Source organism: Litchfieldia alkalitelluris, from assembly GCF_002153425.1.
GTDB lineage: Bacteria > Bacillota > Bacilli > Bacillales > Salisediminibacteriaceae > Evansella > Evansella alkalicola.
Window position 1 is genome coordinate 297,276 of the sequence record NZ_KZ119600.1, and the last position, 81,549, is coordinate 378,824.

The window sequence follows — 81,549 nt, forward strand, 5'->3', positions numbered from 1 at the left end:
TAACATTGGCTCTTTCCCCGCACTTACTGGCTCAGATGTCCGCAAACAGTGGATCAAAACTCCGCACTCCTGGCTCATTCTGTCCGCAATAATCAGCCTTTTCATACGGTCTCGAACCGATAGGATAACCGAACTGTCGCTCCATCTCAATTATAGTATGAAAGAAAGTGTTGCCGATTTAGAAGCAATTCGAGAAGATTTTGGTGTTAAGGGTTACATTAAGAGGATTTTTATAATTATGGATTAGAAGCAGTAGAAAACATATGAAAACTGATAAATTCAAATTACAAAAACCTTGATTGGCTTTAATGCCTTTCAAGGTTTCTTTTTTGCGGAACAACTTAGATGCAATTGCTTGCTGGATAAGTCTTTTATTGAAGAGTTTGGTTCATTAGAAAACAAATACTAAACTGTACTTTTCTCAATTCATTAGATTTTGTGGTTTTCACAAATCCTACAATTTGTTTTAAAACAGCCTTTGGAATTTATGATAGAGATATTTAAAGAAACTATAACAAATGTCATTATTAAGTAGATTCTAAATAACAATGCTAATAATAATAGTTAGCTTTGTGTGACTCTGTTATTAGAACACATTTTTACTAATTGAAATAAATGTATTAAGCAGTGGTGTGAGTTTTTTGTCTTTATGCCATGAGATGAAATGATAGATCTCCTGTTTTTCCTCATGAGACCAATCAATAATTTTTAATTGACCTTTATCTACTTCTGCTTCTACTACTTCACTGGGTAATAAAGCAATACCTAAATCTGATTTCACACAGTTCTTTAACGTTTCGATGTTAGTAATTTCATAAGTAGAATTGAATTTAATTTGATAATCTAATAGCATATCTTCTAAAAGGTTTCTATATGAACAACCTTTTTCCGTAAGAATAAGAGTTTCTTCGATTAAATCTTGTAATGTTAATTTTTTGTTCAGTGTCGCTTTATTATTTGGAGAAGACACTAATACTAATTTTCCTTTTGACAACCTAGAAACCGTAAGATTAAGATCCTCACTTATATCTATTCTAAAACTAAAAGCAAAATCCATCTTACCACTCTGAAGTTCTGACTGGATTTCCCAATGTTTGTGAATAGGTTTGATAACCACTTTTACATTTGGAAATAAAATCTTCAACTCTTTTAAAACTTTTGGTAGCTTATATGCACATTGGCTTTCGGTTGCACCAACTACAATAGTACTTGTCATATTGTTATCGTAATTAATCTCGTCAATAGCTGATTGATATTGAGAGATAATGGTGTTGGAGTAGACTTGAAATTTCTCTCCAAATGGTGTTAATACTAATTTATTTCCAAGCCTTTCAAAAAGGTTGACCCCTAGTTCACCCTCTAAGCTTTTAATTTGAGAAGTCACACTAGACTGAGCATAGTTTAAAATCTCAGCAGTCTTGGTAAAATTTAATGTCTTACTCGCCATCTGAAATGTTAATAATTGCTTCATATCCACTAAACTCCACTCCTATCGATAATTCCGATTCACCCCATCAGTTTTTCCGACTGGGATATATAACCATATTATCATATAATTAACTTGTTCAGATAGGAAGTAACAATAATTTCAAATTCGAAAACATAGGAGGAATTTAATTGAATAACCTTAGTTGCTTAGTTTGTCAATCTGATATCAAATTTGGGAATGAGTCTTTTGTTGGTGAAATCATTGAATGCTCGGACTGCGGAGAAGAACATGAAGTTGTAGAAGAAAATGGATCTTTGACAATTGGTTTAGCACCGGAGATCGAAGAATCGTGGGGAGAATAAACCTAGCCTATGAGAGTTTTAATATGTGTTACTAAGTTACGAGATGAAGAAAAGATGATCATTAGCCAGCTAAATCAAAAGAATATAGAAGTAAAAGTCATCTTAGATTCCATGAGTCTTCCTCTAGAAGAAATATTCCAAGGGAGATTTAATTTAGCGATTATTCGTTGTTTGTCCCAATTAGAAGGGAAAAAAAGAGCTCGGATTCTAGAAAGTGCTGGGTTACGAACAATGAATAATTCAAAGGCCATTAACATATGTACTGATAAAATTCTTCAAGCCGTAATGTTTCAATAAAATGATATCCCTCAACCCGATTATATAATTGCATTTACACCTGCCGATTTAATGAAAAGACCATTTAAATTAGGAAACGAATTTTTAATTAAGCCGGCAACTTCTTCATGGGGACGAGGGATCAGTTTAATTGAAAACGAAAGATGCTTAGAGGCTTGGATAGCTGCAAGAGAGTCTTTGGATGTGAAGAATAAAGAATTCCCTGTTCTTGCCCAGGAGTTCATAAATAAAGGGGATTTTGATGTTCGTGTCGTTATTATTGGAGAATTGCCTGTCGTGGCTTTTAAACGAGTATCCGAAGAATCGTGGAAGACAAATACGCATTTAGGTGCTTCCGTATTTCCAATACCAATTGATAATGAAATAAATGAATTGGTTCACCAGATTGTGAAAACCATAGGAGAAGGTGTTTATGGTTTAGATTTATTATATGACTTTGCCCAAGAGAAATACGTAGTTTGTGAAATTAATCAAAATCCTGAATTTGCACAATCTTCGAAAATACACAAAGTTGACATTCCATTTTTTTTAGCAGATTACGTATATGATGTCATTCATCTAGAACGAGAGGAGAAAGTATATGGATAAAAAGAAGCAATTTCAAATATCTTTTGTTTTATCTAGGGTCTTAAATTCGGGGATTATTATGAGTATTGAAAAGAATGAGAAAGAAATAAATGGACTTGAGAAATTGGTAGCCCAAATCACAAAATTATCTTATGTTTCTGTTTTTAATAGCTATACAGGAGCTCTTCACGGAGCTCTTAATGGTAAGGATATAGTACATGGAGATTTTGTTACATTATCAAATACATCAGAAAATGAACAAAAGTTTCTAAATTGGTTAGGTGTTTTTAATCTAAATAATAATGAAACTGATGCATTTGATAGGATATCGGTAAGTTGGGATAACATTAGTGATTTTGAAAAAGTCCTTCTGAATCATTCAACAGTGGTTGTGGATCTGACTGATTTAGGATTTGGACCATGTGCTGTAGTTGCTACGGATGAAAAGTCAGTATGGGAGAAATCTGAAAGGCTTAAGATATTTGGAGCTTTTGATCTCCGTACAATGTGGACTCAAGAAGAAAGTCATCCAGACATCCAGCCTGGTATTCAGTTTAATTACAGAGTTAGCCCTTTGGTTGCTGCTTGTGCCAAGGTATCTTTGATAAAAAGAGGTGTAGCTGTTGAGAACTGATTTTTTTAAAAAACCACTAGATTTTCCTTCAGAGGAAATGATTTATGAAAACCTAGCTTATTTTGGTGGAAAAGCCATTCTTCCTGAAGACAACAGAAAGACAAATTTCCCATACATTACAAAAGAAGATATTATGCAGATGTTGATTTCTATTCAACATGAGCCGAACAAAGTTATAGATGAATTTGCTAACAAATATAGGGGGTATGTTGGTGCTAATTATGCGATTCCTACAGCAAGTGGCACATCGAGTTTACACCTAGCTTTAGTAGGAGCAGGTGTTCAACCCGGCGATGAAGTTATTATCCCTAATTTCACATTTATAGCTACAGCTCAGGCTGTAGTGGCTGCAAAAGCAATTCCTGTTTTTACGGATATTGATCCGAAGACATACTGTATGGATGTTACACAAGTAGAGGAATTGATTACTTCTAAGACAAAAGCAATTATGCCTGTCCATGTCCATGGGCTTCCTGCTGACCTTCCACAATTACAAGAGATTTGTTATAAACATGGCATAAAACTTGTCGAAGATGCGTCTCATGCACATTCAGCTTCAATTGATAACAAAGTATGTGGATCTATTGGGGACGCTGCTGGACAGAGTCTAATGGCAGATAAAAATTTTCCTGTAGGTGGAGAAGGTGGGATCGCGTTTTTTAAAAAAGAAGAGGACTATAACCGTGCTTTAGAATTCCTAGATGCTTCTGGGATTGACTACAGAATGTCATGGATAGCTGCAGCTTTTGGAATTAGTCAATTGGAGAGACTTCCTTATTACGATAAAGTGAGGGCACGTAATGCGCAATTTTTAAGTGACGCACTAGAAGAAACAGATTTGTTTATCCCTCCCTACGTCCCGGAAGGTTATCGACACAGCTATAATATGTACCGGATAAAATTAAATCCAGCAGCCAAGGGGTTAGAAGATTTAGAAGATTATAAGGTTAAGGAAGCTATCCAACGGATTATTATGGAAGAAGGAATTTTTGCAAGGGAATGGCAAAATCGTCCAATTCCTGGGCATCTACCATTCAAAAATCAAAAAGGATTTGGTAATCAGTATCCTTTTAGTCTAAGTGAAGTAAATAGGAAGTATAAGGTGTCTGATTATCCTCAAACTTTAGATATGTTTCGAAATACGTTAACAATCTGTAGAGAACTAAGATCTCCAATCGAATATGAGAGAATTCAATCTTACGCACTAGCATTCAAGAAAATAGATCAAAATCCAGATATGATTCGTAAGGTGGTAGAAGAAATTGGAGAATTAGAATTACCATACGAAAAGGATGCTAGATTAGGATGAGCTCAACAATTAAAACAGCAATTTTAGGTGGCGGAGGCTTTGTTGGGATGGAAATTTACAGAATATTAAAGAAACAAGTGAATGTTTCTATTGAATTTGTTTCCTCCGAATCATTAGTTGATCAGCCTGTCGAGAAGTACTACCGGATGTTCAAAAATAAAAATAAGCAGTTGAAGTTTAAACCGATTAGTCAACTTGAAGATGGGTATGACGTTATATTCTCATGTCTCCCTACAGGAGTTTTACCTATATATATTGATAGAATTAAGTCTAAATCTAAAGTTATTTTTAATGTAAGTGGAGATTTTAGACTTCAAGATCAGTATCAATTAGAAAAATACTATCCACAAACACTTAATACAAATACTTACTTAGAATCACAGTATTATATCCCTGAATTTCACGAATTAGATAAAGAGTCTAAAATCATTAATTTACCAGGATGTATGGCTGTAGCTAGTATTTATTCTCTTTATCCCTTGGTGAAGAACAATTTGATTGAAAACAAAATTGTAATTGATGCCAAGACAGGATCGAGTGGGGGCGGGAAGAAATCTACGGAACATCCAGCTGAGAGAGCTCACAATTTGCGGCCACATAAGGTTCATGGTCATCGTCATAAACCTGAAATATGTCATGTCTTTGAAAGTATGTTTGGAATTGCCTTGGACCTGCAGTTTTCTACATATAGTTTAGACTTACCTCGTGGAATTATGGTAACTTCTTACACTCAATTAAAAGAAGATATTTCAGAAATTGATGTCAAAAAGTCATACTTTCGTGATTATAAAGGGATGCCATTTATTGATTATATAAAAGATACTAGAGGGGGACGATTTAATCCGATGATTAAATCTGTAGCAGGGACTAACAGAGTGGAAGTCGCTGCTTATGTAGATGGTAGAAATTGTGTTTCAATTTGTACATTAGACAATCTGATTAAAGGGGCTGCTGGGCAAGCTATCCAAGCATTTAATCAATATTTCGGATACCCAGAGTTCCAGTCCTTAAATTTTCATAATGAAGGGATGTGGCCATAATTACTCAATTGTACGTTATTAAGGTGGGGAGTAGTACAGCTCTTTCTTCGAATCATACCGTTTTTGAACAGATTCGGAAAATTTCGGATAAAGGGAACCAAGTTCTTTTAATCATTGGTGGAGCTACAGGTATAGTGGAATATTATGAGCAAATCCAAAGGAAAGAGTCATATTTGGAACTGAGTAATGGTGTTCAGGCCAGGTATTGCAATCGAGAAGAAATGAATCATATCTATAATGCTTATGACCAAGTCATGATTCCTTCCATAAAAAACAATTTACAACACCTTGGATTAAAAACGTATGTACAATGTGCGGGAGACCAAGGTGTTGTAACTGGGAAACAAGGTCCTCCCCTTAGAGCTAGAGTAAACGGTAAGAAGAGAATTGTGCGAGATTCTTTGTATGGTTCTTACTTTGATTGTGAAACCCAATTGATCCACTCATTACTAAACGATTTTCACGTTGTCTGTTTCACACCTCCTATTAAGGATTCAGAGAATCCGAGTAATTATCTAAATATTGATGCTGATATGCTAGCAGCACATTTATCTGTTCATATGAAAGCTCATCATCTAAGGTTTGTTACGGGAACTAACGGCCTATTAAAAGATATTGATAAACCATCATCAACCATCAAAAATATTTACTCTAATGATTCTTTAGAATTTGTAAAAGGGAGAATGAAACAAAAAGTACGGGCAGCTCAACTAGCCATTAAAGATGGAATAAGTGATGTCTGCATAATGGGTCCTTCAATGGAACCTCAAAAGTCGACATGGTTTTGGAATATGGATGGATATAACAATAACTATGATATTATCAATAAAATTGTTCGTATACCTTCTGTATCTAGAAATGAAGAAGAACTTACAAATTATCTATTACACAACATCCAATTTCCTGGGGTTAAAAATTCAATAGATCCAGCAGGCAACATTGTATTTGAAAAGGGGGCTGGAGAACAAACTCTTTTGTTACTAGGTCATGTAGATACCGTTCCTTATTTATGGAAAGTAACAAATGATGAAAAGATGATTACTGGAAGAGGTGCCGTAGATGCGAAAGGATGTTTTGCAAATTTCATTCAGATGTTAAGAGATGTGGAAGTTCCGAAAAACGGTAAATTAAAAGTCATTGGAGCTGTAGAAGAAGAAGTATCTTCATCTGCAGGAGCTTATTACGTAAGAGATCATCATCCAGCTGATGCTGTGATTATTGGTGAACCAAGCGGAGAACATAATCTTACTTTAGGTTACCATGGATTACTTAAATTAGGCGTTACAATTCAAAAAAGCCAAAAACATAGTGCGTCTAGGGATAATGTAAGTGTGGCAGACCTTTATTACTCTATAAAAAAAGATTTAGAAGAAAGGGTAAAGGCAGTCGATTCAAATCATGTAGTAACCACAACCAGGATTAATCAACATAAAAGAGAAAATATAGATGTCTTAGAAGCGATCTTAAACTTTAGAATCTCTCCAGGAATAAATGTTGATTACCTAAAAAAACTCAATTTAAAGATTTCTGAAGAAGTAACTATTAATGTCTTGAGAGCTACACCAGGATATATGAATAAAAGGAATTGCCCATTAGTCAAATCATTTGCTAAGAGTATGGCTTCGGAAAAAGTGAAAATTAAGTATCTGAAAAAAACAGGAACGAGCGACATGAATACCTTGGCAACTAAATGGGTTAATACACCCATGGTAGCTTATGGACCTGGCGATTCCCATCTTGACCACACAAATGAAGAATTTCAAATATATGAGGACCTGGATCGTTCTAGGACTATATTAAAAGGTGCTATTGACCAATGGTTTTCTCATTTATCGGAGGTGGAGACCGTTGATCATCAATCAAAAGTTACTCACTATTGATCGTTTAGAAGTCAGAAGTCTTGAGGAATTATCCAAAAAAGCAAGGGAGACTATTGTAGAGATTGCAGCTACAGATACTGGCTGTCATATAGGAGGAAGCCTTTCTGTAATTGATATGTTGATTGCATTATTTGTTAAATTTCATTCAGATGATCAAAGCCAAATTATATTAAGCAAAGGACATGCTGCTGCAGCCTTGTATTCTGTTCTATATGTTAAAGGTATCTTAAAAGACAACCCTGCAGAAAGTTATGGAAAAAGTGACTCTTTATTAACGGGACATCCTAACCATAAAATCATAGGAATTCCCTATTCGACTGGAAGTTTAGGGCACGGCATTCCTTATGCAGCTGGATGGGCTCTTGCTCAGAAATTAAAAGGATCGAATGGAATTGGAGTAGCGGTGTGTGGAGACGGTGAACTTCAAGAAGGGCTTTGTTGGGAGACATTCCAAGTGGTGCAGGCGAAACAAATTCATAACTTTGTGTGTGTAGTAGATATAAATGGGGCTCAAAATGATGGATATGTCCATACTATCTCCTCTTTAGAAAATCTTAGAGAACGGTTCGAGTCGTTTGGATTCGAGACGTTAGAGATTAATGGACATGATTTTGAAGAAATAATTAGATCATTAAACATAATTGGTAGATCTTCAAAGCCCTTAGCAATCTTGGCTCATACAGTTAAAGGAAAAGGTGTACCGGATATTGAAGGAAATCCCAATTCCCACTATGCAAAGATCCCTCAACGTTTAAAAAACAAATGGAAAAGGAGTATTTTATGACTTTATCTGGAAGGGATGCTTATCGTGACCAATTGACGAAACTAGCAGAATATAATCATAATATTTTGTGTTTAGAAGCAGATTTGGGTGGGGCTAATCATACATTCCAATCAGAGTTTCCAGATCGTTTTTTTAATATGGGAATTGCTGAAATGACAAGTATTGATATGGCTGCTGGATTAGCCGAGGCTGGCTATGTTCCTTTCTTTTCTACATTTGCACCATTTGCATCACTACGTGCAGCTGAAAGTATTAAATTAGCAATGGGATATATGGGGAAAAATATTAAAGTAATAGCTCCCTACGGAGGAGTATCAGGAGGATGGTTCGGTACCACTCATCATTCTTTAGAAGACATTGCAATTATTAGATCCTTTCCTAACATTAAGATTGCTTGTCCTTATGGAGAGGAGGATACAAGAAGAGTTATTAGCGAGGCTGCGTCATCTCTCCATCCTTACTATGTTCGTTTATCAAGAAATGAGGCATTTGCAAGCCTTGAAAGAGAAGAAAAATCTGCTTTTTCTGCTTTAATCAATCAAAAGGGTAATGGGGATGTTTGTTTAATTTCAATAGGTGAACAAGGAACAGAATTGTGTAAGAAAATACAAGAGAACTATCCAGAAATCTCCCATGTTCATCTATGTTATGTGGATCAATCAAGTTTGTTGGATGCAGTTGTTCAAATAAAAGAACTTGGAAATGAATTTCTTGTCGTCGAAGAACATAGGTTAGCTGGTGGAACAGCATCTTTGTTATCTATACTTTTGCCTGACAAACGAGTCTATTCTTTTGATTGCGGTGAAGAGTGGCCTGTATATGGAGGAAACCATAAAGAAACTCTTGCACATTTGAAATTTGATTCGGAAAACTTAGATAGAAAAATAACAAACATATTAAGTGATGTCGTAAAGCCAAAAATATAGAAGATGAGGAGACACAAAATGGATATTCAAAAGATAGTTGCTTTTGTTGAGCCAAGCTTTTACGGGGTGGATTTTGTAGAGAGAACCTACAAGAAAGGATGTCAAGTGATAGCGATAGGATCTTCACTAGATAACCCTAAAAAATATGGATATGAGAATTACTATCACGATTTTTTAATCGCTGATATTAGGGATCCAAAATCCATATATAATGCGATTAAGAATTCAAAATATGATGGTAAATTAGATGCTTTAATTCCTGCAACCGATTATGCTTCTCACTACACAGCTGAGGTAGCTGAATGGCTGTCACTACCGACCATTCCTTCATTTGCCGCTAACAATGCACGGAACAAAGATTTAGCACGTCATGCTTATCAGAAGAACAAAGTACCGAGTGCGTTATATGTTAAAGTATCAGATGCTGTGCAAGCATGTGAAGCTGCCTCTAGCATCGGTTATCCGGTAGTCTTAAAACCCACCAACTGTGCAAGTAGCCAGGGTGTATTCTTTATTAATAATAAAGAAGAATTGCTTCAAGCGTTCCAGAAGTTAAGGGAGTTCAAAAAAACATATATGGGATTTGATGTAAGTACAGATTATTTAATTGAAGAGTACTTGGTGGGGCCAGAATTTAGCGTAGAGCTTTTCCTAAAGGATCAAAAAGTTATTTTTTCATCAGTTACAGAAAAGGAAACCTCCGATCTCCCATTCTTTGTAGAGATTTCCCATACAGTACCAACCTCTACTCAATTGGATAAAGTTGAAGAAATGGTTGAAGTTAGTGTGCAGGCTATGAGGGCGATAGGGATTGATAATGGTCCGAGCCATGTAGAAATTAAATTGACCCTTTCAGGCCCTAAAATTATTGAAGTAAATGGGCGTCCTGGCGGAGATCAAATTGCTTCGCAATTGCTCTTTAATACGTATGGATTCGATATTTTTGAAGAGACTGTTAATTTTTATTTGAAATTACCAATAAATGAACATTATCCAGCTAAAAAAGCAACATCTATTGCTTATTTAACCTCTCGAAACAATGGTGAAGTCTCAAAAATCCGTGGAATCGAGAACATAAAGCAGGACCCTTCAGTAATAAAATTTGAAATTAATGTTCAACCAGGAGATTTAGTGAAAATTCCAGAAAGTTCAGATGATCGATTAGGGTATGTGATAACCACAGGAGAGAATGCCGTCGAGGCCAAACGTAAGGCTATGAATCTGATTAATACTATCCAATTAGTTTACGTTTAATCCCCTAATAGCCGTTTAGAAACCCTCACAAGTCATTTGAATTTGTGAGGGTTGGTATTTAAACTATTTTTTAAATTTCCCAACGATTTATTCGATGGTCCTTATTCAAAATATCCGTTTTACGTCTAAGAATCCCTACGTTAGTATTTAATTAAAGTATATCTATAAAGAGGTGTTAATTTGTCAATCTTAAAAAGGAAAAACTTCATGTTCTTTTTTCTTGCAGACATCATTTCAGGATTTGGTGTTGGGATGAGTACGATCGGAGCTAATTGGTATTTGCTAGATAAGACAGGTGCGTCAAGTGCAGTGGGAATTATGTTAGCTCTTAATGTACTTGCTGGATTTCTTGTTTCTCCTATAACAGGAACCCTAATCGATAGGTTTAATCGAAAAGTAGTTATTCAATTAACTTTTATATTGCGGGCAGTAGCTATAGGGATTTTAACAGCTGCTTTTATATTTGATGGGTTTACTATAGGTTACATTTATTTATTTGCCATTATTAACGGGATTGGCTGGAGTATATATATGTCTGCCTCTCGAAGTCTTATTCAAGAATTACTTCCTGAAAGTGACTTATCTAAAGGTAACTCTTTGATTGAGATTAGTTTACAAGTCGGTATGTTTATGGCCGGTGCAGCTTCTGGATTTATTTATAAGTTTGCTGGATTTGAAACCATTTTATTAATTAATTGTTTAATGTTTGTTGTTAGTAGTCTATTTATAATTTTTGTTAAATATCAATCTATCTTGTTAGAGGATAAAGAGGATAGTTTTATAAAATCCTTTAAGAAAGGAATACATTACTTACGTTCACACCAATTTATCTTTTTATTGGGGTTTGTATCTATAATTCCTTTAGTGGTAACTATGACCTTTAACGTAGTTTTACCGGAGTATGTGAGTGGAACCTTAAATGCAGATTCTATCGTCTTTGGTCTCTCAGATATGGCGTACGGAATCGGAGGATTAATATCTGGTCTCATAGCAGCCCCTTTTGCAAGGAAAATCACGAAAAATAGAGCTTTATCAATTATCTTCACTTTATCTGTTTTAACTTTAGTTGGTTTATCCTTGAATTCTTTAGTAATCATGATTTATCTCGGTAGTTTTTTAATTGGTTTTTCAAATTCCTCGATAAGAATTATCATGAACACGATGCTTATGGAAATTGTCCCCAAGTCTTTAATGGGCAGAGCAATGTCTGTATGGATGGGAATTTCTTTATTTCTTCAAGCTATATTTGCAGGAGGTCTTGGATTAATTATTGATATTTTTTCTCCAGGTGTAGGTTTTATGTGTATGGGAGCAATAATGTTAGTTGGATTAGTTCTACATTTTTATATTTCCAAACGTATAAGCAATTCATATTATAAAAAAGAGGTGGTATAAATGAGAGTAGGTATAATTTATGGAAGTACAAGAGATCAAGGAAATACAGAGAGATTAACTGAAGAAGTTATAAAGTACTTACCGAACGTAACTAAAATCAACCTTAAACACTACCATATTAAAGATATTATAGATCAGAGGCATGAAGTTCACGGTTTTTCTCCAGTAGAAGATGATTATGATCAAATTATTGATCAATTACTAGAGTGTAAAGTTTTAATTTTTGCTACACCAATTTATTGGTATGGTATGACCAGTGTAATGAAACGTTTCATAGATCGATGGTCTCAAACTGTTAGAGATAAAAGTTATCCCAATTTTAAAGACCTAATGAGTGATAAACAAGCTTATATTATTGCAGTTGGAGGGGATAACCCCAGAGTAAAAGGTCTGCCACTAGTACAACAGTTTTCGTATATTTGCCAATTTATCGGATTAAATTATAAAGGGTTTGTGTTGGGAGAGGGCATTAAGCCTAATGATATTTTAAATGACAATCAGGCAATAGAGAATGCTCGTAAACTTGGAGAATTATTAAAGAAAAGAAATCAAATAGATATTCTAAATCAATAAGAAAAAAGGATTTAGAAATATATAAGGATATTGTATGAAGTAAGAAGCAGAACTAATTTGAATGCATTCCTGACTTTCGGAATTGACACACTAATCTATTTATAAAATATAAGGAGCTCATCGTTATAAATTGAACATTTGGCTCCTGATTCTCTTCCTAATAATGGGGGGATAGAGGTATTCTATTTTATAGAGTACTTTTTTCTAATATAACTAATTCGCACTGAATAAGTTAACGATATTACTAAAAAATGAGAAAATACCAAACCTTTGATGTAAGGGGTTTGGCGTTTTTTAATGGTTTTGAAAACCCCTGGCTATGGCGGGGGTTCTAAAGAGCTTATAGCGTGGTATTAAAAAAACCTCACTTCATGTAGGATAAAGTTGTTTTCCCGACCACTTCATCTCACCATAGAAAGAGGTATGCTCTGGGAAGGACATGAATAGTTTAGCCCACACAACATGGAATTGTAAGTATCACATAATATTTGCCCGAAAGTACAGAAGACAGGTCATTTACGGAAAATATAAAAAGAGAATTGGACAAATCATAAGAGATTTATGTGAACGGAAAGAAGTAATTATCCATGAAGCAAAGTCTTGTCCTGATCACATCCATAAGTTAGTCAGTATCCCACCCAAGTTGAGTGTCTCTCAATTCATGGGTTACTTACAAGGAAAAAGTAGTCTTATGATATTCGATCGTCACGCCAATTTGAAGTATCGATATGGAAACCGAAAATTCTGGTGTCGTGGATTCTATGTTGATACTGTGGGGAGAAATAAGAAACAAATACAAGAATATATTAAGAATCAGCTGTAAGAAGAATACATGGGTGATCAGTTAACATTATTCGAAGAATATAACCCATTTACCGGTGAGAAAAATAAGAAGAAATAATGAAATTCTTTAGAATTAGTGAGTGAATGTGGTACAGGTGGGAAACCCTTTTAGGCCGATGTCGGTAAGAGAGGCTTTTGCCGCAGAGCAAACCACAAGTTCACATTGGTGGTTTTGATTGAGTATTAAATAACATTTGGAAAGTGCGATTAACGGTAAATAACTAGTTGTTATTTTTAACAGGCTGTAACTATGTCTACTGTATTATATACTTCAAATAATGGACAAAATATCACTGTAGTGGAATATACTGGTTCAACTGCAGTTTCTGGTTTAAAAGGCTCACTTAGCCAAGATGGAAAACAACATACTATTCCTGTAGGGATTGGACACATTAATGGAACATATACTGTAACATCAGTCGTTGAAAAGGTAGAAAATTGGTTATTCCATTTTCTTTTATGATCATTTAAAACATACAAGATGAACCAAAAGCAAGTACAACGTTTGGTAAAAAGAATTGGAGTCAGATGGTGTTAAGATTGTTGGTAAGGGAGTTGGAACCAAATATATTTATTTTCCTTAATAAAATGTAGACAAAAGGGGACATTATTGGAATTAACACCTTAATGAACAAAGTACCAATTAGGAAATAAGGACAAAATAAGGACAAAAATTAATTGTTACATAAAGAATCTTATCATCTATTAAAGTCCTTTGACCAAAAAAAGCGTTGCTAACATTTTGCTAACGCACTCCAGTGAAAAACAGTAAAATCAAGTTAAAGATGTTACAGTAAGATTTTAACAGAACCCTGATATACCGCACTCTACACACACCAAGTTAACGATATTACACACTCTCACCTTAGGGGCGGCATGATGTGATAGCTGCTCAACCCCTTGATCTATAAGGGTTTTGAAGTGATTTGCTAACAAAATGCTAACATAATGTAAAAAAAGAAGCTTCTCAAAGGTTCGTAACTTGTGGGAGGTTTCTTTTTTATCTCTTGCGTAATTTGAAGTAATCTAGTACGACGTGACCTACTTCCCGCTCCATGATTTATTTGTGTCATCTTCCGCAATCTTTGGGTGTACCTTTAACTAGATGTTAATTCTCAATTCAGTTTAGCGAGTTTGTTTGTACTTGGTCCCTTACGTTTTTTCTTAAGTATCATAACTAAATGCTGTACACTTTTACAAAGATAAAAAAGTTATATTAATGAAATGTTTTATTGCTATGTGTGATTCTTGCAGTACTGGTAGTACTCTTTATACGGAATTTAGGTAGCTGTGTTGTATGGGGGTTTTTATTTAAGCTAACATCATCTATAATTAAATTAGAATGAATATATTAATTAAGGTGAGATTATGATGAGTAATAATATCATACTAAATAGATTATTTACTCCAAGTGTTTTTTTGAGTTTAATTAATCATCAAGATTTTGCTATTTTCAATACTTGTATTAAACGTTATTTAAGTGATATAGACTTAACATCAAATAATCACAAAATAATAACAAAGTTATATCATTATTTAAGAAAGCAATATAGGAATGAGTACTATTATAAAAATACACTTCTAAACAAAATTTTATTGGGAAGCCACAGTTTGAACACCACAGTAGCACTATCAGAAATACCTGTAAATAAATCTAAGGCAGATTTTGTCCTTATTAATGGTAAAGCTACTGTATATGAAATAAAAACTGAATTAGACACATTTGATCGACTAGACTCTCAAATTAATGATTATTATAAAATGTTTAATCGTGTCTGTGTCGTAACATCAGAATCAAACTATAACAAGCTTAATGACAAGCTGTATAATTCTAATGTTGGAATAAGTGTCTTAACAAATAGGAATACAATTAGTCCAAGAAAACAACCAATTGAAGATAATTCACATCTAGAACACTCCTCAATGTTCAGAACACTTAGAAAGAAAGAGTTCGAAAATATCCTGAACCTCCACTTTGGTGAATTACCAAAAACTACACAAGTTAATTACTATAAAGAATGTTTAAGATGGTTTAATCAAATTAATATTGAAATACTATACCCTTATTTATTGGCTGAGCTAAAGAAAAGGAATATTGGAGAGAAAGAAGAATTTCTTAATGTTCCCTACGAACTTAAATCATTGGTTTATTTTTCGAAATTTAAAAAAGATGATTATCATAAATTAGAGGATTTTCTAAGTGAAACATGGAGGGGATAATATGTATTTTCCATATTTACGTGGAAGACAATATGAACTAATTGCAATAAGGGAACTAGCGGAATTAGGATTAATCAGTAATCTAGTTAAGCCTGTTGTCGAGCCGATTAAACCAACTACTACTCTTTTAAAAACTATTAACAGTTTTATTGAGAATGAATTGGAACTTGCAGTTATTCATAATCCCCGTGTTGGAAACTTTTCCGATGAATATAGAATTTTAAGTAATGAGAAGCTAAAAGAAAATTTTCAAAATGCATTTAAGAATCCATTTATAATAGTTTCTCATATCATTAATGAAAACAGCTATCATGAATTAGATTCCTTATTTAAAGATGGGCATACAAGAGAAGAGTTATTGCTGATTAATAATGATGGTGATAATATTGATAACTACTTAAAAATATTTGACAATGCGAAGCCTCGTTTTAATTTGATTCCAGATGCCACATCTATTCGTAGAAGAGTTAGGGAAAATAAGGTGCTATTGGCAGATAAATTTGATAAGTTGGTTAGAAATTCAGATTATCTTGACAAGGAAGATAGTTATTTTTCAGAGGATCATCTATTTTATAAAGATGAAGGGTATATTGGTTTTTCTGACTATTCTATTGTTGGCTCTGAATATTCCGAGTCTGGTTTTGCTCCATATGCGGTGGCAATTCATATAGTATATAAGGACAATAACAATTGTTTTAGAGTTAAACACTTCGTATCTGATTCTAATGAGGACTATAGAGACCCGGCTGGTAAATTTTCTGAAGCTTTGGACAAACTTATGCAATGGCAATCAGATATGAAGATAAATACTTATGCAATGTCTGAGTTTAGGAAGCATTATGAAAAAGGTACTTATCCGGGATTAGGTCCAATAAAAAAATTAGCGATTATGCATCATATTGAGTTAGTGAGTAATTTCTTGGATGAGGAACGATAATCATGATATGTTGTGAGAATTGTTTTAGAGATATAGAAATAAAAGCAATTATTAAAGGTATCCAAAATACAGGTGATTGCGAGATTTGTTTTAGTACAGACGTCAATATTTACAATACTAATGTAAATACTGAATTAGTGGATAGTTTTAATGAATTGATAGAAGTATATACTCCGGTTGATAGTTTGCCAGATATATTTCCAAGAGAAAAATTAGTAATGCTTAAAGATGAGTTATTCGAAAAATGGAATATATTTAATATTAATAAGGAAAAAATTTATATTGTTATTAAGAATATCTGTCATGAGAAATACGAAGAAACGCCTGAATATTTTGATTCGTCTATTGGTATTCTGGATTTAGATAATACGGATTACCTAGAAGCTAACTCTCTTTTGAAGAACTATGAGTGGGAAGACTTTGTGGCTGAAATAAAAACAAATATAAGATTCCATACCAATATAATTAATACAGAGATTTTAAATGAGTTTTGCGAGAGTGCAAAATGTTTCTATAAAAAGGGTAAAATTTTTTATAGAGGAAGACTTTCAACAAGAAAAGGCTTTTCGAAAGATGAAATGGGGCCTCCACCTGATGAGAAAGCTTCTGACGGAAGGGCAAATCCAGTAGGGGTGAGTTGTTTGTACTTAGCAAACGATGAAAAAACTACACTACATGAAATAAAAGCTGGACTATATGATTATGTTTCTATTGGTACTTTTGAATTGTTAGAAGATATAGAGTTGATTGACTTTACAATAATTGACAAGGTGAGTCCTTTCCTTTCGAATAATTTAGATTTTAAACAGTATATTATTAATAAAAAACATTTAAGTAAAATAAGCCATAATATAGCAAAACCCCTTAGAAGGAATGATAGCCCACTTGACTATTTACCAACACAATATATAGTAGATTTTATAAAGAGTAAAGGGCATAGTGGTATAAAGTATTCAAGTACAATGCGAAAAAATGGTTATAACATAGCTATATTTAATAAAGGTTTGTTTGAATGTAAAGAAGTTAGAGTCCATGATGTTGAAATGGTCAATTACGAATCGAACCCTTTGGGAGGATAGACTAAGATACTTATAGATAACATAGAGCTAAAGCAAAATAACTAGTTATGGGATTAGTTAATTGCTAGATTGTACTAAACACGCTAATGTAAAATAATAATAGCTCCTCATTAGTTATTAAAAACTAATTAGAAGCTTTTTGACAAATTGTTAACAAAATAAAAAAAGAAGCCTCCCAAATAACTATTGGGAGGCTTCTTTTTTCGTTTCTTGTCTAACATTGTGATAAACATTTTCTCGTGATTTGAACATTCACATTTATTATGGAGGATTTTAACAAATTTTATCGAAGTGTGTTTATAGAAAAATCAAATAACAAAGTGTAATAAAAGAGTGTGGGTTAACCTGAAAAATAATCTCTGAATTCTTTATATTGCAAAGAGGAAATGGTAGTAACTTTATTGGAGGTGTAAAATGTCTACTAGTGGAACACTTTTACGAATAGACGCACAGATTCTTAATATAAACAAGGTTATTTGCCGACACATAGATAACCTTAGTACTTCGCCAAGAGGTGTAGTTTCGCAGGACATTCTGTCTCAATTGCGTAACTTTGTTGAGCATATAATGCTGAAGTTCTACGCCAATGGCCAAGACATAGATAACAACTATGATAATATCCGCACAGCAATTGACTTTGTAAGAACACAGGGTAATTTAAAAGTGCTGAGGCGATTTCATGACTATTTGCAAATCGTAGCATCACACTATACACTTGACGAGGAAAACTCCGAGCGGTTAATGCTAAAATATTACGAATACCTTTTGAAAATCAAAAACCTTATGAATGACAGATTTTCCTTTGATGTTCTTGGGAACCTTGACAATTTTCCGCTGAACATGGATTCAAACTTACAGGAGTACTATGAGAAGATTGCTGCTAAGATAAAAGGCTATAATATGCAGAACGCTGGAAAATCTGAGAAATACTATATTCAAAAGGTAAAGCCATTCTTTGTCGGTCAACGGGTTTACTATGAGGTAACATTTACACCTGCTAATGATTATGCAAGCAAGTTTAACCGGGTTATCGCCTTTACAAGTTTGGAAATATCCGACAACTATGCGGTCAAGTTTACCTTTGCCCAAGACAGCATTGAAATCCTCGGCAAGACTATGCCTATCACTGTTATCGTAGGTTGGGAAGTTGCAATTCGAGATTGTGAGTTTCAAAATTTCACAAGTCTGATTAGAGGAACAACCGTTAAGACAGGATATGCCGAACAACAGGGAATCTCCCTATTTTTAACATCAACGGGATTTAATCTAACAGAACTGGTTGATTTTCCCGATGCGGAATTTCAAAAAATTAAGCAGCAAGCGACACAACGATCCAAGGCGGTTGTGTTCTTCAATGATTTAGAGCATTGTCGTGCGATAATGAATACAAATGGCGCAGGCAAAAATCTGCTACGTTATTTACTTTACCATATGAATAACAAAATTATTAAGAACCAGCATCAAACCCTTGCAAACAATAATTTGTCCGGGCTTTATATGAAAAACGGTTGTATCCCGTTCGACAGTATGCCCTTTAATTCCTCGCCGTTAGGACATAACCCCAGACTGGTCGATTTGTTCGCTTGTATCAAAGCCGACGAACGGAAGCATGAAATACTTGCACGCTTGGTTAGGAACAACACCGAAATCAAAGGACAACTTTTTACGCCTGTTAAGGATATTGTTGGATTTGATGATATACCAGCACTCGTAAGAATCTACAACTCTACTTTATGGCACGGTCACCTTGAAAACAGTAAATTAGTGATTGAATCTGGTCAAATCTTCATTAATGGTTATAAAAACGATACACGGTTCATTATTAGCGAACTTGAGGATCTAGCAAAAAGCGGAGTCGAGAACTATTCAAATTCGGTAGAGGCATGGTTGAGCGAACCTAATCATGGTGTTGACTGCGAAGAGAAAAAAAAGGCTTTAACTCAAATGTTTGAAAACTCAAAAGTGGCTCTGATGTACGGATCGGCCGGAACGGGGAAATCTACGCTCATAAACCACATAGCACATTTCTTTGCCGATAAGAAAAAGCTGTTTTTAGCACAGACCAACCCTGCTGTAGATAATTTGAAAAGACGGGTGAAAGCTTCCAACTGCACATTTTCAACGGTTACAAAGTTTGTAAAAAGACAGAACATCATTACTGACTATGACTTGCTTATAATAGACGAGTGCAGTACGGTGAACAATCGTGATATGAAAGGTATTCTTACTAAAGCAACATATAAGTTGTTGGTTTTGGTAGGGGATTCATATCAAATAGCATCTATCCGATTTGGTAACTGGTTTAGTGTGGCCCGTGCGTTTGTTCCCGAAACCTCGGTGTATGAGTTAACACGTCCGTATCGGAGCAACAACGAGGGATTGCTTACTCTATGGGATAGAGTACGTAAGATGGACGATACCATTCTGGAACTCATTACACGGCAAGACTATTCCAACACGTTGGACGTTTCAATTTTTGCCTCTTCTGAAGCAGACGAAATAATTCTTTGTCTTAATTATGATGGGTTGTACGGAATCAATAACATTAATCGTTTTTTACAAGAGAGCAATCCGAGCGTTCCAGTGTTGTGGGGAGTTCAGCAATATAAGGTCAACGATCCAATTTTATTTAATGAATCCGACCGCTTTGCGCCCCTGATTTACAACAATATGAAGGGGCGGATAGTAGGGGTAGAAATTCTTGATAGTGAAAAGCTAACCGAACGCATACAGTTTGATATCGAATTGGATATGGTAATCAACGGCGTAGATGCCTTCGGTCAGGAGTTTGAGTTATTGGACAATTTAGAAAGCGGTAACTCCGTAATACGTTTTTGTGTCAACAAACTTAAAAGTACTGATGAAGATGATGACGGCTCTTCAAAATCAGTAGTTCCATTCCAAGTTGCATATGCCGTATCCATCCACAAGGCGCAAGGATTGGAGTATAACTCTGTAAAAATCGTCATAACAGATGAGGTTGACGAACTTATAACACATAATATCTTCTACACGGCAATTACCCGTGCGAAAAATAAGCTCAAAATCTACTGGACACCTGAGGTCGAGAAAAAGGTGTTGAGTAACATAAAACCAAAAAACAACAATAAGGATATACAGTTGTTGAAGCGGGGTAACCAATTATGACCCCGGAGAACTAATTTGCATCTGCATTGAGCTGCCAGAACCGTCATATCATTTAACATACCCAAAATGTGCGGGATACTCATTAAGAAGAAACTAAAATGAGGGTGAATAATATGAAACTGTTTATAATAGGAAATGGATTTGATAGAGGTCACGGATTAGCAACAAATTATTGGGATTTTCGAACATACTTAGATAATACCAATCCCGAATTCCTGTATTCTTTTGAGCAACATTATTCCATTTATCCAGGAACGGATGTAGAGGCAAAGAAGAATTTATTATGGAATGAATTGGAAACAAATCTCGCTAACATTGATGAGGATGACATTATTGATAACGCTATCGGTATGGATATGGGATTGGATGGTGGCGACATAGGTATATATGATACTTTGTATGCGCATTTCACTGACGAATATAAATACATTAAGCAGTTAGCGTCGTATCTGGATCAGTGGGTGCGAACTATTGAAATCGGAGATGTACAAACTAAGACAAGCTTTATCAATAAAGCTAATGATGCATTTTATATAACCTTCAACTATACGAATGTACTGGAAACAATTTATGGATTGAGTGAAGATAAAATATTACATATCCATGGCTCTATCCAGGAACACGATGATGACCCTATATTAGGACATGGCAATGAAAAGAAAATTAATGATATTCAAAAAAAGCGTTATGAAGCAGAGAATCTATTTGCTGAAAAGGAAATGAGCATTTACAGGGTAGTACAAGATTATTATTTGCGCACTTATAAAGATATAAATACTTATATGCCTAGCCTAAGTGACTTGAAACGAAAAGAGATCGATGAAATTATTGTCATTGGGCACTCTCTCGCTGGTGTAGACATCCCGTATTTCAAAAATATCGATAAGAGTACAATGCAAAAGGCCGAATGGAAAGTGTATTATTTCAGCGAAATCGAAAAGCAACGAATGTTGGATAGCTTGATTGACTGTGGAATAGTGTTCGAACGCATTGAAATGATACCTTCAAAAGAATTCTATAATTTGTAATGTATTTATTGCAATATGCAGCCTTAATTCTTGAGATAGTCTATGCTGGAGCTGGTAGCCGTGAAAGCAGCAGATTTGCAAAAGCATGTATGTTTTTTTAATAACTAAACCTATAATATTTTGCTGCTACTTCATGAGATTATAGCTAGGCAATATTTAAAGACACATGATGATTTTTGCTCAGGGATTAGTAATAAAATCGGCCAAGAACAAGAAAATTATTTTAATACGGTAAGTAAACTATTTTCTCCAATATTTAAACAATACTATCTAAATTGTTGGAATGTGACTTGATAAGTACTAAGAATGCTCACCCAGCATGTCTAGTGTTGCCACAAACATTCAACACATGTGGAGTGTTTGAAGCACAGTGAAAAAACTATTGCATTTGCTAACATTTTGCTAACGCAATCCAGTGAAAAACGGTTAAATCCCGTTTAAGATGTTACAGTAATATTTTTGTAAAACCTTGATATACCACACTTTACGCACACAGAGTTAAAGATATTACACACTCTCACCTTGGGGGCGGCATGATGTAATTCATGCTCCACATTCTTGAAATTATAGAAGCTTCTCATAAGTTAACTATACTTATGAGAAGCTTCTTTTTTAATTCTTATGTTATAGAAAGTGGGGGCACTTTAGTAATTTAGGTTAATAGGTTGATAAAGAAGTTGTCCATTAATGATTATTTTTGTTTAAGAGCAATTCGCAGGATGTTTTTTACTTTTTCTCTGGTGTCAAACAGTACCATCATCTTTTCCTCAATCATTACATATGTCAATACTCTGGACAATCACCTTTCAATAAGATAAAAAATAGTATATGTTCTTATATTGAGACGTTAATTGATGACTACGTCAATATAAAAATATATGAAAATTATAGTATTATATTAAGGTAGAATATAGCTTGATGATGGAGGTCTTATGAAAAAATTAATAAAGAGTGGTATGGTTGTAATCATATTATTGATTGCTGTAAGTTATTTATTAAATGAATTATCTCAATCAAGAACGTTTCAATTTTTTGGTGGTTTAGTAACTAGTATAGAAACAAACGAAAAAGTAGTAGCCTTAACCTTTGACGATGGACCTGGGGTAAATACACATGAAATATTAGATACTTTAAGAAGACATGACGTGAAAGGGACATTCTATTTAACAGGTTATGAAATTGAAAATGCCTTTGATGATGCGAGTAAAATTGTGCAAGAAGGTCACGAAATAGGAAATCACTCCTATTCCCATCAAAGAATGGTTTTTAAATCTCCCTCCTTTATTAAAGATGAAATAGATAAAACGGATGAGTTAATACGACAGATTGGTTATGAGGGGGAAATCACTTTTCGTCCACCTTACGGAAGAAGGTTAGTATTGTTACCTTATTATCTATCGAAGCAAGATAGGAAAACGATTTATATGAATATAGAGCCTGAATCATATCCTGAAATTGCTGGTGATGCAACTAAAATTGAAAACCATGTTGTAGAAAATATAGAGCCTGGTTCAATCATTTTATTGCATGTTATGTATGAAAGTAGAAGAGAATCACTCAATTCAGTAGAAGGTATTATTAACTCGTTAAAAGAAGAAGGATATAAGTTTGTTACAATCTCGGAACTTCTACAGTATGAAATTGAAGAATGATATAGGGAAATTATTTTTAGATGGGTGAGTTTTCAGTATAAGTAGTAATTCAAAAAGAGCAACGCATTCTTACCAGCGTTGCTCTTCATAGCTTATGGCGCCATATATGAAGTTAACTAATTCTTTGTCACACTCAAAGGGTGTCTATTTATCAGGTAATTCCAATTAGTCAATCAGATGAAAAGTGTTGTGGTATTATTTTCCTTGAAGGGGTTGGAATAAATGAAAACTGATAAATTATTGAAAACAGTTATTGATGTAGTTGGCTTTCCTTTTACATTAACAAATATGTACTTTAATAAAAAAAGAAAAATAAGAGAAATTGGTCTTAAATTAGAAGTCAATGACAAATATGTTCATACAATTATTTCTGGAGAAAAAGACGCGGAATATACTGTTATATTAGACGCTGGATTAAGTTGTTGTTCTTTAGATTGGCACTATATCCAACCACAAGTATCCCAATTTGCAAGAGTTATTTCCTTCGATAGAGCAGGATATGGATGGAGTTCTGCATACAATGAACCATATACAAGCCTAGATGTTGTAAATGATCTTATAAATATTATTAAAGGATTACAAATCAAACCACCATATATTTTAGTAGGACATTCTTTTGGTTCATTAAATATGAGGCTGTTTGCTAGTATGTATCCTGAATATGTTGCTTCATTGATTCTTATTGATCCAGTTCATGAAAAAAGATACCTTAGCAATGAGTGGGATTCTAGTCGTAAAAAGTCACATAAAAGAGCGCTTAATGTGTTTAGATTTGGTTTTCTTACTTCAGGTATAGGTCTTCCAAAATTGTTAAAGCAGTCTGTCGGAAGAAAATTTCTGCCTGAACCCTTTCAAAAATATGCTGATTATGTAGGTTATCAACCTAAATCTTATGAAGCAGTATACAATGAGTTTTTATTTAGTGAAAAATCTGCTTTGCAGCTCATGAACTCCCAACCACTAAATGCAACCCTTCCTGTAACCATTTTATCCTCTAATAATTCCGATCCTACTTGGGTTGAACATCAAACTTTACTTGATAACTTAACAGAAAACACAATACAAATAAAAACAAACAACCAGCATTCTATACACTTAGAGAATCCTGATGTAGTGATAGATGCGATAAAAGAGGCAGTCAATCAAGCAAATACAAAAACGCCTTCCTCAACAGAGGGATAGATAATGATTACGTAAATAGAAGAAGTTTCTCTTTAGTTGAAAAAACTTAATGAGAAGCTTCTTTTATTTTTCATGGCTGCTAGCATTTCATACCAAAAGATTAATTTTATATTTAATAAATAGTTAATAAGTAGTTAATTGTTAATTAAGAAGTCTTCATTATGATATTCCTGTGCCATTCAAGAGAATGATGTGGTGAGTATGAAATGAGGAGGAAAAAACATGTTTTTAGCATGGAAAGAATTTAGTAGAAATAAGTTACGTTATACCTTACTTAGTTTGATTATGATTGCAGTATTATTTTTAGTGTTTTTTATTACAGCTTTATCAAATGGGTTAGGTTATGCAGATAGTGCAGCGATTAGTAATTTAAATGCGGAATATGTCATTCTAAGCGAGGAAGCAGAAGGGGTAATGATCAAATCAGAATTAAATAACAAAAATCTTGATGAAGTTTTTGAATTACTTGGTAATGAGTATTCTCCTTTTGCAATAACAATATCTGCATTAGAAAGGAAGAATGAACGGAGTGTAGACATTGTTTACTTTACAGTGAATACGAGCAGGTACGGTGATGTAGAGATTACAGAGGGAAAGAATTTAAGTGAATTGGAAGAGAATGAAGTAGTTGTCGATGAGAGCATAAAGGGATTTGGTTTTGAATTAAATGATACAATTCTCGATTCTAGAACAGATATAGAAATGGTCATTGCTGGTTTTACAAAGGATCATGTATATTCACATATGCCAGTAATTTTCACGGATGAATCAATTGGTTTTCAAGCTGTATATCGAATGGAAGATACGTATAATGCTGTTCTTTATAACGGGGAGATGGTCGAACTTGACCAGTATGAAGTACAAACACTTGATGAAACGATAAAAACAATACCTGGATACTCTGAAACACAAGGATCCTTCACAATGATGAAAGTGTTTCTAGTTGTTATTTCTGTATTTGTTTCGAGTGTTTTCTTCTATGTTATTACACTACAAAAGACTCACCAATTTGGAATTTTAAAAGCAATAGGAGCGAATACATGGTTTATTACGAAATCTATATTAATACAAGTAAGTTTCATAACATTAATAGGTTTAATATTTAGTAATCTTGCTTTCTATGGAATTGTACAAGTTATGCCAGAGGAAATGCCAATTATTTTATCTTGGAATCTAATTCTAGGAACAGGAATTTTGTTTCTATGCTTAAATACAATAGGCGCTTTACTTTCTATAAGGAAAGTGACGAAAATTGATGCATTAGAAGCGATGGGGAGGGCGGAATAATGGAACAATCAATCTTAGAGCTGAAGAGTGTTTCAAAGGATTTCGGTGATGGAAATAGCACAATTAGAGTTTTGAAAAAAATTAACTTAACAGTAAATAAAGGTGAGTTCATTGCGATTGTAGGACCATCAGGGTCTGGGAAAAGTACCTTACTATCCATTATTGGTGCACTACTGACACCGACGGTAGGGGAAATAACCATTGATCAACAAATTGTTCATCAACAATATAACAAGAAGCTTAATCAAATTAGAGCTAAGAAAATCGGCTTCATTTTTCAATCACCAAATCTCATTCCTTATTTAGATGTGTATAGTCAATTACGGATCGTTGCTCACATTGCAAAGATAGATAATAGGCAAGGGGAACGAAGAGCTCAAGAACTATTAAAGCGGTTGGACTTAAGTCATAGAATGAGAAATTATCCTAATGAGCTCTCAGGGGGAGAAAAGCAAAGGGTGGCCATTGCAAGAGCGTTTATGAGTGATCCATCCGTTATTCTGGCAGATGAACCAACAGCGAGTTTGGATTCTGTTAGAGGTAGAAACGTCGTGGAGATGATCTCACAGGAAGTTAAATCAAGTAATAAGGCAGCTATCATGGTTACACACGATGAAAGAATGTTAGACTTATGTGACAGAGTGTATAACATGGAGGATGGCTTATTGTCACAGAAATAAAAAAATACTACTATTGAAATGCAGTTGGAAATCAACTGCATTTTAAGTATGATTAGTGAAATGAATCAATTGAAAGAAAAAATGTGTATTGTATAAAATTTATAAAGGTAGTGGTAAAACGATATGACTATCAAAAAACGATTAATTCTTTCAAATATAGGTATGATTATTATTCCTATCGTAGCATTTCTTGCTATAGAAATAATGCTAGGTTATATCTTTTACCTTTGGGTAGGTGGAGCAATAAGGGATAATCTAGAATTATTTCTATCACTTCGAATTATTGGAATGTTGTTGGTTATCATCGTAACAAATGGTATGTTAACTTATTTTGTTTCACAAAGTATTATAAGGCCTATTCAAGAGTTAATGAATGCTGCAAAAGAAATAAGTAATGGTAATCTGGATTATAAAATGGAAGTGAACAATAAAAAAGATGAGCTAGATCAGTTAACTGCGGATTTTGAAGCGATGCGTTTGAAGTTAAAGAAAGCACAGGAATTACAGAATATCTATGAGGAGAATCAGAAAGAGTTAATTGCGAGTATTTCCCATGACTTAAAGACCCCGATTACATCTATAAGGGGATATGTAAAGGGGATTCAGGATGGGGTAGCTAATACTCCCGACAAGTTAGATCGTTATATGAAAACAATAGATCAGAAAGCACAGGGGATGAATCAATTAATAGAAGAACTTTTTCTATATTCTAAGCTAGATTTACAAAGTGTTCCTTTCGACTTTGAAGAGCTTGATTTGAATGCTTATTTGAAAGATTATATCGAAGAAATAAACTTTGATCTGGAAAAAGAGGGAGTAGCAGTTACTTATAACAAAAATGAAGGAGATGTTTATACTGTCTATGCAGATCGAGATAAAATAAAACGTGTACTGGACAATATAATTCAAAATAGCCTGAGGTATATGAATAAAGAAATAAAGCAGTTAAAAATTTCTCTAGTAGAAGAGGACGTTCAGGTTCTAGTAGAGATAATGGACAATGGAATAGGGATCAAGGAAGATTTGCTTCCTTTTATCTTTGATAGATTTTATCGAATCGACTCCTCTAGAAGCTTAGAAACAGGTGGGAGCGGGTTAGGGTTAGCTATTGTGAAGAAAATTGTAGAGGAACATCGTGGAACAATATGGGCTCAGAGCCGTTTAGGAGAAGGAACTAGTGTTATCTTCACATTACCTAAGCCAACAAAGGAGGACAATTATGAGTAAAATACTCATCATTGAAGATGAACAGAGCATCGCAGAATTAGAGAGAGATTATTTAGAGGTAAATGGATTTGAAAGTGATATAGCAAAAAATGGAGAAGAAGGTTTGAAAAAAGCATTAGAAGGAAATTATCAGCTAATTATACTTGATTTAATGTTGCCAGGTATAGATGGTTTTGACCTTTGTAAGAAGATTAGAGCACAATTAAATATTCCTATTTTAATGGTGACGGCGCGGAAAGAAGATATTGATATTATTCGAGGATTTGATAGAGGGGCAGATGACTATATCGAAAAGCCATTCAATCCAAATGAATTAGTAGCCAGAGTAAAAGCTCATATATCAAGGTATAAACGACTAGTCAATAGTGAACCAAACGATCATTCTATTCAAGTTAGGGGGTTGGTCATCGATAAAAGCTCCCGTAAAGTTTTCTTAAATCAAGAAGAAAAAACTCTAAGGGGAAAAGAATTTGATTTGCTTTTCTTTTTAGCTTCAAATCCAAATCAAGTGTTTAGTAAGGACCATTTATTTGAACGAGTGTGGGGTTACGATTCTATGGGGGATATCTCTACAGTTACTGTACACATTAGAAGAATTAGAGAGAAAATTGAAGTTGATCCGTCTAACCCAGAGTATATTGAAACAATATGGGGCGTGGGTTATCGATTTTTATCATAAACAAAAGCTACTGACCTAAATTAGGGGCGGTAGCTTTTCTTATACTCTGATCCATCTATATTTAAGGATTATTTAATAATTTGTTAAGAGTCTATTTAGAACTACTCGGTATCCTTTAAATAGATCACTTCTTTAGTATACAAGTGATAATACAAGGAGGAAATAGAATGAAAACAAACAAACAGCAAGTAAATGTTATATATGTTTTAGGCATTGCAATTTCTACAATGTTGATCTTATTTGGAACCATAACATCTATTTCATTATGGATAGATGGTTATCAACTACGGAGCGTTATGGGCAGCTTGCTCTTTGTTATTATAGGTGGAATGCTCTTAGTTTTTCTATTGTTGATACTAGAGACCAAAAAGTCATACGGCATGAATCAGCTCATTGCAGCAGGTTATTCCATTGGCATTGGACTTATCCTTTTTAGTATTTTTGTTGGTGTAAACTCTGGAACTACGATGAATAGCTGGGAAATAGCCCTTTCATCCGGAATGCTCTTCTTTACTAGCGGAGTTGGGATTTTGGTTGCTTTACTAGTAGGGTTTGGGTGGAAAAAGAATAAGGAAATAAGTGGGGAAAGCGAATGAGAACAATAATCATCATATTTTTCGGATTGTTATTTGGATTTTTACTGGGGATAGTTATTGGTGGTTTTAGGCTATGGGAACCATATCATGTATTAGGGGTTATAACCTCCCCACATTATTTGGCATTATTCTTTGCTATTATATTGCCAGTATTAGATGTGAAGTTCTTTCCTAAGGATAAAGAAAAATAGTTGATACCATTTTGCATATGTAACCAAGTGAAAACGGTAAAACCTCAAACAAATAAAATAGAGTAAGCTTTGAAAAGTTGGTTTCCAATTATTTTTATCAAATAACCTAATTAATTACTATAGATAAATAGTATATTCGTGTTTTTTTTAATTCCACTGAATATCTAGTTATATAATCATCCGTAAAATTAATAAGAACATAGTATAGTAGGAAACCTCCTTTAGAGTAAAGGAGATGGAGGTGAAGAATACATTGACACCATTATATAAATTACGCCAACCTGCGAATCAAGCATATATTAAACCAGTAGTAGGCGTATTTGTAAGTCGTTCTGTTATTCGAAAACTATTAGATCAAAATTCCCTTTTTAGGATTAATGAGCTTCGTCAAGCAAATCATGTGGCAGGTGTAGAGCTGTACTTCTTTTCCATTAAAGATGCTGATATAAATAAAAAGACCATAAAGGGAACTTATTATTGTAATGACACTGATAAATGGACACAAAAGATATTTCCTTTACCCGACGTAATGTATAATCGGCGATCTGCGGGGAAGATAAGTGTTCAAGTGTTTCGAGATCAGCTAATAGAGTACGGCTGTTTATTGCTGAATCCAGTTGCTGATTTTGATAAGTGGGACCAGCATTTTCAATTATTACAGCACAGGGATATAGCAAAACACTTGCCTGTCACTATACCATATAAAAATATAGATAGTTTAAAAGAAATGTTGGTATTGCACGATAAAGTATATATTAAGCCTCGAATTGGGCGGTATAGTCGTTATGTTATCCGTGTTAGTAAGCTACTAAAAGGGGGGTATGAATATTGTTATTACGATAAAAAACTTGTGGTCAAGTATGTGGATAGTCTATATGAGCTTCACCATAGGCTGTCTACAATATTAAACGGAAGAGATTCGATTATACAACAGGCCATCGAAAGTGACTATCATAGCCAAGATCGTATAACAGATATGCGAGCAGAGGTTCAGCGTAATAGTAATGGAAAACTAGAGGTCGTTGCTATATCAGTGCGGGTAGGGGATTTAGGTTCACCTGTTACAAGTATGCGGACAAATGCTAGTGTTTACTCTTTGGAGAAGTATTTTAAAGTGATGCACGATTATACGGATGAACAATTTAACCGATTAAAGGGTAGAATCGTTCGGTTTCTTGTAAAAATATATACCGGTGTTGAGGGAGTCCATGGGACTTTTGGTGAATTGGGGATTGATTTAGTATTGGATAATGCTGACAATCCCTGGCTTATAGAATGTAACGCCAAATCAGCCAAGGTTGCCTTAATTGAATCTTATGATAAAAAGACTATACGTAGGGCCTTCATCAATCCTCTCGCTTATGCTAAATACCTTGCAATAAATAAGAAATGAATTAGTCTAAGCGTCGATTATCTATCTAGATTAATGGCCTTTACGCTATAACGAAAAATGGTCCTCTTAATTGAAGACCATCTTCACGTATTGTTTTTGGGTATAGTCTAACGTTCTTTTCCTAGTATATCGTATGCTTAATGACGTCTTGGACATATTGTTTTTATACTGAATTCAAATTATCGCTTAATGATCAACAAGTACTGAAGTAATTAGTTCGTCCTTGTCTAAATTAAAATTAGCTTTTTTACCAATTACGGAAAAGTAAAGTAGATAAGGATCTTGAAGTGTAGTAACCGATGTACGTTTAAATCCTAAATCATGTTCTCGAATTATTTGCCCCTTCGTAATGTGACGATTCGATACTAATGCTTTTTTCATAGGTCCAATTTGTCTTTGCGTCAGTTGGTCATCTGGAATGAACCTACTCTTATTAGTCACAGTTTCAACAAAGGATAGGTTTTCTAGTATCCCTTTTAACCTTTTTGGGTGAACAGACGATTCGTAATCTACACGCTTCACGCCAGGGCTTACAGTGATATGTTTTTCAAAAATTCGACATCCATAAATATAGGCATACTCCATGAGCTTTGTGTCTAAGCTACTATCCCATTCTGTATGATCGGCATACCCGACTGGACACTGGAAATACTCAGAGAGTGACTTGATTTTGGATAATTCAATTTTTGAAACATCTGTTGGGTAATTTTGATAGCCATACATGAGATAAATCTCACGGTTTTGTTTTGATTTTAAGTGATCTATTGTCCTTTCTAATTCAGTTGTGTTTACCCCACTTAAACTAATAAATACAGGGAAACTAGTTTCGTTTATTCGATCTAACAGAGGGATATCATTAATTGATGTACCGTGTATGCTAACGGCATCACAATTTTCATAATCTAATATATCGACACTATCCATATCATCTAGCAAACAAATGACATCCAAATCATGCCTTTTTGCTTCTTTTAGTATTTTCGACCATTCATTTTTATTAAAAACCCAATTTTTAACAACTGGGTACAAATTGTGATCACTTGTCATATATTGATCAAGATTCGTTAACAGATGGAATTTAATAGCATGAGCAAACCCTTTTGTTTCTTGAATAAGCTTTAAAAGATACTGTTGATCCCCTTCGTGTATATAAGCTGTTTCTGCAATGAGATAGGGAGATGATTTCAGTAAAAACGGATTGGTCATTATCATACACCTCTTCAAAATATTTATTTTATATCCTATACAGATTTTATTTAGATGTTACTTCAAATAAATGGGGGATAGTGCATATTTAATTAAGTATTATAAATTCATAAAATGAATGGGAGTGTTCAGGATGTACGGAGGAGAAGTTTTGAATGCGCATTTAATTTTAAGATATGGATTAACAAAAGAATTTTTTGAAACATTTCGTTCAGTTACTTTTTCTAGGATTGAACTTCCGCTGCTTATGGTACTTGAATATTATAAATATATCCAACCGATTGTGGATAAAAATATATCAAATCGAAAGTATAGGAGACAAAAGCGCTATCCCTTCAAGTCTATGAAAGACGTACAAAGAGTTTTATTTCGAAGTCCACCCCCGATCAAAAAATTAGACAGGAATAAAGAAAGAAAAGCTATTCTAATGCCTGCTGCTTTCCTACCTCTTGCCCTTAAACATCTTAAAAAAGATCATGTAATTTTAATCGTTTCAACCAAAAAGGATACACTCCTCTTGCAAAAATACAAACTTCCTTCCAACTTTGAAGTTTTTTATATTGGAAAAGAAATGAAATCCATAGAGATTTCAAACAAAAGAAGGGGGAGAATGGAAAAGATAATAAGAGAAATTTGTCTAGAGAATAAAACACACGAGGTTTTCGGTACACCATCATTTCAAGAATGGCTGATAAAAAAAAGCTTAAAAGTAATGAAAGAAATGAAGCTTCTAAAGGGGTTAATCCGTCAAAAGCCTATTGGTTTGATACTGCATCATGCAGAACTATCAAGTACAGGAGGGGCGCTATCTTTACTCGCATTAAGATATGAGCTTCCATTTATTAATGTTCAGTATAATTTAACAACTGATGTGTCAATAATCCCCTCGCGTGCATCTCAATATTGTGTATGGGGAAATCATAGTCAAAATTGGTTAATGAGTAAAGGGATTCCAAAAACTAAGATTCATAAAGTCGGTAGTCTGCGTTTTGAAATTGAAAACAATACAACCAAGGTAAAACGTCAAGACCTTATGAAAGAGTTAAAAATACCAACCAATCATCAGATTGTGCTCTGGACCACACAACCATTCCCAGAGGAGATCAATAGACTGATTTTACAGTGGATAAAAATGTCAATTAAGGATCGTCCATTTACTGTAATCATTAAACCACACCCAAATGACAAACTAGATTATCGCAATCTAATAAATGGAGCGGATCAAAACATTCTTTTACCAACTAATTACGAGTTATATGATTTACTAGTAAACGCTGACTATTGTATGACTGTATCCTCAAATACGGCAGTCGAGGCTGCGACAGAAAACAAAGGTATTTTCGTATTACAACCTCCAATGAAGTATGACTTCTTTCAAAACTATAACGGCTATCATGAACATTTAGTGAAAGCCAATGCAGGGGTAGTCATAAAAAATGAACGCAATATGAAGCATTTACTAAAGGAACTGGCTGTGAACCCCCAGTATCAAAAATCATTAATTAAAAAGAGTCAGCAGTTTGCTTTAGAAACCGTTGATCAAAGGGGAAATGCCACTGACCGAATATGTCAGTTGATTCGTACATTACAAGCTAATTGAGAAAAGGAGGATATTTATGAAAATAGGATTGTTAATTACAGCTAGGTTAAAGTCTACAAGACTTCCATTAAAAGCAATCTTGCCATTAAGAAATAAACCGGTCATTGACTTAGTTATTGATCGAGCAAAAAGAGTAGAATATATAGATCAAGTTGTTTTATGTACGTCCTATCATCCCCAGGATAAACCACTAGTGGATCGCGCGAAGGTAAATGAAATTGACTATTTTATGGGTGATCCAGATGATGTGTTGATGCGTTTATACCGGGCTGCTACATTTTACGGTTTTGATTATATCATTTCCATTACTGGAGATAATCCGCTATTTTCGACTCACTACACCCATAAAATGATTGATTTGATTATTAGGGAAAAACCTGATTATATAAAAGTTCTAAAGTTACCTTTGGGAATGTTTACGTACGGGGTAAGCTATTCCGCTCTAAAAACAGTGTGTGAACAGAAACAAATACGAGATACGGAAATTTGGGGAGAATGGTTTGAGAAAAATCAAGCATTTAACGTGCAAAATATCGTAGCTGATGAAAGGGACCAGGTAGATGCAAGACTAACATTGGACACTGAAGAAGATTATCAGATGCTAATGTCATTATCTGAACTTTTAACAGATGATCAATGGTATAGTGATCGCTGTATTGTACAATGCTTAAACAATAATAAAGATCTAATAAGAATAAATGAGGAAGTTGAACAGAAGAGTTTATCACCAGATGAAAAAAAACGAATACGTCAACATTGGAAACAATGATAAGAAGGAGCTGTGGCGAGAGATTTAGTTTAATCAATTAATCAATCGCCACAGCTCTTTATTCGTGATTTCCTTTTGGGAGTCTATACCATTTAAAACAAATTTTCGTTGGAGAGATTTGAGAAAAGTTGGATTCTTTATCGATTGTAATATCATTTTTTTTATTTGTTTTGAAGAACGTAAAGGTCGGGGCTGTTTTTTCAAATAATACAATGGCGGTACGGTGCCATAAAATACAACTGGCTTTTCAAGTATAAGGGCTTCATATGCAACAGATGAATATGGTGTAATGATCAGGTTTGATTGTATAATCATCTCTCTTAAAGGCTTTTTACCATGAGCAACAATCGCTGAGCCCCTTTGAAGTAATAATTTTTTGTACATCTTTTTTTTTCTTTGATCAGGATGTAATTTATAGGTGACTTTGATGTTATATGGAATGTTAGAGATGGCCCGTTCTATCTTTTTAATTAGTTTCTTGTTGTACACATACCCAAGTGGTTGTAAGGCAACAAGTAAATTAAGATCATAATGTGATCTTTTTTTTGTGTACTTCCTATTCTTGGAGTTGGTATTTGAGCTACGGAAAAAAAGAGGAGCAGCAACTTTAATTTTGTTTTTGGGAGCTCCATGTGATATCAAATATTGTCTATGAGATTCTCCCCAAACAATATTTACATCTGCATTAACCGGGAGATGTGCCAACTCACCAAATATACCATGTTGAATATTAACTGTTAATATCTTTCGGTTTTGAGCAAACGAAGTGACTAAGCAGCCATGCCGATTAATTGTTGAACCATAAACAGTAAGTTTAATTGGATATTGTTCAAATAATGTTTGTACTTGACGAATCCGTTTTAATAGTCGTTGTAATCTTTTTTTCATCCATTCTATGAAAGTATTTGTTTTGAAATAATCGGGTGTGGAATTTGCAGACACGATATGCTCCAAATGTGTAAAAACAAGCCTTTCTTCTTCCGTTGGAATGTAAGATTCCCCTAACTTAGGGAGATAAATTAGGGGGCGACACTCCTTCACTTTTAACATTGTTTGATATTCCCTCTTATGGTGCGCTAGATAGATAAATGATTTGTTTTTAATCCCTTTTGTTATAGGGTATAACTCCGATCGTATTAATATATTTCCATCTACATGATGATCTGGATTTGAAGTAATGAGGTAGGGACGGCAAGCATCTTGAATCTTACTATTAAACGAGAAGTCTGTATTATATTTAGTCATGTTTTGTTTATTTAAGAATTTTTGAAAATCTCTCAAGAGCAATAACGGTAAAGAGATTTTATTATATTGAAGCAACTTAAAAGTAAATAAAAATTCAATTGAAAAAAACCAAATGGTTCGGATTTTATGGTCCATGTTATTCATCCTCTTGCTATGTTTCCCAATTGATCAGTTTCATAATCTCACTAATTTCAATAGGTTTGACTTGGTTGGAACGATATGATGTTACTTTGGTTGGACGGAAGTTGGGGTAATTTTGGATTCCTGAGTTGGTATAACAATGAAAAAGTCCTCTCCCTCTAAAACAACATTTTGTTCATTATCATAAAGTAATTCTTCGTGCATTTTTTCACCAGGACGCATTCCGATTGTTTGCACGGAAGGTATGTTCATTCCAGTTTCTTCACAGTATTTCTTAAATGCTTTTACTAAATCACCTATCTTTAAAGCTTTCATTTTTAAAATAAATGTTTCTCCTCCCTTACAATAATACATTGCATTCAAAATCAAGTGGACTGCCTGAGGAATAGTCATGAAAAAACGAGTCATGGCAGGATCAGTCAGACTGAGTGGTTCTTTTGCTTGTATCTGACTCCTGAATAAGGAAATGACAGACCCTCTAGACCCAATCACATTTCCAAACCGAACAGAACAAAACTTGGTGTGTTTATTATTGAACATAGAATTTGCACGATAAAACATATTTTCAGCAATGCGTTTTGTCATGCCTAATGTATTTACAGGGTTTACTGCTTTATCTGTACTGATGTTCACAACTTTTTTTACTTTATTACTAATACTTGCTTTGATAACATTCTCGCTACCAATAATATTAGTTTTTACGGCTTCTATAGGATGATCCTCGCAGATAGGAACTTGTTTTAAGGCAGCGGCATGGAAAACATAATCCATATCACGAGTCGCGTACTCAACATCCTGATAATTTCTAATATCAGCTAAATAAAATTGAATGTTTTTCATATTCCCATATTTTTGTTTCATTAAATATTGTTTACTGTCGTCTTTATTTAAAACTAGGATTAGTTTAGGTTTGAATTTTAATAATTCAGCAACAATATATTCACCAATGGAACCACTACCACCAGTTACTAATATATTCTTGTTTTTATAGTAAGATTCTAACTCTTTGTCATTAATGGTCACTTTAACTTCCTCCTACTCTATACAATCTCATCTTCAATGATTATTAATTCTTGTATATTTGTTAATCATCTCTACTAATCTATGTTTATAAAGGGAATATGCTGTAGATTAATCACTATTTTTATATAAAAAATTAAAAATGGTTGTACGCTTATAGGTATGAGTTTGAAGTGATAAAACCTTAAGTTTGGAGTGGAATTAATATTATTGTAGTAAATTATTTTTTTCAAAATTAGAAAAAGTGTCTATAGCAGAATGAACAGATATTAATAAGATAATAGAAACAACATGTTTTGAGTGGAGTAATGAATGAGAGGAGTACCTATAGGATGATACCTTTATCGAAACCAGACCTGACAATGTTGGAAAGGAAGTACATTTTGGAAGTACTCGACACAGGTCAATTAAGCTTTGGAGAAAAGATTAATCGGTTTGAAAATCTGTTTAGGCAGCAGTTTGAAATGGAGTATGCAGTAGCCGTAAATAGTGGAACAAGTGCTTTACATCTAGCTGTGAAATCTCTTGGACTAAAGGCAGGAGACGAGGTTTTGACGACGCCATACAGTTTTATCGCTTCAGCGAATTGTTTATTGTATGAAGGAGTGAAACCTGTCTTTGTAGATATTGATCCGAAAACACTAAATATGAATACCGCTAAAATGGAGGAACTAATTACTGCTAAGACTAAGGCAATTTTAGTGGTACATGTATTCGGTCAACCATGTGATATGGATGAAGTTTTGCGTATTGCAACTAAGTATAATTTAGCAATTATCGAGGATGCTTGTGAGGCGATAGGTGCCAAGTGGAAAGGAAAACAGGTGGGAACATTCGGTGATGCTGGTATATTTGCATTTTATCCTAATAAACAAATTACTACTGGTGAAGGTGGTATTTTAATAACAAATAATGAGAGCATCTATCAAGTAGCGGCTAGCTTACGAAATCAGGGACGAAATATAAAGAGTACCTGGCTTGAACATGAACGACTCGGCTACAACTATCGTATGTCTGAACTACAAGCAGCAGTTGGGGTCGCTCAAATGGAACGACTTAACGAGATTTTGAAGAAACGAAAGCAAGTGGCTGAACGATATCTTGAACTGTTAAAGAAGTTAAAATTGCCAGTAAAAACCCCATTGATTTCTAATAACTGTGAAATGAGCTGGTTTGTCTTCGTTGTGATTCTTCCAGAAAATATTGACAGGCAAAAAATGATCGACGACTTAAGTCAACAAGGAGTTCAAAGTAAACCATATTTTCCATCTATTCATTTACAACCAAGCTATAGAAGAGAGTTTGATTATGAGCGAGGTTTGTTTCCTGTTAGTGAAGCAATGTCTGATCGAACGTTAGCAATTCCTTTTTATTCAAATTTATCTTTGAATACTCAAAAAAATGTGATTGAAGCATTATCAAAAGCATTAAGAAATATGAACAAAGTTAATCAAAACAAAGAATAGGTTAGGGGAGGAGAAATTATTATGGTAGAACTTCAATTGGCTAAAATAGATGACTTTAACTTTTTTTATGAAATCAAGGCAAACAAGGAAAATATGTATTGGTCAGGACACGAAAATTTACCAAAATATGAAAACTTGATGAATTTTTTTAATGAAACTGTAAAAAATCAACAAATGGATCTTCATCGAAAAATTTACATTATAATGAGCAATCAATTGAAATGCGGCTATGTATATCTTGATCCTATTGATAAGGAAACAGCTTCAGTAAGTATTGCCGTAATTGACAAACACTCAGGAAAAGGCTTAGGGCGTAGAGCTTTAAAGAGGTTGTTGCAAATAGCCAAAAACAGTGGTTATCAATCTATTCTTGCAGAAATTAGAGAAGACAATGTAAGGAGTCACAAGCTTTTTACATCTATAGGATTTAAGCAAACTGGGGATTATCATTTAAGTCACATAGAGAATTTAAATAAGAAACTAAAAATGCTCCAGTATAGATTTTATTTTGAGGACTGAAATAAATGGAGATAGGTAGTGAATTTCATTTAAGGTTAGAGAGTTTAAAAGAAGCGGATTTCTCCATTTATCATTTATTAAAAGATTACAATGCGCTGTATTTAGATAGTGGCAGGAGTGCATTACGTTTAATACTAAATAACATTAATCGAGGAGAAGTTTTAGTACCAGAATATATCTGTGATTCAGTTATTAACTGTTTTACAGGTTTTGAAATAAAGTGCTACCGGCTTAAACCAGACCTTGAAATAGATATGGAGGATTTATGTAATAAAATAAGTCCGAGTACAAAAATTGTTTTTTTGATGCATTATTTCGGTGCTTTACAACGAGAGGAAGTTTGCCTTCAACTTCAAGAACTCCGTAATCAAAAAGGATTCATGATTATTGAAGATACGACGCACAGTATATTTTCATCTCCTATAACGGTAGGCGATTACTGTATTTGCAGTTTACGTAAATGGTTTGCAATTCCTGATGGCGGCGTTCTGTATTCTACTCATTCACTACAAAGATGGAAGAACTTAAATTTAAATAGAAATAGAAGTATTGAAAAGGCTTATGGAATGATATTAAAAACACTTTATTTAGATGGTGAATTAAAATCCAATTCAATCTTTAGAAAGATTTTCGAATCAACAGAAAACAAATTGAACTGTAAAAAAGAGGTATTAAAAATATCAAGCTTATCGGAATACCTCCTTCAGTGTTATGACCTATCAACAATGATTTCTAAAAGAAAAGAAAATTATCATCAATTATTAAATGGGATATGGGTTAGTGGATTCTCCCCCATTCAAACATTACAGAAAACTGATTGTCCATTTACGTTACCTATAAGATTAAACAATAGAGATCAATTTAGAAAGTATTTAATAAATCATAAAATATTTTGTGCAGTACATTGGCCATTAGAAAAAAATATATTAAATAAAATGAAGAGAGCTAAACAGCTTTCATTAGAGATAATCTCTTTCCCTATTGATCAACGTTATCACACTGATGAAATAGACTATTTAATTAAGGTGATAAATCAGTATGAAAGGAGACGAATGGATGCAGGTAATCACTCACCATGAGAAAGAAAAGTGGAATGAAATAGTAAAGTCATTCTCAAATTGGGATGTATACTACCTATGCGAATATGCAGAATCATTCATGCTGCATGGTGACGGCACTCCTTATTTGTTTTATTTCAAAGATGGTAGCAGTAGATTATGTTACGTAGTTTTGTTAAACGATATTGCTGAGATTTCGGCCTATAAGGGGCACATAAAAACTGGTGTTTATTTTGATATTACAACGCCATATGGATATGGTGGTCCTATAGTTGAAGGAGAGTTTAAAAAACGCAATCAAGCAAAATTTCTTACGGAATTGAGTCAATATTGTCGAGAGAATAATATAATTACTCAATTTCTTCGCTTTCACCCATTATTTCAAAATCAAGTTTATATGGATAGTATTTGTGAGATTTTTCCTATAAAAGATACGATTACTATGGATACTATTTCATCTGATACCATCCAAAAGAATTTACACAGCAAAAATCAAAATATGATAAGAAAAGCGAAAAAAGTAGGGGTAGAAATAAAGCAAGATAATGGGGAAAGGTTGGATGACTTTATAAGGATTTACGAATCAACCATGGACAATAATAAAGCAAGTGAATATTATTATTTTTCGTCTGATTATTATGAGTTTTTAAGAAAGGAAATGAGTGAAAATGTTAGTTTCTTTTACGCTTGTAAGGAAGAAGAAATAATAGGTGCATCGATATTCCTCTATAACGACCAATATATGCATTATCATTTGTCTGGGACACAAAAGGAGTTTAGGGAATTCGCTTCTATGAATCTATTACTGTATGAAGCGGCGCTTTGGGCTGAGAAAAAGGGGATAAAGCAATTCCACCTAGGTGGAGGTGTTAGCGCTACGGATAGCTTGTTTAAGTTTAAAAAACAATTTAATAAGAATGGTTATAAGCACTTTTATATAGGTAGAAATATTTTTGATGAGCAGGTGTATAACCATTTACTCCAAATTAGAAAAATGATAGATCCAAAGTTTAATATAAACAATGATAAGCTAATTCAGTATAGAAAGGATTAATTTTAATGGGAGTTTATATTATTGCAGAAGCAGGCGGAAATCATAATGGTAATTTTGATTTAGCCTTACGTCTGATCGATGAAGCAGTAAATGCTGGCGCTGATTGTGTGAAATTTCAAACATTTATAACTGACGAAGTGGTTTCTAAATCGGCAAAAAAAGCCTCATATCAAAAAGAAACAACAAATGAAGAAGAAAGCCAATACGATATGGTAAAAAAACTAGAACTATCCTATAGCCAATATAGGGAGCTTCAAGAGTATTGTAATAAAAAAGGGATTGTTTTTTTATCTACACCATTTGACATAAAAAGTATCTCACTTTTACAAGAACTAGACCTGCCCTTTTGGAAAATACCCTCAGGAGAAATTACCAATTTACCCTATCTTCTAGAGATTGCTAAAACAGGTAAAGATGTGGTTCTATCAACGGGTATGGCTACAATAACTGAAATAAGAGAGGCAATCGATGTTTTGAAAAACAATGGAGCAGGGGAGATAAGTATTCTTCATTGTAATACTGAATACCCTACACCAATGGAAGATGTAAACTTAAAAGTCATGGGTTCCTTGAGAGAACTATTCAATTTGGATATTGGATATTCAGATCATACTTTAGGGATAGAGGTTCCTATTGCTGCAGTAGCATTGGGGGCAAAGGTAATCGAAAAACATTTTACACTGGATAGAACAATGGAGGGTCCAGATCATAAGGCTAGTTTAGAGCCACACGAACTAAAAAAAATGGTGGAAAGTATACGTAATATAGAAATGGCATTAGGTCACCCCCATAAAAAACCTACGTTATCAGAGAAAAAAAACATGGAAGTTGCAAGAAAAAGCATTGTGGCAAGACGTAATATTAGGCAAGGTGAAATATTTAGTGAAGAGAACATCACTGTAAAGCGTCCAGGAAATGGAATTAGTCCTATGTACTGGTTTGATGTTTTAGGGAAACAGGCAAGCAAAGATTTTCAAGAAGATGAGTTGATCGATTTATGAAAAAAGTATGTGTGGTTACATCAACAAGAGCAGAATATGGGTTATTACGTAATCTAATTCAAAAGATTCAAGATGACCAATCGTTAGAATTATGCTTAGTCGTAACGGGGATGCATTTATCACAGGAATTTGGAATGACAGTTGAAGAAATAGAAAGGGATAATTATCCAATAGCAGAAAAGATAGACATTCTATTGAGTGGAGATAGTCCTTCAGCCATTTCTAAAACAATGGGGTTAGCCTCTATTTCATTTTCAGATATGTTTGAAAGACAGAAACCAGATATATTAATTGTATTAGGAGACCGTTACGAATTGCTTCCAATTTGTGCATGTGCCATGAATGCCCGTATCCCCATTGCCCATATTTCTGGTGGTGAAACTACTGAAGGTGTAGTTGATGAGTGCATTAGGCATTGTATTACAAAAATGAGTTATTTACATTTTCCTGGTTGCGAACCATACAGAAAACGTATTATTCAATTAGGAGAGTCACCAGAAAGGGTATTTAATTATGGCGATGTTGGAGTGGAACTGGTAAGGTCGATGAAGCTCTTGCCAAAAACTGAATTGGAACAGTTACTGCATTTTAATTTAAGTGGGGCATATGCGTGTGTTACGTTTCATCCAACCACCCTAGAAGATAAAACTGCTGCGAAACAAACAGATGAATTACTGGAAGCGATAAATAAATTCCCTAATATGAAGTTTATTTTCTTAAAAACTAATTCTGATACAGGTGGACGGATTATCAATAAAAAGATTGATCAATATGTCTCTCGAAATAATAATTGTATTGCCTTTCAATCTCTTAGTATACAAACCTACCTTTCTTGTATGAAATACTCTTCTGTTGTAATTGGAAATTCCTCAAGTGGTATAGTCGAAGCTCCTACATTCGGAGTCCCTACAATAAACATTGGTGATAGACAAAAAGGCCGACTTCAAGCAAGTAGCATCATTAATTGTAATCCGATAGCTAAAGATGTGATTGAAGCGATTAAATTATCTCAAACAAATAGATTTAAGGATATTGCATCAAATACAATAAACCCATATGGATCTGGTAACACATCAGCGTTAATTGTTGAAACGATAAAGGATTTTTTATGCGAAAATAAAATTGATTTGAAAAAAAGTTTTTACAATATTAGTTACGAGATCAATGGTTGAGGAATAGAAAGGTATGTAGAAGATTAGTAAACAGGATGTTGACATTGAAGATAATACAAAGGAAAGTAAGTAAGCTAGCAGATGCAGCAACAGATATTTACAATTGGTGTTTATAAGGAGTTCTATTGCTTTAAGTAGGCGGTATGATCATTGTTTTTCAACGCTGAAAGCTAACCTAGAGTAATGCGATAAAAAGAGGGCTTTTCATTAGTGGACAATACTTATGGAAGCCTTTTTGTATTTATACAAACATGGTGATATGTATTATATATAATTTACTTCTGCTACTGCATTTATTTGACCATACATTAATTAAACATATTATTCATAAGAAATATACACTGTCTTTAAATTCACTTTACATCCAAGAGTTACGATATAACTAACAAAATATGGAGGGGGTAGTATTGTGTTGGGTGTTCGGGCGGTATTTATTGATATGGATGGTACACTGCTTACCAAAGCAAATGAGGTAACAAAAAGGAATAAAGAAGCAATTCACATGTTAATTAATCAAGGGATAAAAGTATTTTTAGCAACCGGTAGGCAGTACGACATTACGGTTCCATACCACGAGCTATTAGGATTGAAGACACCAATGATCTGTTTAAACGGTGCAGCCATATACGACGGTTATAATGGGAAACTAATTCAAAAAAAGACGATTGAAATAGACGAAGAGTTGTTTCATCGAATAACTGCTGAAGAGATGTGTAATGTCATTGTTCATACAGAGGAAGGTACTTATTGTAAGGAAAGATCTGAGGAAGTTAATATATGGACCCTAGAAGGGAGAGTACCTCCTAAATATATTGGAGATTTACGGCATGCTAATTATGGGGAAGTATTAAAGTATAGTGTCAATACAGGCAAAGTTAGCCGATCCTTAGCCAAACCATTTACAGAGGATAAAGAAGTAATACATTGGAACAACGGTTTTGAATTACTGGCCCGCGGTGTATCTAAGTGGTCAGCGATACAAACCTTGATCCGTGCATATGGAATCAGTAGGGAAGAAGTAGTGACAATAGGTGATGGTCCCAATGATGTAACGATGCTTCGTCATGCAGGATTGGGTGTTGCCATGGGGAATGCAGCTAAGAATGTTAAAGCTAATGCGGATATGATTATTGGTTACCATGATGAGGACGCACTTGCTGTGTTTTTTGAATCTTATCTCATCAATTCGTATTCAATGAATCTAGGAAATACAGATTTGGGTTAGCATAACTTTAGAGTATTATCTCTATGGAATATAGATATATTATTAACTTAAATATACAAAAAATTTACAAAACTTAACAATTTATCAATTCTCCATTAATATTAGTTCACTACAATGAAGTAGTCAAAGATAATCTATTTTTAAAGGGGGAATGGTAACATGTTATCAATATTTAAAAGTATTGTATTTGTATTCATCAGCATTTTACTTTTGGCTGCATGTGGTGAGGCGGAAACGGAAACACAAGCAGAAACACCAACTTCACCAGAAACTGCAGGGGAATCGTCTCAAAGTGATGGTGTGGATCGGTCTGAGTGGCCTGAGAAAATTAGATTTGCAGTTACAGGAATAGAAGGAATGGAAGAACTTCAACGACGTTACGATGTTTTCCAAGAGTTAATTGAAGATTTAATGGGGGTGGAATTCGAATTTTTTGCCCTTTCTGATAGGACCATTTCAACAACTGCATTGGAGTATGATCAAGTAGACATTATTTTATCTGGTCCTTCTGAATATGTACTAACTAAATCTGCTGTGCCGACTGCGGAACCTTTAGCAGCTGTGGAACGTGATGCTTATCATACGGTATTTATTGTGGCGGAAGATAGCGAGTTTAAGACTTTAGAAGATTTAAAGGGCCATAAAATTGCCATGAAGGATACTGGGTCTACCTCTGGGCATATTGGACCAAGCTCGATTTTAATTGATGCAGGATTTGACTTAGATAGGGATGTTAATATCCTTCTGCTAGGTGGAGCTTCAGTAGAAGCATTAAAGTCAGGGGAAGTAGACGCTGTTGGAGACGGTATTCGTGTTTTTAACAAAATGGTAGAAGAGGATGGAGAAGGGGTATGGCGACTTTTACACGAAGGGCCACCACTTCCGCAAGATCCATTTGTAGCAAATCCAAATTTGCCAGAAAGCTTTAAAGCAGAGTTCAAACGTGTCCTATTAGAAAACCAAGAAGAAATCTTAAATGCCATTTTAAACCACGAGGATAACAATAAATATATTAATGCAAAAATCGTAGAGATTAGTGATGCTGATTATGATTTAATGCGTGAGACATATAGCACATTAGGGATTGAGCTAGAGTAATTACAGGTGGGATAGGGATGAATACAATCGAAATACAAAATCTTTCAAAGGTCTATCCAGACGGCACCAAAGCATTAAACAACGTAAGTTTTAACGTTAAACCAGGAGAAGCCGTTGTACTATTAGGTCACAACGGCTCTGGTAAATCAACGTTGTTTCGTTGTATTACAAGCTTTGAGAAACCTACTGAGGGACAGATAAAAATAGATGGCGTAAACATTACGAAATTAAGTAAAGGGAAACTAAGACCAATCCGTAAAAAAGTTGGAATGGTATTCCAGCACTTTAATTTAATAAATAATTTGAGTGTTTTTCAAAATGTTCTATCTGGAGCCATGGGGAAAGTGCGTTTTGCTTTTCAAACTTTTGCGCCGCTTGCATCAAAAGAACTCCGAAGAGAAGCGATGGAATGTTTAGAACGAGTAGGGTTAAGTGATTTAGCTAAGCGTAGGGCAGATCAACTTTCTGGTGGTCAGCAACAGCGAGTAGCCATTGCACGTATGCTTATGCAAAATCCTCAAGTTGTTTTAGCGGATGAGCCTATCGCCAGTCTTGATCCGAAGGCAGGAAGGGAAGTAATGGATTTACTATGGGAAATCGTAAGGGAACGGGGATTAACTGTAGTTTGTATCTTGCATCAAATGGATATTGCTAAAGAATATGGAGATAGAATAGTAGCTTTAAAGAGTGGCAAAGTTGTAATAGATGACCATATTCATGACTTAAATGATGAACTTATGGCATCTTTATATGAAAAAGAAATGGTAGAAGAAGAGGATAAAGAAAATATAATGGCTGCAGTAAAAGTAGGTGGAATGTAATGGGACAACGAAGTTTACACAAAAATAATGATCCATCTAAATGGGACAAAGACATGCCGTCAAGGTGGACTCCCCCCTCCTTTGTAACTTGGTTACTAAGTGTTGTTTTTATTGCCTTTATGATATCGGGCTTGAATAATGCTAATGTAACATTAGAGCGATTATCGGGTGGAGCTTTCAATATGGGAAAATTCCTAGGAAGTGCATTGCCTCCTGATACTTCACGGACTTCAGCTATTTTGTCGTCCATCGTACAAACCTTTGAGATTGCATTAGTAGGCACAGTATTTGGGGTGCTACTTAGTTTGCCAGTAGCTATATTGGCATCGTCCAACACTACGCCGCACCCCATCATTCGTCATGGAACAAGATCTATCGTGTCCATGATGAGAACCATTCCTGACTTAATATGGGCATTAATTTTTGTTATTTCCGTTGGTCTTGGACCTCTTGCAGGAATTTTAACTATTATTGTTGATACGATAGGCTTTTGTGCTAGGTTTTTCTCAGAACGTATAGAGGAAATTGAAAAAGGGCCTTCACAAGCGCTGGAATCAACGGGAGCAAGCAGGTTAGGGATTATTTCAGGATCTGTTATACCAATAGGATTTCCATCTTTCGTTGGTACAAGTTTGTTTGCCATTGAGAAGGCCATTCGCTCTGCAGTAATTCTTGGATTAGTTGGTGCAGGGGGAATAGGGGTAGAGTTAAATACTGCTATGTCCTTAAGGCGCTTTGATGAAGCGTTGATGATTATTATTTTGATTTTCATCGTCGTTCTGATAGTAGAACAAATTTCTACAGCAATTAGAAAAAAAGTCATTTAACGGGCAGTGTGTTATCTATAACTTGAACCTGTGATAATAGATGTTGATATGCGCTCCATCTACTTCGCTTTCACGCATGGTAAAGGTGCGACACCCGCTCTCTTCGCTGTGTCTTCTTTACCGCAGGCGGCTGGTAAGCCTCCTCATTGCTTCAGCTTCCTCGGGAAGAACCACCTGCGGGATGACTGTCTCTTCCTCTTCAAGATTGACTTCGAGTTAGCTGCGTCGAGACAACTCGATGCAGATGACAAGGCGACGCTCGTACTAATGATTTTCCCACAAGGAATACTAGTAGAGAAAGAGACAGGAGCACCTTTCACTACAATCAACTTTGGCGTCAAAAATCAACACTATTCTTTAACAGAGACTAAATGTAAAAGGAGAACCCAAAAATTACAAGAATAGCGCTCAAGGTACCGATACATGCACCAATAATACAATCTGTTGGATAATGTAAGCCTAGATAAACACGGGAAAGTCCAATGAGAAATGCAAGAGGCATAAGTAAAATAGAAAGATATGGTAAGTGAATACAAAAAACCATGATGATCGAAAAAACTGCCGTTGTGTGTCCTGAAGGAAAAGAATAGTCCTTTAATGGGCGGGAGCAAAGGTTAACATGTGCTAATTTCGTATATGGACGTTGTCGGCAATACGCTTTTTTAATAAAATGAATCAAAAGATGGCTGGATACAAGGGAAATAAGGGCTTGGATTCCCCAAAAACGAACAATCTCATTCGCCAATAACATTATAAGTAGTAAGGAAGAAAGACTAAATGTAGCTCCACCCAAATGCGTTATTTTTGGTAAAATAGCATCAAAAATTCTACACTTAATATTTTGATTAACAAAGTGAAACAAATGCTCATCGCTAGTTACTAACCATGTTACTACGCGATTCATGCGCATCCCCCTCTTTAGAATTATTGACATGCTTATACCACTTCGTTAAATCCATCATACTATTCTAATGTAAAGCCAGAGTTTTTCTATTATTGATTTTTCTTTAAAAAAACTTTACACAGCCTTCATAAAATAATCAGAAAAATCTGTTAAGTTAATGGTGAAGAAGTTTTTAATGCCTAATTAACAGATTGGAGAGTGAAGGAAGATGAGAATTGCCATATTTTCTGATACTTATGCACCTGAAGTGAATGGCGTTGCCCGAACGTTAAAAAGGTATACCGCATATTTAGAGAAGGTGGGAATTGATTATAAATTATTTGTTCCAGAGAGTAGTACCCCTATTCCCACTGTGCCACAAGTAGAGCGCTTTTCAAGTATTCCATTCGTTTTATACCCTGAATGCAGAATGGCCCTTCCCAATCCACTCTATATTAATGAAACGTTAAAGGCATTTAAACCCACTATGATTCATGTCACGACACCTTTTAACCTTGGTCTATTTGGGGCCCATTATGGAAAGAAAAACAATATCCCAATGATTGCATCTTATCATACGAATTTTGATGATTATTTAGAGTATTATCATCTTCAGTTCATGCAAAAGTGGATATGGAAATATATGTCTTGGTTTCATCGTCCCTTTGAAAAAGTATATGTCCCTTCACATACTACAAAAGAAAAATTAGTAAATTACAACGTTCATCCTAACATTGATATTTGGGGAAGGGGAGTGAACCACTTAGAGTTCAATCCTGAAAATAAGTCCAATAGAATCAAAGAAAAATATCAAATTAAAGAAAAAAATATTCTTCTTTATGTGGGGAGGCTTTCACCTGAGAAGGATATTCGCATCGTGTTAGAAACCTTCTTCTCGTTACCAGAAGATATAAAAAAGAATACCCACCTTATGATTGTAGGGGATGGCCCTTTATATAAGTCATTATTATCGAGTAAATCTAATCAAATAACGTTTACTGGCTTTTTAGAAGGGAAGGAACTAGCTGAGGTATATGCTTCCAGTGATATATTTTTATTCCCTTCCCCTACAGAAACCTTTGGAAATGTTGTTTTAGAGGCACAAGCTTCTGGATTACCCGTCATTGGTGCGAATGCTGGAGGAGTAAAGAATTTAATAAAAGACGGTCAAACCGGCTTTTTATGTGAACCCAAAAACGCGGATGAATTTGTAAGGAAAACGATAACTCTATTAGCACAAGATAATTTTCGTCAAACGTTTGGAAAACAAGCTAGGGAGTTTGCACTAGAGCAAACGTGGGAGCGAATCTTTGAACGTTTAATCCTTAGTTATAAAGATACTCTACTATCAAAAGAGAGATTTAGTGCATAAGTTGTCGTTAAGCGCCACCGGGAGCGTTTCGAGTATTTACAGAATATTTACTAAATGTTTACAGAAAGCGTGTATACACGAAATACCTAATACTCATATGATTACTATGAAAGTTAATGATGAGTATTGAGTTTTAGGGGGGATAAGATTGTCAAAGCATATTCTTATCGTAGAAGATGAAGAATCCATTGTTACATTGCTAAAGTATAATTTTGAAAAAAATGGTTTTCAAGTATCGATAGCTATGGACGGAAAAACGGCATATCACAAAGCAGTTCACGGAAAATTTGATTTAATTGTTCTGGATCTTATGTTGCCAGAAATGGATGGTTTAGAGGTTTGCAAACAGCTAAGACAGAGCAAGATTGTAACTCCGATTCTAATGCTAACAGCAAAAGAAGAGGAGTTTGATAAGGTAATTGGATTAGAACTTGGTGCAGATGACTATCTAACGAAACCGTTTAGTCCAAGAGAAGTTATAGCTAGAATAAGAGCTATTTTGAGAAGAGTACATAATGACAAGGAAATAGTAGAAAAGGTAAAGGCGCCCCTATTTAAAATTACTATTGGTGATTTAGAGATATACCCAGAAAACCATGAAATATACTTAAAAGGAAAATCTATTGAACTAACACAGAAGGAATATGAACTGATACTTTATTTAGCGAACCATCAAGATAAAGTTCTAACTAGGGACCAAATGTTAAATGCCATTTGGAATTTTGATTTTGTTGGAGATACAAGAATTGTAGATGTCCATATTAGTCATTTGCGGGAAAAAATCGAAGCTGAAACGAAAAAACCAGAGTATATCAAAACGATACGCGGGTTTGGATATAAGTTAGAAGCACCAGTTACACATGAGGAATTGTCATAGTAACAAATAATCTAACTAATCTAGTTCATAAATTATCAGTCTAGTTTAATGGGGCGTGATGAATGTTGGAACACTCGGTGTTAATATTAGATAATAATCAAGATCAAATTCTGAAAATGGAAAGTTATTTTAAGAAAATAGGATTTAATTTGTATAGTGTAAGTACAAGTAAAGATGCGCTCAAGTTCCTTCAGACGTTTACGCCAGCAGCAATTATTTTAGACATAAATATACCTACAATCAATGGTCTTGATCTATGTCGTGAATTAAGGTTTATCCAGAATGATTGGACTCCGATCATCATCATTTCCTCCAATGATGATGAATTAGATTCTGTACTTGGACTAGAGTTAGGCGCAGATGATTATATCATTAAGCCGATTCGTTATAAGGAATTAATTGCTAGGGTAAAATCTATTATTCGAAGGGGAAATCTATGTTGTCTAGGTAGACAAAAAGATGGTGATATGGAGAATAGTGAAGGTGGCCGCTTAACGAATGGGAATCTGACGCTCGAACCTGACTCTTTTATGTTTTATCTTGATGGTCAGCCAGTTGATTTGACGCGAAAGGAATATGAAATACTATTTTATTTAATTAGGAACAAAGGAAAGGTTTTATCCCGTTATAAACTGATGTGTGAACTATTAGGTGATGAAGATCCAGCTGATGAACGGGTTATTGACGTGTATATTAGTCGGATTAGGAAGAAAATTGAGCCTTCCAGACGTAATCCCATATACATTAAAACGGTCAGGAATATAGGATATATGATGAAAGATATTTCTTATTATAACAAAGGCTCTGTTAATGGATAATGTTGATTTTGAACATTGTTAAGGACACAACAAGTATCCCCCATTGTTGTGTCCTTTTCTGTGATTTCCTTTTTTGCTGAAACTTACTTATACAATTCTTTTTCTTATAAAAGCACTAAAATAGTCAATAGCCGTTACAACAATGATAATTATTAAAAGAATCATTCCAACTTCATCCCAGTTGCGATTAGCTGTTGCAATAGTAATTAAAGTACCAATACCTCCAGCACCGATAATTCCCAAGATAGTAGATGCACGAATATCAATTTCAAAACGATAAATTGCATATGATAAGAACTCAGGAACAATTTGTGGAATAATTCCATAAAACAATACTTGTATTTTATTAGCACCATTCGCTTCTAATGCCTCTACAACATGCATATCAATGGACTCAATAACTTCACTATATAATTTTCCAAGCATTCCTATTGATCCGATGGCAATTGCTAATACGCCAGCAAAGGGAGAAGGTCCGATCGCTGCAACGAACATTAAAGCTAATACAAGTTCTGGGAATGCTCGGATAGCATCTAGCGCCCCTTTTGACAGTATATTCAAAGTTTTACTCTTTGTAATATTACTTGCTGCAAAAAAACCAAAGGGCACCGCAAGAATTGCTGCGAGCAATGTACCAGTATAAGCCATCTGTATGGTTTGCCACATAAGGATCATCACCTTTTGAAAAGCATCCCAATCAGGTGAAAAGAGTTGAGGAATTACTCTTGAAAAATTAGTAATCGTACGTTCACTAAAAACACGTTCCCAACGTATGTCAATGGTAGAGAAAGTCCATATGTAAAGGGCAATTAAAGCTAATGCAATCATAATATTTCTAATGAGAATAGGGGTTGGACGTTTTTTCTTTGGTGGCATAACTAGTTCCATTAGACAAGTCTCTCCCTTATCTTATTACTTATATAATCGATAATAACAACAGCAACAAAAATGATGATAATAATCGTCATCACTCTTGGGTAATTAAAAAAACTAACTTGTTGCTGCAGAAGCAGGCCTATACCACCAGCACCAACAAAACCCAGTACAACTGAAGCACGAACATTCACTTCGAAAACATATAGAGTGAATGATACGAATTGTGGTAAAACTTGTGGTAGAACAGCAAACCAAATAACTTGCATAGTATTGCCTCCAGCAGCCCGAATAGCATCTATTGGGTTCATATCAATAGCTTCTATCGTTTCGTACATTAGTTTAGCTAAAATCCCTAAGGAAAAAATAAATAGCGCCATTATACCAGGGAAAACACCAACCCCAAAAATACCAACGAAAATGACTGCTAATAATATATCTGGGATAGTCCTAAGGATGTTCATTAGGAGACGGACAGGCATGTGAATCCAAGCATTAGGGAATAAGTTAGCAGCAGAAAGTAAAAATATTGGAATACTAACAAGAGCTGCAACGGTGGTTGCGATAATAGCCATTTGAATGGTTTCAGCTAGCTTCTCCCCAACTAGTGGTGCATAACTCCAGTTTGGAGGGAATAAGTCAACAGCAATTCGTTGAAACCCACTCCAACCATCAATAAAGTCCAAAATGGAAGACTCAGTTGCCCTAGATGTATAAATGTACATACCAATAACAGCAATTAATATAATCGTTATACGTAATTTTTCCTTTGTAGAGGTTAGCCCTTGTACTACTGTTTCACTATTCATTATCATGACCCCCTACAAGGTCATCCTCTCGTATTTTCCGGCCATAGATTTTTTCAAAAGTTTGTTCCGTTACTTCGCTTACGGGACCATCAAACACGATTTCTCCAGAACGCATACCGACAATGCGATCAGCGTATTCCATAGCCATGTCGATAAAATGGAGATTAACGATAGTAGTAATGTTATCTTCTTTATTAATTTTACGTAAATATTTCATTACTTGATGAGAGGTTGGAGGATCTAAACTAGCAACGGGTTCATCTGCTAGTACAATTTTAGGCTGTTGTGTTAGGACACGAGCTATTGCTACTCTTTGTTGTTGGCCACCACTTAGTTGATCAGCGCGTTGGTACAGTTTTTCGGCTATATTTACTCTATCTAAACTTTGGTAAGCTAAAGATACTTCTTCTTTTAAAAATAGATTTAATATACTTTTTACCGTTCCAGTATGTCCAAGGCGTCCAGATATTACGTTTCTCATAACTGTGGATCGCCTAACTAGATTATAGTTCTGAAAGATCATGCCAACTCTTGTTCTGAGCTTTCGTAGGTTACGATGATTATAGTTTAGAATATTATTACCCTCGATAAGTAATTCCCCATCTGTAGGAGTAACAAGGCGGTTCATACTACGGATTAATGTAGACTTACCAGCCCCAGACAAGCCGACGACTACGACAAATTCCCCCTGGTTTACTTTAAGATTTATATTTTTTAATCCTTGTGTCCCATTAGGATAAACAAGTGATACATCTTTAAATTCGATCATATGTGTACCTCTCTTTTAATGAATAGGTAGGTAAGGCTCACCTTTTTGTAATGGAAGAGCAAAAAAAAGGTGAGGCCGGGACTGTAAATACAAATCTGTCCCAGCCCCGGAAGTTTCATAGTGTCATTGTTTTCAGTTTAGTCTAGTGAGACACTATCAGAGAAGTATTCATATAGTGTACGTACTACATCATATTCACTGTCATTAGCAGTATCGATTCCAGTCCAGTTATATACTTCATCCATAATAGAAATCATATGTTCATCATCATTAAAAGAAAGAAATACTTCTGTAATTTTATTAATGTATTCAGCTGAGAAAGTGTTTGTATTCACACTGATGGTATCGTTAGGAATATCATTTGTGTACCCTATAACTCTAGTTTCTTCCATCATTTCAGGATAATCATCGACTAATCCAGTACGAGCATCGTCAAATGTTGTTGCAACATCTGCGTCCCCTTCAAAGACTGTAACAAGTGCGTTATCATGGCTTCCTGCTTGAATTAAGTCACCAAACCATCCCTCCACATCAGTCACACCGAATTCGTCCATAATTTGGGCTGCTGGAAATAAATATCCGCTTGTTGATGCTAAGTCAGGGAAAGCCCACACTTTACCTTCTAAATCAGCAAGTGATCCAATGTCAGAATCATTTCGGACAGTGTATTGTGCTTTGTATGTGGAACTCCCGTGACGGATTGACTTAAGAATCGCTTCAATATGATCATAACGCTCCGTAGCTAATACATAACCGAAGGCTGGAATGAAACCAATATGTACACGGTCATTTCCCATTGCTTCGACTAACGCCGTATAGTTTGTCATTACTTCACCACGGACACTAATTCCAAGCTCTTCTGAAAGACGTTCAGCAAGTGGAACTACCGTGTCAGCAATTTGATCAGAATCTTGAGATGGAACAAAACCCATCACAATTTCATCTGGTAGTGCATCATCTTCATTAGCCGGTTCTTCGTCTTTAACTTCCTCTTCGTCAGTAGGCACTTCTTCATCCGTTGAGTATTCAATAACATCTGATTGATCTCCAGCGGATGCTGTTGATTCTGTTACCTCTTCTTCACCACTACCACAAGCCACTAACGATAGTGCAAGTAGTGTTGAAAATAATGTTGTGTAAAGCTTCTTCATGAAACAATCCCTCACTTTTTGATAGTCTAGTCTTACGAGGAGAAGTATACATGAGAGTTTTAGAGAGTTTGATAAATTTACTAGATATTTATATATGTTTTACATACTTCATAAGAAACACAAAATAATTTCACAGAGTAGGGCAGAAACGATTTGTCCAAAACTGATATAATCATGAATTGAAGGCGATTTGTAGAGTTTTTTTTAGTTCTTAGATCAATTTAGGTGCAAAGGGATGTGTAATAAAGTGATGAAGGAAAAATTATACATTTTTGATTTAGATGGTACGCTTTATGAAGGAACAGACCACTTTGATTATTACGCTGATAGGCTATCGTTAGACGTACCGAAAGAAAAGCAACATGAGTTTTGGAAGGATTATGAGGAAATGAAGGCAGGGAAGCACCAGGTTTCAATTGGGAAGGCATATGATGTGAAAAATGATGCTGTTTTAACCATTGATCCAATGTCTTTAACGGTTATTAAAGCAGTTGATTGGGAAGGGAATTCATTAGATGTTTTAGCCGAAAAATATAGAGGGAAGCAAGTAAAGTTTGATTTTAAAGAGATGATTGCTATTGGAGATGGGTGGTGGCTTCCATTTGTATGTGCCGTTCATTACGGCGTTGAAGATTGCTATCCGAGGTATGTAGAAACAAAAGCATATATGTCCTCTGATCAATTTGAGTTAGAGAAAATACCTCATTTAAAATCTTTTTTAAATCAGTTGAAAGAAGAAGCTACAATCGTTTTAATAACAAATAGTGATGAAGAGGACGTACGTCGCTTATTAACTGAACTTGATTTAGATGGCGTATTTCATGAAGTTATTACTTCAGCAAAGAAACCAACAAAAACAACTGCTTATTTTGAAGAGTTAAAAAAGAAATTCAATATAGAAGCTGATGAAATAGTGTCCATTGGCGATAACTTTATAAATGAAATTGCGCCAGCACTATTGTTGGGAATGAATGCAGTTTATATTTCGGAACACATTGATCAAACGGAACACCATAACCTTATCCAAGTAAAAAGGATAAGTGAATGGATAGAACTTATGGAGCAAAGTAAAAAGAGAAGGTAATTCAGTAGAATTCTAGAAAGGTGGTTTGTGGATAATGGAAAGTCGAAATAACGATATAGGTATTAACTTCATGAACCATTCACAATCCAGTAATCATTTGACGTTTATAAATAAAGGATATAAGCCCTCTAATTCACATAAATGGGGACCTGGTGTACGTGATATTTATGCGTTGCACTATATTACAAGGGGAAAAGGAGTCTTAGAGACAAGGTACGGTACTTATCAACTAAAGACTGGGGATAGCTTTATTATATTTCCACATATGGAGATCTACTACTACCCAGATAGTCAGGATCCTTGGGAGTATGTGTGGGTTGAATTTAATGGGGATGAAGTTATGCAACTGTTATCGTGGACGATGCTGTCTCCTAAGAAACCTGTTGTTCCAGTATGTGAAATCAATCTAAGGCCATTCTATGAAATTGAGGATAATGTAAACGATAGGCCATATAAGACAATACGTTCTGATGCTAAGTTACGTTTGCTACTTTCTTATTATATGGAGTACTATCCAAACGATATGGTAACTGATCAAACGGATTATGTAGGCATGGCGAAGAATTACATTCATAATAATTATTGGAAAAACGCAATGAAGGTATCGGACATTGTGGACATCGTCAAGGTTGATAGGAGCTATTTGTTTCGTTTGTTTAAAGAGGATACGGGCATGTCTATCTCTGCTTATTTGACGAAGTATAGAATTCAACGGGCGTGCGAACTTTTGAAAACGTCTGATCTGTCTATTAAAACGGTGGCTTATTCTGTAGGGTATAGAGATCAGTTGTATTTCTCGAAAATATTTAAAAAGGCAACATCATATGCTCCTTCAGAATATATGATGTTGCCTCAAGACAATCCAGAGGATCACCGAAATAAGACACACATTCCAGAGTCTCTATAATATTTAATTAACTCTTCAATAGGTTCACGTCCGCAATCTAATTTTTCCCCTAGGCAATCAATACATAAAAAATCATTGGCTGTTCTAGAGACTAATTTCAAGTAGATGGCAACATCATCTGTTTGGAGAGGGACTCGGCACTTTCGGCAAGCACGGTTGCTGCTCAACTTATTTGACCAACTTTGCTCGGACAACTAAACAGTCACGTGCTGGAACAGTAGGTGCAAATCGTTCTGTAAATTTTCCAAGTTCCTTGTGCTCCATGCAGTCATACAGGTCTAAAGAAAAACCAGACGCGTATGGAAGTCCGAGATCCCAAAATTGTAATGAAATTTCTCTTTGCGTGTCGCTCAAGTTAAAGAAACCGATGGCAAGGTCACCGTCTGTGAGAACTTTGACAAGCATAAAAACTTCGTCTGTATGGAACCACTGTGGCTCTGGCTTAATACGATAAGCACCTCTTCCTTCAACATCCTGATTGATTTTAATGAGTTCAGGGTTTAATAGAATATCCTTCGTGACACTATTAGCATTTCGGATATCACAACCGATCATAAGAGGGGAGCCCATCATACTCCATAAAGCAAAATGCGTTTTGTACTCATTGTCACTGCAACCGCCAATTTTACTACCGATATAACCATCGTTACTTCCACCGTACATTCCCACAATAAGCATATCCATATCATTATGGCAGAAGGCACCGGTGTAACGTGCTTTATCAAGCTGGGAGAGGGTTAAATTTTTAATTGACTCCCAGTTATCTGTAATGTCGCCAGTCGATCGATACATATGGGCACCAGATTCACGAATCCAGTGGTACACATTATCTTCGCCCCAGTTACAAGCGGAAAACAAAATGTCTCTTCCACAATTTTTAAGGGCGAGACTCATTCGTTTATATAACAGTTCCCCTGACATACTCCGAGGTTTAAAGCAGTAATCATATTTTAAAAAGTCAACGCCCCATTCGGCTAATAATTGTGCGTCTTGAAATTCGTGTTCAAAGCTCCCTGGAAAGCCTGCGCAAGTATGGGTACCTACGCATGAATACATACCAAACTTTAGACCTCTTTCGTGAATATAGTCTGCGAGTGCTTTCATACCGCTTGGAAATTTCTTCGGATCAGGCACTAAATTACCTTCAGCATCCCTTTCTTTTAAACTCCAACAGTCATCAATCACGATGTATTCATATCCAGCATCCTTATATCCCTCTGAAACAAATCGGTCTGCTACATCTCGAATCAGTTGTTCATTAATGTCCCAGGTAAAGGTGTTCCATGAATTCCAACCCATAGGAGGTCTTAAACCTAGTAACTCATGTTTGTCCATAATTAACATTCATCCTTTCTTGAATCGTCGAATTTAGTTAGTGTCATAAAAAACTGAGCATTGTTATGTGTTATTAAACCATGTATTGCTTAATTCAGCTATAGCTTGATGTTGCTTGTATATGGATAATTGTTGTTTCTTAACTAGGGGACAGGATCCTGACATGTATTAAAGGAAAACTCTATTCTGAAGATAGTGAAGCACTATGTTGGACTGTAAAAACATAGATAATGGTGTGGTGACGAAGCTATCCATAATTATTTGTAGCTGTCTGGTAGAGTATAGACGGACTTCCAAAAAGCGAGGGAACAATGAAGTGCAGCTCATAGTGCAAAAATAGTGACTAGGTAAAAAATAATAGATTAACCCAATATTCTATAATGCTATTTTACTAATTATGGAAGACTAGGATAAGAGATTAGCAGAATTTAGGTAAAAGTACATAGAAAAAAATGGTAATTTTTACATATTCAAAATTCCAAAATAAGTAAATAAAATAAAGTGGAAATGATTGTAATTTTAGATAGGGGGTGTTTTTTATGGGGGATGATGTAAGGTATGTTGGATTTTGGAGAAGGTATTTAGCATTTTTAATCGATAATATATTCTCTACTACTTTATCTATAGTTGCAGTATTACTTTCTCCAGCTGATGAAACAGTCATCACCTTTGTTCTTTTGATAGTGGTGCTTATTGTTTTTACTTACCACATTGTAATGCCTAGTGCTTCTTTACAGGCTACTTTTGGGAAATACATTCTAGGAATGAAAATAGTGGGTCTTAATGGAGAACGAATTACAATTTGGAGATCAATGGGACGACTTTTTTCCCAGTTCATTTCTAGCATTATGTATGTTGGTTATATCATGATTGCTTTTATGGAAAAGAAAACAGGTCTGCATGATTTAATTGCTAGTACTTACGTTGTTATGAGGGACTGAACGTATGAAGAAACTTCTCATAGTATAACTAAACTACTGAGAAGTTTCTTTTTGTTTAATAAAGACTCGAGTGTAAAATGTATTAATATTACAAAATTACCTTTATTTTATTTCTAACTAGAATTATAATATCTAATTGTATGATAAATTGAAATTATCAGAATAATATCTTCGTGAGGGGAAAGGGTGCACCAAATAAATCGTAGAGGAGGAATTTAATTGTCAGAGGAAAAAGAAGTGATCATGGAGGATATGGATAAGCCTCGAATTCGAGTAAAAGTGGAGAGAAAAGAGGGAGAACCGACGGCTGCTTTTAAAGGAGCATCTTGGGCAGCATTAATAATTGGAGCTTCTGCATATGCCATTGGATTGTTTAATGCGTCAATGGAGTTGAATGAAAAAGGATATTACTTTGCTGTTTTAGTCTTTGGTCTATATGCTGCAGTTTCTCTTCAGAAGGCTGTTCGTGACCGTGATGAGGGCATTCCTGTTACAAGTATTTATTATGGTATTAGCTGGTTCGCGCTAATCGTAGCAATATCATTAATGGGAATAGGCTTATATAACGCTGGCAGCATTATCTTAAGTGAAAAAGGATTTTTTGGAATGGCGTTTGTCTTAACCTTATTCGCAGCCATTACCGTTCAAAAGAACGTTCGAGATACACAAAGGGCAAGAGACATTGAAGAGTAAAATCTTCTAAATTTACTTATTAATACTTCAAGCGAAACGGACTTCCTGCATTATAGGAAGTCCGTTTTTAATTTGAAAGTGTGTAGGTTACCTTTTCATGGGTTTCAAATCAATCATATTAGTACTAACTACATAGGTGTAAAGGCGCGAATAGAGGATAATAACCATTAAAAAAGATAGAGAAGTTAGTCAAAAATCCTCATTTTCAGAAAATTATAAAAACCAGATTGACAATATATGTATATAAGCTTACCATAATTTAGTAGTTATATGGGTTTTTATCCCACCCCCTCATTAAAAGAGGGAAAACTATTAACTAGAGGAGATGAGTAAAGATGGCAGGACAAATTCGTATGACCCCAGATCAGTTGCAAGCAAAAGCAAAACGATATGGTCAAGGTTCACAGCAGGTTGATCAAGTTTTAAGAGAACTGTCAAACCTACAAGAGGAATTAAGAGGGGAATGGGAAGGGCGTGCTTTCCAACGTTTTGATGACCAATTTAGGGAGTTAAGTCCAAAAATCCAGGACTTTTCACGATTGCTGCAAGAGATTGAAATGCAGTTAGTTAAAACTGCAGAAGCAGTGGCACAACAAGATGAAGCTCTATCACAAAATTTTGGTCTTCGATAATAGTTTCTGAAGGTCGAAATTCCATTTGTGATGGTCATACTTACAGAGCTACACGACCAAAGTTGTGTAGCTCAATTTTCCTTTCTCATCTAAAACAGTATTCTTCTCTGCAATTATGAATAATTTATTCCTTAGTTACTACCAACTACTTATGAAAAAGCAAAGCAATATATAAATATATTTTGTAATTTACCAGGAGTGAAAACCAAAATGAAGAAGAAAAAATCCCCAATCATCTTATTATTTGTTTTGATACTGCTACTAATATCCGGCTTATCATATTTTGCATTAAATCCTGTATCAAAAACAGCAACAGTTGATGGGACACAATTAATGACAGTTGCATTGGTAAATGAGGATGAAGGAGCTACATTTAATAATAATTTCCTGTCATTTGGAAATGCATTTGTTAGAAGCTTGGATAACAATGATGAGCATGAATGGTTTGTTGTCAGCCGCGGCGTTGCTGAAAGTGGTTTAGAGCGCCAAGTATACGACATGATGATTGTTATTCCAAATGATTTTACCAGGAAAGCATTATCTATTGAGTCAGAATCGCCAGAACGTGTAACTCTCGACTATAAAATCAATGCTTCAGGAAATGATGAAGTAAGACCACAAGCAGAAAAGACGGCAAGTCAAATCCTGAATGACTTTAATCGTAGAATAATAGACGTCTATTTTGCAAGTGTGATAGGGAATTTACAAGAAGCTCAAGATAGTATTGCCTCCATCGTTGATAACTATGGTTTATATGTAGATACATATAATACCGATGTAAATACGCCACTTGCTAACTATACGAACCAATTCGAGTCTGTTAAAGGTTACACAGAACTCTCGAAAACTAACTTTGATCAATTAGATAACAGAATCCATTCATTTCAGGATTATTTAGTCGAAAATGCGAGTTCGTACCATGACTTTTTATCGAACTTAAATGAGGTTTCAGATAAAAAGGAAGAGACTAGTACACTTTCCACAGAATACTTTAATTCTCTAAGTGAATTTGATGCAGCTCTTCGAGAACAAAATATTCAAGAGCAATTAAATAACTTACAGCAGGCGAACAATCATATTAATTCTCAATTTCAGTTAAATGAAAACATGATGTCAGGTTCCATTGTAGCAGACACAATTAACCTTCAATCATTTATTAATCGAGCCAATGAACTTGTTAGACAGACAGAAGAAAATCTGATTGGAACGTTAGAATCTGATTTGAAATCAAAAGTAAGAAGGCAATTATCTAGTATTCTTGCAGAGTCATTTAATAAAGAATTTGTAAACTTAAATTCACTACTAGATAGTCCTGATAAAAATGTGCATGACGCAATCCAAAGACAAATAAATCAGCTGCCTTCATTGTCTGAAAAAGACATTGACGAATCTGGATTATCGGAAGAGACGACAACAGAGTTAAAGAATGTCATTGCAGTGACCAATAAATATATGAATGAGTTTAATTTTAAACCAGGGGAACAAGATGATTCGAAGCTCCTTTCCCGTCAAATTAGAGATATAAAACAACGCTTTGCTGATACGGGTGTTATGATGTCAGATTCGGTCCAACTTCCTAAAAATAGGAAGCCTGGGCAAACCTTTGAGTTAACTATCCCAGATGTATATGAGATACAGGGTCTTTGGATTACCCTTCCAAATGGAGAAGAAGAAGAATATACAAATATATACTTAGAGAAAGGTAAATTAAATTTACCTGCTAATGATGAAGGTGTGTTTACAGTTCGAATCAACCTTCGTTTACTGGATGCTGACAGTAATATAGATGTGTTCCAACCAGCTACATGGAGTTGGAAAATGAAACAGAAAAATATTGATGATATAGATAATCCAGACCAAATTAGTGATCCTGTTGACAATGAACCAGCTCCAGAAAATGGAGAGCCTGAACAAGAAGAGGGTTCCTCAAATGAAGAAGTAGCGGAAGAAGAATCTGAAATGGATTCTGAAGAAAAAGCAAATAGTAACGATGACCGACGACCTCAGAGTGAAGAATCTTCTCAAACCGATGAAGAAGGAAGGACAGAAGAAGAGGGAAGTAATGAGGAAGAAGAAAGCAATGAAGAGGAAGGTAATGATGAAGAAGGAAATATTGATGAAGATGAAGACAGCAATGAGAACGGGGAGTCCGATGGTGATTCAAGTGACGAAGAGAACGGGGATTCAAACGACGATGAAGAAAACGAAAAACCAGAAATTATAAGAGTTAAGGTAGTAAATAATTATATTTACCACCGTGTGATGTCTCCTTTACTCGATGAACCTACACAGCTGTTAATAAACGCTGCAGATAGCACTGTTAGGGACTATCAGAAAATGATCCTGCTGTATGAAATCTATTTCGGTATTGATATGAGAGATGAAGAATTAAGAGAGTGGCTAGGGGACAAATCATTAACAGATTTATCAACGGAATCCTCTCTTTACTATCTATTTAATCATAAAGAATTAGATGAATTACTAACAAACTACTTTGTAAAAAGGGTAACAGATGGTGTTGCAAAAGAGATTAGGAGACCATTAGAAGATTTTCGTGAGCAGGTTACTGCTTATCGTCAACACATAGACGCAACGGAAGATAAAATGGATCAATTGGCAGAAAAAGTTGGAAGTACAATGGAGCAAGCCCTCGTTATGAATACCGCCTTAACGGAAGTGTTGGAAAACGTGGAGGATTGGCGTCGGGAGAGCATGAGGCTCCTAGAAGAACAACAACAACTTCAAGCTGTTGGTAGTGAAGAGCAGACAGCGGTCATGACGTTAGAAAGCAATTTTCAGCCACTTTTAAGTACTAGTGAATTACTTGCTGAGCAAGCAAGTGATAATAGAAATGAAGCTGAAAATGTTTATCAAACTTTTGAAATGATTGATAACCAGGCGAATGCTATTCAAGAAAGTGGTGTTGGTCTAGTTTCACAGGCAGAACGGTTAGGGGAGGATCTGACAAACCAGATACTTGAAGATGAGGTTTTTGTAGAAAACTTTGCTGGTGTCCTTTCTAACAGTCGAATTGGGGAAAGGCAAAATGAAGATTTATTCGATTTCCTTTCTAACCCAGTGGAAACTAATAATCAAGGAACAATTGTATCAGGAGATACGTTTACACCTTATTTTTTAGTGCTGATCATTTTTATAGTTGCACTATTCACTGGCTATGTCATTGCAGCAAACTATCATAAGGAAAATGAAAAAGACACGTTTGAATCGAAGCAAAGCCTTGTCTCCCGCAATACACCTATTACGGTTTTAACATTGGTTACTGGGTTAGTAGAAGGACTATTAATCGGGATAATCTCCAGTTATTTTTTAGGTCTTACTGGAGCAAATATGATTAGTTATATTTTCTTGACGACTTTTATTACCTTGATGATTCTTCTAGCTGCTACCTATTTGTTAAGGCAGTTAAAAACGGTTGGGATGTTTGTCTTACTTGTAGTTTTGAGTATGTATCTATTTTCTTCTAGAGCAATTGGAACTAATAATCTAGGTGCTGGAGCTTTACGTGATATTTCACCTTTGGAATATATAGAAAGGTGGATAACTAGTTCTATTGATAGTTCGGCAAATTATTTAACAATGATCCTTATTATCATTGGAATATCAATTGTTTTGCTAGTAGCCAATTTAATAGTATTTAACCTCGGATCTCGAAATGGAGAGTTGGATGATGATTCAAAGGCTAAAGCGAGTTAATATAGTTTTCTGTTTTCTATTGGTATGGTTGTTTTCCCCTTTGCTAGTATTTGGTGAAGACTCACCAGAGGAAAGGGGAAAAATGAATCTTGAGGTGGATCGGATTAATACAAATTCCAATAGTAATAATCAAAGGATTACTTTAACAGAATTGGAACGAAATCTCCCTGATTTGTTCACTGTAGGTACGTTGGAAAAAATTAATTATAAACAATTGGAAGAAGACAAATGGTTGGAAGAACTGCAAGGGGCACTGTTTCAAGCAGAAGTGAATACTGACCAGCAATTGGAAGAGGTTCAAGCAGCATTGTTTACTGAAGAATATACAGTAACAACTACCTCCACTACAGCTCCGCAGGAAGAAGAAGGAGGTAGCCAAACGATCCTTTTTGGTTTTTTAACTCTCGTTTCTATTGTTGGTGGAGCTGTGTATTTGATGTTGGAAAAAGTACTGGATTAGGGGTTTTGTAAATGGCCAATGAATCTCATATAAATGTGACAATAGATTTTACTAGCTGGGGTTATGGTGGAGTACATGATTTAAGAATTCCTGTTCGGATAACAGTAAAGCAACTAATTGTTAACTTAATGGAAGCTTTAAATGTATATAAAAAACAAGATGCTTTATGTGTGATCAAGGTTATAACAAAAGACATTCTTATTTCGAATGAAGATATTTTAAGTGATTATCCAATTGCAGATGGTGATATTTTCAAAGTAATGTAGATTTTATTCTCTATGTAATAGCTGTCTAGATGAAGAAGGAGTCAATAGATATGAAGGAAATAAAGGTTCAGTTTAATGAGCTAACTCTTCCATATGTGATGGATGGAGACAGGTGGAACACAGAGTTGGCAAAATCACAAACTCGTATAACGGATGTTCGTCAACTTTCATTGATGACAGATGTCTCAGAGCTGTTTGTTCCAGTGAAAATTGAGGAGGAAGAGGACCTCTATCGTTTTTCTTATTTGATAAAGGAAGATAACTATCAATGGAATGAAATTAAGGATCTTCCTCGAAATGAAAAATTACGTTTGCTTTGTAATATTGCAAGGCTTGAAAATATTATATCTACGCGGATCACTTTCTTTCTTCATCCAGACAATGTTGTTTTCGATTGTAACTTACTTCCTCGTATCGTTTATCGGGGTATACGAGGAATACTACCTCCATTTGAGATGGAGGTACAAGATTTTTTAAAGCAATATAAATGTTTTGCAATAGCCTTGTTTTCAAAGGTTTACAGTTTCGATGACCTCTATAACGGTCAACTAAAAAATTGTAAAGAAAACGATTTTGAAAAACGAGTGAGTGAGATAGATTATTTAGCTGAACTAATTGCTTATTTAGAAGATTGCTTTATAAAGGAACAGGATAAAACAGATAGAACGATGAAGGTCGTTTCTATCAAACAGTTTCGGTTATTTAAGAGGTTGGCAATTATTATGAGTGCTGTTTCCTTAATATTAGTAATTCCACTTGTTTACTATATTTTCTCTAAAGATCCTTACCAAGAACGACTCCTTACTGCTCATGGTGAATTTCTTGCTGACAATTATAGTAGTGTCATTTCTACACTACGTAGCGATGAGCCAGAACAGTTACCATACAGGACTAAGTACATTTTGGCCAATTCTTACATTCAAGTTGAGAGTTTATCCAATCGTGAGAAAGATGTCATTATGAGAAATATAAGTTTGAGAAGTGATGAAAATTACTTATTATATTGGATCTATAATGGCAGGGGGAAATTTGAAGAATCTATAGAGCTTGCAAAATACATTGATGACCCACAGCTTATCATGTACGGATTAATTAAACAAATAGAAGGAGCAAGAAATAACCCACATTTATCTGGATCCGAGCGGGATGAAATGGTAAAACAACTTCAAGACGAACTGAACCAATATAGGGCAAACTATATAGAGTTTGATGAAGAAGAGAGTTTTGATGAGTTTTCAGAAGGACAATCTGATGGGGACGTTGATGTGGAACCGGAATCGGAACCGGAAGCTGAAGCTGGGAGTGAGGCAGATGCGGAGTTGGAGCGTGAAACTGAGAGCAATTCGATAGGAGAACAGGAAATAGATCTTGAAGGAAATGAAGAGGAAGAAGAAAATGAGTCATAAAACCCTATGGATCAAATTTGAAAATCAATTGCATAAATGTCGAGTCGCTGAAGGTACTCCCCGAATCATCAAAATAGGGAATGAATGGACGGATACAGTGACTTTCCCTCAACTGAAAGAGCCGTTTTCAATTAATTGGGATGGTGAAGTTTGTGAAATTCTTATCCATCAATTAAAGGGGAACGATGGCCTAACATTAGGTTTAGATGAGGGAGAAATGTCTTTTTATCTCAGTGATACAAGGGAGAGATTGATCTATGACACAACAGGTAAGCTCAGTGTGTCATTTGGTGATACAGAGTTCGACGACGTCATGATTCCAGCGGTGAAATCTCACGTTGTATTACAAAGGTCCAATATAAATGAGCAGTTTGAACTGGTTGTTCATCATGGAGAAGTATTTCATAATTTTATTGCAAAAACTGGAAGTATAAAGCTAGAAGATGGAGATCAACTCTTCATGAATGGGATCAATGTGATTGTAAACAAAGAAAATATTGAAGTTGAACCTTCGAACAAGGACGTACATTCTAAGTTAACCCAACTAGTAGACGGTGATTTTTACTATAGTAACGAGTTTCCTGATTATCATCGATCTCCTCGAATTATCTATAGGGAACCAGAGGAAAAACAAACACTTGCGAAGCCATCTAATAAGCCATCAAAGCCAAGTGAACAATTAGCAAGAACAGTAGTACCACCCCTTGTAATGATCGGTGCTCTTATTCTTCTTTCGATTATGCAGCCTAGGGGAATTTATATTATCGTCATGCTATCCATGACAGTGGTGACAGTTGTAATCTCTGTCATTTACTATTTGAAAAATGTGAAGAAGTATAAAGCTGATATGAAGGAAAGGGAAAAAAGCTATAAAGAATACTTGCAAAGAAAAACGAAAGAGTTTCATAAAATTAGTGAGATGCAACGTCATGCATTGGAGTACCACTACCCTACTGTTACGGAAATATCAGAGCTGGCTAAAAAGGTAGATGCAAGGATTTTTGAGAAGACAATGCTTCATCATGACTTCCTTAATTATCGTACCGGACTAGGGACAGTCGATGCAAGCTTTGAAATAGACTTCAATGAGGAAGAGTTTACTCAGGAAAAAGATGAACTAATTGATGGTGCGAAGGAGCTGTTGTCGCAGTATAAAGAGATAGAAAACGTACCTGTTGTGGCCTCCCTAATGAAGGGGCCTGTAGGCTATATAGGACAGAGAAAACTTGTGTTAGAACAACTTCAATTATTAGTGATTCAAACCTCTTTGTTCCATAGCTATTATGATGTTCAATTTATCACTATTTTTCCAGAAGAGGAAAAACTCGAGTGGGATTGGATGAAGTGGTTACCCCATGCAAGTGTACGTGATGTGAATGTTAGGGGATTTGTTTATCATGAACGATCTCGTGACCAAGTACTTTATTCGATGTATCAAATTCTTAAAGCAAGAAAGCAAACGCTAGAAGAAAAGGGACAGAAAAATGAGAAAACCTATTTCTACCCTCATTTTGTCGTACTAATAACGGATGAAAAAGTGATATTGGATCATACAATCATGGAATTTTTTAATGAGGATCCAAGCGAATTAGGTGTATCCCTCGTCTATGTTCAGGACTTGATGCAGTCTTTGCCTGAACATGTAAAAACCGTCATTGATATAAGGGATTCAAAAACTGGAAACATCATTTTAGAAGAAGGGGAATTGGTGAATAAAAAGTTTACACCAGATCATTTCCCTCCGCACTTCAATAAAGAAGAGGTTTCAAGGGCATTAGCGCCAATAAACCATCTTCAGAATTTAAAAAGCTCAATTCCTGAGAGTGTGACTTTCCTTGAGTTATATGGTGTGGAAAAAGTAGAGGATTTGTCAATATCGCACCGGTGGAAAGTAAATGAAACGTATAAGAGCTTGGCAGTTCCACTTGGGTTGCGAGGAAAAGAGGATATTGTTCAGTTAAATTTACACGAAAAAGCACATGGCCCCCATGGATTAGTTGCAGGTACTACAGGTTCGGGGAAATCTGAGATTATTCAATCGTACATTCTCTCCTTAAGTGTCAACTTTCATCCTTATGAGGTTGCTTTTCTCCTCATTGATTATAAGGGTGGTGGGATGGCAAATTTATTTAAAAAACTGCCTCATCTCCTAGGGACCATTACTAACTTAGATCGTAGCCAAGCGATGCGAGCATTAGCGTCCATCAAAGCAGAGCTTCAAAAACGTCAAAGGCTATTTGGTGAAAATGACGTCAATCATATTAATCAATACCAAAAGCTATATAAACAAGGAAAAGTAGAGGACCCAATGCCGCACTTGTTCTTAATATCAGATGAGTTTGCTGAATTAAAGGCTGAGCAACCTGATTTTATGAAGGAACTTGTTTCTACGGCTAGAATTGGGCGCTCTTTAGGAATTCACTTAATTTTAGCAACACAAAAACCAAGTGGTGTTGTTGATGACCAAATATGGTCTAACTCTAAATTTAAACTAGCTTTGAAAGTGCAGAATGCTAGTGATTCCAATGAGATTTTAAAGACACCTGATGCTGCGGAAATTACATTGCCAGGTCGTGCTTATTTACAAGTCGGAAATAATGAAATCTATGAGTTGTTCCAAAGTGCCTGGAGTGGTGCAGACTACATTCCAAATAAAGAAGACTTGGAATTAGTTGATCATACTATATACGCAATCAATGACTTAGGCCAGTATGATATTTTAACAAAGGATTTAAGTGGACTGGCAAACAAAGAGGCTGTAGAAAAGGTTCCTACTGAATTAGAGGCTGTTATTGATTACATTCATAGTTTCACAGACGAACAGGAAATTGAGCCACTCGATAGACCTTGGTTACCGCCATTACCTGGGCACATCTCCGTTGAAGAGCTTCATCCTATTAACTTTAAAGAAGCATGGGAGGAGGGGAAAAAGCCATTAAGGGCAACAGTGGGCTTACTAGATCAGCCAGAATTACAAGCACAGAAACCTCTTACTTTAGATTTGACAAAGGATGGACATCTTGCAGTGTTTTCGAGTCCTGGATACGGTAAATCAACTTTTTTACAAACAATAGTAATGGATTTAGTGAGGCAACACCATCCTGAGCATTTACATGTTTATTTATTAGATTTTGGTACAAATGGATTACTGCCGTTGAAGAATATTCCTCACGTAGCAGATACGTTCCAGGTTGATGAAGTTGAGAAAGTTGAGAAGATGTTGCGGTTAATTGTAAACATCTTGAAAGAGAGGAAGCAAAAGTTAAGTAAATACGGTGTGGCCAATATGGAAATGTATGAAAAGGCTAGTGGTGAAGAAGTCCCTAATATATTGGTAGTCATTGATAACTATGACTCTGTGAAAGATACTGATTTTTCCGAGCAATTTGAGAAAACGATGACACAAATAGCCCGTGAAGGAGCAAGTGTAGGTGTTCATTTAGTAGTAAGTGCAGGACGACAAGGCGCTATGAGAATGCCTTTGCTTTCTAATATAAAAACTCAAATCCCACTCTATCTCATAGAAAATTCAGAAATACTGTCAATTATAGGAAGGACGGACTTGAAGATAGAAGAAATACCAGGAAGAGGTTTGGTTAAGATAGAAGAACCTGCACTATTCCAGACGATGCTTCCGTCAGAAGGTATAGAGCCTTTAGAAATTATTGACTCTATCCAACAGACAGCTGAAGAGATGGGTAAATATTGGAGAGGCGAAGTTCCTGAACCAATCCCAATGATGCCAGAAGGCGTTATTATGTTTGATGAATTTAGGGTTAAAAAGAAAGTGGTAGAACTTGTAGAAAGGAAACAAGTACCATTAGGTTTTGATTTCGAAGAGGTTCAACCTGTTGCTTTCGATCCACTAGCCTATGGCAATTTAATTGTAGTTAGTGATCGAAAGGATGGGTTGCTCAGAATGAATCGAGCAATAGTACAAAGTATGCTCCTCTTAGGTAATCATTATCAAACAATGGTTATTGATACTGCTGATAAAGAACTTGCAGACTTTGAAAAAGAATTGAATGCATATATTAGTGATGTAAATGGACTGCTAAAAGTGAAGAAGGATTTACTAAGTGAAGTTTCTATGCGTATAGAAAAACCACAAGATGAACCGAATTGGCTAGTGTTTATTGCAGATTTACAAGATTTTACTGAAAAAACTGCCTTAGATATAGATGAGATAACCACTTTACTCGAACAAGGTAGAAAGACCGGCATTTACTTCATTTTAAGTGGTGATTATGGATTTGTAGGAATGAGCTACGATCAAGTAGCAAAATACGTAAGAACCCAAACAGATATAGGATTAATAAGTATGCGCCTAAGCGATCAGGATATTTTTAAACAAGCGTTTATTTCAAAGGAAAAATATCCAAATCCTTATGAGTGCTACTTGGCAATGGATCACCAAAGCTTGAAATTAAAAATACCTGAGTAAGGAGGGTGTTCAATAATGAGTAATCTAGGTATGTTGTATGCTTCGAGAAATAGAATTGTCAATGATATTGGGTTTACCCGAACTCAGATATCAGTTGTTACGGATGAAATTACCCGTCTTCGGACAGCTGTAAATAGTTTACAAGGGAGTATATCAGATTTACAGACTACGAAAAAAAAGATTGAAAACTTCTCGATTGATAAGAACAGGTGGAAGGGAGAAAATGCATCTACTTTTTCTAATAAGTATTCAACCTACGAGAGCAGTGTGAACAATTTTCATCGAAGTGCTGATAATGCTTTAGAAGGCGTCCAAGATGATCTACGAAGAGCAGAAGATAGGAAAACCTCCCTTTCAAACAGCTTGACTGGTTTACAAGGCTCATTAAATACAGTAGACAGACAAATCAAGTGGGCGCAAAGGAGTGAATAATCCATGGGAAAAGAAGTTCGAATTAATATAGAAGTATTCAATACGAATGTGGAAAAACTAAGAAACTCAGTTTCTGGGTTGGAAACAAAGCTTCAAACAAACCGTGTCTTCCAGAAGACAAACATCTCCCCTTTTGTTGACGATGTAGAAAATACCGCAAGGGCATTAGAAGTTTTAAAGAAATACAGACTTTTCCTAGAAGATGACATAGTGTTATTGCATGATACAGGGGAGTCCATGCGTGATAACGATGAACAAATAGCTACACGGATTAACCATGTAGTGAGTGGTCCTCAGCCATTGAAAATATGATAGAGGAGTAATATAAAACTTAACGATAGATATTGTTATTATAAAAATAGCAAACTACTCAATGGGATGACTATAGGAAACTCAACAGTAAATGCAACAGTATGGGAATTTGGGAATTATTAAAAAATGGCACAATGAAGGGAAAAAAAGATCTGTTTCTGTTTATCCATTTGGAGGGATAGTAATTGTTAGGAAAGTTCACGGAAAATGACTTTCTAGTTTTGAGAGGACCACTAGAATCAGGTAGACAGTCTCCAAAATCGTTGGGTAGTATATTTATAATATGTATATTTTGCCAAGCTGTGTTGCTCTTAATCATTTTTCATTTTAGTGAATATTCGAACTTTCCAATGAAGGACATTGTAAATCAAATTCACCTCTTCATTTCGATCATACTTGGAATAATATCATTGTTATATGCTGTGCCATTCATTTATAAAAAGTCTCAAAAGATACAATATCTAATATCTATACTAGTTTCGCAAAATCTTTTTGGTGTATCCCTTCTTTGGGGAGCGTTATTATTACTAGGTGAGGATAATACTATCATTTCAACAAAGTCTACAACGTTGTTAAGTATTACGTATTTAATTTTGACGATAGGATTATTAATTTTTATTGTTACTTGTGTACGTTTTTATAATCTTATTAAAAAGGGGCATTACCAAAAAGGATCAAAGACCGAGAGCGTTAGAAGTAAATTTGAATCAAAAACATACATGTTACCGGTAATAATTGGTACTGTTGGAATTGTGTGTTTTATGCAGTGCTTATCTAGAAACTTCGAGATTGGTTTTATGGATTTATTTTATGTTGTTGCACCCATAATCTTTTTTTATGTGATGCTATTCGTACTTCCAGAACAGCTCGTAATCCTTTATTGTAAATATCGTTTTGATAGTTTTAACTTTGATCCTAATGGGCGCCATCTATATCCACCTAGAAATGAGAAGATACACGATTTAGATAATAAGGGATAAGTAGATTATATTTATTAGGTTCTGGTCCTCAAAAAGAATAAATCATCGAATTAGGATGATTAAGAAACGTGGTTAGTCGTACAAGGTTAGGAAGTTTTCTACAGGAACATATAAAAAAGGTACATTGGAGGAGATTATATTCAAATCTCTGATTCAAAGAAGGCATAATCTATAGCAGAAATTAGGTCTTCAATGGACAAAAGATAAAATGGAGTTTATGCGAGGTAGAAAGGTTGAGTTAGTGTGTTAGGTAAATTAACAGAAGATGATTTTTCCGTTTTAAGAAAACCGTTAGAGTCTAAAAGACAAAGTCCTAACACCTTTGCCGGAATATTTATTTTATGTCTATTTCTTCAAGCTTTACTTCTATATATAGAGTTCACGTTAGGAGAAGAATCAATATTCCCTTATACCAATCAAGTCTTCATGTTTCATATAATAGTATCTATTATTTTGGGTTTTCTATCTTTTATTTATTCCATTCCAGCTATATATTTAAGATCACAAAGAATACAATATTTAATTAGTATACTTATATCTCAAAATATGTTTGGAGTTTCTGCATTTATTTTGGCGATACTTTTATTAGGTGCCGATATATTGGTAGAATCACAAGAGAATGTTAATACTTTGATGACCTTTACCTATGTAACATTAATTATTGGTGGGATAATCTTTTTACTAACTTGCATTCGCTTTTACTTCATGTTAATCAATGGAGAGTATCGAAGAAATTCTCAAAAAGATAAATTTAGAAGGAAATTAGAAAAGAGATCATATGTCCCAATAGTTATTGTAGGAAGTACTGGCCTAGTACTATCTATGCAATATTTGATAAGAAACTACGGTTTTATGACTTTTGAAAGTGTATTTATAGTAGCTTTATGTTTGATTATATTTTTTGCGATGCTATTCGTACTTCCAGAACAACTCGTAATCCTTTATTGTAAATATCGTTTTGATAGTTTTAACTTTGATCCTAACGGTCGCCATTTATATCCAGCAAGTGATGAACAAACTAATATTTCATCTAGAAAGAAAATTAATAAAAAGTAATTTTTGGGTTTCTAGTCCAGGAATAACATACGGAAAGTTAGTGTCAAAATACTATTGTTTTTTTCAAATAGAATTAGACCCATTCATTAAGGTTTCTGACTAAAGGCAAATAAACTTATACATCACTATAATCATCGTATTAAAGTTTTAACTTTAGTGACGTAGTAAAATTGGTAAGGGAGTAGGTCGGGCCATGTCTAAGTTGTCAGAGGAAGATTTCTTAGTGTTACGAAGACCGCTAGAGTCAAGAAGACAATTTCCAGGTTCAATAAGTGGAGCACTTTTAATAGGTATATTTTGTCAAGTAGTTTTACTGTATTTGGAATATTATATCAGTAGATATTCAATATATCCATTCGCTCATGATATTTTTCAATTACATTTATGGTTTTCAATAGTTTTGGGAGTTTTATCAGTAATATACGCTATTCCTGTTATTTATAAGAAATTTCAAAGGATACAATATTTAATATCCATTGTTGTATCTCAAAATATTTTCGCATTATCTCCTTTAATTTTGGCTTTAATTATGATAGGAGCAGAAATACCTTTGAGTTCTCAGAATATAAGTTTATTAATATATTTAACCTATATTTGTTTGTTTATAGGTTTAATCGTGTTTGTTGTGACATTTGTTCGTTTTATTATTTTACTACAAAATGGTGCTTATCGCATTGGGTCTAAAAAAGATCAACATAGGAGAAAGTTCGAAACGAAGTCATATGTACCTTACGTAATTGTTGGTAGTACAGCCTTTGTTTTTATGCTTCAATTTGTTATGAAGAATTTTGAGTTGCTAAGCTTTGATGTTGTTTTTTTTACAACGTTATTGATTATAATTTTCTTTGTGATGCTATTCGTACTTCCAGAACAACTCGTAATCTTGTATTGTAAATATCGTTTTGATAGTTTTAACTTTGGTCCTAATGGGCGCCATCTATATCCAGTAAAAGATGAACACACTAATATTACATCAAATAAGAGAATTAATAGATTATAGTTCTTATTTTAAGAATCGAGTTCATTAGGAGAGGCTCTTTTTAACGTCATGTTAAATATTGACAAGAACGCACGTTTGTGTAAAAATTATATAGAAAACCTCGTTTTACCTCTATGATATTATACAAAATTCTTTTCCATTTAAACCTTAAATATTTTTATCCCAGAGTCTGATATAGTTATAAAAATTGAAGAATTATCTCCGTAAAAAACTACTTCATTAATTGTTTTCCACAACTCAAAATTACTTCAATCGTGCTTTATCTATCTACTAATACTTTTCTATTTTCCCCTAACAAAATGATTTATAAGTAAATAGTGAAAGGAGTGATCAAACATGTGATTTCTTTATCGTCTTTGGAAGATTTCAGAGCTTAAGTACTTGAATTCTTGGAATCATAAAAATTTATAAGGAGGCTATTTTATGGGGCACGACATATTAGGATTTAATAAAGCTGGAGAAGAAATTGCTTATGCGCGATTTAGTATGGGGAATTATAATGCTACCATTTTATACAGATTATTAAATGCCGAAAAGTACTATGCAGGAGTCAGTGGATCAGGAGGCAGTACTACTTTATCAGTTCAACATGTGCAAAAGGCTTTGAATGATTACAATGACTTTTTTGCTGACACGAAACCTCTCTCAGAACGTGAAATCTTATATTGGGATAAAAAGCAAATTGGAGAATTTCTAATAAATTGTTTAGAAACAGCCCAAAATGACGGTAGTGTAGAGGTTTATTTTGGCTAGCTTTTAAACAATTCAACCGTTTTTTCAAGAAATCCCCTCAACTACGAACCTCATAAAGCAACAGGCGTATCTTGTTACTTCACAAAATCAATTTAACCCTACCTAGAGTAATATTAGAAACGTTACCGGGTAGCGAAAATATAACGTTACCCGGTTAGGGAGAAGCGAAATTATTTTTGATATATCGGAAGACTCCCTTCTACATTCCCATTGTGGTGACAATACTAGCAACAACTAATATAATAAGTAAGAGAAGAAGTGAAATTTTGCTTAAATACTTTTTATTCACATTTAAAAGAGGGGGAGCGAGTTCTTCATGGATGATTTGAAAAACATACGTTGGAGACAGAGATTTGAGAATTATCTTGAATCCCAAGGATACATTGTAAAAAGCCCTAGAGAAGCAATAAAACAAGCATATCAAGTAGATTTATTAAATGATGGCCATATTTGGCTAGATGCACTGGCTAAGAGAACCTTAACTACTCATACATATGATGATTCATTAGCAGAGAAACTGTTGGAGGATATTACTAAGTTATATTTGCCGGAACTTACAAGCCTCTATGAAAAATTATTAAAGGAATGATAATAAATGTTTGGTTTGCGAGAAGAAGATATCCAATATATTAAAGATATACTTGCAAAATATAATGAAGTTGAAAAAGCGTATATTTTTGGTAGTCGAGCCATAGGGAATCACAAGAAAGGTTCTGATGTAGACATTGCAATCGTAGGAAGCAACATTAATTCATCAACAGTCGCGACTCTTGATGAGTCATTAAATGAGGAATCTCCTCTCCCTTATTTTTTTGATATTATTCATTATGATGTGTTATCAAACAAGAAGCTTAAACAACATATAGATACAGAAGGTAAAACTTTAATTGGTAGTGAAGAGGCTTCTCTCTAGTTCAAATTTCGAACATAAGGGAAGCTTCTTTTTTTACAGATAGTATACACTGAATTTTTTCCACACCACTCACTTATTCCGCACCACGACTAGATAAGTAGTATTTATAGTAAGTAATATGAGGGCCATGAGGATTATGGAAAACGTCTGTGGGCTGCCTCCTGTAATGGAATAAACCGTAGATAAAGCAATGGCGGCGAAGATACAAATATTTAGAAAACCATATGCTTTATAAAGTCCACCTAAGATGACGTGCTTTTCACCATCGTCTGCAAAATCTAAAATGGTTTTAGCATGATTAGAGGTAGGATTACTCTGGCTGCGATCTCGATAGACAAGCTGTGCTAATTTATTCATATTAAAAAGGAGAATCCATGAGCTAGTGAGTGAGATAATTGTAATGAGGGTAATGAATGTGCTCTGAGTTGTAATTGACCTAAACTCACTGCTAGTATCGAAAAAACTAGACTAGTATTTGTAAACAATGAATAGTCAGTTAAAAGCTTATATTTCCTATCCTCCACCTCATCTTCTTCATCACCACGAAACATCTGGTTGCTTAATGATTTAACCTTATTTACATTGATGATAGATAGAATTATTAGAAGAAACGAAATACCAACTAAACTGATTACAGCTATTAAGCTAGCATTAGTAATCTCTGAAAAGTTCAAAATACCGTAGACAATAAAAAATCCAACAACTGCCCCTATAACCGATTGTAATAACCATTTCATTTAAAGTTCCTCCTCATCAAAGTGAAATATATTCTCTACAGGCTCGTTAAAAATACGTGCAATTCGAACGGCTATTAGTAATGATGGCATATATTCTCCCCGTTCAATCAAACTGACTGTTTGTCTTGAAACCTTCGCGAGTTTTGCAAGTTGTGTTTGATTATATCCTTCACGTGCTCGAAGCTCCTTTAATCGATTTTTCACCCAAATCACCTTCAGTATTATTTAGTCTGATAAGAATATTGTAAATGATCATATTCAATTTGAAACTTTATTTGTCATAATTATAAGTATAGTTGTCAAAAACGAGGCTAACTATATTTATACGATTCAGCTAGAGGTTGGGGGAATTATCTATTTCTTACACTAATGAGGTGTAGTTTTTAAATAATTTTAAAAATACTGACTTTTTAGTAAAATGAAACTAAAATACTCAACTGCACAATATATTTCATATAAGGGGGTTGTTTATCAATGACGGAAAAAGTACATGTATGTTCGGAAAAGCAGCTAAAGGAAGATGGGTGGAAGGTAGTAAGGGGAGGGAAACACGGAATTGCGGTGATTCATCATGAGAACAGTGTCTATGCAATCGATAATCGTTGTCCACATCTTGGATTTCCTCTTCATATGGGAAGTACGTGCGATGGTATATTAACTTGCCATTGGCATCATGCGCGCTTTGACTTGAAAAGTGGGGGGACATTAGATCCGTGGGCAGATGATGTTCCTACATATCCAGTAGAAATTTCAGACGGAGACATCTGGATTACACCAGAACCGATTGATAAGCAGACAGTTGCTAAACTAAAGAAGCGCCTTAGGGACGGACTTGAGCAAAACATTAGCCTTGTTATTGCAAAGGCAGTGGTAGGGTTAGTGGAGGCAGGGGTCAATCCAATCGAAATTGCGAAAACAGGAGTAGAATTTGGGACAAAACATAGGTGGAATGGTTGGCGTTCAGGTTTAACCATTTTAACGGCAATGACCAATGTTCTCCCTTACCTAGATAAAACAGGGAAAATACTCGCTTTATATCAAGGGTTAGTACATGTTGCAAGGGAAAGTGCTGGAATGGGGACACGTTTTTTATTAGACCCGTTACCCCTTAATGAAAAGACTGCAACACCTGAGTTTTCTCAGTTGGCAAAATGGTATCGCAATAATGTCGAAGTTCGTGATGTACAAGGGGCGGAGAGAGTACTTCTAACTGCCCTCAAACTTGAAGCAACAACTGAGCAACTTTCTGATATGATGATGACGGCAATTACAGATCATTTCTATATGAACATAGGGCACATTTTAGATTTTCATAATAAAGCGTTTGAAATGCTTGGTCATTTGGAGCATGAGCACCAAGAGTATGTTTTGACATCACTATTACCAGAGTTGGCTAATGCCTCCCGTAGTGAGGAGTCCCATAGCTGGCAAGCACCTGTTAATTTAGTTACACCATTACAGAATGCATTTAAGGTTTTGGAGGGAATCGAATTTAGTCAGATCAGTGCTGATGCTGGAAGCTCTCCTAGTGGATTGGACGAGAAAAAACTAGTAGACCAGTTGTTGCGAGATGACCCTATTCAGACGATTGATCAACTACTTCAAGCGTTACAAAATGGTACATCACCTGTTCGTCTTGCCCAATTAGTAGCATTGGCAGCGGCAGAAAGGGTAGCTCGCTTTCATGTACAAAATGAATTTAGGGATTGGGATACGGTTCTTCATACTTTTACCCATGCCCATGCCGTTCACCAATCATTAAAGAGGTCCATGACACCTGAACTAGTTCGTGCAATCTTCCATAGCGCCATGAGTATTTATTTAGATCGCTTCTTGAATATACCTTCAGCACGTAGGCCAGTGGCAGAAAAAGCTACTGAAAAAGCACAGGAGGCAAAAGTTTTTCTCGATGTTTTAGATAAGCAACAACAGACAGATGAGGCAGCAAAATGGGTAGTAAATTATTTAGCAAATGGTGGAGACAAGGCGGAATTCTTTAATATTTTTGGTCATGCGCTGCTTCGAGAAAATGCGGAGTTTCATACGTTCCAAATGTACGAGGCAGCTCTCATGGAACATCAATTATGGGAAAAAGAAGATTCAAAGATTGCTACACAGGCGCAAGAAACGATGGTTATAGCAGCAACACGTTATTTGGCTGCACATGCACCGACGTCTAGGGATACTTCTCATACTGCGAAAATCGCTATTAGGTTGCATCGAGGCGAAAAACTGTTTGAGGAATAAAATGTAGCTTAAAAGGTCTTGCTAAAGCAATTACAGCTTAGCAAGACCTTTTTGGATGGTAAAAATGTCGCTTGTCGCTTGGAATTTATTTATAACTGTTAAGGAAGGAACTTTATTAAGCTCCACCTACTTCTTTTTTTCCTTAAGAATACTAATCCCTTTTTTTAGTTTTTCAGGAATTGGAATGTTGGCTCTATGAGCGTTTTCTATAATACTAATGGTCTCATTTATTATATAGAATATGATCACTGCCTCCCTAATGAAAGGTTCACTTCCTAAAGTCATATCTAGGACATTACCAACTGCAACCATTGCAAATATAAATATCTTTTTAAAAATCCCTTTTAATCCTTGTTCACTGCTAAGGTCCTGGTTGATATAGGCAGCAATGAGCCCTGTAATATAATCAAGAATAACAAAGGCAACTAAAGCTTCAAGTAAACTCGACCAGCCTCCAAATAGAAAAGAAAGTGTACTTCCAGCAATGGCAACAATTGGTTTGATGATTGGTTCAGCCAAATTTGACCCTCCTTATTTTACAAGAAACAGGGAGAAGGTTGTTTTATATTTGTATTTCTAAGGCACAAAGGAGACAAGTAATTACGTTGTTCTAATGTATTACATGCTAGTTGAGCTCCTTTTGTATGTTTTTATGTCACGATAATTTATAAAAGGTACGTTATTACTATAAAGGACGATGTAGTTATTTATGATTTATATATCGCTTTAACTTCACGTTTGTAATGGACAAGGCTATAAAGCTGATAACTGCAACTATTTTAATCATATTTAGTCACACCTCACTTTTTTTCTTTTAGTTAAATATGTTTCCTTAGGTAAACTATTAGGTTGATACATATTATACAAGTTAGGTAATCTTTGTTACTGCTAATTAGTATTAGTTTAGTAAGTTAAATGGCGGGTATATAGAAAGTACGACAACCTTTCGGAGGTGTATATAAAATGGAAGGTAAAGTAATAGCAGTTTTCAATGACTTTGATGAAAAACAAGGGATACTTGAAGATTTGAAAAAGAATGGGTATAAGGATGAAGATTTGGCCATTGTACATGAGTCAGAGGAGGAAGCACAGTTCTTCAATTACTATTTTGGTGAAGGGGATTATGTAGTTGTAGAATTGGAGAACAGCAGACATGCAGGGATGGATAAAGCAGACGGAAGAAAAAAGTTGCGCAATCTTAATTGGGCTCCAGAAAATCACCATCACTTTCCACACCATCAAATGAAACAAGGAATGTAGATGTGAATGCTAGACTAGGCTGTCTCATAAGGTTCGATCCCTTATGAGGCAGTTTTTTTATTGGGATGTGGAGATAGATTTGTTGTTTTAGCGAAAAAAAATTGTGGATAAGGCGGGATTTATAACGACAGATTTGCAAATTTCCGAAGCGAAACTGTCGATAAAGGGGGTTGATACCGACAGATTTGAAGTTTTCAGAATCAAAACTGTCGATAAAGGAGGTTGATACCGACAGTTTTGTAGTTTTCAGAAGTAAATCTGTCGATAAGGAGGGTTAATACCGGCAGATTTGAAGTTTTAGCATGCAAAACTGTCGATAAAGGAGGTTGATACCGACAGATTTACATTTTTCACAAACAAAACTGTCGATAAAGCGAGTTGATACCGACAGATTTGCAGTTTTCCGAATCAAAACTGTCGATAAGGAGGGTTGATACCGACAGATTTGCAAATTTCAGAATCAAAACTGTCGATAAAGCGAGGTAATACCGACAGATTTGAAGTTATCCGAAGCAAAACTGTCGATAAAGCGGGTATCAAGGACAGTTTTCTAGATTTAGATGTGAAAATTGTCCAAGGAATTGAGTATCAAGGACAGTTTACTAGAATTTGAGGTGAAAACAGTCCAAGGAAACGAGTATCAAGGACAGTTTACTAGAGTTTGAGGTGAGAACTGTCCAAGGAATCGAGAATCAGGGACAGTTTTCTAGATTTAGATGTGAGAACTGTCCAAGAAATCGAGTATCAAGGACAGTTTACTAGAATTTGAGGTGAGAACAGTCCGAGGAATCGAGTATCAAGGACAGTTTACTAGAATTTGAGGTGAAAACAGTCCAAGGAAACGAGTATCAAGGACAGTTTACTAGAGTTTGAGGTGAGAACTGTCCAAGGAATCGAGTATCAAAGACAGTTTTCTAAATTTAGAGGTAAAACCTGTCCAAGCAAAGCAATAAGTCATGCATAACAGGTACTCATTTGCAGCTGAAGAATAGAAACTGTCCGTGCTGCGCTACCCAGAACATCATTCCCCAAAGAATAGAAAATGTCCGTGCCCCGCACCAAAAACATCATTCCCCCAAAAATGAAAAAGTCCACACCACCTCACCCCTAACCGAAATCAACCATTCCACTTTGAAAAATCATTATAGTAATTTGGTAAAAAAAGTTGTTTTTTCAAAAAAAATACGGACAAATTAACTCATTTTTCTGCATTGTTCATGTTATGATAGGCTTATGCAACTATCAGATAAATAGATTGATAGGATGCCGATATTATGTAGTAATAATATATAAGTTAACCTTATTGGTTTGTAAATACAAAGGAGGGCGTTGTCTTGAGGAGTCGTTCAGAACAATCTGTGGTGAGAGAGCCACAGGTAGCTAGCATGATAGAGAATGTAGAAAAAGTAGTAGTTGGGAAACGAAAAGAAATTGAATTAAGTGTCATTGCACTCTTAAGCGGTGGGCATGTTTTGTTAGAAGATGTCCCTGGAGTAGGAAAAACGATGCTGGTGAGGGCGATCGCAAAGTCATTAGGTGCGAACTTTAAACGAATTCAGTTTACACCAGATTTGCTACCATCTGACGTAACAGGTGTTTCTGTTTTTAACCA

76 protein-coding genes and 1 pseudogene are annotated in these 81,549 nt (G+C 35.0%); 64 read left to right on the forward strand and 13 right to left on the reverse strand.

Features of this window, described 5'->3' with window-relative positions:
• Nucleotides 1-586 precede the first annotated feature (586 nt).
• The gene (locus BW724_RS01505; RefSeq protein WP_235849056.1) at nucleotides 587-1,471 is read right to left on the reverse strand and encodes a LysR family transcriptional regulator; all 885 of its coding nucleotides are present in this window, start codon (nucleotides 1,469-1,471) and stop codon (nucleotides 587-589) included.
• Between the two features lie 146 nt (nucleotides 1,472-1,617).
• Here BW724_RS01505 and BW724_RS01510 point away from each other — a divergent pair, with 146 nt between their 5' ends.
• From BW724_RS01510 to BW724_RS01640, 28 genes and pseudogenes are all read left to right on the forward strand, one after another.
• On the forward strand, nucleotides 1,618-1,791 hold the full coding sequence (locus BW724_RS01510) for a lysine biosynthesis protein LysW (protein ID WP_088073345.1): 174 nt from the start codon (nucleotides 1,618-1,620) through the stop codon (nucleotides 1,789-1,791).
• Between the two features lie 9 nt (nucleotides 1,792-1,800).
• The gene (locus BW724_RS24025) at nucleotides 1,801-2,088 is read left to right on the forward strand and encodes an ATP-grasp domain-containing protein (protein ID WP_235848862.1); all 288 of its coding nucleotides are present in this window, start codon (nucleotides 1,801-1,803) and stop codon (nucleotides 2,086-2,088) included.
• 6 nt (nucleotides 2,089-2,094) lie between these two features.
• Nucleotides 2,095-2,676 carry an ATP-grasp domain-containing protein gene (locus BW724_RS24030; RefSeq protein WP_328588738.1) on the forward strand — a complete coding sequence of 194 codons (582 nt, stop codon included), beginning with the start codon at nucleotides 2,095-2,097 and terminating at the stop codon, nucleotides 2,674-2,676.
• Nucleotides 2,669-3,289 (forward strand): degT/DnrJ/EryC1/StrS aminotransferase, encoded by a 621-nt coding sequence (locus tag BW724_RS01520; protein ID WP_088073346.1) that lies wholly within the window; start codon nucleotides 2,669-2,671, stop codon nucleotides 3,287-3,289. The genes BW724_RS24030 and BW724_RS01520 overlap by 8 nt, the downstream gene beginning before the upstream one ends.
• Entirely contained in the window at nucleotides 3,279-4,598 is a 1,320-nt protein-coding gene (locus BW724_RS01525; RefSeq protein WP_088073347.1) for a DegT/DnrJ/EryC1/StrS aminotransferase family protein, read from the forward strand. The genes BW724_RS01520 and BW724_RS01525 overlap by 11 nt, the downstream gene beginning before the upstream one ends.
• Nucleotides 4,595-5,638, forward strand: a complete 1,044-nt coding sequence (argC, locus tag BW724_RS01530; protein ID WP_088073348.1) for an N-acetyl-gamma-glutamyl-phosphate reductase — start codon at nucleotides 4,595-4,597, stop codon at nucleotides 5,636-5,638. Before BW724_RS01525 ends, argC begins: the two co-directional genes overlap by 4 nt.
• Complete coding sequence (locus BW724_RS01535) at nucleotides 5,629-7,518, forward strand: M20/M25/M40 family metallo-hydrolase (protein WP_235848864.1); 1,890 nt, start codon at nucleotides 5,629-5,631, stop codon at nucleotides 7,516-7,518. Before argC ends, BW724_RS01535 begins: the two co-directional genes overlap by 10 nt.
• Nucleotides 7,487-8,302: a 1-deoxy-D-xylulose-5-phosphate synthase N-terminal domain-containing protein gene (locus BW724_RS01540; RefSeq protein WP_205160351.1), complete on the forward strand. Its 816-nt coding sequence runs from the start codon at nucleotides 7,487-7,489 to the stop codon at nucleotides 8,300-8,302. Before BW724_RS01535 ends, BW724_RS01540 begins: the two co-directional genes overlap by 32 nt.
• Complete coding sequence (locus BW724_RS01545; RefSeq protein WP_088073349.1) at nucleotides 8,299-9,228, forward strand: transketolase family protein; 930 nt, start codon at nucleotides 8,299-8,301, stop codon at nucleotides 9,226-9,228. The genes BW724_RS01540 and BW724_RS01545 overlap by 4 nt, the downstream gene beginning before the upstream one ends.
• 18 nt (nucleotides 9,229-9,246) lie before the next feature.
• The gene (locus BW724_RS01550) at nucleotides 9,247-10,482 is read left to right on the forward strand and encodes an ATP-grasp domain-containing protein (RefSeq protein ID WP_088073350.1); all 1,236 of its coding nucleotides are present in this window, start codon (nucleotides 9,247-9,249) and stop codon (nucleotides 10,480-10,482) included.
• Between the two features lie 207 nt (nucleotides 10,483-10,689).
• Nucleotides 10,690-11,877 (forward strand): MFS transporter, encoded by a 1,188-nt coding sequence (locus BW724_RS01555; protein WP_088077589.1) that lies wholly within the window; start codon nucleotides 10,690-10,692, stop codon nucleotides 11,875-11,877.
• Nucleotides 11,878-12,450, forward strand: coding sequence for a flavodoxin family protein (locus tag BW724_RS01560; RefSeq protein ID WP_088073351.1), 573 nt, complete (start codon nucleotides 11,878-11,880; stop codon nucleotides 12,448-12,450).
• Between the two features lie 439 nt (nucleotides 12,451-12,889).
• Nucleotides 12,890-13,351: pseudogene (gene tnpA / locus BW724_RS01565) on the forward strand (IS200/IS605 family transposase).
• Nucleotides 13,352-13,543: 192 nt separating this feature from the next.
• Nucleotides 13,544-13,756 (forward strand): hypothetical protein, encoded by a 213-nt coding sequence (locus BW724_RS01570; RefSeq protein WP_088073352.1) that lies wholly within the window; start codon nucleotides 13,544-13,546, stop codon nucleotides 13,754-13,756.
• Nucleotides 13,757-14,664: 908 nt separating this feature from the next.
• Complete coding sequence (locus tag BW724_RS01575; RefSeq protein WP_088073353.1) at nucleotides 14,665-15,513, forward strand: sce7726 family protein; 849 nt, start codon at nucleotides 14,665-14,667, stop codon at nucleotides 15,511-15,513.
• Complete coding sequence (locus BW724_RS01580; RefSeq protein WP_235848867.1) at nucleotides 15,494-16,450, forward strand: sce7725 family protein; 957 nt, start codon at nucleotides 15,494-15,496, stop codon at nucleotides 16,448-16,450. Before BW724_RS01575 ends, BW724_RS01580 begins: the two co-directional genes overlap by 20 nt.
• Before the next feature lie 2 nt (nucleotides 16,451-16,452).
• Nucleotides 16,453-17,529 (forward strand): RES family NAD+ phosphorylase, encoded by a 1,077-nt coding sequence (locus BW724_RS01585; RefSeq protein ID WP_088073355.1) that lies wholly within the window; start codon nucleotides 16,453-16,455, stop codon nucleotides 17,527-17,529.
• 414 nt (nucleotides 17,530-17,943) lie between these two features.
• Nucleotides 17,944-20,676: an ATP-dependent DNA helicase gene (locus BW724_RS01590; protein ID WP_088073356.1), complete on the forward strand. Its 2,733-nt coding sequence runs from the start codon at nucleotides 17,944-17,946 to the stop codon at nucleotides 20,674-20,676.
• Between the two features lie 113 nt (nucleotides 20,677-20,789).
• Nucleotides 20,790-21,704 carry a bacteriophage abortive infection AbiH family protein gene (locus BW724_RS01595; protein ID WP_088073357.1) on the forward strand — a complete coding sequence of 305 codons (915 nt, stop codon included), beginning with the start codon at nucleotides 20,790-20,792 and terminating at the stop codon, nucleotides 21,702-21,704.
• A 932-nt stretch (nucleotides 21,705-22,636) separates the two neighbouring features.
• Nucleotides 22,637-23,356 (forward strand): polysaccharide deacetylase family protein, encoded by a 720-nt coding sequence (locus tag BW724_RS01600; RefSeq protein WP_088073358.1) that lies wholly within the window; start codon nucleotides 22,637-22,639, stop codon nucleotides 23,354-23,356.
• Between the two features lie 222 nt (nucleotides 23,357-23,578).
• On the forward strand, nucleotides 23,579-24,538 hold the full coding sequence (locus tag BW724_RS01605) for an alpha/beta hydrolase (RefSeq protein ID WP_088073359.1): 960 nt from the start codon (nucleotides 23,579-23,581) through the stop codon (nucleotides 24,536-24,538).
• Between the two features lie 222 nt (nucleotides 24,539-24,760).
• Nucleotides 24,761-25,825 carry an ABC transporter permease gene (locus BW724_RS01610; protein ID WP_088073360.1) on the forward strand — a complete coding sequence of 355 codons (1,065 nt, stop codon included), beginning with the start codon at nucleotides 24,761-24,763 and terminating at the stop codon, nucleotides 25,823-25,825.
• A complete protein-coding gene (locus BW724_RS01615) occupies nucleotides 25,825-26,505 on the forward strand; it encodes an ABC transporter ATP-binding protein (RefSeq protein ID WP_088073361.1) in 681 nt (226 codons plus the stop codon). Before BW724_RS01610 ends, BW724_RS01615 begins: the two co-directional genes overlap by 1 nt.
• 123 nt (nucleotides 26,506-26,628) lie before the next feature.
• Complete coding sequence (locus tag BW724_RS01620) at nucleotides 26,629-27,732, forward strand: sensor histidine kinase (protein WP_088073362.1); 1,104 nt, start codon at nucleotides 26,629-26,631, stop codon at nucleotides 27,730-27,732.
• A complete protein-coding gene (locus BW724_RS01625; RefSeq protein ID WP_088073363.1) occupies nucleotides 27,725-28,411 on the forward strand; it encodes a response regulator transcription factor in 687 nt (228 codons plus the stop codon). Before BW724_RS01620 ends, BW724_RS01625 begins: the two co-directional genes overlap by 8 nt.
• Nucleotides 28,412-28,578: 167 nt before the next feature.
• On the forward strand, nucleotides 28,579-29,007 hold the full coding sequence (locus tag BW724_RS01630; protein WP_088073364.1) for a hypothetical protein: 429 nt from the start codon (nucleotides 28,579-28,581) through the stop codon (nucleotides 29,005-29,007).
• On the forward strand, nucleotides 29,004-29,198 hold the full coding sequence (locus BW724_RS01635; RefSeq protein ID WP_088073365.1) for a hypothetical protein: 195 nt from the start codon (nucleotides 29,004-29,006) through the stop codon (nucleotides 29,196-29,198). The genes BW724_RS01630 and BW724_RS01635 overlap by 4 nt, the downstream gene beginning before the upstream one ends.
• Before the next feature lie 241 nt (nucleotides 29,199-29,439).
• Nucleotides 29,440-30,591, forward strand: a complete 1,152-nt coding sequence (locus tag BW724_RS01640) for a YheC/YheD family endospore coat-associated protein (protein WP_176371250.1) — start codon at nucleotides 29,440-29,442, stop codon at nucleotides 30,589-30,591.
• A 186-nt stretch (nucleotides 30,592-30,777) separates the two neighbouring features.
• Here the strand turns inward: BW724_RS01640 and BW724_RS01645 are convergent, their stop codons facing one another.
• Nucleotides 30,778-31,797, reverse strand: coding sequence for an N-acetylneuraminate synthase family protein (locus BW724_RS01645; protein WP_176371251.1), 1,020 nt, complete (start codon nucleotides 31,795-31,797; stop codon nucleotides 30,778-30,780).
• 133 nt (nucleotides 31,798-31,930) lie between these two features.
• Here BW724_RS01645 and BW724_RS01650 point away from each other — a divergent pair, with 133 nt between their 5' ends.
• Together BW724_RS01650 and BW724_RS01655 are read left to right on the forward strand one after the other, a co-directional pair.
• The gene (locus BW724_RS01650) at nucleotides 31,931-33,397 is read left to right on the forward strand and encodes a hypothetical protein (RefSeq protein ID WP_088073368.1); all 1,467 of its coding nucleotides are present in this window, start codon (nucleotides 31,931-31,933) and stop codon (nucleotides 33,395-33,397) included.
• A gap of 16 nt (nucleotides 33,398-33,413) precedes the next feature.
• A complete protein-coding gene (locus tag BW724_RS01655) occupies nucleotides 33,414-34,166 on the forward strand; it encodes a cytidylyltransferase domain-containing protein (protein WP_088073369.1) in 753 nt (250 codons plus the stop codon).
• Nucleotides 34,167-34,199: 33 nt separating this feature from the next.
• On the opposite strand, the gene BW724_RS01660 is transcribed toward BW724_RS01655, so the two are convergent.
• The gene (locus BW724_RS01660; RefSeq protein ID WP_176371252.1) at nucleotides 34,200-35,546 is read right to left on the reverse strand and encodes a CDP-glycerol glycerophosphotransferase family protein; all 1,347 of its coding nucleotides are present in this window, start codon (nucleotides 35,544-35,546) and stop codon (nucleotides 34,200-34,202) included.
• A gap of 90 nt (nucleotides 35,547-35,636) precedes the next feature.
• Entirely contained in the window at nucleotides 35,637-36,575 is a 939-nt protein-coding gene (locus BW724_RS01665; RefSeq protein WP_088073371.1) for a polysaccharide biosynthesis protein, read from the reverse strand.
• Between the two features lie 329 nt (nucleotides 36,576-36,904).
• Between BW724_RS01665 and BW724_RS01670 the strand changes: the two genes are divergently transcribed.
• The 10 genes from BW724_RS01670 (at nucleotide 36,905) to phnE (BW724_RS01715) (ending at nucleotide 46,813) form a co-directional block, all read left to right on the forward strand.
• The gene (locus BW724_RS01670; protein ID WP_088073372.1) at nucleotides 36,905-38,038 is read left to right on the forward strand and encodes a DegT/DnrJ/EryC1/StrS family aminotransferase; all 1,134 of its coding nucleotides are present in this window, start codon (nucleotides 36,905-36,907) and stop codon (nucleotides 38,036-38,038) included.
• 21 nt (nucleotides 38,039-38,059) lie between these two features.
• Nucleotides 38,060-38,557: a GNAT family N-acetyltransferase gene (locus BW724_RS01675; RefSeq protein WP_088073373.1), complete on the forward strand. Its 498-nt coding sequence runs from the start codon at nucleotides 38,060-38,062 to the stop codon at nucleotides 38,555-38,557.
• 5 nt (nucleotides 38,558-38,562) lie between these two features.
• The gene (locus BW724_RS01680) at nucleotides 38,563-39,636 is read left to right on the forward strand and encodes a DegT/DnrJ/EryC1/StrS family aminotransferase (RefSeq protein WP_088073374.1); all 1,074 of its coding nucleotides are present in this window, start codon (nucleotides 38,563-38,565) and stop codon (nucleotides 39,634-39,636) included.
• On the forward strand, nucleotides 39,614-40,669 hold the full coding sequence (locus BW724_RS01685) for a lipid II:glycine glycyltransferase FemX (RefSeq protein WP_176371253.1): 1,056 nt from the start codon (nucleotides 39,614-39,616) through the stop codon (nucleotides 40,667-40,669). Before BW724_RS01680 ends, BW724_RS01685 begins: the two co-directional genes overlap by 23 nt.
• A gap of 5 nt (nucleotides 40,670-40,674) precedes the next feature.
• On the forward strand, nucleotides 40,675-41,670 hold the full coding sequence (neuB, locus tag BW724_RS01690) for an N-acetylneuraminate synthase (RefSeq protein WP_088073376.1): 996 nt from the start codon (nucleotides 40,675-40,677) through the stop codon (nucleotides 41,668-41,670).
• Nucleotides 41,667-42,842 carry a UDP-N-acetylglucosamine 2-epimerase gene (neuC, locus tag BW724_RS01695; protein ID WP_088073377.1) on the forward strand — a complete coding sequence of 392 codons (1,176 nt, stop codon included), beginning with the start codon at nucleotides 41,667-41,669 and terminating at the stop codon, nucleotides 42,840-42,842. Before neuB ends, neuC begins: the two co-directional genes overlap by 4 nt.
• A gap of 409 nt (nucleotides 42,843-43,251) precedes the next feature.
• The gene (locus tag BW724_RS01700) at nucleotides 43,252-44,067 is read left to right on the forward strand and encodes an HAD family hydrolase (RefSeq protein WP_235848868.1); all 816 of its coding nucleotides are present in this window, start codon (nucleotides 43,252-43,254) and stop codon (nucleotides 44,065-44,067) included.
• Nucleotides 44,068-44,226: 159 nt separating this feature from the next.
• Complete coding sequence (locus BW724_RS01705) at nucleotides 44,227-45,165, forward strand: PhnD/SsuA/transferrin family substrate-binding protein (protein WP_088073378.1); 939 nt, start codon at nucleotides 44,227-44,229, stop codon at nucleotides 45,163-45,165.
• A 17-nt stretch (nucleotides 45,166-45,182) separates the two neighbouring features.
• Nucleotides 45,183-45,986, forward strand: a complete 804-nt coding sequence (gene phnC / locus BW724_RS01710; protein ID WP_088073379.1) for a phosphonate ABC transporter ATP-binding protein — start codon at nucleotides 45,183-45,185, stop codon at nucleotides 45,984-45,986.
• A complete protein-coding gene (gene phnE / locus BW724_RS01715) occupies nucleotides 45,986-46,813 on the forward strand; it encodes a phosphonate ABC transporter, permease protein PhnE (RefSeq protein ID WP_235848869.1) in 828 nt (275 codons plus the stop codon). Before phnC (BW724_RS01710) ends, phnE (BW724_RS01715) begins: the two co-directional genes overlap by 1 nt.
• Nucleotides 46,814-47,180: 367 nt before the next feature.
• On the opposite strand, the gene BW724_RS01725 is transcribed toward phnE (BW724_RS01715), so the two are convergent.
• Nucleotides 47,181-47,717, reverse strand: coding sequence for a phosphatase PAP2 family protein (locus BW724_RS01725; RefSeq protein WP_176371254.1), 537 nt, complete (start codon nucleotides 47,715-47,717; stop codon nucleotides 47,181-47,183).
• Between the two features lie 208 nt (nucleotides 47,718-47,925).
• On the opposite strand from BW724_RS01725, the gene BW724_RS01730 reads away from it, so the two are divergent.
• The 3 genes from BW724_RS01730 (at nucleotide 47,926) to BW724_RS01740 (ending at nucleotide 50,763) form a co-directional block, all read left to right on the forward strand.
• On the forward strand, nucleotides 47,926-49,068 hold the full coding sequence (locus tag BW724_RS01730) for a glycosyltransferase family 4 protein (RefSeq protein ID WP_088073382.1): 1,143 nt from the start codon (nucleotides 47,926-47,928) through the stop codon (nucleotides 49,066-49,068).
• A 148-nt stretch (nucleotides 49,069-49,216) separates the two neighbouring features.
• Nucleotides 49,217-49,945: a response regulator transcription factor gene (locus BW724_RS01735; RefSeq protein ID WP_088073383.1), complete on the forward strand. Its 729-nt coding sequence runs from the start codon at nucleotides 49,217-49,219 to the stop codon at nucleotides 49,943-49,945.
• A gap of 62 nt (nucleotides 49,946-50,007) precedes the next feature.
• Nucleotides 50,008-50,763, forward strand: coding sequence for a response regulator transcription factor (locus BW724_RS01740; RefSeq protein WP_235848870.1), 756 nt, complete (start codon nucleotides 50,008-50,010; stop codon nucleotides 50,761-50,763).
• Nucleotides 50,764-50,850: 87 nt separating this feature from the next.
• Here BW724_RS01740 and phnE (BW724_RS01745) read toward each other — a convergent pair whose 3' ends face one another.
• From phnE (BW724_RS01745) to phnD, 4 genes are all read right to left on the reverse strand, one after another.
• Nucleotides 50,851-51,651 (reverse strand): phosphonate ABC transporter, permease protein PhnE, encoded by an 801-nt coding sequence (gene phnE, locus BW724_RS01745; RefSeq protein ID WP_088073384.1) that lies wholly within the window; start codon nucleotides 51,649-51,651, stop codon nucleotides 50,851-50,853.
• Entirely contained in the window at nucleotides 51,651-52,445 is a 795-nt protein-coding gene (phnE, locus tag BW724_RS01750) for a phosphonate ABC transporter, permease protein PhnE (protein WP_088073385.1), read from the reverse strand. Before phnE (BW724_RS01750) ends, phnE (BW724_RS01745) begins: the two co-directional genes overlap by 1 nt.
• Nucleotides 52,438-53,214, reverse strand: a complete 777-nt coding sequence (phnC, locus tag BW724_RS01755) for a phosphonate ABC transporter ATP-binding protein (protein WP_088073386.1) — start codon at nucleotides 53,212-53,214, stop codon at nucleotides 52,438-52,440. Before phnC (BW724_RS01755) ends, phnE (BW724_RS01750) begins: the two co-directional genes overlap by 8 nt.
• A 137-nt stretch (nucleotides 53,215-53,351) precedes the next feature.
• Nucleotides 53,352-54,365, reverse strand: coding sequence for a phosphate/phosphite/phosphonate ABC transporter substrate-binding protein (gene phnD / locus BW724_RS01760; RefSeq protein WP_088073387.1), 1,014 nt, complete (start codon nucleotides 54,363-54,365; stop codon nucleotides 53,352-53,354).
• A 250-nt stretch (nucleotides 54,366-54,615) separates the two neighbouring features.
• Between phnD and BW724_RS01765 the strand changes: the two genes are divergently transcribed.
• Both BW724_RS01765 and BW724_RS01770 read left to right on the forward strand, forming a co-directional pair.
• Nucleotides 54,616-55,449 carry an HAD family hydrolase gene (locus tag BW724_RS01765; RefSeq protein ID WP_088077597.1) on the forward strand — a complete coding sequence of 278 codons (834 nt, stop codon included), beginning with the start codon at nucleotides 54,616-54,618 and terminating at the stop codon, nucleotides 55,447-55,449.
• 34 nt (nucleotides 55,450-55,483) lie between these two features.
• A complete protein-coding gene (locus BW724_RS01770) occupies nucleotides 55,484-56,356 on the forward strand; it encodes an AraC family transcriptional regulator (protein ID WP_088073388.1) in 873 nt (290 codons plus the stop codon).
• Between the two features lie 168 nt (nucleotides 56,357-56,524).
• On the opposite strand, the gene BW724_RS01780 is transcribed toward BW724_RS01770, so the two are convergent.
• The gene (locus BW724_RS01780; protein ID WP_088073390.1) at nucleotides 56,525-57,691 is read right to left on the reverse strand and encodes a glycoside hydrolase family 27 protein; all 1,167 of its coding nucleotides are present in this window, start codon (nucleotides 57,689-57,691) and stop codon (nucleotides 56,525-56,527) included.
• Between the two features lie 539 nt (nucleotides 57,692-58,230).
• Between BW724_RS01780 and BW724_RS01785 the strand changes: the two genes are divergently transcribed.
• The 16 genes from BW724_RS01785 (at nucleotide 58,231) to BW724_RS01860 (ending at nucleotide 75,693) form a co-directional block, all read left to right on the forward strand.
• Nucleotides 58,231-58,632, forward strand: a complete 402-nt coding sequence (locus tag BW724_RS01785; protein WP_088073391.1) for an RDD family protein — start codon at nucleotides 58,231-58,233, stop codon at nucleotides 58,630-58,632.
• A 243-nt stretch (nucleotides 58,633-58,875) separates the two neighbouring features.
• The gene (gene yiaA / locus BW724_RS01790) at nucleotides 58,876-59,325 is read left to right on the forward strand and encodes an inner membrane protein YiaA (protein ID WP_088077598.1); all 450 of its coding nucleotides are present in this window, start codon (nucleotides 58,876-58,878) and stop codon (nucleotides 59,323-59,325) included.
• 335 nt (nucleotides 59,326-59,660) lie between these two features.
• A complete protein-coding gene (locus tag BW724_RS01795; protein ID WP_088073392.1) occupies nucleotides 59,661-59,957 on the forward strand; it encodes a WXG100 family type VII secretion target in 297 nt (98 codons plus the stop codon).
• Between the two features lie 210 nt (nucleotides 59,958-60,167).
• Nucleotides 60,168-63,671 carry a type VII secretion protein EsaA gene (gene esaA / locus BW724_RS01800; protein ID WP_088073393.1) on the forward strand — a complete coding sequence of 1,168 codons (3,504 nt, stop codon included), beginning with the start codon at nucleotides 60,168-60,170 and terminating at the stop codon, nucleotides 63,669-63,671.
• On the forward strand, nucleotides 63,646-64,131 hold the full coding sequence (gene essA, locus BW724_RS01805; RefSeq protein ID WP_176371255.1) for a type VII secretion protein EssA: 486 nt from the start codon (nucleotides 63,646-63,648) through the stop codon (nucleotides 64,129-64,131). The genes esaA and essA overlap by 26 nt, the downstream gene beginning before the upstream one ends.
• An 11-nt stretch (nucleotides 64,132-64,142) precedes the next feature.
• Nucleotides 64,143-64,397, forward strand: coding sequence for an EsaB/YukD family protein (locus BW724_RS01810; RefSeq protein WP_088073395.1), 255 nt, complete (start codon nucleotides 64,143-64,145; stop codon nucleotides 64,395-64,397).
• Between the two features lie 50 nt (nucleotides 64,398-64,447).
• On the forward strand, nucleotides 64,448-65,803 hold the full coding sequence (gene essB / locus BW724_RS01815; protein ID WP_088073396.1) for a type VII secretion protein EssB: 1,356 nt from the start codon (nucleotides 64,448-64,450) through the stop codon (nucleotides 65,801-65,803).
• Nucleotides 65,793-70,247, forward strand: a complete 4,455-nt coding sequence (gene essC, locus BW724_RS01820; protein ID WP_088073397.1) for a type VII secretion protein EssC — start codon at nucleotides 65,793-65,795, stop codon at nucleotides 70,245-70,247. Before essB ends, essC begins: the two co-directional genes overlap by 11 nt.
• A 15-nt stretch (nucleotides 70,248-70,262) precedes the next feature.
• Complete coding sequence (locus BW724_RS01825) at nucleotides 70,263-70,679, forward strand: YwqH-like family protein (protein WP_088073398.1); 417 nt, start codon at nucleotides 70,263-70,265, stop codon at nucleotides 70,677-70,679.
• 3 nt (nucleotides 70,680-70,682) lie between these two features.
• The gene (locus BW724_RS01830) at nucleotides 70,683-70,991 is read left to right on the forward strand and encodes a TIGR04197 family type VII secretion effector (protein ID WP_088073399.1); all 309 of its coding nucleotides are present in this window, start codon (nucleotides 70,683-70,685) and stop codon (nucleotides 70,989-70,991) included.
• 185 nt (nucleotides 70,992-71,176) lie between these two features.
• Nucleotides 71,177-71,971 (forward strand): hypothetical protein, encoded by a 795-nt coding sequence (locus tag BW724_RS01835; protein ID WP_088073400.1) that lies wholly within the window; start codon nucleotides 71,177-71,179, stop codon nucleotides 71,969-71,971.
• A 243-nt stretch (nucleotides 71,972-72,214) separates the two neighbouring features.
• Complete coding sequence (locus BW724_RS01840; protein ID WP_088073401.1) at nucleotides 72,215-73,027, forward strand: hypothetical protein; 813 nt, start codon at nucleotides 72,215-72,217, stop codon at nucleotides 73,025-73,027.
• A 193-nt stretch (nucleotides 73,028-73,220) separates the two neighbouring features.
• A complete protein-coding gene (locus BW724_RS01845) occupies nucleotides 73,221-74,027 on the forward strand; it encodes a hypothetical protein (protein ID WP_088073402.1) in 807 nt (268 codons plus the stop codon).
• Between the two features lie 423 nt (nucleotides 74,028-74,450).
• Nucleotides 74,451-74,780 (forward strand): hypothetical protein, encoded by a 330-nt coding sequence (locus BW724_RS01850; protein WP_088073403.1) that lies wholly within the window; start codon nucleotides 74,451-74,453, stop codon nucleotides 74,778-74,780.
• A gap of 316 nt (nucleotides 74,781-75,096) precedes the next feature.
• The gene (locus BW724_RS01855) at nucleotides 75,097-75,369 is read left to right on the forward strand and encodes an HI0074 family nucleotidyltransferase substrate-binding subunit (RefSeq protein WP_088073404.1); all 273 of its coding nucleotides are present in this window, start codon (nucleotides 75,097-75,099) and stop codon (nucleotides 75,367-75,369) included.
• Nucleotides 75,370-75,375: 6 nt separating this feature from the next.
• A complete protein-coding gene (locus BW724_RS01860) occupies nucleotides 75,376-75,693 on the forward strand; it encodes a nucleotidyltransferase domain-containing protein (RefSeq protein ID WP_088073405.1) in 318 nt (105 codons plus the stop codon).
• A gap of 353 nt (nucleotides 75,694-76,046) precedes the next feature.
• Here the strand turns inward: BW724_RS01860 and BW724_RS01870 are convergent, their stop codons facing one another.
• Both BW724_RS01870 and BW724_RS01875 read right to left on the reverse strand, forming a co-directional pair.
• Nucleotides 76,047-76,430, reverse strand: a complete 384-nt coding sequence (locus tag BW724_RS01870) for a DUF3169 family protein (RefSeq protein WP_088073407.1) — start codon at nucleotides 76,428-76,430, stop codon at nucleotides 76,047-76,049.
• Nucleotides 76,431-76,634 (reverse strand): helix-turn-helix transcriptional regulator, encoded by a 204-nt coding sequence (locus BW724_RS01875; RefSeq protein WP_088073408.1) that lies wholly within the window; start codon nucleotides 76,632-76,634, stop codon nucleotides 76,431-76,433. It lies immediately after the preceding gene.
• A 270-nt stretch (nucleotides 76,635-76,904) separates the two neighbouring features.
• On the opposite strand from BW724_RS01875, the gene BW724_RS01880 reads away from it, so the two are divergent.
• The gene (locus BW724_RS01880; RefSeq protein ID WP_088073409.1) at nucleotides 76,905-78,677 is read left to right on the forward strand and encodes a Rieske (2Fe-2S) protein; all 1,773 of its coding nucleotides are present in this window, start codon (nucleotides 76,905-76,907) and stop codon (nucleotides 78,675-78,677) included.
• A gap of 126 nt (nucleotides 78,678-78,803) precedes the next feature.
• On the opposite strand, the gene BW724_RS01885 is transcribed toward BW724_RS01880, so the two are convergent.
• Complete coding sequence (locus tag BW724_RS01885; RefSeq protein WP_088073410.1) at nucleotides 78,804-79,196, reverse strand: phage holin family protein; 393 nt, start codon at nucleotides 79,194-79,196, stop codon at nucleotides 78,804-78,806.
• 444 nt (nucleotides 79,197-79,640) lie between these two features.
• Here BW724_RS01885 and BW724_RS01890 point away from each other — a divergent pair, with 444 nt between their 5' ends.
• Nucleotides 79,641-79,937 carry a hypothetical protein gene (locus BW724_RS01890; RefSeq protein ID WP_088073411.1) on the forward strand — a complete coding sequence of 99 codons (297 nt, stop codon included), beginning with the start codon at nucleotides 79,641-79,643 and terminating at the stop codon, nucleotides 79,935-79,937.
• A 1,385-nt stretch (nucleotides 79,938-81,322) separates the two neighbouring features.
• Nucleotides 81,323-81,549: AAA family ATPase (locus BW724_RS01900; protein ID WP_140355076.1), on the forward strand; the 227-nt coding region annotated here is incomplete at its 3' end.

What these genes read in the sequence shown, in the direction of transcription:
- BW724_RS01505 (WP_235849056.1), bottom strand. Translation starts at nt 1,471, where the DNA reads ATGAAGCAATTATTAACATTTCAGATGGCGAGTAAGACATTAAATTTT.
- BW724_RS24025 (WP_235848862.1), top strand. Translation starts at nt 1,801, where the DNA reads ATGAGAGTTTTAATATGTGTTACTAAGTTACGAGATGAAGAAAAGATG.
- BW724_RS01520 (WP_088073346.1), top strand. Translation starts at nt 2,669, where the DNA reads ATGGATAAAAAGAAGCAATTTCAAATATCTTTTGTTTTATCTAGGGTC.
- argC (WP_088073348.1), top strand. Translation starts at nt 4,595, where the DNA reads ATGAGCTCAACAATTAAAACAGCAATTTTAGGTGGCGGAGGCTTTGTT.
- BW724_RS01545 (WP_088073349.1), top strand. Translation starts at nt 8,299, where the DNA reads ATGACTTTATCTGGAAGGGATGCTTATCGTGACCAATTGACGAAACTA.
- BW724_RS01550 (WP_088073350.1), top strand. Translation starts at nt 9,247, where the DNA reads ATGGATATTCAAAAGATAGTTGCTTTTGTTGAGCCAAGCTTTTACGGG.
- BW724_RS01555 (WP_088077589.1), top strand. Translation starts at nt 10,690, where the DNA reads ATGTTCTTTTTTCTTGCAGACATCATTTCAGGATTTGGTGTTGGGATG.
- BW724_RS01560 (WP_088073351.1), top strand. Translation starts at nt 11,878, where the DNA reads ATGAGAGTAGGTATAATTTATGGAAGTACAAGAGATCAAGGAAATACA.
- BW724_RS01570 (WP_088073352.1), top strand. Translation starts at nt 13,544, where the DNA reads ATGTCTACTGTATTATATACTTCAAATAATGGACAAAATATCACTGTA.
- BW724_RS01575 (WP_088073353.1), top strand. Translation starts at nt 14,665, where the DNA reads ATGAGTAATAATATCATACTAAATAGATTATTTACTCCAAGTGTTTTT.
- BW724_RS01585 (WP_088073355.1), top strand. Translation starts at nt 16,453, where the DNA reads ATGATATGTTGTGAGAATTGTTTTAGAGATATAGAAATAAAAGCAATT.
- BW724_RS01590 (WP_088073356.1), top strand. Translation starts at nt 17,944, where the DNA reads ATGTCTACTAGTGGAACACTTTTACGAATAGACGCACAGATTCTTAAT.
- BW724_RS01595 (WP_088073357.1), top strand. Translation starts at nt 20,790, where the DNA reads ATGAAACTGTTTATAATAGGAAATGGATTTGATAGAGGTCACGGATTA.
- BW724_RS01600 (WP_088073358.1), top strand. Translation starts at nt 22,637, where the DNA reads ATGAAAAAATTAATAAAGAGTGGTATGGTTGTAATCATATTATTGATT.
- BW724_RS01605 (WP_088073359.1), top strand. Translation starts at nt 23,579, where the DNA reads ATGAAAACTGATAAATTATTGAAAACAGTTATTGATGTAGTTGGCTTT.
- BW724_RS01610 (WP_088073360.1), top strand. Translation starts at nt 24,761, where the DNA reads ATGTTTTTAGCATGGAAAGAATTTAGTAGAAATAAGTTACGTTATACC.
- BW724_RS01615 (WP_088073361.1), top strand. Translation starts at nt 25,825, where the DNA reads ATGGAACAATCAATCTTAGAGCTGAAGAGTGTTTCAAAGGATTTCGGT.
- BW724_RS01620 (WP_088073362.1), top strand. Translation starts at nt 26,629, where the DNA reads ATGACTATCAAAAAACGATTAATTCTTTCAAATATAGGTATGATTATT.
- BW724_RS01625 (WP_088073363.1), top strand. Translation starts at nt 27,725, where the DNA reads ATGAGTAAAATACTCATCATTGAAGATGAACAGAGCATCGCAGAATTA.
- BW724_RS01630 (WP_088073364.1), top strand. Translation starts at nt 28,579, where the DNA reads ATGAAAACAAACAAACAGCAAGTAAATGTTATATATGTTTTAGGCATT.
- BW724_RS01635 (WP_088073365.1), top strand. Translation starts at nt 29,004, where the DNA reads ATGAGAACAATAATCATCATATTTTTCGGATTGTTATTTGGATTTTTA.
- BW724_RS01645 (WP_176371251.1), bottom strand. Translation starts at nt 31,797, where the DNA reads ATGACCAATCCGTTTTTACTGAAATCATCTCCCTATCTCATTGCAGAA.
- BW724_RS01650 (WP_088073368.1), top strand. Translation starts at nt 31,931, where the DNA reads ATGTACGGAGGAGAAGTTTTGAATGCGCATTTAATTTTAAGATATGGA.
- BW724_RS01655 (WP_088073369.1), top strand. Translation starts at nt 33,414, where the DNA reads ATGAAAATAGGATTGTTAATTACAGCTAGGTTAAAGTCTACAAGACTT.
- BW724_RS01660 (WP_176371252.1), bottom strand. Translation starts at nt 35,546, where the DNA reads ATGGACCATAAAATCCGAACCATTTGGTTTTTTTCAATTGAATTTTTA.
- BW724_RS01670 (WP_088073372.1), top strand. Translation starts at nt 36,905, where the DNA reads ATGATACCTTTATCGAAACCAGACCTGACAATGTTGGAAAGGAAGTAC.
- BW724_RS01675 (WP_088073373.1), top strand. Translation starts at nt 38,060, where the DNA reads ATGGTAGAACTTCAATTGGCTAAAATAGATGACTTTAACTTTTTTTAT.
- BW724_RS01680 (WP_088073374.1), top strand. Translation starts at nt 38,563, where the DNA reads ATGGAGATAGGTAGTGAATTTCATTTAAGGTTAGAGAGTTTAAAAGAA.
- BW724_RS01685 (WP_176371253.1), top strand. Translation starts at nt 39,614, where the DNA reads ATGCAGGTAATCACTCACCATGAGAAAGAAAAGTGGAATGAAATAGTA.
- neuB (WP_088073376.1), top strand. Translation starts at nt 40,675, where the DNA reads ATGGGAGTTTATATTATTGCAGAAGCAGGCGGAAATCATAATGGTAAT.
- neuC (WP_088073377.1), top strand. Translation starts at nt 41,667, where the DNA reads ATGAAAAAAGTATGTGTGGTTACATCAACAAGAGCAGAATATGGGTTA.
- BW724_RS01705 (WP_088073378.1), top strand. Translation starts at nt 44,227, where the DNA reads ATGTTATCAATATTTAAAAGTATTGTATTTGTATTCATCAGCATTTTA.
- phnC (WP_088073379.1), top strand. Translation starts at nt 45,183, where the DNA reads ATGAATACAATCGAAATACAAAATCTTTCAAAGGTCTATCCAGACGGC.
- phnE (WP_235848869.1), top strand. Translation starts at nt 45,986, where the DNA reads ATGGGACAACGAAGTTTACACAAAAATAATGATCCATCTAAATGGGAC.
- BW724_RS01725 (WP_176371254.1), bottom strand. Translation starts at nt 47,717, where the DNA reads ATGAATCGCGTAGTAACATGGTTAGTAACTAGCGATGAGCATTTGTTT.
- BW724_RS01730 (WP_088073382.1), top strand. Translation starts at nt 47,926, where the DNA reads ATGAGAATTGCCATATTTTCTGATACTTATGCACCTGAAGTGAATGGC.
- BW724_RS01740 (WP_235848870.1), top strand. Translation starts at nt 50,008, where the DNA reads ATGTTGGAACACTCGGTGTTAATATTAGATAATAATCAAGATCAAATT.
- phnE (WP_088073384.1), bottom strand. Translation starts at nt 51,651, where the DNA reads ATGGAACTAGTTATGCCACCAAAGAAAAAACGTCCAACCCCTATTCTC.
- phnE (WP_088073385.1), bottom strand. Translation starts at nt 52,445, where the DNA reads ATGAATAGTGAAACAGTAGTACAAGGGCTAACCTCTACAAAGGAAAAA.
- phnC (WP_088073386.1), bottom strand. Translation starts at nt 53,214, where the DNA reads ATGATCGAATTTAAAGATGTATCACTTGTTTATCCTAATGGGACACAA.
- phnD (WP_088073387.1), bottom strand. Translation starts at nt 54,365, where the DNA reads ATGAAGAAGCTTTACACAACATTATTTTCAACACTACTTGCACTATCG.
- BW724_RS01765 (WP_088077597.1), top strand. Translation starts at nt 54,616, where the DNA reads ATGAAGGAAAAATTATACATTTTTGATTTAGATGGTACGCTTTATGAA.
- BW724_RS01770 (WP_088073388.1), top strand. Translation starts at nt 55,484, where the DNA reads ATGGAAAGTCGAAATAACGATATAGGTATTAACTTCATGAACCATTCA.
- BW724_RS01780 (WP_088073390.1), bottom strand. Translation starts at nt 57,691, where the DNA reads ATGGACAAACATGAGTTACTAGGTTTAAGACCTCCTATGGGTTGGAAT.
- BW724_RS01785 (WP_088073391.1), top strand. Translation starts at nt 58,231, where the DNA reads ATGGGGGATGATGTAAGGTATGTTGGATTTTGGAGAAGGTATTTAGCA.
- yiaA (WP_088077598.1), top strand. Translation starts at nt 58,876, where the DNA reads ATGGAGGATATGGATAAGCCTCGAATTCGAGTAAAAGTGGAGAGAAAA.
- BW724_RS01795 (WP_088073392.1), top strand. Translation starts at nt 59,661, where the DNA reads ATGGCAGGACAAATTCGTATGACCCCAGATCAGTTGCAAGCAAAAGCA.
- esaA (WP_088073393.1), top strand. Translation starts at nt 60,168, where the DNA reads ATGAAGAAGAAAAAATCCCCAATCATCTTATTATTTGTTTTGATACTG.
- essA (WP_176371255.1), top strand. Translation starts at nt 63,646, where the DNA reads ATGATTCAAAGGCTAAAGCGAGTTAATATAGTTTTCTGTTTTCTATTG.
- BW724_RS01810 (WP_088073395.1), top strand. Translation starts at nt 64,143, where the DNA reads ATGGCCAATGAATCTCATATAAATGTGACAATAGATTTTACTAGCTGG.
- essB (WP_088073396.1), top strand. Translation starts at nt 64,448, where the DNA reads ATGAAGGAAATAAAGGTTCAGTTTAATGAGCTAACTCTTCCATATGTG.
- essC (WP_088073397.1), top strand. Translation starts at nt 65,793, where the DNA reads ATGAGTCATAAAACCCTATGGATCAAATTTGAAAATCAATTGCATAAA.
- BW724_RS01825 (WP_088073398.1), top strand. Translation starts at nt 70,263, where the DNA reads ATGAGTAATCTAGGTATGTTGTATGCTTCGAGAAATAGAATTGTCAAT.
- BW724_RS01830 (WP_088073399.1), top strand. Translation starts at nt 70,683, where the DNA reads ATGGGAAAAGAAGTTCGAATTAATATAGAAGTATTCAATACGAATGTG.
- BW724_RS01845 (WP_088073402.1), top strand. Translation starts at nt 73,221, where the DNA reads ATGTCTAAGTTGTCAGAGGAAGATTTCTTAGTGTTACGAAGACCGCTA.
- BW724_RS01850 (WP_088073403.1), top strand. Translation starts at nt 74,451, where the DNA reads ATGGGGCACGACATATTAGGATTTAATAAAGCTGGAGAAGAAATTGCT.
- BW724_RS01855 (WP_088073404.1), top strand. Translation starts at nt 75,097, where the DNA reads ATGGATGATTTGAAAAACATACGTTGGAGACAGAGATTTGAGAATTAT.
- BW724_RS01860 (WP_088073405.1), top strand. Translation starts at nt 75,376, where the DNA reads ATGTTTGGTTTGCGAGAAGAAGATATCCAATATATTAAAGATATACTT.
- BW724_RS01870 (WP_088073407.1), bottom strand. Translation starts at nt 76,430, where the DNA reads ATGAAATGGTTATTACAATCGGTTATAGGGGCAGTTGTTGGATTTTTT.
- BW724_RS01880 (WP_088073409.1), top strand. Translation starts at nt 76,905, where the DNA reads ATGACGGAAAAAGTACATGTATGTTCGGAAAAGCAGCTAAAGGAAGAT.
- BW724_RS01890 (WP_088073411.1), top strand. Translation starts at nt 79,641, where the DNA reads ATGGAAGGTAAAGTAATAGCAGTTTTCAATGACTTTGATGAAAAACAA.